At 46.3% G+C, this 115,343-nt stretch carries 97 protein-coding genes (1 of these 97 running past the window's edge); 64 read left to right on the top strand and 33 right to left on the bottom strand.

Annotated elements, in window-relative coordinates; genetic code table 11:
* The 4 genes from HFE01_RS16320 to HFE01_RS16305 form a co-directional block, all read right to left on the bottom strand.
* Window positions 1-1,008: the 5' portion of a spore germination protein gene (locus tag HFE01_RS16320; protein WP_167438543.1), read on the bottom strand. 471 nt of this gene lie to the left of the window's left edge; the window shows 1,008 of its 1,479 coding nt (coding positions 1-1,008); its start codon is at window positions 1,006-1,008; its stop codon lies off the left edge, out of view.
* A gap of 166 nt (window positions 1,009-1,174) precedes the next feature.
* Window positions 1,175-1,840, bottom strand: coding sequence for a beta-phosphoglucomutase (gene pgmB, locus HFE01_RS16315; RefSeq protein ID WP_017425635.1), 666 nt, complete (start codon window positions 1,838-1,840; stop codon window positions 1,175-1,177).
* A 24-nt stretch (window positions 1,841-1,864) separates the two neighbouring features.
* Window positions 1,865-4,147, bottom strand: coding sequence for a glycoside hydrolase family 65 protein (locus HFE01_RS16310; protein ID WP_016820176.1), 2,283 nt, complete (start codon window positions 4,145-4,147; stop codon window positions 1,865-1,867).
* A 155-nt stretch (window positions 4,148-4,302) separates the two neighbouring features.
* Window positions 4,303-5,310, bottom strand: coding sequence for a LacI family DNA-binding transcriptional regulator (locus tag HFE01_RS16305; RefSeq protein ID WP_017425636.1), 1,008 nt, complete (start codon window positions 5,308-5,310; stop codon window positions 4,303-4,305).
* 245 nt (window positions 5,311-5,555) lie between these two features.
* On the opposite strand from HFE01_RS16305, the gene HFE01_RS16300 reads away from it, so the two are divergent.
* Both HFE01_RS16300 and HFE01_RS16295 read left to right on the top strand, forming a co-directional pair.
* On the top strand, window positions 5,556-7,220 hold the full coding sequence (locus HFE01_RS16300; protein ID WP_016820178.1) for a PTS transporter subunit IIBC: 1,665 nt from the start codon (window positions 5,556-5,558) through the stop codon (window positions 7,218-7,220).
* Window positions 7,221-7,225: 5 nt separating this feature from the next.
* A complete protein-coding gene (locus tag HFE01_RS16295; RefSeq protein WP_017425637.1) occupies window positions 7,226-8,047 on the top strand; it encodes an endonuclease/exonuclease/phosphatase family protein in 822 nt (273 codons plus the stop codon).
* Between the two features lie 23 nt (window positions 8,048-8,070).
* On the opposite strand, the gene HFE01_RS16290 is transcribed toward HFE01_RS16295, so the two are convergent.
* Both HFE01_RS16290 and HFE01_RS16285 read right to left on the bottom strand, forming a co-directional pair.
* On the bottom strand, window positions 8,071-9,270 hold the full coding sequence (locus HFE01_RS16290) for an MFS transporter (RefSeq protein WP_017425638.1): 1,200 nt from the start codon (window positions 9,268-9,270) through the stop codon (window positions 8,071-8,073).
* A 185-nt stretch (window positions 9,271-9,455) separates the two neighbouring features.
* Window positions 9,456-9,953: a DinB family protein gene (locus HFE01_RS16285; RefSeq protein ID WP_107734449.1), complete on the bottom strand. Its 498-nt coding sequence runs from the start codon at window positions 9,951-9,953 to the stop codon at window positions 9,456-9,458.
* A 307-nt stretch (window positions 9,954-10,260) separates the two neighbouring features.
* Here HFE01_RS16285 and HFE01_RS16280 point away from each other — a divergent pair, with 307 nt between their 5' ends.
* Together HFE01_RS16280 and HFE01_RS16275 are read left to right on the top strand one after the other, a co-directional pair.
* Window positions 10,261-11,697: an FAD-dependent monooxygenase gene (locus HFE01_RS16280; protein ID WP_167438544.1), complete on the top strand. Its 1,437-nt coding sequence runs from the start codon at window positions 10,261-10,263 to the stop codon at window positions 11,695-11,697.
* A gap of 102 nt (window positions 11,698-11,799) precedes the next feature.
* On the top strand, window positions 11,800-12,282 hold the full coding sequence (locus HFE01_RS16275; protein ID WP_017425640.1) for a MarR family transcriptional regulator: 483 nt from the start codon (window positions 11,800-11,802) through the stop codon (window positions 12,280-12,282).
* Between the two features lie 102 nt (window positions 12,283-12,384).
* On the opposite strand, the gene HFE01_RS16270 is transcribed toward HFE01_RS16275, so the two are convergent.
* Window positions 12,385-13,314, bottom strand: a complete 930-nt coding sequence (locus tag HFE01_RS16270; protein ID WP_038978236.1) for a response regulator — start codon at window positions 13,312-13,314, stop codon at window positions 12,385-12,387.
* 5 nt (window positions 13,315-13,319) lie between these two features.
* Window positions 13,320-14,624, bottom strand: coding sequence for a sensor histidine kinase (locus HFE01_RS16265; protein ID WP_038978235.1), 1,305 nt, complete (start codon window positions 14,622-14,624; stop codon window positions 13,320-13,322).
* Between the two features lie 211 nt (window positions 14,625-14,835).
* Here HFE01_RS16265 and HFE01_RS16260 point away from each other — a divergent pair, with 211 nt between their 5' ends.
* The 14 genes from HFE01_RS16260 (at window position 14,836) to HFE01_RS16195 (ending at window position 29,805) form a co-directional block, all read left to right on the top strand.
* The gene (locus HFE01_RS16260; RefSeq protein WP_017425643.1) at window positions 14,836-16,089 is read left to right on the top strand and encodes a cation:dicarboxylate symporter family transporter; all 1,254 of its coding nucleotides are present in this window, start codon (window positions 14,836-14,838) and stop codon (window positions 16,087-16,089) included.
* A 259-nt stretch (window positions 16,090-16,348) separates the two neighbouring features.
* Complete coding sequence (locus HFE01_RS27635; protein WP_107734451.1) at window positions 16,349-17,860, top strand: methyl-accepting chemotaxis protein; 1,512 nt, start codon at window positions 16,349-16,351, stop codon at window positions 17,858-17,860.
* Window positions 17,861-17,995: 135 nt separating this feature from the next.
* Window positions 17,996-18,358: a DUF1304 domain-containing protein gene (locus tag HFE01_RS16250; RefSeq protein ID WP_026065336.1), complete on the top strand. Its 363-nt coding sequence runs from the start codon at window positions 17,996-17,998 to the stop codon at window positions 18,356-18,358.
* A gap of 159 nt (window positions 18,359-18,517) precedes the next feature.
* The gene (locus HFE01_RS16245; RefSeq protein WP_019685838.1) at window positions 18,518-20,137 is read left to right on the top strand and encodes an ABC transporter substrate-binding protein; all 1,620 of its coding nucleotides are present in this window, start codon (window positions 18,518-18,520) and stop codon (window positions 20,135-20,137) included.
* 73 nt (window positions 20,138-20,210) lie between these two features.
* Window positions 20,211-21,161, top strand: a complete 951-nt coding sequence (locus HFE01_RS16240; RefSeq protein ID WP_107734452.1) for an ABC transporter permease — start codon at window positions 20,211-20,213, stop codon at window positions 21,159-21,161.
* A gap of 4 nt (window positions 21,162-21,165) precedes the next feature.
* Window positions 21,166-22,011 (top strand): ABC transporter permease, encoded by an 846-nt coding sequence (locus HFE01_RS16235; protein WP_016820191.1) that lies wholly within the window; start codon window positions 21,166-21,168, stop codon window positions 22,009-22,011.
* 59 nt (window positions 22,012-22,070) lie between these two features.
* Window positions 22,071-23,108 carry an ABC transporter ATP-binding protein gene (locus tag HFE01_RS16230; protein WP_107734453.1) on the top strand — a complete coding sequence of 346 codons (1,038 nt, stop codon included), beginning with the start codon at window positions 22,071-22,073 and terminating at the stop codon, window positions 23,106-23,108.
* Window positions 23,095-24,066 carry an ABC transporter ATP-binding protein gene (locus HFE01_RS16225; protein ID WP_181323682.1) on the top strand — a complete coding sequence of 324 codons (972 nt, stop codon included), beginning with the start codon at window positions 23,095-23,097 and terminating at the stop codon, window positions 24,064-24,066. The genes HFE01_RS16230 and HFE01_RS16225 overlap by 14 nt, the downstream gene beginning before the upstream one ends.
* A 47-nt stretch (window positions 24,067-24,113) precedes the next feature.
* Complete coding sequence (locus HFE01_RS16220; RefSeq protein WP_107734455.1) at window positions 24,114-24,563, top strand: hypothetical protein; 450 nt, start codon at window positions 24,114-24,116, stop codon at window positions 24,561-24,563.
* 276 nt (window positions 24,564-24,839) lie between these two features.
* Window positions 24,840-25,874: an iron chelate uptake ABC transporter family permease subunit gene (locus HFE01_RS16215; RefSeq protein WP_107734456.1), complete on the top strand. Its 1,035-nt coding sequence runs from the start codon at window positions 24,840-24,842 to the stop codon at window positions 25,872-25,874.
* Window positions 25,875-25,950: 76 nt separating this feature from the next.
* Window positions 25,951-26,508, top strand: coding sequence for a GNAT family N-acetyltransferase (locus tag HFE01_RS16210; RefSeq protein WP_019685841.1), 558 nt, complete (start codon window positions 25,951-25,953; stop codon window positions 26,506-26,508).
* Window positions 26,509-26,775: 267 nt separating this feature from the next.
* Complete coding sequence (locus tag HFE01_RS16205) at window positions 26,776-28,074, top strand: ABC transporter substrate-binding protein (RefSeq protein WP_090890798.1); 1,299 nt, start codon at window positions 26,776-26,778, stop codon at window positions 28,072-28,074.
* Between the two features lie 38 nt (window positions 28,075-28,112).
* Window positions 28,113-28,985 carry a carbohydrate ABC transporter permease gene (locus HFE01_RS16200; protein ID WP_017425662.1) on the top strand — a complete coding sequence of 291 codons (873 nt, stop codon included), beginning with the start codon at window positions 28,113-28,115 and terminating at the stop codon, window positions 28,983-28,985.
* Window positions 28,975-29,805, top strand: coding sequence for a carbohydrate ABC transporter permease (locus tag HFE01_RS16195; protein WP_017425663.1), 831 nt, complete (start codon window positions 28,975-28,977; stop codon window positions 29,803-29,805). The genes HFE01_RS16200 and HFE01_RS16195 overlap by 11 nt, the downstream gene beginning before the upstream one ends.
* Window positions 29,806-29,815: 10 nt before the next feature.
* Here HFE01_RS16195 and HFE01_RS16190 read toward each other — a convergent pair whose 3' ends face one another.
* Window positions 29,816-30,652: a helix-turn-helix transcriptional regulator gene (locus HFE01_RS16190; protein ID WP_017425664.1), complete on the bottom strand. Its 837-nt coding sequence runs from the start codon at window positions 30,650-30,652 to the stop codon at window positions 29,816-29,818.
* A 137-nt stretch (window positions 30,653-30,789) separates the two neighbouring features.
* Here HFE01_RS16190 and HFE01_RS16185 point away from each other — a divergent pair, with 137 nt between their 5' ends.
* Window positions 30,790-32,076 (top strand): Gfo/Idh/MocA family protein, encoded by a 1,287-nt coding sequence (locus HFE01_RS16185; protein ID WP_017425665.1) that lies wholly within the window; start codon window positions 30,790-30,792, stop codon window positions 32,074-32,076.
* A gap of 116 nt (window positions 32,077-32,192) precedes the next feature.
* Here HFE01_RS16185 and HFE01_RS16180 read toward each other — a convergent pair whose 3' ends face one another.
* Entirely contained in the window at window positions 32,193-33,029 is an 837-nt protein-coding gene (locus HFE01_RS16180; protein WP_017425666.1) for a carbonic anhydrase, read from the bottom strand.
* 241 nt (window positions 33,030-33,270) lie between these two features.
* Here HFE01_RS16180 and adhP point away from each other — a divergent pair, with 241 nt between their 5' ends.
* Window positions 33,271-34,287, top strand: coding sequence for an alcohol dehydrogenase AdhP (adhP, locus tag HFE01_RS16175; RefSeq protein WP_016820203.1), 1,017 nt, complete (start codon window positions 33,271-33,273; stop codon window positions 34,285-34,287).
* 79 nt (window positions 34,288-34,366) lie between these two features.
* On the opposite strand, the gene HFE01_RS16170 is transcribed toward adhP, so the two are convergent.
* On the bottom strand, window positions 34,367-34,732 hold the full coding sequence (locus HFE01_RS16170) for a winged helix-turn-helix transcriptional regulator (protein ID WP_013368959.1): 366 nt from the start codon (window positions 34,730-34,732) through the stop codon (window positions 34,367-34,369).
* Window positions 34,733-34,872: 140 nt separating this feature from the next.
* Between HFE01_RS16170 and HFE01_RS16165 the strand changes: the two genes are divergently transcribed.
* From HFE01_RS16165 to HFE01_RS16145, 5 genes are all read left to right on the top strand, one after another.
* Window positions 34,873-36,069, top strand: coding sequence for an MFS transporter (locus HFE01_RS16165; RefSeq protein ID WP_045244956.1), 1,197 nt, complete (start codon window positions 34,873-34,875; stop codon window positions 36,067-36,069).
* A gap of 31 nt (window positions 36,070-36,100) precedes the next feature.
* Window positions 36,101-36,943, top strand: coding sequence for an aldo/keto reductase (locus HFE01_RS16160; RefSeq protein WP_017425667.1), 843 nt, complete (start codon window positions 36,101-36,103; stop codon window positions 36,941-36,943).
* Window positions 36,944-37,111: 168 nt separating this feature from the next.
* Window positions 37,112-38,134: a LacI family DNA-binding transcriptional regulator gene (locus tag HFE01_RS16155; RefSeq protein WP_016820206.1), complete on the top strand. Its 1,023-nt coding sequence runs from the start codon at window positions 37,112-37,114 to the stop codon at window positions 38,132-38,134.
* Window positions 38,135-38,316: 182 nt separating this feature from the next.
* Window positions 38,317-39,792 (top strand): glycoside hydrolase family 32 protein, encoded by a 1,476-nt coding sequence (locus HFE01_RS16150; protein ID WP_167438545.1) that lies wholly within the window; start codon window positions 38,317-38,319, stop codon window positions 39,790-39,792.
* A 67-nt stretch (window positions 39,793-39,859) separates the two neighbouring features.
* Window positions 39,860-41,278, top strand: a complete 1,419-nt coding sequence (locus HFE01_RS16145; RefSeq protein ID WP_016820208.1) for a sucrose-specific PTS transporter subunit IIBC — start codon at window positions 39,860-39,862, stop codon at window positions 41,276-41,278.
* A gap of 171 nt (window positions 41,279-41,449) precedes the next feature.
* Here HFE01_RS16145 and HFE01_RS16140 read toward each other — a convergent pair whose 3' ends face one another.
* Complete coding sequence (locus HFE01_RS16140) at window positions 41,450-42,238, bottom strand: AraC family transcriptional regulator (RefSeq protein ID WP_016820209.1); 789 nt, start codon at window positions 42,236-42,238, stop codon at window positions 41,450-41,452.
* Between the two features lie 178 nt (window positions 42,239-42,416).
* Between HFE01_RS16140 and pyk the strand changes: the two genes are divergently transcribed.
* Window positions 42,417-43,832: a pyruvate kinase gene (gene pyk, locus HFE01_RS16135; RefSeq protein WP_016820210.1), complete on the top strand. Its 1,416-nt coding sequence runs from the start codon at window positions 42,417-42,419 to the stop codon at window positions 43,830-43,832.
* Between the two features lie 73 nt (window positions 43,833-43,905).
* Here the strand turns inward: pyk and HFE01_RS16130 are convergent, their stop codons facing one another.
* The 5 genes from HFE01_RS16130 to HFE01_RS16110 all read right to left on the bottom strand — a co-directional run bounded on the left by HFE01_RS16130 (window position 43,906) and on the right by HFE01_RS16110 (window position 49,303).
* Complete coding sequence (locus HFE01_RS16130) at window positions 43,906-44,304, bottom strand: hypothetical protein (RefSeq protein ID WP_016820211.1); 399 nt, start codon at window positions 44,302-44,304, stop codon at window positions 43,906-43,908.
* A 242-nt stretch (window positions 44,305-44,546) separates the two neighbouring features.
* Window positions 44,547-45,668 (bottom strand): GerAB/ArcD/ProY family transporter, encoded by a 1,122-nt coding sequence (locus HFE01_RS16125; RefSeq protein WP_025363763.1) that lies wholly within the window; start codon window positions 45,666-45,668, stop codon window positions 44,547-44,549.
* Window positions 45,669-45,970: 302 nt separating this feature from the next.
* The gene (locus HFE01_RS16120; protein WP_107734459.1) at window positions 45,971-47,176 is read right to left on the bottom strand and encodes a Ger(x)C family spore germination protein; all 1,206 of its coding nucleotides are present in this window, start codon (window positions 47,174-47,176) and stop codon (window positions 45,971-45,973) included.
* Window positions 47,177-47,211: 35 nt separating this feature from the next.
* Window positions 47,212-48,807 (bottom strand): spore germination protein, encoded by a 1,596-nt coding sequence (locus HFE01_RS16115; protein WP_107734460.1) that lies wholly within the window; start codon window positions 48,805-48,807, stop codon window positions 47,212-47,214.
* A 154-nt stretch (window positions 48,808-48,961) separates the two neighbouring features.
* Window positions 48,962-49,303 (bottom strand): DUF805 domain-containing protein, encoded by a 342-nt coding sequence (locus HFE01_RS16110; protein ID WP_017425676.1) that lies wholly within the window; start codon window positions 49,301-49,303, stop codon window positions 48,962-48,964.
* A gap of 430 nt (window positions 49,304-49,733) precedes the next feature.
* On the opposite strand from HFE01_RS16110, the gene abnB reads away from it, so the two are divergent.
* From abnB to HFE01_RS16095, 3 genes are all read left to right on the top strand, one after another.
* Window positions 49,734-52,169 carry an arabinan endo-1,5-alpha-L-arabinosidase AbnB gene (gene abnB / locus HFE01_RS16105; protein ID WP_107734461.1) on the top strand — a complete coding sequence of 812 codons (2,436 nt, stop codon included), beginning with the start codon at window positions 49,734-49,736 and terminating at the stop codon, window positions 52,167-52,169.
* A 384-nt stretch (window positions 52,170-52,553) separates the two neighbouring features.
* A complete protein-coding gene (locus HFE01_RS16100) occupies window positions 52,554-52,754 on the top strand; it encodes a cold-shock protein (RefSeq protein ID WP_007428290.1) in 201 nt (66 codons plus the stop codon).
* Window positions 52,755-52,885: 131 nt separating this feature from the next.
* Entirely contained in the window at window positions 52,886-53,101 is a 216-nt protein-coding gene (locus HFE01_RS16095) for a cold-shock protein (protein ID WP_013308357.1), read from the top strand.
* A gap of 82 nt (window positions 53,102-53,183) precedes the next feature.
* On the opposite strand, the gene HFE01_RS16090 is transcribed toward HFE01_RS16095, so the two are convergent.
* Complete coding sequence (locus HFE01_RS16090; RefSeq protein WP_017425678.1) at window positions 53,184-54,008, bottom strand: alpha/beta fold hydrolase; 825 nt, start codon at window positions 54,006-54,008, stop codon at window positions 53,184-53,186.
* A gap of 186 nt (window positions 54,009-54,194) precedes the next feature.
* Between HFE01_RS16090 and HFE01_RS16085 the strand changes: the two genes are divergently transcribed.
* Entirely contained in the window at window positions 54,195-54,527 is a 333-nt protein-coding gene (locus HFE01_RS16085; RefSeq protein ID WP_016820215.1) for a hypothetical protein, read from the top strand.
* Window positions 54,528-54,577: 50 nt separating this feature from the next.
* Here HFE01_RS16085 and HFE01_RS16080 read toward each other — a convergent pair whose 3' ends face one another.
* Window positions 54,578-55,123, bottom strand: a complete 546-nt coding sequence (locus HFE01_RS16080) for a GNAT family N-acetyltransferase (RefSeq protein WP_107734462.1) — start codon at window positions 55,121-55,123, stop codon at window positions 54,578-54,580.
* Between the two features lie 259 nt (window positions 55,124-55,382).
* Window positions 55,383-55,955 (bottom strand): hypothetical protein, encoded by a 573-nt coding sequence (locus HFE01_RS16075; protein WP_107734463.1) that lies wholly within the window; start codon window positions 55,953-55,955, stop codon window positions 55,383-55,385.
* Between the two features lie 213 nt (window positions 55,956-56,168).
* On the opposite strand from HFE01_RS16075, the gene HFE01_RS16070 reads away from it, so the two are divergent.
* The 6 genes from HFE01_RS16070 to HFE01_RS16045 all read left to right on the top strand — a co-directional run bounded on the left by HFE01_RS16070 (window position 56,169) and on the right by HFE01_RS16045 (window position 60,929).
* On the top strand, window positions 56,169-56,582 hold the full coding sequence (locus HFE01_RS16070) for a GntR family transcriptional regulator (RefSeq protein ID WP_039276624.1): 414 nt from the start codon (window positions 56,169-56,171) through the stop codon (window positions 56,580-56,582).
* Window positions 56,579-57,292 carry an ABC transporter ATP-binding protein gene (locus HFE01_RS16065; RefSeq protein WP_031462652.1) on the top strand — a complete coding sequence of 238 codons (714 nt, stop codon included), beginning with the start codon at window positions 56,579-56,581 and terminating at the stop codon, window positions 57,290-57,292. Before HFE01_RS16070 ends, HFE01_RS16065 begins: the two co-directional genes overlap by 4 nt.
* A complete protein-coding gene (locus HFE01_RS16060) occupies window positions 57,289-58,056 on the top strand; it encodes an ABC transporter permease subunit (RefSeq protein WP_017425682.1) in 768 nt (255 codons plus the stop codon). The genes HFE01_RS16065 and HFE01_RS16060 overlap by 4 nt, the downstream gene beginning before the upstream one ends.
* A gap of 39 nt (window positions 58,057-58,095) precedes the next feature.
* Window positions 58,096-58,581, top strand: a complete 486-nt coding sequence (locus HFE01_RS16055; RefSeq protein WP_017425683.1) for a cytochrome c biogenesis protein CcdC — start codon at window positions 58,096-58,098, stop codon at window positions 58,579-58,581.
* 362 nt (window positions 58,582-58,943) lie between these two features.
* Window positions 58,944-60,161, top strand: coding sequence for a stalk domain-containing protein (locus HFE01_RS16050; protein ID WP_107734464.1), 1,218 nt, complete (start codon window positions 58,944-58,946; stop codon window positions 60,159-60,161).
* Window positions 60,162-60,251: 90 nt separating this feature from the next.
* Window positions 60,252-60,929, top strand: coding sequence for a hypothetical protein (locus HFE01_RS16045; protein ID WP_107734465.1), 678 nt, complete (start codon window positions 60,252-60,254; stop codon window positions 60,927-60,929).
* Between the two features lie 94 nt (window positions 60,930-61,023).
* Here the strand turns inward: HFE01_RS16045 and HFE01_RS16040 are convergent, their stop codons facing one another.
* The 3 genes from HFE01_RS16040 to bglX all read right to left on the bottom strand — a co-directional run bounded on the left by HFE01_RS16040 (window position 61,024) and on the right by bglX (window position 67,822).
* Entirely contained in the window at window positions 61,024-62,028 is a 1,005-nt protein-coding gene (locus HFE01_RS16040; RefSeq protein ID WP_107734466.1) for a LacI family DNA-binding transcriptional regulator, read from the bottom strand.
* A gap of 165 nt (window positions 62,029-62,193) precedes the next feature.
* Window positions 62,194-65,634, bottom strand: coding sequence for a GH36-type glycosyl hydrolase domain-containing protein (locus HFE01_RS16035; protein ID WP_107734467.1), 3,441 nt, complete (start codon window positions 65,632-65,634; stop codon window positions 62,194-62,196).
* 13 nt (window positions 65,635-65,647) lie between these two features.
* On the bottom strand, window positions 65,648-67,822 hold the full coding sequence (gene bglX / locus HFE01_RS16030) for a beta-glucosidase BglX (protein ID WP_181955930.1): 2,175 nt from the start codon (window positions 67,820-67,822) through the stop codon (window positions 65,648-65,650).
* A 572-nt stretch (window positions 67,823-68,394) separates the two neighbouring features.
* Between bglX and HFE01_RS16025 the strand changes: the two genes are divergently transcribed.
* From HFE01_RS16025 to HFE01_RS16015, 3 genes are read left to right on the top strand one after another with little or no spacing between them, the layout of a single operon-like run.
* On the top strand, window positions 68,395-69,648 hold the full coding sequence (locus HFE01_RS16025; RefSeq protein ID WP_025363775.1) for a sugar ABC transporter substrate-binding protein: 1,254 nt from the start codon (window positions 68,395-68,397) through the stop codon (window positions 69,646-69,648).
* 36 nt (window positions 69,649-69,684) lie between these two features.
* A complete protein-coding gene (locus tag HFE01_RS16020) occupies window positions 69,685-70,569 on the top strand; it encodes a carbohydrate ABC transporter permease (RefSeq protein WP_016820227.1) in 885 nt (294 codons plus the stop codon).
* An 18-nt stretch (window positions 70,570-70,587) separates the two neighbouring features.
* Window positions 70,588-71,442 (top strand): carbohydrate ABC transporter permease, encoded by an 855-nt coding sequence (locus HFE01_RS16015; RefSeq protein ID WP_013368987.1) that lies wholly within the window; start codon window positions 70,588-70,590, stop codon window positions 71,440-71,442.
* A gap of 94 nt (window positions 71,443-71,536) precedes the next feature.
* Here HFE01_RS16015 and HFE01_RS16010 read toward each other — a convergent pair whose 3' ends face one another.
* Window positions 71,537-72,112 (bottom strand): RNA polymerase sigma factor, encoded by a 576-nt coding sequence (locus HFE01_RS16010; protein WP_260631837.1) that lies wholly within the window; start codon window positions 72,110-72,112, stop codon window positions 71,537-71,539.
* A 228-nt stretch (window positions 72,113-72,340) separates the two neighbouring features.
* Between HFE01_RS16010 and HFE01_RS16005 the strand changes: the two genes are divergently transcribed.
* From HFE01_RS16005 to HFE01_RS15955, 11 genes are all read left to right on the top strand, one after another.
* A complete protein-coding gene (locus tag HFE01_RS16005) occupies window positions 72,341-74,083 on the top strand; it encodes an ABC transporter ATP-binding protein (RefSeq protein ID WP_107734470.1) in 1,743 nt (580 codons plus the stop codon).
* 106 nt (window positions 74,084-74,189) lie between these two features.
* Complete coding sequence (locus HFE01_RS16000; RefSeq protein WP_080561119.1) at window positions 74,190-74,375, top strand: CLI_3235 family bacteriocin precursor; 186 nt, start codon at window positions 74,190-74,192, stop codon at window positions 74,373-74,375.
* 73 nt (window positions 74,376-74,448) lie between these two features.
* Window positions 74,449-75,903 carry a Cys-rich peptide radical SAM maturase CcpM gene (gene ccpM, locus HFE01_RS15995; RefSeq protein WP_243208203.1) on the top strand — a complete coding sequence of 485 codons (1,455 nt, stop codon included), beginning with the start codon at window positions 74,449-74,451 and terminating at the stop codon, window positions 75,901-75,903.
* A gap of 11 nt (window positions 75,904-75,914) precedes the next feature.
* Window positions 75,915-77,039 (top strand): TIGR04066 family peptide maturation system protein, encoded by a 1,125-nt coding sequence (locus HFE01_RS15990; RefSeq protein WP_107734472.1) that lies wholly within the window; start codon window positions 75,915-75,917, stop codon window positions 77,037-77,039.
* A 13-nt stretch (window positions 77,040-77,052) separates the two neighbouring features.
* Window positions 77,053-77,328, top strand: a complete 276-nt coding sequence (locus HFE01_RS15985) for a peptide maturation system acyl carrier-related protein (RefSeq protein WP_019685874.1) — start codon at window positions 77,053-77,055, stop codon at window positions 77,326-77,328.
* Window positions 77,329-77,425: 97 nt separating this feature from the next.
* A complete protein-coding gene (locus HFE01_RS15980) occupies window positions 77,426-78,208 on the top strand; it encodes a muscle M-line assembly protein unc-89 Uncoordinated protein 89 (protein ID WP_167438547.1) in 783 nt (260 codons plus the stop codon).
* Window positions 78,209-78,354: 146 nt separating this feature from the next.
* Complete coding sequence (locus HFE01_RS15975; RefSeq protein WP_107734474.1) at window positions 78,355-79,944, top strand: S8 family serine peptidase; 1,590 nt, start codon at window positions 78,355-78,357, stop codon at window positions 79,942-79,944.
* 182 nt (window positions 79,945-80,126) lie between these two features.
* Window positions 80,127-81,641: an arabinosylfuranosidase ArfA gene (gene arfA, locus HFE01_RS15970; RefSeq protein WP_016820228.1), complete on the top strand. Its 1,515-nt coding sequence runs from the start codon at window positions 80,127-80,129 to the stop codon at window positions 81,639-81,641.
* 414 nt (window positions 81,642-82,055) lie between these two features.
* Entirely contained in the window at window positions 82,056-83,951 is a 1,896-nt protein-coding gene (locus tag HFE01_RS15965) for an HSP90 family protein (RefSeq protein WP_016820229.1), read from the top strand.
* Window positions 83,952-83,974: 23 nt separating this feature from the next.
* Entirely contained in the window at window positions 83,975-85,036 is a 1,062-nt protein-coding gene (locus HFE01_RS15960) for a hypothetical protein (RefSeq protein WP_016820230.1), read from the top strand.
* Window positions 85,037-85,126: 90 nt separating this feature from the next.
* On the top strand, window positions 85,127-85,873 hold the full coding sequence (locus HFE01_RS15955; protein WP_107734475.1) for a glycerophosphodiester phosphodiesterase: 747 nt from the start codon (window positions 85,127-85,129) through the stop codon (window positions 85,871-85,873).
* A gap of 167 nt (window positions 85,874-86,040) precedes the next feature.
* Here HFE01_RS15955 and HFE01_RS15950 read toward each other — a convergent pair whose 3' ends face one another.
* From HFE01_RS15950 to HFE01_RS15930, 5 genes are all read right to left on the bottom strand, one after another.
* Window positions 86,041-86,868 carry a class I SAM-dependent methyltransferase gene (locus HFE01_RS15950; protein ID WP_107734476.1) on the bottom strand — a complete coding sequence of 276 codons (828 nt, stop codon included), beginning with the start codon at window positions 86,866-86,868 and terminating at the stop codon, window positions 86,041-86,043.
* A 141-nt stretch (window positions 86,869-87,009) separates the two neighbouring features.
* The gene (gene galU, locus HFE01_RS15945) at window positions 87,010-87,891 is read right to left on the bottom strand and encodes a UTP--glucose-1-phosphate uridylyltransferase GalU (RefSeq protein ID WP_017425700.1); all 882 of its coding nucleotides are present in this window, start codon (window positions 87,889-87,891) and stop codon (window positions 87,010-87,012) included.
* Window positions 87,888-88,310, bottom strand: a complete 423-nt coding sequence (locus tag HFE01_RS15940) for a GtrA family protein (protein ID WP_107734477.1) — start codon at window positions 88,308-88,310, stop codon at window positions 87,888-87,890. Before HFE01_RS15940 ends, galU begins: the two co-directional genes overlap by 4 nt.
* 3 nt (window positions 88,311-88,313) lie before the next feature.
* Window positions 88,314-89,405: a glycosyltransferase family 2 protein gene (locus HFE01_RS15935; RefSeq protein ID WP_107734478.1), complete on the bottom strand. Its 1,092-nt coding sequence runs from the start codon at window positions 89,403-89,405 to the stop codon at window positions 88,314-88,316.
* A 17-nt stretch (window positions 89,406-89,422) separates the two neighbouring features.
* A complete protein-coding gene (locus HFE01_RS15930; protein ID WP_107734479.1) occupies window positions 89,423-91,768 on the bottom strand; it encodes a glycosyltransferase family 39 protein in 2,346 nt (781 codons plus the stop codon).
* 290 nt (window positions 91,769-92,058) lie between these two features.
* On the opposite strand from HFE01_RS15930, the gene HFE01_RS15925 reads away from it, so the two are divergent.
* Both HFE01_RS15925 and HFE01_RS15920 read left to right on the top strand, forming a co-directional pair.
* Window positions 92,059-92,745, top strand: coding sequence for a response regulator transcription factor (locus HFE01_RS15925; RefSeq protein ID WP_025363783.1), 687 nt, complete (start codon window positions 92,059-92,061; stop codon window positions 92,743-92,745).
* Window positions 92,742-94,238: a sensor histidine kinase gene (locus HFE01_RS15920; protein ID WP_107734480.1), complete on the top strand. Its 1,497-nt coding sequence runs from the start codon at window positions 92,742-92,744 to the stop codon at window positions 94,236-94,238. Before HFE01_RS15925 ends, HFE01_RS15920 begins: the two co-directional genes overlap by 4 nt.
* A gap of 84 nt (window positions 94,239-94,322) precedes the next feature.
* On the opposite strand, the gene HFE01_RS15915 is transcribed toward HFE01_RS15920, so the two are convergent.
* Window positions 94,323-98,615 (bottom strand): S8 family serine peptidase, encoded by a 4,293-nt coding sequence (locus HFE01_RS15915; RefSeq protein WP_167438548.1) that lies wholly within the window; start codon window positions 98,613-98,615, stop codon window positions 94,323-94,325.
* Window positions 98,616-98,977: 362 nt separating this feature from the next.
* On the opposite strand from HFE01_RS15915, the gene HFE01_RS15910 reads away from it, so the two are divergent.
* Window positions 98,978-99,913 (top strand): manganese-dependent inorganic pyrophosphatase, encoded by a 936-nt coding sequence (locus HFE01_RS15910; protein ID WP_016820240.1) that lies wholly within the window; start codon window positions 98,978-98,980, stop codon window positions 99,911-99,913.
* Window positions 99,914-99,987: 74 nt separating this feature from the next.
* Here HFE01_RS15910 and HFE01_RS15905 read toward each other — a convergent pair whose 3' ends face one another.
* From HFE01_RS15905 to HFE01_RS15895, 3 genes are all read right to left on the bottom strand, one after another.
* Window positions 99,988-100,911, bottom strand: coding sequence for an alpha/beta hydrolase (locus HFE01_RS15905; protein WP_107734482.1), 924 nt, complete (start codon window positions 100,909-100,911; stop codon window positions 99,988-99,990).
* Window positions 100,896-101,447 carry a MarR family winged helix-turn-helix transcriptional regulator gene (locus HFE01_RS15900; RefSeq protein ID WP_016820242.1) on the bottom strand — a complete coding sequence of 184 codons (552 nt, stop codon included), beginning with the start codon at window positions 101,445-101,447 and terminating at the stop codon, window positions 100,896-100,898. Before HFE01_RS15900 ends, HFE01_RS15905 begins: the two co-directional genes overlap by 16 nt.
* A gap of 110 nt (window positions 101,448-101,557) precedes the next feature.
* A complete protein-coding gene (locus HFE01_RS15895) occupies window positions 101,558-102,520 on the bottom strand; it encodes an ATP-dependent DNA ligase (protein ID WP_019685886.1) in 963 nt (320 codons plus the stop codon).
* Window positions 102,521-102,712: 192 nt separating this feature from the next.
* On the opposite strand from HFE01_RS15895, the gene HFE01_RS15890 reads away from it, so the two are divergent.
* The 11 genes from HFE01_RS15890 (at window position 102,713) to HFE01_RS15840 (ending at window position 114,887) form a co-directional block, all read left to right on the top strand.
* Window positions 102,713-102,988, top strand: coding sequence for a GNAT family N-acetyltransferase (locus HFE01_RS15890; protein WP_013369011.1), 276 nt, complete (start codon window positions 102,713-102,715; stop codon window positions 102,986-102,988).
* Window positions 102,989-103,279: 291 nt separating this feature from the next.
* On the top strand, window positions 103,280-103,843 hold the full coding sequence (locus tag HFE01_RS15885; protein WP_017425709.1) for a DUF420 domain-containing protein: 564 nt from the start codon (window positions 103,280-103,282) through the stop codon (window positions 103,841-103,843).
* Window positions 103,844-104,027: 184 nt separating this feature from the next.
* Window positions 104,028-105,302 carry an ABC transporter substrate-binding protein gene (locus HFE01_RS15880; RefSeq protein ID WP_107734483.1) on the top strand — a complete coding sequence of 425 codons (1,275 nt, stop codon included), beginning with the start codon at window positions 104,028-104,030 and terminating at the stop codon, window positions 105,300-105,302.
* Window positions 105,303-105,366: 64 nt separating this feature from the next.
* Window positions 105,367-106,248: a carbohydrate ABC transporter permease gene (locus HFE01_RS15875; RefSeq protein ID WP_016820245.1), complete on the top strand. Its 882-nt coding sequence runs from the start codon at window positions 105,367-105,369 to the stop codon at window positions 106,246-106,248.
* Window positions 106,248-107,138, top strand: coding sequence for a carbohydrate ABC transporter permease (locus HFE01_RS15870; RefSeq protein WP_016820246.1), 891 nt, complete (start codon window positions 106,248-106,250; stop codon window positions 107,136-107,138). Before HFE01_RS15875 ends, HFE01_RS15870 begins: the two co-directional genes overlap by 1 nt.
* Before the next feature lie 50 nt (window positions 107,139-107,188).
* On the top strand, window positions 107,189-109,015 hold the full coding sequence (locus HFE01_RS15865; protein ID WP_107734484.1) for a protein O-GlcNAcase: 1,827 nt from the start codon (window positions 107,189-107,191) through the stop codon (window positions 109,013-109,015).
* Between the two features lie 95 nt (window positions 109,016-109,110).
* On the top strand, window positions 109,111-110,652 hold the full coding sequence (locus HFE01_RS15860; RefSeq protein WP_107734485.1) for a DUF4127 family protein: 1,542 nt from the start codon (window positions 109,111-109,113) through the stop codon (window positions 110,650-110,652).
* A 5-nt stretch (window positions 110,653-110,657) separates the two neighbouring features.
* Window positions 110,658-111,377: an N-acetylmannosamine-6-phosphate 2-epimerase gene (locus HFE01_RS15855; protein WP_107734486.1), complete on the top strand. Its 720-nt coding sequence runs from the start codon at window positions 110,658-110,660 to the stop codon at window positions 111,375-111,377.
* The gene (locus tag HFE01_RS15850; RefSeq protein WP_107734487.1) at window positions 111,355-112,194 is read left to right on the top strand and encodes a MurR/RpiR family transcriptional regulator; all 840 of its coding nucleotides are present in this window, start codon (window positions 111,355-111,357) and stop codon (window positions 112,192-112,194) included. Before HFE01_RS15855 ends, HFE01_RS15850 begins: the two co-directional genes overlap by 23 nt.
* A 115-nt stretch (window positions 112,195-112,309) precedes the next feature.
* Complete coding sequence (locus HFE01_RS15845) at window positions 112,310-113,251, top strand: ROK family protein (protein WP_107734488.1); 942 nt, start codon at window positions 112,310-112,312, stop codon at window positions 113,249-113,251.
* A 25-nt stretch (window positions 113,252-113,276) separates the two neighbouring features.
* Window positions 113,277-114,887: an FAD-dependent oxidoreductase gene (locus HFE01_RS15840; RefSeq protein WP_167438549.1), complete on the top strand. Its 1,611-nt coding sequence runs from the start codon at window positions 113,277-113,279 to the stop codon at window positions 114,885-114,887.
* Window positions 114,888-115,343: the final 456 nt, after the last annotated feature.

Raw genomic sequence — 115,343 nt, 5'->3', positions numbered from 1 at the left:
CACAAAAACGGGAAAAGGGATTCCCTCCCTTGAGGCAACGATAGATATGACCAGCTCAGGCGGGATTAATCCAGGATGGAAAGAAATGAGTGCAACGTACAACGAAGGCAGGAATGTTGCAATGAACAACGCCATTAAACGAAGCATACGGAAAAATGTTCCTAAAGGAAAACGCTCATAATAATCCTCTGGGGATTGAGCCAGCATCCAGAAGGTCATGGGAGCAATTAGGACAAAAGGGGTGCCATCTAGCATAATGACAACCCTCCCTGACATTAAGGCCGTTATCGCTTTATCCGAGCGTTCAGAGGCTTGAATCTGGGGAAACGGAGACCATGGATGTTCCTCGATCCATTGCTCAATAACCCCGGTATCAGAAGCATCATCCACATCAATCGTTTTGACTCTTCGCTTCACTTCCTGAACTAGCTCCGGATTTGTGATATCCGATATGTACAAGATTGCTAATTTACGGGAGGATCTCCTTCCAATGGTTATTTTGTCTATTCTGAAACTAATATCTTTGATGTGCCTTCTAACCATTGCCAGGTTACTTTCCAAATCCTCAATAAAACCTTCCCTTGGTCCTCTAACCAAAGTTTCGGTGCTGGGTTCATCAACACTTCGCGAAGGAAATTTGCCTGTAGAAGCAAAAAAAACATCATCCGTTCCTTCGATCAGCAGACAAGTATATCCCGATAATACTTTGCTTACACACGTCTCAAGGTCTGTCCCTTCTGTCATATCGATCGTAAATGCTGTCTGCTGTATCAACTCCTCCTTTATTTTCTCAGGATTAACTTGGGAGTGGTTTTCACGGACTCCAGTTAAAATGAGCGGCTTGACGATTTGTTCGTTAATCATACTTGTATCCGCAATACCGGAGAGATAGATCATAATGACATGAATTCCCGTTTGGCCTACATTCATTTTTTTGAAGACGACATCAGGAAGATGACCCAGGGTCTTTTCAAGATAATCTAATTTCGCCTCGAGTGATCTTGCCAATGACGCTTCCCCCTTCAAAAAACTTAAAGCATGATATGCATGTAATAAGTGTAAAATAGTGATAAATATTCATGAATCCTTTTGTACAGTACAAGAAAAAAACGAACACCTAATGGTGTTCGTCTCTAGTCATACATAACGTCATATGAACTTAATCAGAATGAGATCATTTTTTGAACTCGTAAAAATGTTCCTCCAGCATACTCAAAGAAAGCTCGGCTGTAGTGGCTACCACGATATCCGCACCTTGCATTTGCGAAGGCGTTCCTACACCGACCGCGAACATCCCGGCGCCCTTGATCGCCTGAATGCCGGCCTGTGCGTCTTCTATGCCGATACAATCGGCAGGCTGAACGCCCAAATTCGCAGCTCCGGCGAGGAAAATTTCTGGGTCAGGCTTGCCATTCCGAATGGCCGTAACATCCACCACACTGTCAAAATAGTGTGCTAGCTCCAGCCGATCCAGTATAAACGCTGCATTTTTGCTCGCAGAGGCGAGCGCGATGCCGATTCGGGCTTCACGAAGCTCCTTCAGAAGCGCTTTAATACCGGGAAGAACGTCTGCGGGAGTTAAAGCTGAGATAAGCCGCTGATACTCGGTGTTTTTTTGCATGGCCAGTTCTTGCTTGCCTTCTTCTGATAACGTATCGGACAGGTTACCACGCACTAGTATTTTTTCGAGTGATTCCGTACGGCTGATTCCTTTTAACTGTTCATTAAATTCCCGATCAAAAGGGATGCTGAGCGCTGCCGCCAAGCTGCCCCATGCCTGAAAATGATATTCAGCCGTATCTGTAATGACTCCGTCCAGATCAAAAATAACTGCTTTCATATGCTTTCCCCCTGTCTGGTCCATTTATGAAGCACTGTTCGCCATTAACGATTGCCCACTGGTAATGTGCGTTGGCTGTCCATACAGCTCCAGCGTCAGCGGTTCTCCGTCCAGCAGGGTAATGATTACTTCACCCTCCTGTACGAGAATACTTAGCAAGCGGCCGCGATAGTTGATTTTAAACGTATATTTGTTCCAGTCCTTCGGTAGAAAAGGGGAAAAGCTGAGTGTTTCATTATAGGTTCTCATCCCGGCAAATCCCTGTACAATCGCCAGCCAGCTTCCTGTCATGGAGGTGATATGGAGTCCGTCTTCGGTATCGTTATTATAGTTATCCAGATCCAGACGGGCCGTCCGTTTATACATTTCGACTGCCTTATCTTCCATTTTGAGTTCAGCGGCCAGCACGGCATGAATCGAAGGAGATAGACTGGATTCATGAACGGTCATCGGCTCGTAAAATGCAAAATTTCGCGCTTTTTCCTCCAGCGTGAACTGGTCTCCAAAGAAATAGAGCCCTTGCAGCACATCTGCTTGCTTAATGAAGCAGGAACGTAGGATTTTATCCCATGACCATTTCTGATTAAGTGGCAGATTGCTCGGATGCAAAGTGGATACAGGCTGCAAATCTTTATCCATAAAAGTATCGTGCTGTACGAAGACGCCCCGCTCTTCATCATACGGATAATACATGTTGTTGATGATATCTTGCCAATGTGCAAGCTCATCAGCTGTAACTGCCAGACGCTGCGCTTTCTCAGTCGAAATTTGAGGCAAGACCGATAATGTATATTTCAGAACCCACGCAGCCAACGTATTGGTATACCAGTTGTTATTGACGTTATTCTCGTATTCGTTCGGCCCGGTAACCCCGTGGATCATATACTGCTGACGACTGTTAGAAAAATGAACTCGATCGGCCCAGAAGCGGCTAATTTCGACTAGTACATCGATTCCGTAGTCATGCAGATAGGTCAAGTCCCCCGTATAATTGGTGTAATTGTAAATGGCATAAGCAATCGCACCGTTACGATGAATTTCCTCGAAGGTAATTTCCCATTCGTTATGGCATTCCACGCCTGTAAAAGTGACCATAGGGTACAATGCCCCTCGAAGCCCTTGCTGGGCTGCGTTATGCTTGGCACCTTCCAGTTGTTGGTGACGGTACAGCAACAGATTTCGCGTTACGTCCGGGTCTGCAAGCGCCAGGTACATAGGTACGGCATATGCTTCTGTATCCCAATAGGTGGCACCGCCATATTTTTCACCCGTAAAGCCCTTCGGTCCAATATTTAGACGGGCATCTTCACCGTAGTACGTAGAGAATAGCTGAAAAATGTTAAAACGTATTCCCTGTTGGGCCTCCGTATCCCCCTCAATTTCGACATCTGCCTTGTCCCAGCGTCTGGCCCAAGCGTCGATATGCTCTTGCTTTAGAGAGGTGTAGCCTTTGTTGACAGCTTCCACGGCGATGCGTTCACCTTGCGGAATCAATGCATCCTTTTCCATATCGCGTGAAGTGGTGACGGCTACAATTTTTTGCAGTTGGATACGGTCACCTGGCGAGACGTTATATTGATAGTGGCGTGCAGCATACAAAAAGCCCTCTTCCGTCGTCTGCTCATCTTGCCCCTCGGTTACAATACCCATGGTAGCGTTTACGGTAAAGCGCGGAATACCGAAGGGATTATCTATCGTCGTTGTGGACAGGCTGATGAATTGCTCTTGAACCTCACGGGCCTCTTCCAGCCAAAATACCTCGTCATAGTTGGTGTCCTCATTTTTCGTATTGCCGTCCAAATAAGGAACAAGCTCAATGCTTAAAGGCTGATCGCTTATATTTTCGACCTGATAATCAATCAGGCATAATTCACGTGTAGTAATGCTCAGAAAACGCTCTGTAGTGATACGAACCTGGTCGTTCACAGTACAAGCGCGCCGCAGGATTCCCTGCTTCATGTCCAGCTCCTGCACAAAATCGCTGATCTGTGCCGTAAATAAGTCCACTTCCTCTTGGTTTACAATCAGACGGATGCCGATGAAATTCATGGCATTGATGACCTTGCCAAAATATTCAGGATAGCCGTTCTTCCACCAGCCTACCTTTGTTTTGTCAGGGAACCATATACCGGAGATATACGTCCCTTGATGATGATCCCCTGAATAAGTTTCTTCAAAATTGCCGCGCATGCCCATATAACCGTTGCCTATGGACGTTAAGCTTTCCTGTAATCGCATGTGTGTGCTATGTAGAGTGTGTGTTGTCAGCTTCCAACTATCTACGTCAAATAATCGGTTGTAAACCATGATTGCGTACCCCTCTCGGAAAATGAGATCGTTGTTTTAACGGAACCAATATATGAGCGAGTTCAGTATATAGCGCAACCGTTTGCCCTGTCAACGCAAAAAAAACTGATTTTATGAATATCCACAAAATCAGTTCTTGTTCATTTCTTAGAGATTCATAGTGTCTGGCTTGATTTGCGCTCTACAATTCGGTGGGGAACAATGATGTGCTTGGTCAATTCTTTCGGGTCTTTAATTTTTTCGATCAGACTTTTGGCAGCCTGATAACCAAGGCTGAAGATATCAATATCCACGGAAGTAAGAGGGGGATTCATCAGCTCAGCCAGCATCAAGTTATTAAAGCTCACCATGGAGAGCTGCTCTGGCATGGATACGCCTAACTGAGCAAGCATTTTCTGTACGGCCATGGCTACAAGGTCATCGCTAACGATCATCGCTGTAGGTGGCGGGGAAGCCTGTAATAACGTGCGCATGTCCTCCAGATTAAAGGGCTCCCTAACCACGTATTCTTTTGGTAGAGGCAAGCCAGCCTCTCGTAGTGCATCTTGGTAGCCTCGGAGTCTTTCAAGATTTACGATGTGTTCCTGATCACCGCCAACATAAGCAATGCGCTCATGCTTCAGCCCCGTCAAATAAGTGACCACATCTTTGGCAGCCTGGTAGTTATCGTTGTCTACATGGGTAGTTTCACTGACAAACTGCTGAGGCTTGCCGATGACGGTATAGGGGATTTTCTCTTTATGAAGATACTCCACGATGCTGTCCTTTTGCTTGGAGTACAGGACAATGTAGCCGTCAACGCGTCCGGTCCGGGTCATCAACTTTACGCGGGATAGCAATTCATCACTCGTCTTGCCTGTGACAATCGACAGTGTATAGTTGTGCTCGTTTACCCATTCGCTGATCCCGCGTAGGCTTTCTGGAAAGAAAGGATTCTGAAAGATCGCCACGTCCGATTCAGGCATAATAATGCCTATCGACTGTGTGACACGGTTAGCCAGGCTTTGAGCGGAATAGTTGGGTTCATAGCCAAGCGCCTTCATTTCTTTGCGAACGCGTGCCTTGGTGGCTTCGCTGATTTTGGGGCTGTCTTGAATGACACGGGATACGGTGGAAGTAGCAACTTTAGCACGTTTTGCGACATCTTTGATGGTTACTGCCATCGTCTTCGTCTCCTTTTGCTATCTCAAGCAGAAAATATTATGTTCTATCATACGATATTGCTCCAATTTCAACAAATTAGCGGCTTTTTCGAGTATTTCTATCATCATTAACCAAGATATTTATAACTAGGGTATTGCCAATAGAAAGCGATATCATTATAATAATCGTGCAACCGATTGCATAATATTTTTTATTGAGCACTACCCATGCTATACATACTATAAGGGATGGAGACTGAACGAGCATGAAAAAACTTCTATCATTTGATTTTTGGCAAAAGCTTGGGAAGGCACTTCTTGTGGTTGTTGCTGTCATGCCAGCAGCCGGGATTATGATTTCACTTGGTAAAGTAGTAGCGATGTTGGCTGGCGATATTCATTTCTGGGTGACTGTCGGCGGGGTCATGGAGAATCTGGGTTGGGGTATTATCAACAACTTACACATCCTGTTTGCCGTGGCGATTGGTGGTTCCTGGGCTAAGGAACGAGCGGGCGGAGCTTTTGCGGCCTTAATTGCTTTTGTTCTCATCAATATTTCAACAGGAACGATTTTGGGCGTATCCTCGAAGATGCTAACACAAGAGGGAGCAACTACCCATACCCTCTTCGGTGCAACGATTCCAGTTAGTGGTTATTTCACCTCTATTTTGGGGGCGCCTGCACTCAATATGGGCGTGTTTGTCGGTATCATCTCCGGCTTCGTTGGGGCCGTGGTATTTAATAAATATTATAATTACCGCAAGCTCCCCGATGCTCTAGCTTTTTTTAACGGTAAGCGTTTTGTTCCTTTTGTCGTGATTTTATGGTCTGTAATCGTTAGTTTGATCATGTCTGCTGTCTGGCCATTTGTCCAAGGAGGGATTAACCAATTTGGCGTCTGGTTGGCGACTTCGGGAGAGTCGGCTCCTTTTGTAGCGCCGTTTGTCTATGGTACACTAGAAAGACTGCTGATTCCTTTTGGTCTTCATCATATGCTGACCGTTCCTATTAACTATACTCAACTTGGTGGCGTTTACACGGTGCTCACGGGTTCTGGAGCAGGAAGCGTTGTTGCTGGGCAAGACCCGCTGTGGCTGGCTTGGGCTAGTGATCTCAGTGCACTTCGTGGTACGGATCCGGCAGCCTACAACAGCTTGCTGGGAGACGTAACGCCTGCCCGCTTCAAAGTAGGACAGATGATCGGCGGAGCGGGTATCCTTATGGGGCTGGCCGTGGCTATGTATCGCCGCGTAGATAAAGATAAACGCAGCAAGTACAAGTCAATGATTTTCTCTGCAGCAGCAGCCGTCTTTTTAACAGGGGTGACGGAGCCGCTGGAGTTCATGTTTATGTTCGTAGCGCCCGTGTTGTATGTAGTTTATGCTATTCTTACCGGAATCGCGTTCGGAATGGCTGATATCATACATCTGCGTTTACATTCATTTGGTATGATTGAACTGCTGACTCGATTGCCATTGTCTATAAATGCGGGGTTGGTACAGGATATAATCAACTTCGTGCTGACTTGTGTTGTGTTTGCGGTAGCAACCTACTTTATCGCGTATTTTATGATCGGTAAATTCAAAATGGCTACGCCAGGAAGACTGGGGAACTATACGGATGAGGAGCCTCAAGCGACTTCCGAGGCAGAGAGTACATTAACGGATGGTGTGGCAGCGGTTTCAACTCAAAATCAATTGGCTGCGGATATCATCAAGACACTTGGGGGTGAGCAGAACATTGTCGAGGTGGATGCTTGCATGACCCGTCTGCGTGTGACGGTGAAGGATACAGAAGCTGTCGGGGATGAAAAGACGTGGAAAGCGCTAGGCGCCTTGGGCTTAATTAAAGTAGATAATGGGGTACAAGCGGTTTACGGACCAAAGGCCGATGTGCTTAAATCAGATATACAAGACATACTCAATAGGTGATTAGCTTGAAATTGTTAACCTTAAATGCACATGCTTGGATGGAAGAAAACCAGCACGATAAGCTGAAGCAATTGGCTGCTTTTATTGATGAACAGCAGTTTGATGTCATTGCTTTGCAGGAAGTGAATCAGTCCATGAAAGAGACTCCTTTGTCAGCGGACGATTTGGGCGCGTACTATAGTGCAGATCCTGAAGTTGTCATTAAACGTGATAACTATGCTTATGTACTGAATGGGCTATTGTCCGATGCCTATCACTGGACGTGGGCTCCTGCGCATGTGGGTTTTGCCAAATATGACGAGGGTTTGGCGATTCTGTCCAAAGCACCGATTACAGCTACGGTGAACGAATATGTTTCCTCGGTACAGGACTATGACAACTACCGCTCGCGTAAAATTGTGGGCATTCAGACTGTGGTGGACGGAGTGCAGGCCTGGTTTGTCAGTGGGCATTATAACTGGTGGAATGATGAGGAATCCTTCCGCGGACTATGGGATCGTACAATCGAAGTGCTCGCTCCTTTAGCTCCGGCTCCTATGTTTGTGATGGGGGATTTCAACAACGCGGCTGAAGTGCGCGGAGAAGGATATGACTATGTGTTGCAATCCGGTTGGTCGGACACCTATTCGAATGCAGCTGTACGTGATGCAGGACACACGGTTATCAAGGCTATTGCTGGCTGGGAAAGTAATGCGGAGCCGCTCCGTATTGACTACATCTTTTCCAATAAGGCCGCACATGTTCAATCTTCAACGGTCGTACTGAACGGGAAAACAGGACCCGTTGTATCCGATCATTTCGGCGTTGCAGTCGAGTTGGAACTGTGATGAACACAAAGGAGGCCAGTTGCTTATGCGATTGGCCTTTTTTTTACGGAGTTCGATTTTAATCGAATGACATATTGAATAACAATCGCAATCAATACTAATATCATATTGTAATAAAAGGGGGTACTGAGGCTAAAACGTTCCATGAGTGCACCTGCGATGATCGGAGACGCAATGGCCCCCAATTCGGATAAAGATACGACATTGCCGATAAATGAGCTTCTATTGTCTTCAGGAATAACATCTCCTAGCTGCGAGTAAAAGGAATCCAGATAGCTGGCTCCTCCTATACCTCCGATGAACATCCCTAAGTATACGATCCACGGTTCTGTGAACCACAGAAATAGGATGATTTCCATCATGATCAACAATAGACCGATGATACATAGCAGCAAGCGATCCTTGAGTATATCAGATATTTTGCCAATAAAGGGTGCTGATACAAAGGTTGATATGCCGATGATTGTAAAGGCTAAGCTGATTTCTGCTGGACTCCAATGGAGCTTGTAGGTCGCATATACTGAGAAGTATGTTAAAAATATAGCAAATGCACTCATTTCAAGAAAATGAACGGTGGAATAAAGCAACAACTGTTTCGTTAATTTGATTCTTCTCTGCGATTTTTGAAAGGGGGGATGCTGTGGCTGTGGCTTTAAGAGAGAATTAGCGAAAGTCATTCTTGAAACGGCAACGAAGGATATACAGGCAAAAAAAGCAACGAAATAGAATGGAAAGGATAAAGAAAAATAAAAAACGATAACTCCACTTATAAGAGGGCCTAAAATCATACCAGCACCTTCACTGCTGCTGATATATCCATTGAGCGTGCCTCGATTCTCTGCGGTGCTCATATGGTTGATCGTGACTCTGACGAAGACGGTTAGCCCTATAGCCACCAAGCCTTGAAGAAGTCTAAGTATAGATAAAACAATGAAGCTTCCTGCAACCGGGAACAGAAGCATACAAACAATTTCGGCGATGAGTAAGCTCAACCCCAAGCGTTTTGCACCGATCTTTTCATATATTTGTCCTGCCATGCCTCCACCAAGAAATCTTCCCACATAAAACAAAGAAAATAAAATGCTCATGCCAAGTGTTGATATCCCGAATTGCTCTACATAAATAGCAAAGAGTGGAAGGATCATGCTTCCACTCATGTTAGCAATAAGGCTGATCACGATCATACAGGCAATATTACGATTTAAATATAAGTTTCTTACCATATCCTAGAAGCCTCTCTTTGAGCTTGCATTATGGGAACCGTTTTTCCGATGACTCCTGATTATGCATGAACGGCTTCCATTCGCTAGCGGGTTCCTTCATAGGATACGCAGGCGTACTCTACGCTGTGCCTAAATCCCAATGCCATTTTGGAGTTGTGACACGTATGGCAAGGGTAGGTGTGCCTTTATGCAGGAAAGCCGCCTCCTGGTGGTGGCCAAGCTCCATAAATACGGCGCAGCAGTACAATTTCACCCAAATGATAGGAATTGTGGGAAGCGATATTTCGCAGCAATCCCGCTTTTGTTTCACCTGGGAAATGAGCCAGTGATTCATCCAGTTGCGCGGTTTCGGCAATTTGCACAGCCCGATCTACGCCTTGTAGAAATTCATTAATGACAGCCTGCCATGCCTCTTCGCTTTGCGGTCCAGTTTCTTCGGGCCAGCTTTCCATGACATTGCCCGGAAGCTGGGGCTTCCGTCCTTCCAAATGGTCCAGCATAAATTGCTGCCAGTAAATCATATGTTTCAGTAGTTGATAAATGCTGTAGGGCATTTCTGCGTTTTTCTTCCCTGCTAGCTCGACGTTAATGTCTGGCAAAGCCCGAGCCACGCGAATATGTCCACGTTCCCCGACCAGTGATTTAACCAGCGCTTGACCGAATAATTGGTTGGCATCCGACATGTAGGATCATCCCTTCTATGAGAGCTTGTTTCTAGCTTAGTCTTATTTTACGATTATACAATTATATTTTCCAAAATGTAAATGAATACGTGGTTTAAAGTAAAGGGCAGAAATCATTTTAATAAAGTAGTTGATAATTGTTCTCAATTGAATTACAATAATATTGTTTCAGGAGAAACAATAAACGACATTTATATGTGTTGTTTAGTATATACGGAAACGTTAAGGGGAGCTTTCCGTATATATATATATTGTTTCTGTTGAAACAATAGGTGGTGGGAAAAAGTTTTTAGATAGGGGTGTGAACATGGATTACGAAGTGATTGTTGTAGGCGGCGGACCCGTTGGGATGTGGTTGGCTGCTGAGTTGGCATTGGCGAGGGTAAGCGTATGTGTAATTGAACGTTTGGAGGAGCCCATTCGCCAGTCGCGTGCGCTTACGCTACATCCACGGACACTTGAGATGTTTGATATGCGTGGATTGAAGGAGCGGTTTATGAAGCACGGCAGACCTATACGTACAGGTCACTTTGCAATGCTGGATACCCGCTTGGATTTTTCTGTGCTTGATAGTTCCTCCAATTATACATTGTTTATCCCACAGGTGATTACAGAGCAGTTGATTGAGGAGCATGCGCTCAAGCTGGGAGTTGTCGTCCATCGTGGCATGGAAGTGGTATCTGTGCGGGAGCAGGAGCAGGGCGTAGAAGTGGTGAGTGTACGCACGTCTGGACCACAAGCCAATGTATCGGTGATGACTGCTGCCTATGTCGTAGGAGCGGATGGGGCCGGGAGCATCGTGCGGAAACAAGCGGGGATTGCTTTTCCGGGCACGGATACTACTCTGACTGCTGTATTAGCGGATGTAGAGTTAGCCAATCCGCCTGAAAATGGCGTACATTCCGAATATAGTGAACGAGGCGGGGTGATGATTGCCCCCGTGTCTCCAGGTATTTATCGGGTTATTTTGACTACACTTCGATTGAAGGATGTCCCGAAAGACGCACCTGTAACGCTGGAAGAAGTGCGCACAGAGCTGTGCGATCTGCTTGGTACAGATCTTGGCGTATCCAATCCTCGCTGGTTATCTCGATTTGGGAATGCAACGCGGCAGGCGCAGACCTATCGTAAAGGGAGAATCCTGCTAGCAGGTGATGCTGCGAATCTGGGATGGAAGCTAGCAGGAGTGATTCGTGGCTGGGCTCCAGACACGCTGCTGAATAGCTATCATGACGAACGCTATCCGGTTAATACGCAGTTTTTACGGAATACCGAGGTTCAGACCCGCTTAATGGATTTTACGCCTGCTGTCTTGGCGCACCGCCAATTACATGAGGAATGGTTCCGCCATCCGGAAATTAATCGGTCTATGGCAGAGCAGATTAGTGCACTGGATGTATGTTATCCAGGGGCTGGCAATATACCGCAGCATCCGCTGAACGGGAAACGGTTTGCTGATTTTGAATTGCGGTTGCCTAACGGAGTGACATCGTATGCTTACGATCTTCTTCATGAAGGCCGATTTGTGCTTCTCCATCTTGCACAGGATACTAAGGTATCGAATGAGTTTCGCCATATCTCACTTTCACATATTTCATATGTGGAGGCCGTAGCTGAAGAATTGCCCGTTGGATGGAGAGATGTGCATACGGTTCTCATCCGTCCGGATGGGTATATCGCTTGGGCTGTTTCTGTGAAACAAACGGATATATTGAGTGTTATTAAGGATGCATTGTCACGTTAATATAAAGGAAAAAGGTATGATCATGACCATATTGTTTCCTGTGAAACAAATGTGGGCTATAATGAAAGGAGGAGTATGCCAAAGGAGTGACTACTTGTTCGTATGGAGAAGGCGACATCGGTTCAGCATGTCTATGATTTGCTTATTAAGATGAATCACCAGCTGGAGCAGCATCAGCAGAGAGAGGGCATGATCTTTCTCGAGGAAATCCGCGAGCACTTTGACGGAATGACTTCGCTCAATATGACGGATGTGCACGTTATGGATTGTATTGGGAGGCATGAGCCGATCAATGTTACAACCTTAGCGGAACGAATGGAGCTGAGCAAGGGGACCGTTTCGAAAGTTAGCACCAAGCTGCTCAAGGAAGGCTGGATTCGCAGAACCCAGCTGAACGACAACAAAAAAGAGATTTATTTTCGGCTAACCCCGTTGGGGAAAAAGCTCTTTCTTGTACATGATCGGCTGCATGCTAAGGCACAGCATCAGTTATTTCAATTTTTAGATCGTTACAGCTCGGAAGAACTAAATGTCTTGAAGCGTCTGCTGTCCGATGGCGTAGGTTTCTTGGAAGCTATGGAGTAGCAGAAGATGAGTCTCAATTCAAAGGACATTTAAATCATCGACAATGTGCACCTGTTTATTCTTCATGTGATAGCCACATGGAGAGATGCGGGTGCTTTTCTTTTAATGCAATAGCCGTTTTGCTTCCATATAGAGCACCTGCACGAACTTTTTCGTATTAATGCGGGCTTGAGATAGTGAAGGCTCCACATTGTTTTGCAGTTCCAACATTTTTTTGCGGATTTCTGTAAAATCAAAAAATTTGGATGCATAATTTTCAAACTTAGGATGGGTATAGTCGGTCAACCCGAGCGATACAATATGGCTTAATGTCTGGAAAATAGCGCGGCGGACACGCTGCTCCGATGCCTTGATTTCCTTGCTTAGCTCTATTGCTGAAGCTGAGTCTCCTAATCGTTTCAACGCTATATTAGCAAATATATCCTTTAGCGAGGGAAACAGATAGGGGGATAGATTGCCTGTTTCCTCCTCATATTGGTCCAAGTATTCCAACATATCCAGTAAATCTACACTTCCGGCTTCGCCAATCATCCCCATTTCGGAGAGCAGAAACTGTCCCGAACTTACAATGTTTCGAGTCGGTTCCAGTGTAGATGATGGGCTATTCGATGTGAACATCGACAGTCCTTGCAATGTGCGCTGAATATCTGTAATCGACTGCTGCATGCGCAGGCGTTCGGTTACTTTTTGGATAACTGCAATAATTTCCAGTCGGTTTAAGGGCTTGGCAATATAATATTCAATACCGAGTGAGTACGCCTCACCGATCATGTTTTTGGATTCAATCCGAGAAATCATAATGATTTTTCCGCTAAATTGATCACCGAGTGCACGCACGGTCTGAATGCCGTCACGAAGCGGCATCAGCAGGTCAATCAGCAATACATCAATTCGGTTCAGCTCCAGCAGGCCGCTATTCACGTAGGAACCATCCTCCGCTTCCCCAACAACCTCTCCTAAACCCTCGTCTTCAATAATGTCTGCCAGCATCGAACGAATCCCCTGATCGTCATCTACAATATAAAAACGCATCCGGGCTATCTTCCTTTCTCCGTGAGTTTCCGTAAAGGTAATATGATTCTAAAAGTGGTCTGTAATTTATCTGTATGCTCATCTTCATTCTGTAGTAGTTCAAGCGTTCCATCAAGACTCTCCGCGACTTCACGCACATAAAATAAACCCATGCCGGTCGAAGGCTGTCCTCCCTCATCATACTTGGTCGTGTATCCCGGTGTGAAGATCATTTCCCGTTTGCGCTGAGGAATACCTGGACCGTTATCGGTGACACTAAAGGATATTATATCCTCTTGTCCTGGTAGAAAATGAATGGAGACGTCAATCCTTCCACTGTCTTTCATCGCTTCTACTGAATTGGAGGTCAGATTGTTAATCAGAGTGAGAACTGTATAAACATGCAGTTTGGGCAACAAAGGATCGAAATTCAGCGTGAAACGGATAGACTTGCCTAGCGATTGAGCGTATTTGCTGTTCGTTCGGACGATCAGCTCGCCAAGTTCCTGTGAGGTCATATAATGCACGTCGCTTTCCGAATCAATGAGCTTGGACAAACCGGCAAAAATCCGCTGGCTGTCTTTTTTAATCTCATGGACTTGTCCGGAAATACGAAGTGCCTGTCTGGCGTAATGTTCTCTATCTTTCAGAGATTCATCCTGCTGCAGCTCGCGGTATAGCTCATAGCTTTCACGGGTGATTTGCTCTGCATGTGACAAAGTTTTGCCTAACTGGACTGACTCCTCATACAAGTCCGATACCAGGAGTAAAATTCGCTCCGTTTGCTGTCTTTGTGCCTCTTCATGCTGAACAGATTGATTTAATCGAATCATATTATAGAACCCAAGCACAAAGAAGCTGCGGATCATGGCCATAAAAGCCACTTTGCTGATCTTAACGATGTCCCAGAAATCACCGTCAATGCTTCGCCGGACACTAAGCTCTGCCACACTTGCGGCAACCTCAATTCCCACAGAGAGGATGCCCACACGCAGTGCGCGGTAAGGCTCAGCATTAATGTTAAGAACCTGAAAGAGCAGGCCATAAACCATATAATAAAAAAAGGTAGGTCCATGCAAGGTCATTAATTCTTCAAAGGAAGAGCCGGGATGAAGGTAATGATTGAGTGAAATACGAAATGCAACTACTGCTATCCCTGCAAACACTCCCGATAATGCAGGTGGAATATGACGTATAGATAACAGAAAGAAAAAAAATACGGGCGTACCAAAGCTGAGACGAAATGTATTATCGAACGGGTGAATATTCAACTCACCTGCTAGGGGTACAAAGATAAGCATCAGCAGGAAAAGAAGGGTATTTAGCTTCATCCATATTCACCTCCGGGTATTTGTTTCAGAAAGTCAATGTAAGATAAATTCACAGGCTTAGCATTAATACTTGTGAATTTATAGAAAAAAACAAATACATGTGTAGATAACTGTCGGTTTTTATAGTTCGGATTGTAGTATAAATAACATCATCTGAATATTAAGAGCTGCATACTGCAAAAATATACAAACCAGCCAGGGGGGACATGAAGTGAAAAAGATTAATTTAACAATGCAAATCTTTATCGGTCTGGCTTTAGGTATTATTGTTGGTGCCTTATTTTACGGCAATTCAGGGGTGGAAGTCTACTTAAAGCCGATCGGTGATATTTTCATCCGCTTAATCAAGATGATTGTCGTACCTATTGTAATCTCAACGCTCATTATTGGTGTAGCCGGCGTCGGAGATATGAAGAAACTGGGGAAACTCGGCGGGAAGTCGATTCTGTACTTCGAAATTGTAACGACCATTGCGATCCTGTTTGGTCTGCTTGTTGCCAATCTGGTTCGTCCCGGTGAGGGCGTGGACATGTCCCACCTGGCCAAGAGCGATATCCATTCCTATGTGGAGACTGCGGAAAAGTCAGGCCATAACTTTATAGATACGATTGTGCACATCGTACCTACCAATGTTATTCAAGCCCTGGGCGAAGGAGATATGCTGGCTATTATATTCTTCTCTGTATTGTTCGGACTAGGAGTGGCAGCGATTGGTAACAAGGGCAAGCCTGTGCTGAATTTCTTTGAAGGTGTAGCCGACGCCATGTTCTGGGTAACCAATCAGGTCATGCGCCTCGCTCCGTTCGGTGTATTTGCACTGATTGGCACGACAGTGGCCAAGTTTGGATTAGCCTCGTTATGGCCGTTATTGAAGCTTGTACTGTCAGTGTATGGCTCCATGTTACTGTTTATTGTGGTTGTCTTTGGAATTATCGCCAAGCTTTGCGGTACCCGTCTCTGGACGATGGTTAAAATTTTGAAAAGTGAGCTGTTGCTTGCATATTCGACGGCCAGCTCGGAAAGTGTTCTGCCTAAGATCATGGAGAAGATGGAGAAATTCGGGTGTCCGAAAGGAATCACATCCTTTGTCATTCCGATCGGATATTCTTTTAATCTGGACGGCTCCACGCTGTATCAAGCACTGGCTGCAATTTTCATTGCCCAAATGTATGGCATTGATATGCCGATCACGACCCAAATCACGCTGGTACTCGTGCTGATCATTTCCTCCAAAGGGATTGCAGGCGTGCCGGGCGCTTCCTTTGTCGTGTTGCTCGCTACGCTGGGAGCAGTGAATCTCCCGCTGGAAGGTCTGGCCTTTATCGCTGGTATTGATCGTATTCTGGATATGGCGCGTACGGTAGTCAATGTTTTAGGAAACTCGCTTGCGGCTGTAGTCATGTCCAAATGGGAAGGACAATATGATAAAGAAAAAGGCGAGGAATACGTTGCTTCAATTAAATAAGATACATTGAACCGAATAGTGGATACCAAGAGCACCTTTGCGAAGTAATGCAGAGGTGTTCTTTTTGTTTCCAGACTTGTTAACATACTTCCTTTTTCGACATTTTTCGATGTTTTTTGTATGGATATATAGGTATATGGACACGAAAAATAAGTCTTAATACCTATACGATTATAGATTTATTTATAATGATTCTTAATAAAATTCCGATATTAAATTATACCGTTTTATATAACTGGCTTAGAAGGGAAGATCATATATGTTTCTCAAGAAAAATGAGTCTCAATCACTTGCTCCTTTAGTAGAAGAAAGCCGCAAACTCTCACAAAGAATACAGCAAAAGGATTATTCTGCTGCAATACAGGTTTCCTCAGCATCTCCTGAAATTCAAGAAATCGCAAACAATGTCAACCAAGCGATAGAGTCCATGAAAAATGATGCTCAACATGTTGATATCCGTTTGAAGCTTGTTACCAAGGCGATAGAGATTGGCTTATGGGACATGGAGGTCATTGCGGGTGATCCCGTCAATCCAAGTAATACGTTCACATGGTCCGAAGAATTCCGTTCTATGCTGGGATATCAGAGCGAAAAGGAATTCCCCAATGTATTGGACAGCTGGTCATCTCGACTACACCCCGAAGACTATGACAGATCTTTGGCAGAATTGTCTGATCATTTACTGGATACTACGGGGAAAACCCCTTATGACGTACAGTATCGTTTGAGGCTGAAGCATGGAGAATATCGCTGGTTCCGGGCTACCGGAACGACGATCCGTGACCAGCAGGGAGTGCCGCTTCGTATTGCGGGCGCTCTGTTGGATGTGCACGATCAGAAGATTAAGTCCGAGGAGCTTCAGGCGCTAGTTACCAGATTTGATCTCATCAATCGTGTTTTGGTGGAGGCACCCTATGACGTCATTTTGGTGGATGGAGACATTGAGCACCCGGATAATATATTTTGGTGGTCCCAGCAATTCCGCAACACCTTGGGCTTTACAGACGAGAAGGACTTTCCAAGTGTATTAAGCAGCTGGAGTTCGCGTATACATCCTGATGATGCCGAACATGCAGTTAAGGCTGTAGTCGATCATTTAAATGACTATTCAGATCGTACGCCATATGATATGGTATGTCGCCTACAAAGTAAAAATGGAGAATATCGCTGGTATCAAAACAGTGGAAGAAGCATACGCGATAGCAAAGGAGTGCCTATTCGCATTGCCGGAACCATCCGTGATATCACAGTGGAAAAGGAAAAGCAGGCTGTTGCAGACGAGCTTACGCTCAAAATTCAGCATCTCTCCGATTCCATTACAGAAATGGTGAACGGTGTTAACTCGGTTAGTAACCAGGCACAGGAATTGGCTACGGCTCAAGAGCAATCGACAGAGGCAGCGAATCAGGCCAAAGTCAGTGCAGAAGAGACGCAAAACATTTCGAACTTCATTAAAGAGATTGCGAATCAAACGAATCTATTGGGTCTGAATGCTGCAATCGAGGCATCGCGTGCAGGCGAGCAGGGACGGGGGTTTGCAGTAGTTGCAGATGAAGTCAGAAAACTTGCCATCCATAGTGCGGATGCGACCGGGAATATCGAGACCAGTCTGGACGAAATGAAAACACTCATCGAGCGAATTCTGCACAACATCGGGAATATGTCTACGCTGACACAAACACAAGCCGCGCTAACACAGCAAGTCAATGCATCTACGGACGAGATCAACAGTATGTCCAAAGCTTTGTTGGATTTTGCGAGAACGATGTAAGGCTTTAGACTTCATGTAAATAGTAGACCGGGCCATAGGCTCGGTCTCTTTACTGCTTTTGGTAGATGAACTATACTTTTGAGGATCAATCTAAGATGACCTCAGAGTAATTTCATGTGGAAAAGAGGAAGCGATTTGAGCCTACTTAGTTCAATATTGGTTGGAATTGTAGCGCTGGAGCACGTGTACATTTTAGTATTGGAAATGTTTTTGTGGACGACTCCACGCGCGATGCGTACGTTCGGTACCTCGAAGGAACTGGCAGGAGTGACCAAATCCTTGGCAGCCAATCAGGGGCTGTATAACGGATTTCTGGCTGCTGGATTGGTGTGGGGCTTGATCTATCCCGATCCTGTGATCGGGCAGCAAATCGAATTATTTTTTGTCATTTGCGTAGTAGTGGCTGCAGTGTATGGTGCATTAACGGCTAATAAGTCTATTTTATTAAAGCAAGGTCTGCCTGCCATCTTGGCATTAATCAGTTTGCTGGTCTTCTAAAAGACGCCCTTAACGGGTGTCTTTTTTGCTAATTCGATCACATAATGTCTGCAATGCTAATGACAAGGGGAATAAACAGTTTTTGAACGATTGTAAATCCGACTATTCCGATTTATAATATTTTTCAATACATACTTAAAGAATTTGGAGGCTAGAGCGATGCGTCGTAATTTGACAGGTATATTCGTATTCATCGTATTAATGTTGGTAGTAAGTGCATGCTCCGGCGGAAATTCGGGATCTTCGTCTGCGACGAATGGTAGTGCGTCTGGCACAGATGCAACTACAGCCGATAACGGACAGCCCAAAGATGGTGGCAGCCTGATTATCGGCGTGCAAGCCGATCCGGTGGTGCTGAATCCGAACTATGCGGGTGACCGGGTAAGTCTGACGATAGATCAAGCGATATTTGCACCTTTGTTCCAAGTGAACAATGGCAAGAAGACGTTTTATTTGGCAGATAGCCTGACTCCTTCGGCAGACAAGTTGACCTATACACTAAAACTGAAAAAGGATCTGACTTGGCATGATGGCGAGAAGCTGACAGCTGACGATGTCGTTTTCACGATTAACAAAATTTTAGATGAGAAGCAGCACAGCTTCTTGAGAAGTAATTTTATGGTCAACGGCAAGCCGGTACAGGCGAGCAAGGTTGATGATACGACGGTGGACTTCAAGCTTCCTCAGCCAGCCCCAGCTTTTGAGGCGGCCCTGGTACAGGTATCCCCGATTCCGAAGCACATTTTTGAGAATGAAGCGGATATTGAGAAAAGCACGAAAAACAACACTCCGGTTGGATCAGGTCCTTTCAAATTTAAAGAGTACAAAACTGGCGAGTACGTTACACTTGAACGGTTCGATAACTATTTTGGCGGCAAGCCGCATCTGGATTCTGTGACATATCGAATTGTTAAAGATTCGAATGCTGCCAATTTAGCCCTGCAAAATGGTGAAATCAATGTAAACTATCTCGACCCACAAAACGTAGACACCATTAAAGCGACAGATAAGTTTGACATTTTCCCTTACAGCGAAGGCCGCTTGGCTTACCTGATGTTTAATGAAAACAGTGATACAAAGCAGTTGAACAAAAAAGAAGTACGTCAGGCGCTTTCTTATGCACTGAATCAGGATGAATTGATCCAGGTATCGTATGGCTCCAAAGATTATGCAGATACTGCAAAGTCCGCTTTGACACAGGATGTACTGTATCACACGAATGATGTTGCATTTTTCAATAATGATGTGAACAAGGCGAAGGAGCTGCTGAAATCGGCCGGCGCTGAAGGGCTGAAGCTGCGCATTATCATTCCGGGCGGCAACAAGGTTCAGGAAGCACAGGCGCTGTATATCCAGCAGAAGTTCAAGGATATTGGCGTTCAGCTGGATGTGAACAGTATGGATTCCTCAGCGTGGTCGCAAAAATTCGTTGATACGAATGCCAAGGATTTCGATCTGGCGATCAGCGGCTATATCATGGGGTATGACCCTGATGCGTATCGTATTTTGTATAGCACGGGATCGTCCTCCAACTATTCGCATTATTCTAATAAAGAAGTAGATAAGTTGTTGGAAGAGGGCGCGGGTGAGTCGGATACGACTAAACGTGGAGAAATTTATAAAAAGGTACAAGAAATTTTGGCTGATGATGCGGTTATCTACCCAATTGCATACACCAAAACGATTGTGGCCTTCGACAAGCAGTATGGCGGTATTGATCAGGCTGTGTTGAAGCCGGTCGTGATTTTCGAGGATTTGTCCAAAATTTATCACAAATAAGACAGGGTTTTCAAAAAATAAGCTGGGGTAACCAGCTTATTTTTTTCGAAAACAGCAAGGGGAAGGAAAACGTATGAGACAACTCATCGCCAGAAGGTTGCTGCAAGTTATACCGATGCTATTTTTTGTGTCCATCGTCTGCTTCGGCTTGATCAAGCTGGCTCCAGGTGATCCGGTGCTCTCTTTTGTTACACCGAATATGCATCTGGAAGATATTGAAAGAATGAGGCATAGCTTGGGGCTGGACCAGCCCGCTTATGTACAGTACATATTATGGCTTAAAAAAAGCCTGACAGGAGATCTAGGTTATTCGCTAATTAATCATCAGCCTGTACTGGATCAGATTCTCGACCGTCTCCCGGCGACAGCGGGGTTAATGGGCGCCTCCATCATACTCGCTGTGTTGATTGCAATTCCACTTGGTTTGATTGCTGCGGCCAATCGGAATCGCTGGATCGACAAGCTCATTAATTTAATGTCGTACATCGGTATTTCAGTCCCATTGTTTTGGCTTGGCATTTTGCTTATTTATCTGTTTGCAATTTATTTGCATTGGCTTCCAAGTACAGGGATGCGTACGATCGGAACGGATTCGGTGCTGGATGTGATCAAGCATGGCATCTTGCCATGTTTTGTACTGGCCTTTGGCTTTCTATCTGTCTATGTGAGGTACATCCGTTCCAGCACGATTACGCAGCTTAAGGAAGAGTACGTGCAGATTCAATACGCGTTCGGGTCTGGACAACGAATGGTTTTGTTTCGACACGTGCTCAAGCATGTTCTGCTGCCCATCATTACGCTGCTTGGTATGTCGGTTGCGGACCTGGTGGCGGGAGCCATTGTGACGGAGACGGTATTTTCCTGGCCGGGCATTGGCTCGCTGGGCATGACGGCTGTAAAAGGAATGGATTATCCCGTCATTATGGGGATTACCTTATTTTCCGCTTTACTGCTGATCCTGGGTAATCTGCTGGCAGATATCTTGTACAGCATGGCGGACCCGAGAATTAAATCAACGAGGTGAAAACATGAATCGGAGCAAATGGCGCAACATCGGGATCGAGCTGATGACGAGCAAAATGGGCGCCGTCGCCCTCATACTATTGATCGTATTCTCGCTGGGAGCGATTTTCGCATTTTTATCACCGCAGGACCCGAATAAGCTGAACGTACTGGAGCGCCTCCAACCACCGGGAGGCGCACACTGGTTTGGAACGGACGATTACGGTCGGGACTATTTTACAAGAGCGCTGTATGGCGGTCGTGTATCATTGCTGGTGGGCTTTGCCTCTATGATTATTGCGACCAGTATTGGTGCAGTGGTAGGCATTGTGAGCGGCTATTTTGGCGGGTGGATTGACAACCTGCTTATGCGGATTTTGGAGCTAATCATGTCGATTCCGTCTTTTCTGGTTATATTGCTGCTTAGTGTGTTTTTGAAGCCAGGCGTTGGCAATATCATTGTCATTATCGCCCTGCTCATGTGGATGAATATCGCCCGGGTGGTGCGGGCAGAGACGATGACGCTGCGCGAACGGGAGTATGTACTATACGCTAAGGCTTCAGGACAAAGTACATTTGGCATTATCCTGAAGCACATCGTTCCCAATCTGATTCCAGTCATTATCGTAGGAGCGACGAACAATATCGCTTCAGCCATTATGATGGAATCATCACTGAGCTTTCTCGGCTTTGGTGTTCAACTGCCGAACGCTACGTGGGGCAGTATGCTGAATAATGCCCAAGGCTATATTGCACAGGCACCATATATGGCATTGTTTCCGGGATTGCTTATTTTACTGACCGTGTTGAGCTTTAATGTACTGGGAGATGTACTGCGTGTAGGCTTTGAGCCCAAATTAGTAAAACGATGATTCACAGCATAGATCCATTACCAATGGCTCCAGGAGCGACAGGAAGGGGCGAAAACACAATGACAGAACATCTGCTGTCCGTCGAACAGCTGGAGGTCTCGTTTTTCACTCGTGAGGGGGAGAATCAGGCCGTTCGAGGGGTTAGCTTTCATATTGATGCTGGAGAAACGGTAGGAATTGTAGGAGAATCCGGTAGCGGCAAAAGCGTTACGGCGAAAGCGATCATGTCGATGATTGCCCCGCCCGGCAAGCGGCTGAACGGCGATATCCGTTACCGTGGAGAAAGTTTGACCGCGCTGACAGAAAAACAATGGCGTAAAATACGCGGTAACCAAATCGCAATGGTGTTTCAGGACCCGATGACTTCGCTGAATCCGGTCAAAAAAGTAGGCTATCACCTGGTCGAGGTGATTCGTAGGCATCGAGGACTGAGCAAGGAAGCAGCTACGCAGGCAGCTGTGGAGCTACTGCGACAGGTAGGTATTACTGAACCGGAGCGTCGAATGAATCAGTACCCGCATCAATTCAGCGGAGGGATGCGCCAGCGGGTGATGATCGCAATGGCGCTCTCGTGCAGCCCGGAGCTACTGATTGCAGATGAGCCAACTACAGCGCTGGATGTGACGATTCAGGCGCAAATATTGGAGCTGCTCAAGACGCTCAAGCAGCAATCCGATATGGCGATTGCCTTGATCACCCATGATCTGGGCGTCGTCGCCCAGGTGTGCAGCCGTGTCATCGTAATGTACGGCGGCATGGTGATGGAGGAGGGGCGTGTGGACGATATCTTCTATCGTCCTGGGCATCCATATACGCAGGGTCTGCTGCGCTCTGTACCCCAGCGTACGAACGGCTTCCGTGAGCGGCTGGTGCCGATTGAGGGCACGCCCCCGGATCTGGTGAACCCGCCATCAGGCTGTCCGTTCATGGAACGGTGCCCGCATGCGTTTGCCCGCTGTGTGGAGCGGCCGCCAATGGTGGAGTTGCGCTCTGACCAGCGAGCAGCCTGCTGGTTGAACGAGCCGGACGCCGTGCCTGCCGGAGTCTACGAGACGTCCGAAGCGGGTCGTGCAGAGGAGGGGAATGACGGTGAATGAAGCGTTGAGAGAGGCCAACCATGTGGCGGGTGAGGATCAGCCCTTGGTGGAGGTACACCAGCTTAAGAAGCATTTTGTGACCGCAAAGGATTTGTTAGGGCGCAGCTCCGAGGTGCTCAAGGCGGTTGACGGCGTAAGCTTCCACATCAAGCGCGGCGAGACGTTCGGATTGGTTGGTGAGTCCGGTAGTGGCAAATCGACAGTTGGACGCTGCCTGACACGGTTATACGATTATACGGAAGGTACGGTACGCTTTGACGGTCAGGATATTTCCAAGCTGAATGACAAGCAGCTCAAGCCGCTACGTCGGCGTATTCAGAGCATTTTTCAGGACCCATATTCCTCGCTTAATCCGGGTATGAACGTGCTTGACCTGATTGGTGAGCCGATGGATATTCACAGATTGCATCAGGGCAGTGAGCGTAAGGATGCCGTAGTGGCTTTACTGGAGAAGGTAGGGATGAAGCGAGAGCACCTGTACCGCTATTCGCACGAGTTTAGCGGCGGTCAACGCCAGCGGATTTCCATCGCTCGTGCCTTATCCGTGAATCCCGAGTTCATCGTCTGTGATGAACCGATTTCGGCCCTGGATGTGTCCATCCAGGCGCAGGTCATTAACACGCTGGAGGATCTCCAGCAGGAGTTCGGACTGACGTATCTGTTCATCGCTCACGACTTGTCGATGGTGCGGCATATTTCGGATCGAATCGGCGTGATGTATCATGGACGGTTGGTGGAGGTAGCCGACGCAGATGAACTGTATGAGCAGCCCGCTCACCCCTACACGCAGGCGCTGCTCTCCTCCATCCCTGTGCCTGATCCGAGAGCGGTCGGCGAGCGGCAGAATAGCTTGGCTCAACCCGACGGTTCATGGGTATGGGACAAGGATAGCAACGATGCTGGCGAGCTGAAAGAAATTAGTCCCGGACATTATGTGGCGTACCCGGTTAGCCGTTAGGTTAAGATTGGTTGTACGTGTACATAACCTATAGGAGGTAAAAAACGATGACTGAATCAACGAATAGAGTACGTATTTCCCAGTGGGACGCGCTCATGCTGGAATCTTTACGTTCATTAGGCTGGTCCCCTGAGGAACTCATCCGTCGGGTGCAGCAAAATGAGCTGCCAACGGACGGACAATTTGATTATGCGGAGCTTGCCACCGGGCTGGCGGCCAATGAACCGGAGGTGTTTGTCAGCGCGGTAACAGACGGGTATCAGATCAAGTACAATACGATCCGTGGCATTCGTACGTGGATTGCCGTGGCGCTTGGAGGTGAGCCAGAGCTGTCTCTGGAGGAAGGAAGCGAAGCTGTCACATCCGAACTGACGCAGGCCGAATATGATCGGCTGGAGCAGGTGCTGTCGTTAGGTTGGGTCATTCAGGAGGTACGGCCCGCAACTGGCGATACTGCAGGATTGTACCGCATTGTGCCTGCTGCACAGACGAATTAAATTGTGAATATGGAGCAACACACTTTACCAGAAATTGAAACGAGCTGACCGGGAGGTCAGCTCGTTTTTTTAATACGATGCTTCTTCATTATTTTCATACTTTAGAAGATACGTTTACGGCTTGGCACCTCATTCACGTCCCTTCCATCTTTCCTCATATGGATATCATCAGTTGAAATGATTAGAAAGGTTACATTTTTCACCATATATGACCGATAAAAGTATAGTGTTATTTATATTTTATGGGAAATGAGGAAAGGGGACCTTTTAAATCTGATGAGTGAACAAGAAATACATGTGGGTGAATGTGGAGATGAGACGATTGCCGCGGAATCGAACGCAGTTCCACCTCGTCCACAAAGAATAGTTTTGACTCTGGTTACAGGGTTTGCATTATTGATCTTTAGTTTGTTCCTGTCGCTAACCACAGGTATATTTCCTATCAGCTATGCAGAGTTATGGGAAGTATTGTTTTCTTCCAATCCTGATCCCCTATTAAAGGAAGTTGTATACCAAACTCGTATACCATTTGCCTTGGATATGTTGTTGCTCGGAGGAGGTCTGGCCGTTTCAGGCACTCTTTTACAACTACGAATAGCTAATCCATTTGCATCACCCACCTTAACCGGACTTATGCCTGGGGCAATGGTGGGGTTATGTGTTGTCCTTTTACTGGGAATGAACATAGACTCTTTTGGTGGTATGGCCCTTTGTATTGCAGGGGCGGTATTTGGGGGATTCATTGTATTTACATTAAATAGAATCCGTTTCATTCGAGGACGGTCTGCGGGAATTCATTTATTCATGATTGGTTTCATTATTGATGTAGCCCTTCGTTCAATCTCTGGATTTATTGTGCTATTTGGGGAAAAATCGCAAGAGTGGGCAATGTCTGTGGGAGGGTGGGGAATAAGAGAAGGGTCATTCACGTTTTGGCTTACCTTGGTTACACTTCTCGTCGCAGGATCTGTCTTCGCATTCCCCAAGCAGCTGAAACCCCTGTACATTCCCTTCGCAATTGTGTTGACCGCCATTACGGTGTGGGCATGTGGTACCATCGGATATATAGGGCTTATTGTGCCTTATTTCATGCGCTGTATGATAGGAAACCGTCCACGGCTTCTTTTGTTGGGCTCCATCCTTTGGGGAGGCGGGTTGTTGATGCTGGCCAAAGTCATTTCCGCTAGAATCCATGAGCCGGTTGGGTTGCCCTTAACCCCAGTACTGGCCTGCATCGGCATACCCCTTTTGATCTTTATGATGTGGAGAGAATGGCAAAGAGGCTCTATGCTTGAAAATGGTAAATTCTGAACGCTATTAGCCAGAGCATCAAACTCTATTTTTTATGCTATATTTTATACATAAAAAAATAGAGTTGAGGTGCAGCATGACATCAATGACGATTGTCGATCCATCCGTCAAACCAGGATTAGTGGCTTATCAGGCAAGTAATGAAGATCAGGCTGAGATTCAGGAGTTAATTTTAAAGACGGCCAGATGGCTGCACAGCAAGGGTTCCACGCAATGGGGCAAATTACTAAAAGGAGAAGATGATCACAATCTGGGTGGTGCTATTTCACGCGGAGAAGTGGTTATTTTCCGAACCTCAGACGATCATCGCTTGGCAGGCGCAGTGATCTTGCAGCAGCAGCCCAGTGCTTGGGATTGTAGATTGTGGGGATTAGACGGGATGAATTCCGAGGGAGGTACCTCCGTGTATCTGCATCGTTTGGTTGTAGATCGCGATAACACGGGGAAGGGACTGGGCCGTGAGCTTATGCAGTGGATTGAGCAAGGTATCCGCTTCGCAGGCAAGGATCGAATCCGTCTGGATTGTATTGCGGGCAATGACAAGCTTAGCGGTTTTTACCAACAATGTGGCTATACTTATATAGGCGAAACAAATGGCTATAACACTTTTGAAAAGATGCTAATAAAGTCATAGAAAACGGAATCATAATTGAAGGAATACAAAAGAAGGAAGCAGGTGATCTGCATTCTTCTTTTTTTTGTTGTGCAGACCTTTACGTCCTCGTGATGTCTTTCTCTTGGTTACTGTCATATCAGAGCCACTCAAAAGAAAAAAATTTATATAAAAATGAAAATGGGGATATCGCGCTTTCTCCTTCTACATATGATGATAGGGAAAGTTTTGTAAGCGCTTCAAAGAAGGGTGATATACAACCATGCGAAGCTACAGGAGGCGGTTAAGGTGGACAATTACATGAGTTGGATAAAAATTGGATTTTTCCTCAGCATTCTGTTTTTACTTGCAACGGCATGCAGCACTTCTCCCAAAGTAGAGAATACAGATGGACAAAAGGTGCGGCTTACGATGCAGGTTTGGGGTAACCCTGCGGAGGTGAAGGTGTATCAGCGGGCACTGGATGCATTTGAAAAAGAGAATCCGAATATCGAAGTTAAGCTGGTACCAGTACCGGGAGACCAATATGAGCAAAAGCTGTTGACACAGCTACAGGGAAGTCGCGGACCGGATGTCTTTTATTCATATGAGTCGACGATTGCGCGTTTGATCGGAGCAAAACAGGTGCAGCCTTTGGGTGAATTTTTAAAAAGTGAGGCAAGTGACGTGAAGGCCGAGGATTTTCCGGAAGGATTATGGGGTCCGGCCAAGCGTGATGGGGAAATCTATGGGGTCACTCCTGACTCAAACCCGATGGTCATGTACTACAACAAAAAGGTATTTAAGGAAGCAGGTGTGAAAACACCGCAGGAATACTATGATGAGGGCAAGTGGAACTGGGACGCCTTTGAGGAGGTTACATCCAAGCTGAAGGCCGCCGGAAAGCAGGGCTATATTGCGGAAAACTGGTGGGCTCACTGGTATTCATGGGTGTGGTCGAATGGTGGCCGGATCTTTGATGAACAAGGCAAGTATGTGCTGGACCACAATGAAAAGGGCAAGGAAGCGTTCGCTTTTATGTACGATATGGTGAAAAAGGGAAATGCGGTATACCTTGGCTCACTCCCAAAAGGGCAGGGGGCAGATGCCATGTTCATGTCCAATCAGGTCGGCATGCTGGCGGCAGGAAGATGGCTGGAGCCCTTGTTTAGTCAAAATAAAAGCCTCGACTTTGATTATATCTACTGGCCCTCCAACACTGGTAAAAATGAGCCTGTCGCCATCCCGGTTGCATATGTAGCTGTCAACAAAAACAGTCCGCATGTGCAAGAGGCCATGAAGCTGGCAGCCTTCTACGTCTCTGTGAAAGGGCAGGAGGCGCGGCTGGTTGAAGGTGGCAATGCCATGGGTACGCTTGCTGCCGCAGATGAGAGCATCATGAAAAAGGCGACGATTGAGCACTCGGGCTATCTGACTGAGGGACGTGATAAAGGGCATGCTTATGGTTCTGCATTGGCGTATGATGCACAGGTGCCGGGGTTGAACTCCGATATCACGGAAACCATTGACCTGATGTTCCTTGGCAAGCAGGATGCTGCGACAACCATTGAAAAGTTGAATCAGATCATATCCAAGGCGGTCAAGTAAACACGGGATGGGCCGTGACCAGGGAGGAAGGTGACAAGATGCAGAAAAAGCATCAAGCGCTGTGGGGCTATCTATTTATTGGCCCCCAGTTTCTTGGTCTGTTATGTTTTTCACTGCTGCCCTTGCTGTATGCGTTTTACTTAAGCTTTGTCAATTGGGATGGTTTTGGGGTGCCTTTGTTTGTCGGCTTGGACAATTTTAAAGGTCAATTATCTGATCCTGATTTTTGGAAGGCACTCATTAATACGGTGTACTATATGGTGCTGGTCATTCCGGTGGGGATTGTGTTGGCTCTGCTCGTAGCCATCGTACTCAACAAAGTGAAGGGCAGGGAAATCTATCGCTTGTTTTTTTTCATGCCTGTCGTAACCAGTTCGGTATCGGTGGGGGTCATCTGGATGTGGATACTGAATGGTGAATTCGGCATTTTAAACCACTTGCTGCGAGCGATTGGCATTGCAGGCCCGATGTGGCTTACCGATACGCATTGGGTGATCCCGTCGATTGCTCTACTTAGCATATGGCTGGGACTGGGATACAACATGGTCATTTTTTTGGCAGGACTTCAGGGCATCTCTAAAAGCTATTACGAGGCAGCCGAAATTGACGGGGCCAGTAAGTTCCAGCAGCTAAGGTATATTACATTGCCGCTATTGTCACCAACAACCTTTTTTGTCACCATTATGATGGTCATCAGCTCTTTTCAGGTGTTCGATCAGGCGTTCGTCATGACAAACGGCGGGCCAGCCAAAGCAAGCTATACGCTTGTGTATCACATTTACGATCAGGCATTCATTGATTTCACGATGGGAGAAAGTGCGGCAGCGGCAATGATTTTGTTCGTGATTATTCTCATATTTACACTGCTGCAATTTAAAATGCAAAAGAGGTGGGTGCACTATGGAGATTAGTTGCAGAGGCAGGATGCTCCTGCGCCATGTGCTGCTCGCTGTCGGCTCTTTAATCATGTTTTTTCCATTTCTATGGACCATCCTCAGTTCTTTAAAGGATATCTCTCAAATTTTTGTCGTTCCGCCACAATGGATTCCCGATCCGTTTGTATGGAGCAACTATCCGGCATCGCTGGAGGCCATGCCCTTCGTGCAGGCGTACATGAACAGCTTTTACATTACGTTTATCATCGTGACAGCGACGCTGATTAGCGCATCTATGGCAGCGTATGCCTTTGCTAAAATCCGTTTTCCGGGTTCGGATATATTGTTTATTTTGTTCCTCGCTACGATGATGGTGCCTAAGCAGGTAACGATGATTCCGCTATACTTGGTGATGGATCGTATCGGCTGGCTGGATACGCATTGGTCGCTGATTGTACCTGGAGCCTTGTTTAATGCATTCGCGGTGTTTTTGCTCCGTCAATTCGTCATGGGAATTCCACGCGATCTGGAGGAAGCAGCAGTCATGGACGGGGCGGGATACATTCGCATTTACTGGAGTGTCATTCTGCCACTCATTCGTCCGGCATTGGCGGCGATCGGGATTTTCACTTTTTTGGGTGCCTGGAACAGCTTTCTTGATCCGCTGATCTATCTCAATACACCAGAGAAATTTACAGTTCCACTTTTGCTCAACAATTTCAAAGGACTATATACCGCCGATTGGTCACTGATGATGGCGGGCACCACTATTTCGGTCGTCCCGGTGCTCATCGTCTACATCATCGCCCAAAAGCAAATTATTGAGGGGATTACCTTAACAGGTATCAAGGGGTAGGGGCTTTTCCCTACTCCTTTTTATGTACTTTCCGATACTGTAATGGAGTACGCCCGGTGAAATGCTTGAATACACGGCCAAAGTGAGCAATGCTGTCAAAGCCCGTTTTTTCAGCAATGGCGGTCACTTTCCAGTTTGTTTCCTTCAAATACGCCCGAGCCTGCTGGACCCGTACATCCTGAAGATACTCGACCAACGTAAAACCTGTGGTCTGCTTGAAAATGCGGCACAGATAGGTGCTGCTAATATAAAAGTGTCCTGCCAGTTGCTCCAACGATAGCTTCTCGGCATAGTGGATATGCAGATACTCAATCACCGAGTACACGCGCTGCTGCTTCTCGCTGCGCTCAGGCGCTATGGTCTCAGGAGCCGCTGATTGTATGCGGCGGATTCGTATCAGTAGCTGCAGCAGCAGGCTTTGAAGATACATATATCGGTAGGCATGCTCTTGATGGTATTCATCCAGCATTTGCTGGAACAGATGCTCCAACTCGCGTTGTTCTGCTGCAGAGGGGCGAAGCAAAAAGCTTTTTTCAGGCAATAGCAGGTGATTCTGATCGCCGGATGGAGTGACAGACGTGGACGAGCCTACAAACGCTTCATCAAAGTTGATCAAAATTCGCTCATGGCTGCCGTTCCCTTTGTTACTCGTACGGTGGAAATCATGTTTGCTAATCCAGATCAGATCGCCCTTTTGTAGTGCGTATACACGCTGATTAATGTAGTAGTAACGCTCTCCTGCCAGCAGATAATAGATTTCATGCGCTTGATGGACATGGTCGGCAGACATGCTAAATGGCACCGTCCGAAGCGCTTGCTCGATAGCAAAATGGGGAGTGGCGATCATAACGACGTGCTCCTTTATGAAAATATTCATGAGGATAATATATGCATACTTTTTGGACCGATTCACAATAAAAGCGAAGATTTCGCTCTTTCTTATACTATAAAATAGAAGTAATTCATGTAAAGGGTGTGAACCTATTGGCTAAAATCAAATATGCGCTTGTGGGCACCGGAGGAAGAGCTGAATTTTTTTACGGTGAAGTTGTTACCGTTTTCAAAGATACATCAGAGCTGGTCGCGTTCTGTGACGTCAACCAGACGAGAATGGACTATGCCAATCGGCTGTTGCAAGAGAAATACGAGCACCAGCTGATTCCAACCTATAAAGCTCACGAATTTGATCGGATGATCGCGGAGGTGAAGCCGGATATCGTCATCGTCACCACCATTGACCGGGTGCATCATCGGTATATTATCCGGGCGATGGAGCTGGGCTGTGATGTCATTTCCGAGAAGCCGATGACGGTGGACGAGGATAAATGCCAAGACATTCTGGATGCCATAGAACGCACGGGACGGAAGCTGCGCGTCACCTTTAACTATCGCTATGCCCCGCATAATACGAAAATCCGTGAGGTTATCATGGACGGGACACTGGGTGACATCTTATCAGTCAATTTTGAATGGCTGCTGAATACCCAGCATGGCGCGGATTATTTCCGCCGCTGGCACCGGGACAAGCGCAATAGCGGCGGTCTGTTGGTGCACAAATCAACGCATCATTTTGACCTGATGAACTTCTGGCTTGGCTCGAAGCCGGAGACGGTGTATGCGCTGGGTGATTTGAAATTTTACGGCCGGGAGAATGCGGAGCAGCGTGGCGTGACGGAGTTCTATCAACGGGCTTACGGCAGCAAGGCGGCGGAGAATGACCCTTTTGCCTTACATCTGGATCGTAACGAGCATCTAAAAAGTATGTATCTGGATGCGGAGCATGAGGATGGATATGTGCGGGACCAAAGCGTATTTGGCGACAATATCAGTATTGAGGATACGCTCAGTGTCATGGTGAAGTATCAGAATAAAACGGTAATGAACTATTCACTGAACGCTTATATGCCATGGGAGGGCTTTATCATTGTATTTAACGGCACCAAGGGACGGATGGAAGTTCGGGTGTCCGAGCAATCCTATGTTAATTCCGGTGGCAGCAAGGCAGATGAGGGGGCGCTAAAAGAGAAAACTATCACGATCTATCCTCACTTTGCAGCACCTTACGAGGTCGAAGTAGAGGAAGGCGTGGGGGGACATGGCGGAGGAGATCCGGTCATGCTGCGGGATATTTTCGATAAGCCGGCAGAGGATCGGTTTCATCGTGCGGCCTCCCATATTGATGGCGCATGGTCCATTTTAACAGGCATCGCTGCCAACCGCTCTATGCGCACAGGTCTGCCGGTGAAGGTGGAGCAACTGGTGCGATTATAACGATGGTAAGTAGACAGCAACTATAATAACAAGAAGCCCCTCTATCAGATGAATGAGGAGGCTTCTGTTTGTATTTAAAATGCACCTTATATCTTTATGTCTTAGGGCACTATATTTTATTGTTTATCGGTCTTCAGCTCACGGGTTCCTAGCTGTTGTACAGGACGATGGTTATCGGGAAAAATGGCAGCAAACTGATTGATTTGGTCTGCGGACATTTCAATAGGCTGTTCCAATACCGTCCAATTCACATGCTCTGTGCATGGTGGGGTAGTCAGCGACCCATTGTAGCGAACGGAGTGCAGGTCTTTTGGCAGCAGCGCAGCGAGATTTACATCCTCATTCAGAACCGCTTCTTTGGAAATATCTTTCGGCAGTTTGGACCAAATGCGGTTGAAGGCCTTGTTTTCTTTGCCACTTTGTATAAGAACCCCTAAGACAGCTGTGCTTCCGTTGTCGCTTTGATGAACAAAATGAAGCTCCATTTCAGCATTTTTACCGTCTATTTGGTGTTCACTTGGATGATGAAAATGGAACTGCTTTAAGGTGAATGTAGTGCCGTCCACGACAATATTATTGCTGGGACTAGCTGCATTGACTTGGACGGTATGTCCATTATTCAGTATGGATACTTTAGTGGTTGAATAATGAACCTGCAGCGGTTGCTGCGTATGCGAAGCTTCCAGATGGGAATGCTCTATGTTGATGGGAGATTGCTCCTGACCGTTACCACAAGCGACAAAATCCTTTTCCAGCTCCCCCCAATGCTCCGGTCCTTCATCCCCTTCGTAGGACCAGTGCGGGCTTTTCTGAATAACTGCATGAGCGTTGTTAGCTGAGGACGATGATGCGCTAGTAGGACTAGAAGTGGCGGGTGATGTACATCCTGTTACCGACAGTGCCAAGATTATGGAAAATATGCTGAACAAGCAACCTCTCCAATGTTTTTTCATGTTTCTTTATCCTTCTTCCAAATAGAGTATGTGAAACTTTTTACATTGTAAATTATTGTACAAAGTTCCTGCAAGGGTACAAGGACTTAGGAAAAAGGTAGAAATGGTTGCTTATTATTACCGGGGTGTAGAAAGAATAATGGAGTGGTGAAATTTTGTTTGTCCTCTTTGGGGGAAGTAACTATAATAGTGGGGTGTGCGTTACAAAATAATTCCATATCTACTCAAAGGAGAGATCTACATGAAAGCAGCAATTGTTACAAAAGACAAGAAAGTTAGTGTAGAAGAGAAACCTTTGCGCTCCCTGAAACATGGGGAAGCGTTAGTCCAAGTTGAATATTGTGGGGTTTGCCACACAGATTTGCACGTAAAAAATGCAGATTTCGGTGATGTCACAGGCAGAGTTCTGGGACATGAAGGTATTGGGAAAGTCATTGAATTAGGTGAAGGAGTGACCAGTCTTAAAATTGGCGATCGCGTAAGTATTGCCTGGATGTTCGAAAGCTGCGGTCACTGCGAATATTGTTTAACTGGACGGGAAACTTTGTGTCGTGAAGTTAAAAATGCCGGATACACGGTAGACGGTGCAATGGCAGAACAATGTATTGTCACAGCTGACTATGCGGTCAAAGTACCAGATAATCTTGATCCTGCCGCTGCAAGTAGTGTAACTTGCGCAGGGGTTACAACATATAAAGCAGTTAAAGTAAGCGATATCAGACCAGGACAATGGATCGGTATCTTCGGTATCGGCGGCTTGGGTAACCTGGCTGTGCAATACGCTAAAAATGTATTCAATGCTAAAGTTGTAGCCTTTGACATCAGTGATGAAAAACTCGAACTGGCCAAAAAAATTGGTGCTGATTATATTGTTAACAGCATGAAAGAAGATCCAGTCGCCCGAGCTAAGGAATTAACGAACGGTGCTGGTCTGGATGCAACCGTGGTTACTGCTGTTGCCAAAACACCTTTCAACCAAGCTATTGACGTTGTGAAGGCTGGCGCGCGTGTCGTAGCTGTAGGTCTTCCAACCGATAAAATGGATCTGGACATTCCGCGTCTGGTTCTGGACGGCATTCAAGTAATCGGTTCTTTGGTCGGTACTCGTGAAGACCTTAAAGAAGCGTTCCAGTTTGCTGCAGAAGGTAAAGTTGTTCCTCTTGTACAAAAACGTCCGCTTGAAGACATCAATGAGATCTTCGAAGAGATGGAGCATGGCAAAATCCAAGGACGTATGGTCATTGATTTTACCAAATAAAATGATGTCCAATTCGTAACTCTTGGAATTGTAAGAGAGAGAAAGCGCCTGCTGATCTAGTGCAGACGCTTTTTTTGCTTTACAGCTTATTCAGAATGTTATCCTCCAAAACCGCAGATTTATCCCCGTATTCTTTAATAATATGTCTTTCTCCCCAGGCACAAAGTGAATCCAAAATGCTTTTCAAACTACATCCATATTCACTAAGCTCGTACTCCACTTTGGGTGGAACCTGATTATAGCTAATCCGATTGACAATGCCATCTTCCTCTAATTCACGAAGCTGTTGAGTCAGCATTTTTTGTGTTATGGAAGGCATCATTCGCTTTAATTCACTTGTTCGCATCTTTCCATGGGTCAAATGACACAGAATCACACACTTCCATTTTCCCCCGATCACCTCTAATGTCGCCTCAACAGAGATATTGTATTTTTTCTTCCCCAATGCCGATCCCTCCGTGTATGTCACCTGTAGGGTACTTTTTGGTACCTATATCACTAAAAAGTACGTACTGTTCATAATTGATTGAATAACTCATAATAACATCTGCTGGTCGAAGATTACTATAGATAGGAGTGAAAAACATGTCGCCAGAATCCAAACGAAGTATCTGGCCATTACTGGCTTTAGCCGTAAGCGCCTTTGCCATTGGGACCACTGAGTTCATCAGCGTAGGATTGCTTCCCCTGATCGCTGAAGACTTGCACATATCCGTAACAATGTCCGCACTAACTGTAACGCTGTATGCATTAGGGGTTACCATTGGGGCACCTGTGTTGACCTCGTTAACATCGAGTGTTCCTCGTAAAACGCTGCTGCTGTGGATCATGATTGTGTTTATCGCAGGCAACAGCCTTGCTGCAGTCTCTAGTGGAATTACCCTGCTGCTGATTGCACGTGTCATCTCGGCGTTCTCCCATGGAGTGTTCATGTCCATCGGGTCCACCATCGCGGCCGACCTTGTTCCCGATGATCGGCGGGCGAGTGCTATTTCGATTATGTTCTCCGGCTTGACCGTTGCCACCGTAACAGGGGTACCATTGGGCACCTACGTTGGGCAGCAATGGGGTTGGCGGGCTGCATTTATGGCTATTGTGGTCGTCGGTGTTGTGGCCCTCATTGCCAATCTGATTCTGCTGCCCTCTACGCTCCGAAAAGGGAATAAGACTCCTTTCAGCGAGCAGGTCAAACTGGTTACGAATGGTCGCTTGCTACTTGCATTTATCATTACTGCCTTGGGATATGGGGGCACATTCGTCGTGTTTACTTATTTATCTCCATTACTTCATGACATAACCGGTTTTGGAGAAAATACGGTAACATTCATTCTCTTATTGTATGGAATCGCCATTGCTATCGGGAATGTCATCGGTGGAAAAGCTGCGAACCGCAGACCGCTTTCAGCTTTGTTTTACATGTTTCTGATTCAAGCTGTGATCCTGTTTCTGCTGTGGTTTACCGTGCCATTTCAAACGGCAGGTCTGGTGACGATTTTCTTTATGGGATTGCTTGCGTTTATGAATGTGCCTGGTCTACAGGTGTATGTAGTTATGTTAGCCGAACGTTTTGCACCCAAAGCGGTCGATGTCGCCTCTGCTGTTAATATTGCGGCCTTCAATGCAGGGATCGCAATCGGAGCATATGTGGGAGGTATTGTGACAGATTCAATGGGTCTCATGCATACAACTTGGGTCGGTGGGGTAATGGTTTTGGTGGCGGTTCTACTGACAGTCTGGAGTCGTATGCTCGAAAAAAGGGATACAACCGCCTTGGCAGGCTAAAACTTTTAAAAAATAGAGAGGAAGATACAAAATGACACAAAACCTACAAAGCACAACAACATTGCACAACGGAGTTCGCATGCCTTGGTTTGGCATCGGGGTATTTAAAGTAGAAGAAGGTTCAGAGCTGGTCAATGCTGTGAAGGCTGCTGTAAAGCATGGCTACCGCAGTATAGATACAGCGGCAATCTATGCGAATGAAAACAGTGTAGGACAGGCTATTCAGGAAGCCCTCTCGGAGAATAATCTGTCCAGAGAAGAACTATTCGTCACGTCCAAAGTGTGGAATGCAGATTTAGGCTATGAAGAGACGCGAGCAGCTTATGAAGCAAGCCTAGACAAGCTGGGGCTGGACTATCTGGATCTATATCTGATTCATTGGCCGGTTCAAGGGAAGTACAAAGAAGCTTGGAGAGCTTTGGAGTCCTTGTATAAAGAAGGACGGATTAAGGCCATTGGAGTCAGCAACTTCCAAATTCATCATTTGGAAGATCTCATGCAGGATGCAGAAATCAAGCCAATGGTCAATCAGGTGGAGTTTCACCCACAGCTAACCCAAACCGAGCTGCTGCAATTCTGTCAAAAGAACAACATCCAAATGGAAGCCTGGTCCCCGCTCATGCAAGGCCAATTGCTCGATCATCCGGTACTGCAAGACATAGCGAACAAGTACGGTAAATCGGTGGCTCAAGTGATTTTACGCTGGGATGTACAGCAGGGAGTCGTCACTATTCCCAAGTCCACCAAGGCGCATCGAATCGTCGAAAATGCCGATATTTTTGACTTTGAATTGACGCGTGAGGATATGGATCAGATTCAGGCGTTAAATGCCAATCTTCGGGTAGGTCCAGATCCGGACAACTTTGATTTTTAAAATCCAGTCCATCATAAAACGCCGTTTCCTTCTTCATGGAAGGGACGGCTTTTTTGTGCATAGTGAAACTGAAGCTACAGCAATCCAATCCTGCCATATGGTATTATAGAATTATATGAAATGAGAAGTTTTGGACGCTTATGAAAATGAAAATCTCCGGGGGACCTCATGAATAAGACAATTGCAGATATAGCCCAAATGGCTGGTGTATCCAAGAGCACCGTATCCCGTTTTTTGAACGGCGGATCTGTCAGTCTGGACACTAAGCGTAAAATTGAAAAGGTGGTTAAGGCCACGGGGTATGTGCCCAATACCTTTGCCCAAAGTTTGAAGGCAAAACGAACCAACATTATCGGAACCGTCGTGCCACGGCTGGATTCCTTTGCGACATCCCATACGTTAATGGGGATTGATGAGGAACTGCGTTCCCAGCATTACCAGATGCTGATCTCTAATACGAGTCAGGATGTAAAGCGTGAAATCGAAGCGATCTATGAGTTCGCACGACAAAAAATTTCAGGCATCATTCTGCTGGCTGCTCAAATTACAGACGACCACCTGACCGCGATTCGAGACATCAGTATTCCGGTATTGCTGGTAGGCCAACAACATGAGCAGATCCATAGCCTTATCCATGATGATTATCGTGCCGGATATGATATCGGTGCATATGTCCTGTCAAAGGGCCACCGTGAAATTGCCTATGTCGGTGTTACTGAAAGGGACGTTGCTGTCGGTGTGCAACGCAAAGAGGGCTTTAGGCAGGCTGTTCGCGATGCGTTACCTGCTACGTGTTATACGGACGAGACGATGCGAGCCGCAGGATATGATATCAGATACTATGAAACCGGATTTAAAATGTCCGATGCAAGGATTGCCGCATCCGCCATCTTAGACCAATTCAAGCCATCGTTGATGGTGTGTGCTACGGATAATATCGCGCTTGGGGTAATCAACGCGGCTTATTCCAGAGGAATTACCATCCCGTCGGATTTGTCGGTCACTGGCTTTGGGGGATACGATATTACGGAGGTCATTCACCCTGCGCTAACAACTGTTCAATATCCGTATATGGAGGCCGGACGTGTAGCAGCCCAAAACATTGTACGGCTGGTAGAACATAAAACGGTAGAGCAAGTGACAGTCATGGATTATACCCTTATTGAAAGAGAAAGCGTTGACAAACGCTGAGCAGGTGGATTATAATTTCTTCGAAACCGGTTCCATTGCACTCTTGCACAATTGGAATCGGTTGCAAATCCATGGATGAGTATATTTTTTTCATTGTATAGGAACCGGTTCCGTTTAATTTTTTTTCATTACATTGGAACCGGTTCCCAAAAATCTAAGTTTTAAAAAAATGAGGTACACCTATGAAAATGACAAAAGAACAAAAGTATCGATTAATCGAGCAGGCTGAGCCCGGTGAAATAGCAAGCTTGCAGAAAAAGGTGGAGCAATGTCCGTGGCGGCAGTCGTTTCATATCCAACCACCGACAGGCTTGCTCAATGATCCGAATGGATTTTCATATTATCAAGGCGAATACCACTTATTTTATCAGTGGTTCCCACTAGGAACCGATCACGGAATGAAATATTGGTATCATTTGAAATCCAAAGATTTGGTCACATGGCATAGTGCAGGCATTGGCATCACACCTGGAGACTACTTCGACTCGCATGGGGCTTATTCCGGCAGCGCGCTGGAGCATGAGGGCAAATTATACATGATGTATACAGGAAATACACGTGACGAAAACTGGATCAGACATCCTTATCAATGCATGGCTGTTATGGATGAGAGCGGTCACATTACCAAGTGGGAGCATCCTGTTATTGGCCATGTGCCAGAAGGTTATACAGACCATTTTCGTGATCCCAAGCTGTGGAAGGACGGCGATAGTTTCTACTGTATGATTGGTGCACAAAGAACAGATTCAACAGGCTGCGTTGTCCTTTATCGTTCAACGGATCTTCACACTTGGCAGTTCGAGGGAGAACTGAGCACGGGGCTGGAATCGTTTGGATATATGTGGGAATGCCCGGATTATTTTGAACTGAATGGAGCGGGTGTGTTGGTCTTTTCTCCACAAGGCTTGGAGCCTTCAGGGGATGAAAACCACAATATTTATCAATCGGGCTACGTCATCGGCAAACTGCTGGATACAGAGACAAGAACACTGGAGCACGGCGCATTCCACGAGCTTGATCGGGGCTTCGACTTCTATGCACCACAGACGATGATTGACCCGCAGGGGCGTCGTATTATGGTGGCCTGGATGGGGCTACCGGATATCGAATATCCGACAGATCCGAACGGATGGGCCCACTGTCTGACATTACCGAGGGAACTTACGCTTCATGAGGGAAAACTCTTGCAGCGGCCTATCCCCGAATTAACCACGCTGCGTAGAAATAGTGAGGATCGGGTAGCTGACACGTTGTCCTCAGAGAGCAAAACCTACGAAGGATTTAAGGGTACTGCCTATGAGATGATCTGCGAAGTAGATCTTTTGGATGCCAAGGCATTCGGTATTGAATTCCGTGCAGGTGAGACGGAGAAAACGGTGATTAAATATGATGCCATTAGCCGTAAACTTGTATTGGATCGTACGCAATCGGGTGAGCCTGTAGCCACTTCGTACGGTGAAGTACGGCAGTGTGCATGGGACAAGGATCATATTAAACTTCATCTGTTTGTAGATACATCTTCAGTTGAGATTTTCGTCAATGATGGGGAAGAAGTGTTCACCAGTCGTATTTTTCCGCACCCAGAGAGTGACGAAATACGCTTTTTTGCCGACAAGGGAGAGGCTCTCTTCCAAGCGGTAAAATGGAATTTTACATGAGTAGGCTAATTCATCAAGTGGATCGTTAATCATCAAACATAACGGAATGAACGAGGGGATGAACATCATGGCGGAAAACAGAGAGATAGCTAAAGAAGTGATCGAGGCGATCGGTGGAAAGGAAAATATCGCTTCGTTTGCTCACTGTGCAACGCGCCTGCGCATTATGGTGCATGATAAAGAGAAGATTGATCAGAAGAAAGTTGAGGAGATCGACAAGGTTAAGGGGGCTTTCTTCAATTCAGGTCAATATCAAATTATTTTTGGTACAGGAACGGTAAATCGGATTTTTGATGAGGTTGAAAAGCTCGGCGTGACGGGTTCATCTAAAGAAGAGGTGAAGAGTCAGGCGAAAAAGGAGGGCAACGTCTTCCAACGGTCTATCCGCACCTTTGGCGACGTGTTTGTACCGATTATTCCAGTGCTGGTCGCTACGGGGCTGTTCATGGGATTGCGCGGTTTGCTCACTCAGCCGCAAATTCTCGCCTTGCTCGGCATGACGCCGCAGGATATTTCACCTAACTTTTTATTATATACACAGGTATTAACGGATACGGCTTTTGCCTTTCTGCCTGCGTTAGTCGCATGGTCAGCCTTTAGAGTATTCGGCGGCAGTCCGGTGCTGGGTATCGTTCTCGGTCTGATGCTGGTAAACCCGGCTTTGCCTAACGCGTATAGTGTTGCGGACGGCTCAGCCCATCCGTTGACGATGTTCGGTTTCATTCCTGTGGTGGGCTATCAAGGCTCGGTATTACCAGCCTTCTTCGTGGGCTTGATCGGAGCCAAGCTGGAGCGGGCGCTACGCAAACGGGTGCCTGAAGCGCTGGATCTGATTCTCACACCATTTTTAACATTGTTGATTATGATCACTTTGGGACTGTTTGCTATCGGTCCAGTTTTCCATTCACTTGAAGAATGGGTGCTGCACGGAACCATATTTGTACTTGATTTGCCTTTCGGTATTGCAGGGATCGTCATCGGCTTTTTGCATCAGATTATCGTCGTTACAGGTGTGCATCATATATTTAATTTCCTGGAGATTCAACTGCTTGAAAAGAACGGCGTAAATGCCTTCAATGCTATTATTACCTGCGCAATGGCTGCACAGGGAGCTGCCTGTCTGGCAGTTGGTCTGAAAACGAAGGACAGCAAGCTGAAAGCGTTGGCGCTTCCTTCTTCGTTCTCTGCTTTCCTAGGAATTACAGAGCCGGCTATCTTCGGGGTCAACTTGAGATATATGAAGCCTTTTGTCATGGGTCTCATCGGCGGAGCGGTTGGTGGTTTTATTGCTTCGGTCTTGCATTTGGCGGCTACAGGGATGGCGGTTACTGTTATTCCAGGTACGTTGCTCTACATGAACCATCAGCTTCCGTTTTATATTTTGGCGAACTTGGCTGCTATGGCAGTATCCTTTGTCCTGACTTGGATGTTTGGCTTTAACGATAAAATGCTGGACAAAGTCAAAACAGCGGGTTCCTCCAAATAATATCATTCAGTCAGCACCAATATACGCAGATTCATGCGTGTAACTATAAATATAATGGTCGCTTTTACACGGAGCGCTCTTGTCCCTTAATGAAAAAAAGGATAACTAGAGCAGCATTCGATGTGAAGCGGCCATTTTTTTATCTATAAAATTCCGCTTCAGGCTATCAGATTAGACGATGGAGGAACGTTCATCCAGAAACTCGGACGGGGAACAGCCTGTTAAGCGTTTGAAGATCCGATGAAAATAGGACACATCACTATAGCCCACATACTCCGAAATTTCACGAATCGTTAGCCGCGACTCCGTCAGCATGTAGATAGCGGTTTTAATACGTTGCGTATGTACATGCTCGCTGATCGTTTGGCCTGTAACCTCACGCAGCAGTGTCGCGGCATAATTGGGGGTTTTGCGAATGGCATCACCAAGCTCTTCTTTGGTTACCTTTTCCCTGTAGTGATTCTGAATGTACTGTTTCATATGTTCTACATGCCGTTCTTTATCGCGAGGAACGGTACCTTTGTCCCATTCCTGGTTCATATAAATCATGGCTTCGGTCAGCAGACAGTCAGCCATCAGGGCGTAGTAGCTTGGGTGTTCAGTCCATTGATAATACATCGATTTGATCCGTTCATGCAGCAAATCGTAGCATCCGGGCTTGATCCATAACGGCTGGTCTGTATTCAGTATGGGAAGTGTGCTGTTCGTACATGTTTTGCGGCAATGTATCACATACTTGGTATGGAAAAGCGTAGGAATGCTCTTGCCATAGTAATTCAGATGAGCGGGTAAAAGCAGTGCTTCACCCTTGCCCAGAATGATCTTGCTATCGTTCACCCAATATACACATTTGCCAAAGGTGACCAAAATGAATAGCAAGTCATCGTTGTCGGTATTTGCACCAGCCTTTTCATACCAGTCTACGCCATTGTCCTGCCGTATACCCGTCAATGTAATCACAAAACTCACTCTCCAATGTCTTCAACATTCATCATACTGTAATACATCCATCATACTATAGTTCATAGTCTTGGTGAACGGGTACAGGTAGAATAGGACTATATAAGTTTAATGTAGATAGAGAAGAAAAGTGGAGAAGAAGTTATACAGTAAAGACATTCAGGAGGATGACATTACTATGCTTAAAACGAAAATTATTTGTACTATGGGACCTGCCTGCGACTCCATTGATTTGTTAAAAGAAATGATCCAGGCTGGTATGACTGTAGCTCGCTTGAACATGGCTCATGGGGAGCTGGAGGATCATGTTAAACGTATTGAAAATGTGAGACAGGCAGCGAAGGAAATGAATACCTGTATCCCTGTCATGATGGATATTAAAGGACCGGAAATACGGATTGGCAAGCTGAAGGAGGCATCTGTTCTACTGAAGCCAGGCAGCCAGCTCATTCTGACCACGGAAGAGATTTTGGGGGACGAGCATCGTATTTCGGTGAATTACCCGGATATGCCGAAGGATATCAAAGCAGGTGACCGCATTCTCATCGACGACGGTTTGGTTGATCTGACTGTAACCTCCATCGAAGGAACCGAGATGATTTGTAACATCGTAAGCGGCGGTATTTTGAAGCCGAGAAAAGGTGTGAATCTGCCAGGGATTCATACAACTCTTCCAGGTGTAACAGAGCGCGACGTGAAGCACATTCAATTTGGGGTGGAGCAGCGTATCGAGCTTATTGCGGCTTCTTTTGTGCGTAAAGGCGACGATATCCGTGAAATCCGTGAGATTTTGAAGGGACATCATGCCGAGCATGTACAGATTTATTCCAAAATTGAAAATGCCGAAGGTATGGAAAACCTGGATGATATCATCGAAGCTTCGGACGGTATTATGGTAGCTCGTGGCGACTTGGGCGTGGAAGTGCCGATTCAAGACGTGCCTGTGATGCAAAAAGAAATGATCGACAAGTGTAATCTGGTCGGCAAGCCCGTTATCGTTGCTACTCACATGCTGGAGTCCATGCAGGTGAACCCGCGTCCGACGAGAGCTGAAGTTAGTGACGTGTTCAATGCCGTTATGCAGGGAGCTGACGTAGTGATGCTGTCGGGCGAATCTGCTGCAGGTAAATACCCTGTTGAATCCGTACGGACCATGGCTGCGGTAGCTGCCAGTGCAGAATCACAATTGGATTACCAGGAGCAGTTCGATAAGCGCAGAGCACGCCAAAGCACCAACATTACTGAAGTCATTAGTCAGGGTGCGGTGAGTTCGTCTCTGGAGCTGGATGCCAAAGCGATTATTACCTCGACTGCCAGTGGATTCACGGCTCGTATGGTGTCCAAATATCGTCCGAAGGCACCGATCATTGCGGTTACTCCGAATAACACGGTATTCGCTAAAATTTGCCTGTTGTCCGGTGTATTCCCGATTAAAGGGGATAAGGTAGCCACAACGGATGAAATGTTCGAATCTTCCATCCGTAACGCGCTGAATGCAGGATATATCCATAAAGGAGATACTGTAGTCCTGTCAGCAGGCGTCCCTGTCGCTGAGGCAGGCACGACCAATCTGATTCGGGTATATCAAGCGTAAGTTATATCAAATACAGAAAAGGCGCTGATCCTCTAAGGGTTCAGCGCTTTTTGATGTTCGGTCGTGTCTAGGCTTACAGCCCGAATACACTTTTGGCAACGACTTGTGTCAGTTCTGCCTTATGGGCTTGGTATTGCTCTAGGGTAATGCTCTTATTGGCCAGTCGTTGATCCAACTGCTCCGTCAACTGAGCTACCTGTAGATCAACGATAGCCTGAGCATCCTGATTATGGGTTTGTGCAATATCAGCCAAGGTTTGACCATTATATAACGCATCATATAATTGCTCATCCGAGGATATACCCAGTGCTTTCAACAGATCATCATCCTTGGAAGCTTCATTGTCCTGTACATGCAGGGCTCTCTCTGGAGCCAGTGCAGCAGCATTAGCCCGACTTCCCCAAGTAGATGACTGCCCAATAGATAACGCCAGCAACAGTGTGCAGATGACCAACATTCGTTTTCGATTCATAAGTGTAAATCTCCTTTTGTGTTTCATTAAATTTCTGACGGGGTGGAACGGTATATGGATATCCAACGGGAGTGATGTTTATGCCTTTAGCCCATCCGGCTTATATAGTTACCAGATTCTTAAATACATCATACACGCCCAATCTTAGCGCCAGCTTAATACTCGTTTAAAATAAACTAAAAGAGAAGATTGTAAACAGGTAGCGCTAAAAAAATTCGCAGATAACGAAAAAAGAGTGTGATTTACCCTTTGGATGCTGTTTTTTTCTTTGACCAGATTGTTCGTATCCCATGAATACAGAGCAGCAGTAAGGGGAAAAACAACCCAATGGATAGAGAATAGGGAATCCACGTCTTTGTATCATAGGTTTGTTGGTAAGGGACATTAGGGTACACGATGATGGACAGGATGACTAATAACATCCCGAGAGGAAGCACCAGTTGCCGATCGCTTTTCAGACAAAAGATTTGGGCTATTGCTGTCACTGTGGTGTGCATATACAGCGTGATTCTAAAAAAAAGTGAAATAAACCACATTGTAGCCATGATGGCTTCGATGCGCTGTAGAAAGTTGCCAATGCTAATTTTTTTGGCTAACGCATAGCTAGGATATATATTTCTTGCCGTTAAGTCAGGACCAAATACCAAAATTGTCAATGCAACCACCACGACCAGCATTAATCCGCCAATCAGGCTTCCTATGAAAAAAGCTTTACGGGTTTGATCGGAACGATTTATAGAAGAAGGGAAGATCATGAGCAAAATAATATGAGGTATAAATACTGTGCTAAAAAAGGACAGGGCAGCAGGCCAAATCGGCCCTACTCCTGCCTCCAATACAGGTTGGACATTTTCCAGCTTAATGTTGGATACCACTAAACCTACAAAAGAAATATACAGCAGAGTAAATAAAGGAAACAACAGTTCGGCCGAACGAGCCAGGACTTCGAGACCCAGCCGAGCAGCGAATACTATGATAAGTGCAAAAAGAATATTTACCGCTAGAATCGGCGTTTCCGGTATCATTTGAGTAGTCATAAAATTCCCTAAATAAAATAACACCGGTACAGGAGCATTAATGAATAGTAGGGTGAAAAATAGAAAACCTACGGTTTTGCCTAACCATTTTCCGAGTAGGGTTTCCATCATCTCAACCAGGGTCATCTCTGGATAAAGCGCCGCAAGCTTGCTGTACATATACAAGATAAGGAGCCCAGCCCCGACCCCCACGAGCGCGGCAATCCACGCATCTTGTTTGGCTACAAGTGCCATCCCTGAAGGGACGATGAGAATTGCACTTCCGACCGTAAATAAAGCAGATATGATCATGATTTGTCGTGCTGAGATTTTGATTTGTGCGGGCACCCGTTTTTCACCTCCTCTTATTTTATTAGGCCCATATGGATCAGGAAATTGCTGAATGGTCTATATATGGCTGTTATCCAATCCAGGGGGGTGGGAATGAGCCAGTGTAATACCTTGGCACAACTAATTCCGACCGCAAAAAAGAGTAGGATGAAAAATAACCAAAGCTCTTTTTTAAATCCTTTTTTCCACATGTCGGGGACTTCAATTAAGCTAATTACAGCAGCGACGAGGAATATGCCGATGATTTTTACGATTTGAGATAGCACTTTGCAAAACACCTTCTTTTGTGGAGTGAGGAATTACTCTTTCATATCATTCATAAAGGAGCTACCGATGGTGCCCAAGCGCCGAATCTTGAAATCGACTTTGATCGTTACGGGTAATTCTGTAAAGTGTTCCTCATCCCAGTTTTGTTTCAGTCTGTTCCAAGTCTTCGGGGCAGCGCGGTGAATGGCTTCACCGAATCCGAATATGTCCGTTTTGTACGATTGTTGGGCCTTTCTAACTGCCGACTTCATAATATTTTCTATTTTTTCTTCTTCTTGCTTTTCAATGTCATAAATCGTTCCTACCTTGGTCAAATCGAGGTCAGTACACTCGACTTCTCCCACGTTGGCCTCAACCTGCATTTTAATATGAATTTGAGGCTCTCCCCTATAGGTGCTTCCTTTTACAGTGGTTTGGGTGCGAATGATTTCGGAGACGACTTTGCCGCCTCTAGGGCAAGCAACGTAACCGACAGAGCTTTGCACTTTGCCAAGGATAAAATTATAGCCCCTACTTTCAGTTTCATCTAACCATCCGATTAGTCGATCTTTTCTGAATACAGCAAGTCCTGAATACTGTAAACGACTGAACGGAGCGATCTTTTGCACATTGTTGCTGGTTTCTCCCATTTCTTTATTGCCAATGATCCGAAGTCCTGTCAACACAGGCTGCTTTCCTTCACTAGTCATAGCTGCAATCAATTCATCCAAGGTTACCGTCGTACTAGGCGACCAGTTTTTCTGTGATGTTTCCAGGGAAGAAAAAAGGTCATTGGCGGGAATCGGATTTAAAGGCGTCATAATTTTCAACGTATCCTCCGCACTAACGTCCTTGGACACTACAATATAAAAATCAGTGCGGAACTGATGATATCTGGAGAGTAAATCTAAAGATTTTGCCATCCCTTCGGCAGCTAACGACTCACCGATAACACATATGCGCAGGTGAGAAAAATACATTCTCCGGGGACTAATTGTTGTTATTTTTCTGATCGCTTCAAATATGGTGTCCGCCTCCTCTGTATACAAGGTGGCTGGAGCCCCACCTCCTGCTCCTTTTTTAGCCGATGCTTTGCCAGGGTCCACCACTTGGATAGAGACCCGGAATTGATCTCCTTGCTTATCGATTCCCATACCGACGGCGATGGCAAGCTCATTCAACTCTCTACGATTCCAACAGCCTGTCAGAAGTAAGACGAGTGCAAGAATCAGGAAGAGAAACGCCTTCTTCCGCTTCATGATGATCCACTCCTTTCTGACGGTTTCTCTTTTTTCTATTCCCGTGATTTGCGGGGCGGAGTGCTGTTTCGACGTTTGACATTTTTCTGATCGACTAACCGGGGACGTGACATCATCATCCAGTGAGGGAATCGAAAGATGGTATCTTTGGTGTCTGCCGGTATGAGAGGTGCAAAAGGAGTCATATAGGGAACGCCGAATGAACGAAGGCTGCACATATGCAGGATCAGGGCAATGCCTCCGACGATAATTCCGAACAGCCCAAAGGAAGCGGCAAGCCCCATTAAGGGAAATCGCAGCATACGAAAAGCGATGGACATATTGTAGGCAGGAAGAACAAAGCTGGAAATAGCAGTAATCGATACAACAATAACCATTGCCGCAGATATGATGCCCGCCTCGACAGCAGCTTGTCCAATGACGAGTGTGCCGACGATAGAGACGGCTGCCCCGATGTACTTGGGCATGCGAACGCCAGCTTCCCGCAATATTTCAAATGTCAGTTCCATCATGAGTGCTTCAATAAAGGCAGGGAAGGGGACCGCTTCGCGCTGTGCTGCTAGACCGATTAGCAGTGAGGTCGGCAGCATTTCCTGATGAAACGTAGTGATGGCAACATATAAGGACGGACCGAGCAAGGAAATAAAAACTCCGGTATAACGAAGGACACGGATGAAGCTGCTAATGTCTGCACGCTGATAATAGTCCTCCGCCGCATGCAGGAAGGAAACAAATAATGCAGGCACGACAAGCACAAAAGGGGTACCATCCACCAGGATCGCAATTTTTCCCTCCAACAGTTCGGCGGCGATCACGTCTGGGCGTTCTGAATTGTATACTGTCGGAAAGGGGGTGAAGGTTTTGTCTTGGATTAATTCCTCGATATACCCGCTTTCGAGAATGCCGTCTACATCAATGCGATTCAATCGTTCATGTACTTCCTCAACCAATTTAGGGTTCACAATCCCCTTTATATACATGACAGCGACATCGGTCTGGGTTACACGACCGATTTGTTTGGTCTCCAGCCATAGATTCGGATCTTTAATTTTACGTCGAATCAAGGCTGTGTTCGTACGCAATGTCTCAGAAAATCCTTCCCGAGGCCCACGGACGACATTTTCTGAGGCAGGCTCGGTGACCCCCCGATCCTTCCATCCACGTGCGCTGGCCGATATTGCCTGCGTCTCACCCTCAATCAAAATGATTGCATCCCCCGACAACAGCGCGTTGTACAAGGCTTCAAAGTCAGTAATATCCCGGATGCTGCCAATAGTAAGGGCGTAATCTTTCAACATTTGCATGACATTAGAGGAGGCTTGAATCCGGCATTCCACGTCCCTGGACAAGCTGCTGTCCAGCAACATTGATTCCATAATGAAGTCGGAGACTATATTTTGGTCCACCAAACCGTCGGTATAGAGGATCGCAATGGTCTGGTCACCGTCCTTGCCGATTCGAATTTCTCTTATGACGATGTCGGTGCTGTTGCCGAGCGCTTGTCTGATCTGCTGAAGATTGGTTCCGATATTTGCACTGAGCTGTTCTACGGAATGTTCAGACTTACTCTCGCTTTGCTGAACGGGTGCCTTTCTAAATTTGTTAAGGGGGGTTCTTTTCCGAAAACGCATGCACGTTCTTCCTCTCTTTGAGGATACTTTTTAATCCAGTATGGACGCTGGAGTCTCTTGGTAAACTTATAGCTGGAATTTCGATAGGGGAAAAGCGGGTATAAAAAAACCTCCTTCACAAAAGTGAAAGAGGTTTTAGACCAACTACATCAAATTACAATTTAGGATTTTTCCCATACTTATTGTCGCCAGGCTGACTGTCTAGGCATGCGAATACAAGCAGTACAATGCCACCGAATGGCACAAGAGCAATCAGAATCCACCAACCGCTTTTACCCGTGTCGTGCAGTCTGCGAGCAAGAACTGCCAAGGATGGCAACAGGACAGCCAGAGAGTAGATGAGAGTCAATATTGGAGTTAAGCCCAAAAGACCATCGATCAGACCGACTATAAAACTGGCAATTACACTAAATAGAACAAACATCCAGTATTCTGTACGTCTTGCTCTACCTTGGAATCCTACATAGTTTTTTAATCCATTTAAATACCATTGCATATATTTTCACCTCCTCATAAAATGTAAATATTTGTATTATGTTCATCGTAAAACAATTCTTTTTAGATATATCGGCAGGTAACATATAGAATTTTACTTGTCAAATTATAACTTTAAACTAGGAATTAAAGCAACACATTTATTAAGGTTAATAATTAAATGAATAATTCATAAAAATATAAAATTACATATTGAATTTTCCATATTCATTGAATAATATAGAGATACGATTAACCGTCAGGTTTGAATCGTCCTTCTTAACAAAAGGAGGTTTTATTTTTCATATTTATTGAAAGCGCTTTAATTAAAAGAGGAGGATGATCAACATTTAATTTAAGAGTGGAGATGTTAATACAAACATAATCCTGACCGTCTTATTCATTATTGTTTTATGTTAGCAGGAATGTTCAAAACGAGAGGAGATTGATTTATGAAGCAATTATTTGTTCGTAAAGTAACGGCTGCTTCTCTGGCAGGGGCACTGTTGTTGCCTGCTTCTTTGGTGGGCGCCGAGTCCACACTCAATTCAGATACAGCTGGGATTCAAAGTCTGGAGCAAACCACCCTTCAAGCTCAAGGTCTGGATAACATTTTAAGCCAAAGTAAAAAGGCTGTTTCCTTCAAAGAGACTTCCGTACATGATCCATCCATCCTGAAAGTGAAAGATACATTTTACATTTTTGGTTCACATCTGGCGGCTGCCAAATCCAAAGACCTCATGAATTGGGATACAATTGCGACAGGTGTGGCAAATGGTAATGCATTGATTCCCAACGTCAAAGAGGAATTAAAGGAAGCGCTGGATTGGGCGCAGACAGACACGCTGTGGGCAGCGGATGTCATTCAACTGGCGGATGGCAAGTTTTATATGTACTATAACGCTTGTAAAGGAGACTCCCCGCGTTCAGCTATGGGCCTAGCGGTGGCTGATAAAATTGAAGGACCTTATAAGAATAAAGGAATTTTCCTGAAGTCCGGCATGTGGGATCAACCGAGTGAAGATGGGACGATCTATGACGCAACCAAGCATCCCAATGCCGTAGACCCTGACACTTTCTATGATAAGAACGGCAAGCTGTGGATGGTATATGGCTCCTACTCCGGAGGCATTTTCATTATGCAGATGGATGAAAAAACAGGGAAGCCTTTACCAGGCCAAGGCTACGGGAAAAAACTGACGGGCGGTAACCATGCTCGTATGGAGGGGCCGTACATACAATACAGTCCACAAACGGACTACTATTACTTGTTCCTGTCCTATGGCGGATTGTCAGCGGATGGCGGATATAACTTGCGTGTGGCTCGGTCCAAAACACCGGATGGTCCTTTCTACGATGCTGAAGGCAACGACATGATCAAGGTTAAAGCGAATCCTGACAAACCTCTTTTTGATGACGCTTCCATTGAGCCATACGGCGTCAAGTTAATAGGTAATTACCTAATTCCAAGAGAAATTGGTGATCCGGGAACAGGGCTGGGAACAGGCTATGTGTCGCCCGGACACAACTCGGCTTATTATGATCCCAAGACGAAAAAGCATTTTGTCATTTTTCACTCCCGTTTTCCGGGGAGAGGTGAGCAGTTTGAAGTGCGGGTACATGAAATGTTCATGAACGCTGACGGTTGGCCTGTAGTTGCTCCTTATCGTTATTCAGGAGATGAGGATTCACTGAAAAAGCTGTCAGAGAAGGATGTCATCGGCCAATACTCGTATGTAAATCACGGGAAGGAAATTTCGGCCAATATTAAGCAAGCTGTTACCGTCAATTTGGATCACGGTGGCAAACTGTCTGGCGGAGTGAACGGTACATGGAAGCTGGGGGCAGACAATCAGCTGGAAATTACAGCAGATGGTGCGAAGTACAAAGGGGTATTCCTGCGGCACCGTGATCCAGACACGGGAGCCAAAACCCTTGCTTTTACCGCACTGTCCTCCAAGGGTGTTGCAGTATGGGGTTCGCTAAAGCCTGATCTGAAGTCCAGCAAGATTGTAGCTGCAGTGCAGAAGGATCTGAGTCTAGGCGACACAAGCAACGTTTTTTATGATCTCACGCTACCTACTCAAGCTGCACAAGATACCACGATTTCGTGGGAATCTTCCCGCCCTGAGATTATTTCTGTCACTGGTGAAGTGTACCGTCCAGAAGCCGGTTCCCAGCCTGCAGCAGTTACATTGACGGCGACTATTAAAAAGGACAAAGCTACAGCAAAGAAAAGTTTTAGTGCCATTGTTCCCGAGCAGGCTCAAGGCCCTCAGCTCGCACGTTACTCATGGAGTGAGGATCAAGGAACTTCGGTTGTCGACAGCACATATAATCAACTCGACGGTAAGGCCTATGGTGGTGCCACATGGGATAAAGACGGAAAGCTTGGCGGTGCTCTTGCCCTGAACGGCAAGGATGGTTACGTGCAGCTGCCCAACACGGTAACGGATGCGAAGGACTTTACCTTTTCCGCTTGGGTGAACTGGAAGGGCGGAGCCGCTTGGCAACGGATTTTTGACTTCGGCAACGGCCAGGCTCGTCATATGTTCCTCACCCCTTCCCAAGGGAGCGGTGTACTCCAGTTTACAATCCATGAAGGTACGGATCAGAGCCTGCTCTCCAAATCATCATTACCTCTAAACCAGTGGACCCATGTGGCAGTTACACTGGAGGGGAATACAGGGAAGCTGTATGTAAATGGTGAAGAAGTAGCTGTAAATGACGGTATTACCTTTAACCCTAATGAGTTGCTGACAAACGAAGCGTATCTCGGTAAAAGCCGCTTTGTCGCTGATGCCTACTTTAACGGCAGCATGGACGAGGTACAGTTATATAACAAAGCGCTGACAGCAGAGGAAATTAAAGCACTAGCGGATTTGTAATTAAAATGAGCAAACAAAGCAGGGGATGGACTTTTTCTCAAGAAGTTCATCTCCTGCGCAACGTTGTGTATATTTATTTCTTGATTACTGGTATAATAGGAAGCAATTGCGGATATAATGTTTTAAGTAGGCGTTAATGACTCACTCTTGTCTAATGGAGACAGCTTGAGGCAGCAATAGATGACATAAGCACTCTGCATAAATTAAATTCTCCAGTGCTTGCGTTTTCAATACACTTATGGTAATATGAGTATATTGAAATTGTGACCTGAGATTCACATATTGTAGAGGGTTATTGTTTTAGGTTGAAATAACCTTGTGCAATATGTGAATTTTTATTTGTAAAAAATAAAGGTCATATAAATATATTTTGGAGGTAATTCCATGCAAACAGGTACAGTTAAATGGTTTAACGCAGAAAAAGGTTTCGGTTTCATCGAAGTTGAAGGTGGAAGCGATGTATTCGTACACTTCTCCGCAATCCAAGGCGAAGGTTTCAAATCTTTGGACGAAGGCCAACGCGTAGAATTCAACGTAGTTGAAGGAAACCGTGGACCACAAGCTGAGAACGTTGTAAAACTGTAATTTTAAATTACAGCCTACTTCAGATGCCCCGAACATAGCGTTTGGGGCATTTGTTTTTATCTGTTCACAAGACCGTTTTTGAACTGATTACATCTTATCGCTTTATAAATCATGAAGAAAGAGGGATGTTTATGTACAATTCACGGAAAAAGCCAATGGATGAAATTCCTGAGGAAATTACAACTGTTTGGAATTGCGCCAGTGATACATGCAACGGCTGGATGCGGGATAACTTCGCTTTTTCTGTCGAGCCGACATGCCCCATTTGCGGTTCTGCCATGGTGAAGGGCGAGAAAAAGCTGGCTGTTTTAAACAATACGAGCTTTAATCATACCAAACAATCCTAAGCGGATACATGTTTGTAGTAAAAGATGCCCCATAGCCATAACGGCGCTGAGGCGTCTTTTTTGTTTTTCTGAGAACAGGGTTTCAATTAGGGTGTATAGAGGATGGGGATAGTATGCTCAGTAAGGTGGAATTAAATTCAGGTAGTGCCTCATAAAATACACCGTGACCACTTCGTTCGAAAGGAATAAGCCTGGAGCCGGCAATTCCTTTTTGAGTTTGGAGCGCTAGAGGGAAAGGGCAGACCCGATCCAGCTTGCCGTGTAGAATCCACGTAGGCACGTGTATACATGGCAAATCGGGCCGTAAATCAGAGTCACGCAGTGAATACAAAGTACAAGCCATGCTATGAACCGAAGCCGCAAAGCCCTGATCACGTAACCAGTCACGTAAACTCTGGCTGACGGGTTTGGCGAACAACATTTCGCCAAATGATGTTACCAGTTGCGGACGATCTGTATAGGCTTGTGTGATGAGTTTATCTACCTCTGCGACAGGAGTGCCGTAAGGAAAGTCGCTGGTTGGGGTAAACCGAGGCGTGGCAGCTCCGATCAAAATTAGCTGATCAACACCCCATCCCCTATGTCTGCTCATGTAGCGCGTGACAATTGCTCCCCCCATAGAAAAACCGATCAGCCGTATATGGCTTAATTGAAGGGCCTGTATAACAGCCAGGAGATCATCTGCCAGTCGATCATAATTGTAGCCATGCCATGGTCGATCAGACTTCCCGAACCCCCTAAGATCAACTTGAATACAGCGGTATCCGTAAGCAGGCAACTGGGCAACCTGGTATTCGTACATTCGATGGTCCAGCGGCCAGCCGTGCACCATCAAAACAGGGATGCCTTCTCCTATATCTTCTACATACAGCTTAACGCCACGTTCCACTTCAATATAATATCCCATGATGCTCCCCCCTTTAAAAATCACGAAATTTCGTTCTCTCTCACATATATGTAGTCAGGGCTTAGCTCATTCGGAAAAGGGGTGAGATCGCCGCTATACAAGTATAGAATTAGTAAAATATGTATGTCATCCTGCATGGGGATAGGATATACTTATGGAATGAAACAGCATTGGGAGAGTGGAACAATGACACCATCAAAAACATTAAAATGGATTACGGGCGGATTGGAGCTATTTTTTGCTATTCCTGTTTTGGGCGGGCTGCTCGTCATAAATTCTGCGTATACTGTATTGTTCTTTATGTTGATTTTCCACATTGTTACGTTGGTACTATCGGTGACTAATAAAGAGACTTATTATGGATCTATTTTAGGGATTGTGACCTCGGTTGTTGGGTGGATTCCATTTGTAGGCTGGTTAATGCACCTGCTCTCAGGCATATTTTTGATGATTACCGCAGCCCAACAGCCGCGAGACCATTATCGTAATCGCAATCCCTACGATGATTATCGCTACTAGGGCCAATATCGCCTCGAAATGATGGAAGATCCTGTGGAACAGGATCTTTTTTAGTTATGGAATCTTCCCATGATTATGGTGTTGTAGTATTGACCATCTGAGAGAATCTTGTCGTTTTTTAATAACCCTTCGATTTCAAATCCATGCTTTTTATAAAGTTCAATGGCTTTATTATTGGTTTCTAGAACTTGTAGGCTCATTTTCTGGATGCCGTTAGAGTCTGCCCAGGAAATGGATTCTTTCAGAAGATTCGTCCCGATTCCATACCCCCAGAAATCCTTTTGTACACACACACCGAATTCAACTTTATGAGCGAATCGACGCAGAACATGACCTTCACATCTTGAAAATCCAACGACTTTATCATGAACGACCGCAACTAAAAATAGATTTTTGGCGTGCTCTGTATCGGCTTTAATAAGCTGTTCAAAACCGGATGTACTTATGAATGCTTCTCCCTTTTCTCTGTCTAAATTTTCAGTCTCTCCATCCATCCGTAAGCGGATTTCAGACAAATTCATCGCATCTTGAATCATAGCCGATCTAATGATATAGCTTACTCCTTGTACATGAAATTCCTGTTTATTTATTTTCATTACATACTCCTTTTGCTGAATCAGGATAAAAAGTGTGATCTCTGGCTTAAGTTAGTTTACCACATATTGTATGAAATACATGAAAAATAAGCCTGTCCTCTTCTGTTGTATCGTAGCAGAGGGCAGGCTTATTCATTCTCGATCCGTACAGGGAGGCCGGATGGAGATTTATTATTGTGGAGTGGCTGTGTCAGATTAACAAATCGTTCTTATGAATGTGACTTATCGAGCTACAGCTTTTGGAAAACAGAAGCTGTAGCTATTTTTGCTTAGCAGATGCTTGAGCTGCATTTGGCTTAGCAGGAGCCTTAGCCGCATCTGTTTTAGCTGGAGCTTTACCTGCTTCTCCTTTAGCCCCGTCTACTAGTGGCTTAGAGGGCTTAACGCCATTCACCATATCGGTAATCATTTGCTTCAGATTGGAAACACGCTGGTTATATTCGCTTGCGGTAATCTTGCCATTTTGTTTTTCCGTAGCGAGTTTCGACTTCATATCCGAAACCATCACATCAATCACGGAGTTTACGCTCACGCCTTGTGCTTTGGCGATCGTAGCAAGGGATTTACCAGCCTTCAACTGTGTATCCAACTGACTGGAGGACAATTTCAAGAGTTTCAGGAGAGCCTTGTTCTCAGCATAGTTCCCTCCTGCGATTTGTGGACCGTTAGCATCGCCAGGGTTTCCCTTAGGTGCCTGTGCTTTGCTTGCAGTAGGAGCCTTCTCAGGTGTAGTTGAAGCAGCATGGGCTGCGCCTGTGGAGTACAGCGCTCCGCCTCCTAAAAATGCCAACGCCATCGTTCCGGCCAAAATTGCTTTCTTGGTGCTTTTCATCTTCATTTTCCACCTTTCGTTTATGGTTTGTTGGGTACGTGATACATCATAAGGGATTAACTTGAATGCTATCTGAGCGCAAGCTGAGCATTTACTGAGTGGAATTTGGAAGGCAGGACTAGCGTTTTAACGAATTGCTATTGTATTATGTGTATTAAGTGATATAATACACTACAGGCACGATAGATACAGCCGAATTAGGGGGAAACACCCATGGAAGAACAACGGGTTGGCTCGTTCCGATTTTTAATAGACTTTAGCCAGCCATTATATGAACAAATATTAAATCAAGTACGAAGCTCCATTGCTAAAGGAGAGATTGAAATGGGAAGCAAAATGCCATCTGTGCGTGATCTGGCGCAGGAATTGCGTATGAATCCGAATACCGTGATGCGGGCGTATCAGGAGCTGGAACGGGACGGATTGACTGAGAAGCGACGCGGTCTGGGTACGTATGTAACTTCGTCCAGTGAGCGGATTGCCAGCTTTCGGGAACAATTGGCTATGTCGTATATCGAACAGTTTCTCGGACAGATGAGCAGCCTGGGATTATCCTGGGAAGATGTACAGCAATATATAAGAAGCCGACAGGATGGAGATCACAAGGAAGGAGGCGAAAAGGCATGACGGAGTCTGTGGTAACCGCAAAGCAGTTGATGAAGCAATATGGAAATAAAAAAGCATTGGACCAACTGGATGTTGTCATTCCAGCAGGACGTATTGTAGGCGTACTTGGGCCCAATGGCTGCGGGAAGTCCAGCTTCTTTCGAGCCGTCACGGGGTTGATTCAGCCGGACGGGGGCGAGCTTCAGGTGCTGGGCCAACAGCCTAGCTGGGAAACCAACCGGAATATATCCTATCTTCCTGACCGGGCACGCTGGTATCCCAATCATACAGTTCAGCAGACGCTGGAATGGGGGAAGTCCTTTTTGCCTGGCTTCAATCTAAAGGATGCCTATAAACTTGCTGACCATATGGATGTGGAATTGGAGCTAAAGATGGCCGGGTTGAGTCGCGGACAGGAGGCGCGTGTGCTGCTGATTCTGTGCCTGGCACGAGAAGTACCGCTTATGATCTTGGATGAACCTTTTGTAGGCATTGATGTCCTCTCTAGAGAAGCGATCGTAGCTGGGATTATTGATTATTTGGAGGATCGGCAACAATCTATACTCATTAGCACACATGATATTCAGGAAGTGGAAGGCTTGTTTGATTACACGGTCATGATGGACCGCGGGCGAGTGATATGGTCTGGTGAATCGGATGATCTGCGTGCAGAGCATGGCTCGCTGAACCAGGTGTTCCGCAATTTGTACAAAAGGGAGTGGAAGGCGTGAATTCATCCGGGCTGTTCAAAGATTTAATACGCCATGAATTTCGAAATAAAGGAAGCTGGAGAAAGCAAAGCCGCAATCGACTGCCCAGATCGTGGAGACTTGTATATTTCTCACTATTTCTAATTGCGGCGTTCGCGATTTCCTTGTACTTCGCTCTTCACAACCAACTCGAATTGACAAGGCTGTGGTACGTCACTCTGGGCTTGCCGTACATGATTGTTTTCATGGGTGTGGGAATGCTGAGAAGAGAATGGGAAAATGACACCTACGGATGGTGGCTGACCCTTCCCTATCCGCGTATGTGGCTAATTAGCGCCAAATGGATTGCTGCTATTTTACAAACCATTGTCGTGATATTGCTCTTGTTTGTAGTAGGTTCTCTATACGCGCTATTTATCTCATCGACCATACAGGCTTATACGTTTGCGGATGCAGCGTCTTTTATGATAGCCGGCTTAAACTGGTTTGTAATGATTATCGCCTTTACGCCGTTGGTTATTGCGCTGGGTCTGCTGACGGCCAGTACCAAATATAGCACCTTGCGGCCGCTTAGCCCAATCCTGTGGATTCTTTTGATGGGTGGAGGAAGCGTCTTTTATTGGTCAGGCGATCAGCGGATTTATGAGCAGTTTCATCATGTTCACAACGGACAGTGGTTTCCTTTTACCTGGCATTTTCCGGTTGCGGTGTTGATTAGTTGGGTTGCTGCATATGCATTGATCCGCTTGAACGCTTATTTGCTGGAGAAAAAACTGTCGATTTAACTTAGGATAAATGACTCTATATTAGAAAGGGATTTCACCATGGCGACAATCTTTATCTATGCATTGATGGCTGTTCTGGTGGGGCTGATGATTTGGTTGAGAACCAAAAGACGAAGGGGCCCGGTAAAGGGAAAAGGATTTCGGATTTTGCTCCCTATGTTTATCGCTTTCCCAGCTATGATGATATCGGTATATCAATTGATGCATATTCCTGGTCAAACGTACGCGCCTCCCGCCTTTTGGGAGCTGCTGGTTGCTGGGTTATTAGGGGCTCTGTTTGGCTACGTTATTTTGCTGCATACGGCGTATGAAAGACGAGATGACGGTCTCATCTATCCCAAGCCGAACCAATATTTTAAGTATATTATTATCGCTATTATTTTGATTCGGGTTGTTCTGACTCAATACCTCAGTAGTTTGGGTACGACCGAAATTAGCATGCTGGCCATTACGATGGCGCTGGTATATATCTCAATCTGGCGAATTGGGAGCTTTATCAAGTTTCGGAGGACGTTATCTGTATAACAATATGAATGAGGTAACAGCGGCTTTCTATTCAAAAAGCGTCCATTCGCTTGGTGATAGGAGCCGCTTTTTTTGAGCTAACTTCATTAGTACATGTTATTTATAATAAAATGATGAGGATGATCATACATTGTTATTGCTTTCCATATCCTTTATTCGAAGGTTTGTGACTTGCATGACAACGGTCATAAGTATAAAAATTCAAAGGAGGGTTAATAAGGTTTCAAATGATTTAAATGGGGTTTAAAGTTAGATAGGTGGGGAAGAGTTCATACCTTCGTAGTTAACTGCAACCACATTAGTTACATAAAGAGAAATTGCGTTCCATACTCTATTTTACAGGTTGAGAGGGGCTTACATTCATGAAAAAACATACGGTTACTGCTGCACTTGCTGGCTTGCTCGTTCTGTCTTCTGCTGTACCGGCTTTAGCAGCCGACGTAAAACCTACTACGGGTATCCAGGTTTGGGTAGATGGCAAGAAGGAGGCTTACAAAATTGCGCCTATCGTGAGAAATAAGCAGGTGTTGATCCCCCTGAGACAATTGGCTACTAGTTTAGGAATTCCGCTGGACGCCAAGCATATTACATTCAATACGGCGCGTCAAAGTACGACGATTCGTTATGATCAAGCGACGGTTGTACTGGTATCAGGCAGTCCGGAAGCGCAAATCAACGGGATTAAGGTACCACTATCCACCTCGACCATCTTGACCAAGCAAGGGGTAACCTATGTACCAGTTGATGTCGTCAAAGAAGCGTGGGGCAAGCAAGTGATTTGGGACCCGGCCAGCCAGACCTTGCAAATCGGGGTGAGTAATAAGGATAAGGTTGTAGAGATTCTGAAGAGCTTTGAAACGGGCGATACGAAAGCAGCTGAGGCTTGGATCAGCAAAGATCAGTACATTCAGCATAATCCGAGCTTTGCTAGCGGGAGAGATGCCTTTTTGCAAGGGATTAGCCAATCCAAGGGAGCCAATGTGCTGGTTGAAGTCCAGCGGGTTATTCAGGATGGCAATGATGTAGCAGTACATTATAAAAAGTCTATTGCAGGGAAAACGAGCATTGCTTTTGATATTTTCCGCTTCAATAGCAATGGTAAAATTGTTGAGCATTGGGATAACATGCAGGACTCGGCTCCAACCAATCCAAGTGGACATACCATGATTGACGGAACAACACAAGTCACGGATCTCAACCAAACCGAGACAAACAAAACGCTGATCCGCAAGTTTGTAGATGATGTGCTGGTTGGCAAAAATCGTGCAGCATTGGAAAGCTATTATAATGGGGATCAGTACATTCAGCATAATCCTCTTTTTGGTGACGGTGTATCTAGTCTGAAGCAAGCATTATCCACTACGGGTCAAGGAACTTCTATTGGATATGATCAGGTGCATATGGTTCTTGGAGAAGGCAACTTCGTGCTGGTTGTAAGTGAACTGAAATCTCCTAAGGGAATCTCAGCTGCTGTCTATGATCTGTTCCGTGTGGAGAACGGCAAAATAGCCGAGCATTGGGATGTAGTTCAGGAGATTCCAGCTAAAACAGAGTGGAAAAATACGAACGGTAAATTTTAAAGAATACGCTCTCGTCGTGTGATCTGATTGGCACTGTCCAGACCGTCCGGTTCCTGTTAAAATGGGGCAAACATATCAGGGGGTTGGACGGTGGAAGACTTGAAGCAACGTGTGGGTTGCCTGCATGCGCATCATTCGAACATTGCCTATGTGGAACGAGCTTTTGCTTCTTATGAGGTGGAGCTGGTACATTTTGTGGAACCGGGACTTATGCGCCGGGTATCGTCGGATCCGCATTTTTCTTCAGATGATGCCAGTCGCAAGGTAGAAGAGCAGCTGAGCTGGATGTCTCAAAGCGATCTAGACGTTATTTTGATAACGTGTACGAATTATATTGCTTTGGCGGAGAAGGCTCAAGGGTCAATGCCTACGCCAATTGTCGCACTGGATGAGCCTCTATTTCATGAGATGTGTGATGATTTGCTGCCACGAACCTTGGTATTTACGAATCCGGCTACCGTAGAGGGCACGATGAAGCGTCTTTATCATACGGCCAATGTATTAGGCAAGCCGGACCTCTCTTCTTTGATAGAGGTCAAGGTGGTGGAGGGCGCTTTTGAACTGATTATGCAGGGACGTAAAGATGAGTATGAGGAATTGCTGGTTCGTTCATTGCATGAATTGAGGAAGGCTGATCCCAGCAGAGGGCTGGCTGTAGCACAGTTATCGATGGTTGATGCTGCGTTGCAGGTGGAGCTGGAGACAGGGCGGACGATTGCCAATCCTTTACGGTCGTTGGCGAATTTACTTGAGGTTTTGTTAGGTTAAATAAGTATAGCTAAAAGAACTTCCTACCCATTTTGGGACAGTGGAAGTTCTTTTTTTTGGAAGTGGGTAGGTGGGGGCACTTCTGTGCGATTCATTAGTGCTCCTGCTGGTCTTGGGTGATGAGCGCCGCGCCTGCCGATTCTCTTTGGACAAGCGTAACGTACAACCGTTCATGCTCCACGTCTTCCCCGGCAATGATTTTGAGAACCTGTTCAGCGGCTACAGCGCCCCATTTGCGCTTGGAGTAGTCTATCGTTGTCAGCCGGGGCTGAATATATTGCGCCAGCTCGATATTATCAAAGCCGACGATATGAACATCCTTGCCAATGGTAAGCTCTGACTGAGCCATTCGATTGTAAAAGCCTACGGCCATTTCATCATTGAGACAAAATACAGCTACAGGTTCCGAATCTGGGCGAGCCTGCTGCTGTAAAATGATCTCAGCCGCCTGCTCGCCGCCCGATTTCTCGAAATTGCCGTCAATTTCGATCATCTCGGCGACACCGCTACGCTCAATGGTCTGCTTGACCGCCTGCATCCGCTGCCAGGAATCATAAGAACCTTCTGGTCCGGTCACAACATGTAGCTTGCGGTGTCCCAATTCCAATAGATGCTCTATGGCGAGTGCGGCACCTGCTTTGTTATCCAGCAGCACCTGGTTAATGTTAGGATGATTCAGTTCGCGGTCCAATACGACAATTTTATGTCCGCGCTCGGCGTAGTTCAGCAACTCCTGACTATCAAACGTCTGATCCAGTACGATGGCACCGTCAATCATGCGTTCTGGCAGCATTCGATGTGATTGCTTGCCGCTGCAGACAATGAGGTCATAGCCCTTGCGGTTCAAAATTTCCTTGATGCCGTACAGCAAATCTCCATAAACGTCTCCGCGAAAATCAGTCAGGAATACGCCAATAATTTTGGTCTGCCTTTTCTTGAGATTCCGTGCGGCGGCATTGGGCACATAGTTAAGCTCTTTGGCAATGGCCAAAATACGTGCGCAAGTCTCTTCTGTTACCTTATCGCTACCGTTCAAAGCATATGAAACGGTAGATATGGAAACGCCCGCCTGTTTGGCGATATCTTTAATGCTGACCACAACGTCACCTCCTTGTGTTCGTCTTATATGTGCTATTGTATATGGATTATTAACCACATATCTATTCAAAATGTCGTAGTTCTACATGCAAGCAGCAAAGGGCGATCCCGCAAGATCGCCATTCCTTTGTTGCCTATACCTGATTTTGCTTATGCATCATTCGATTTATAAAATAATCTCCAGACGGTGTACACCATTATGTTCTGCTAACGCCTGCTCGAAAGTCTCACGTTTGATGCGCAAGGCACCGGAACGATAGCGATTATCATCGGCTGGCTCACTTTCCAGAGGGGCACCGTTCAATACTGCACGGCCTTGCTCACCGCTCGTATGCTCTTGCAGCATGCGGTAGACGAAGGTGATTGGCTTTCCTGCAAAGGAAAATTTAAATTCCAATCCGTCGAGATCGTCCGGCAGCACAGGGTCCAGGATCAGGTCCTCGCCTGACTGACGAATACCAAGGACATTCGATATGAGCTGATTCATGTAGATTCCCGGACCGCTGGAATAGATTCTCCAGCCACCCTTGACGGGTACGGCTCCTTCCCGCAGTTCACCAAACCGTTCCTGTGCTTCATAGCGGGTGTTAAATTTACCGTCCGAGCTGCTGAAATACGCGTTGCTTTGGCGCCATTCGGCATTCGGTACGGTTGCACGGATGCCGACCGGATTGATGAGCTTCAGGCTGTGCCAAGCGTCATCCTTGCGTCCTAACTTGGCCATGGCTTCCACAAAGCGGATATGAGCGTGCACATATTGCAGACCAACCTCACGTCCAAAGTTGGCCGCTTGCTCAGCGCGCTTGAAGTGCGAACTCACACCGCCATCATATTGAGCAGGGCGGTTCATCAGACGCACACCATCCGGGCAGAGGAACTGCTCGCGGATGAGCTGCTCATGAGCCAATGCTTGCTCAGGCGTGAGCAACTGGCTGATCATGCTGCGTGTCATCGGCAGCAAACGGTAGTGGATTCCCGTCTCGGTGTCGGACGGATGGAGCATGAGCTTGGGTTGACCAGGCTCTTCCATATATACAAAGCCTGGAATAATTCCGCTCTCCAGCATGTAGCGATTGAAGTCTTTACGGATGCCGTTCGCCATCTGATGTAAATCTTGTGCAATCTTATCCGCTTCGCTTACTACATTTGCTGGAGCTTGCTCCAACACAGCAGCAAAGTTACGAATCACTTGGTAGGTGAGTGCAACCGTCCAGCTGCTCGCCATGTATTGCTTCAGTTGCGCATTGGCTGGCTGGAGGGTGTCATCCCAATCGCCATCGCCATAAGCCGATAAGTACGTATCATGCAGGAAATTCTCTCGAATATATTCGATTTCCTTCAGGGCATGTTCCATAAGGGTCGCAGTCTGCTTGGTATAATCGAAAGTATGCCGATGGGTGTAAGGCACATTTTCTCCCAGAATACTGTAATCACGGGTAGCGGTCAAATAATCGCCCAGTACCTTGAGCGGCCAAACGATAATATCCCCATGGCTTTCTTCTTGCTGCACGTGAGTATAGTTGTCAAACATAAACCATTGCGGCCAGTTTCCGCTGTCTTCATACTGATGGCTGAATACAGTTAGCAAAATGGAACGAACCTCATCAAAATTTTGCACTGCCGAAAAATATTCGACAGGCCCCTGACATACATCACGTGTTCCCCAGGCTGCTCCGCCGTATTGCTCCAGACCGTGAGGCACAGAGTAGTGGACGAGCATGTTGTGGGTGTACCACCAGGCCACTGCGTTCACACGGAATAGCTCGCTGGTTTCCTGTTGGCCAAGCGTCAGATGGAAGCCATTCATAAGCTCGGCAAAATACTCCCGGTAGCGCTCGCGCTCATCTTCAAAGGAGGCGTGTAGCTCCTTGTGTGCTCGGTCCTTCCCGGTCGAGCGGCCATGCAGCCAGCCCTGTACAATGCAGGTCCATTCGCTGCTGTCGCCCAGTTCCAAAACGACCAGGGATGCATCAGGAGAGGCTCCACCCTGTAGCAGTGCTTGAGCGTCGCTCACATGCTGTAATGGAGCGCCCTCTACGTGCATTCGGTAAAGCAGGTCGGGATAGGCCTCGGCGCTCAGGGAAGCGGAATCAGCTCTAAAGAGCAGGTCATCACCTTCGCGTTCCATATGAAACGGAAGCTCATATTCGTTCACATGCATACACATTTGCTGAGTGATCAGGAATGGATAGGCTTTACCACTTGCCGAGCGCATGTGAAGCCGCACTTCTGGGCTATCAGCATTCGTATGGTTTGTAATAATGAATGTATCGTCAGCCGTTTTGTAATACCAGCGCACATAATTAAAGCCAATCTCAAACAGGGAAGGCATGGTGAGCAGGCGATATTTTCCTTGAATTCCGACGTAGATACGTTGACCGGATGTCTTAGGAATGTTGAGCGCATTACGCACGTTGGTGATCATTTTGTTGAAATTCGTATTGCCGATCACGAGCTGGGAATTGAATACCCCGTACATATAGGAAGTGGTTGTAATGGTTTCTTCCTTACCTCCAGAGTAATGCCCACCCATTAAAATGTGTCCGTGAGGACGCTCTACACGAAGCTCTTTGGATTTGAGTACGACATGCTCATAGCTATCCGTGAAAAAGGAAAGTAGTGTATCGCCATCCCGTTCTTCTTCCTGGCGTTTCGGGAAAAGCTGATTCACTTCGGCATCGGTCAAGTCCAGTGTGCGCAGCGGTTCACCGATGGTTTGAGCTGGGGCCACACGCCCTGCCTGAAGATCACTTGCCGCGTGTGCTGGTATGCTGGTCTCAGAAGCGTCCGCTAGAACGGCAGCTACTTCATCGCGTGCTTTGGTTACCAGGTCCTGATACTCCAGCTTCGTCACTGCAGCCGGATGGCTCGGCTGGAACAGACCGTAAAACGTAAAGCGAGCTTCCCCAGCGAGTTTTACCCGCTCAGATTGCAGCGCTGTATAAGCGAATTCGTATTGATACACTTCATTGGCGAGCGTGTCGCGGCGCAGTGCTTCCGGCTCATTCGTTTCCTTGTAAGAAAGTCCAAAGAACTGAAATCCGTCTGTCGAGTAACCAACAGTGCGGGTTAACGAGCCTTGTTGAATGTATGGGAATGCCTGACTTTGAGGCTGGTTTTGACGTGAGCAAACAGTATAGCCTCTTTGTTCATCATGATAGACAGTATGGTCAATATATTGAGACAAATAAGCTTCATTACTGCGCACAGCAGCGGTATCGGCAATGCCGATATCCTGACCGTACACAATATCTGCTTCAACATCATCGCCCTGTAGGGTTACATCCCAGAACCATACTCCCAGGCGGCTGAGTGTGAAGGTCACCTGATAGCCTACACCGGCAGTGAACCCTTCCCATATAATCTGCTGATCCGTTTGTCGGATTACGCCGGGCGAACGAACTCCCAGCAGAGGAGTGATGCTTACGCCGGAAGGACGATACAGTCTCAAGTACAGATTGTTCAGGGAACCATCGACTGAATTGGTCAACAGTTGGTTGATCATCGTTGAGCCGTGAGCGATCTTGTACACATCACCGCTGCTTAAGAAGGTAAAAGACAGGTCTCCGGCCCGCAGCAAAATATTTTGGTCTAGACTTGTATTCATCAAAGGGAACGCCTCACTTTCCTGTTTCTTTTACTAACCGAAAACGGCCTTCAGTAGTATCTCGGCTGTTAGGTCCTGTAAAGACGGCGAATTCACCGCTGTCACTGTCAAAGCTCAAATCTGCATGATGATAGCGCAGCTGAGGCTCGGTCACTGTAAATTCCACTTCCCGGCTTTCGCCTGGGGCAAGCAGGATTTTGCAGAAATCTTTCAGTTCCTTCATTGGGCGAACCGTATCACCGCTGATATCACGGACATAGAACTGAACGGTCTCCTCGACTGGACGTGTTCCTGTGTTCGTTACCTGCACTCTAACGGTCAGTTCTTGACCGGGAATAAGAGTATCGCCTGAAAGTTGTAAGCTGTCATAGGCTACATCGGTGTAGCTCAGGCCATAGCCGAACGGGAATAAAGGTTCGTTCGGTACGTCTAGATATTGAGACACGTAGCGTTCTGTTGTGTTCGGATCTAACTGCGGACGTCCAGTATTAAAATGATTGTAATACACTGGCACCTGTCCGACCGATTGCGGGAAGGACATCGTCAGACGACCCGTAGGTTCAGCATCACCGTATAACAAATCGGCAATTGCCGCGCCGCCTTCGCCACCAGGGAACCAGGCTTCCAGTACAGCGTCTGCTTCTTCAATGACGCCGTGCAGATCCAATGGACGACCATTAAACAGTACGGCTACCATGGGCTTGTTCAGTGTCTTCAGGCGTTTCACCAATTCCAATTGAGCCTGCGGCAGGCGAATATTTGAACGGCTGCCTGCTTCACCACTCATATCTGGGCGCTCGCCAAGCGCTAGTACGATGATCTCTGCTTGACTGGCAGCATGCAGAGCTTCTGCATATTGCTCCTCTGTTATGTTGTCTACAGAGCATCCTGCCGCTACCGTGAGCAGCGAGGAGGATATTTTCGATTGGAATCCATCAACAACACGAATGGCTTCCTCTTGTGAACCGCTCCATGACCAAGAGCCCAGAATATCGCCGCTCTCTGCAAAAGGTCCGATCAATGCAACATGTTGATTGCGATTCAATGGAAGCACAGAATCATTTTTGAGCAGCACGCATGATTTAATGGCTAGTTCTTTAGCAACCGCACGGTGGGCTTCGCAGAATACCACTTCACGTTCACGCTCAGGGTCTGCGCCGCGTAGCGGATTCTCGAACAAGCCCAGCTTTTGTTTGAGCTTCAATATACGCATCACGGCTTCATCAACGAGCGCTTCATCCAGCTGTCCGCTGCGAATCAACTCAGGCAGGTGCCCATTGTAGCAGGAGGTCATCATTTCAATATCTACGCCTGCCAGCAATGCTTTTTTTGCTGCCTCCCGTTCATCCTCGGCGATGCCGTGAGGAATAAGCTCTTTGATCGCGGCCCAATCCGAAATGAGCACACCGTCAAAACCCCATTCATCACGAAGCAGATCACGCATCAGGCGCTTGTTGCCCGTTGCCGCTACGCCTTCTACGGTATTGAAGGACGTCATCACCATTTCGCAGCCTTCATCTAAAGCAGCTTTGTAGGAAGGGAGATAATACTCTCGCAGCTGCCATGCAGATACATCTACGGTATTGTAATCACGTCCACCTTCACCGGCTCCATAAGCAGCAAAGTGCTTCACGCATGCGGCTACCCGCTCGGTATCATTCGTCAGATCATTACCCTGAAATCCGCGCACAAACGCACGGGCAAATTGACTGTTGAGATAAGGGTCTTCCCCAGTAGATTCCATTACACGACCCCAGCGTGGGTCACGTACCAGATCGACCATAGGAGCGAATGTGACGTGAACACCGGATACGGCTGCTTCCCGAGCAGCGATAGTAGCACTCTCTTCTGCAAGTTCCATATTCCATGAGCAACCCATAGCCAGCGGTATAGGGAAAATCGTTTTGAAGCCGTGTACAATATCTGCCATAATTAAAAGCGGGATACCCAGACGGTTTTTATTCAAATGAGCCTGCTGAACACGAATTGCTTCCTGGGCTCCTGCAAGGCCGAGCACGGAACCAACGTTGTGAACCGTCTGCTCTGTGATGCCGAGAGAAGCCATAGGCCCAGTAATTTGGCCCTCTGTACCCGCTTCTTCAAAAAAGCCACCCACAAGCTGAAGCAGTTGGTCAACTTTTTCTTCAAGAGTCATGTTTTGTAAATACGAATTCAGGTGTTGTTCCATCATAATCCTCCGTAAGCTGTTTGGTTGGTAAAACAGCTCTCTTTTTCAGATTCATGAGATTTTTGGGATAAAGTTGATTCAAAAAAGTGCTGAACAGGCTAATAGCTAGTATAGAAGCATAATCTTCTGTTGTATTATTAATCGAAACGTTTCTATTGTTGGACTCAGTTGGATTATATACGCTTCCAAATGGAGAGTCAAATGCAAAACGGGAGTTTTTTATAGGACAAATAGCGTAATAAAGATTGAAATAAATGAAAAAGAGATGCGATTCCAAGTAAATAAAAAATAATATCCCTATTGAATACGGTTTCAATTTGTTCTATAATGACTATCGAAACGTTTCTATTGATGAGTATGGTCCTTAGGCTTTAAACATAATTGTTATAACGGTATGCTTTAACTGCTATATATTTGCATGTATCAGGATTTTGCAAAATTCGATTTCAGTCGCTCCAAATTGCAATATTTGGACATTGGAAGTCGCTTATTGAATTTTTGCAAAATTCATGTGCTTGAATCCGTTATCATATTGCATGATCGGTAAACTGATCATCTCGGGAGGAATTCGTATGATGAAAAGAACATTGGGAATCATTTTGGCAAGCACCTTATTACTGGGGGGTGCGCTGGTAGGCTGTTCATCCAAGGATGATTCGTCGGGCAAAGATGCAAATGGCAAGACGACCATCACCATGTGGGGAATGGGAGCGGAAGGGAAGTTGCTGCCTGAAATTGTAAAAGATTTTGAAAAAGAAAATCCAGATATTCACGTTGATGTACAGGCGTTGCCTTGGGATAACGCTCACGACAAATTGCTCACGGCGGTTGCCTCAAAATCAGGTCCAGATGTTGTCCAGCTCGGTACATCATGGGTGCCGGAATTAGCATCTGCGGGTGCACTAACAGACATCACGCCTTACATCAGCAAATACCCTGAGCTTGAAGCGAAAAATTTCTTCAAGGGCGCTGTGAGTACGGCTCAATTTGAAGCTAAACCGGTCGCCGTACCTTGGTACACTGAAACGCGAGTTTTATTCTATCGTTCGGACCTACTGAAACAGGTTGGATACAATGAAGCACCTAAAACGTGGGAGGAACTGTCCGATGCTGCTCAAAAACTAGCAGCTCGGGGTAAAGGCAAATATGGTATCTCCTTTAGTGCAAAGGAGCAGTCTATGGGCTTTATGTTTGCTCTCCAGAACGGTTCCAAGCTGGTTGACGAGCAGGGCAATCCGCTATTCAACCAAGCACCGTTTGTAGATGCTGTGAAGTATGTAAATACCTTTTTCCAAAATGGCTCTAACGCAGTGGATATTGGAATTGATTCCGTTCAAGGTTTGCAAGGCGAGGGGATCGTTCCAATGTTTATCAGCGGTCCTTTCATGATTAAAGAAATCAAGAGCAAGGCACCAGAACTGGAAGGCAAGTGGAATATTGCGGAGCTTCCTGGCAAAGTAAACAACCTATCCGTTTTGGGTGGAGCCAACCTTTCAATTATGAAATTCAGCAAGCACCCAGAGGAGTCAGCCAAATTCCTGGCTTACATGAGCAAACCAGAAACACAACTGAAATGGATGGAGCTGTCCAGTAACTTGCCTGCGACTACTAAATCGTGGGAAGATGCCAAACTGAAGAGTGATCCGATGCTTCTGACGATTCGCAAACAGCTGGATCATTCCGCAGCATTGCCGCAACTGGCTGCATGGGAAGAGGTTTCTCAACAATTTATCAAGAGCTTTGAGCGTATTTACCGCGGTCATGCCGATGTACAGAAGGAAATGGATGACTTTAATCAGCAGGCTGCAAGTATAATGAAAAAATAATGATCCATATCCGTCATTGTCAAAGGGAGTGAAGGCATGAAAGGAAGCTCGCAGAAGCTTGCGCCATACTTGTTTATCGGTCCCTCCATCATCCTGTTAACGCTGTTTTCATTATTGCCGATACTACTGGCGCTCGTGATCAGCTTCACGGATATGGATCTGTCCGGACTCGTTAATTATGAAAGTATTCGCTTTATAGGATTGGAAAATTACACGAACGTGCTTTTGGACCCTTCCTTTTTGAAGTCCATTGGGAATACGTTGTTCTTTGTTATCATTGGCGTTCCGCTGGTGCTGATATTTTCACTCAGCATCGCGATTCTGATTAACATGGGTAAATCACGTGCTTTCAAAGTATTCCGCGTCGTGTTCTATCTGCCGTCCGTAACGAATGTGGTTGCGGTCGCAGTGGTTTGGAGCTATTTGTATAATCCGACGCTTGGATTATTCAACTACGTACTTGGTCTGGTGAATTTGGGTCCCGTCCCATGGCTGACCGATCCAACAGTAGCGAAAATTTCGCTGATTGTGTTAGCGGTTTGGCGGGGCATCGGTTTAAACATGATTATTTTTATTGCGGCTATTAAAGGGATTCCGGGCTCTTATTATGAAGCTGCACAGCTTGACGGGGCCAATACATGGCAGCAGATTCGTTATATTACACTTCCGCAGCTTCGTTACGCTATTTTCTTCGTGTCCATCACGACGATGATCGGCTGGCTGCAATTTTTCGAGGAACCTTTTGTCATGACCAAAGGGAAACCGCTGGACGGCACGCTGACGGCATCCTTGTTCATTTACAATAACGGCTTCCAATTTAGTAAATTCGGGTATGCCGCGGCGGGATCGTTCATTCTGTTCTTCGCGATCATCGCGGTAACGCTGATTCAGTTCCGTTTGCAAAATAAAGCGGAGTCCTGATAGAGAGAGGTGATGAACGTGAAAACAGCTGTTCAGCAAGCCCGCGCCAATACGCGCAGTGGTGAAAAAACATTTCAATGGTTCGTGGCGATTCTCCTGACTGTGGGAGGTCTGTTGATGGTGCTGCCTTTTGCGTGGATGATTTTATCCTCCTTTAAGACAGAGGGTGAGGTAACCAAAATTCCTCCAACCATCTGGCCGGAGCATTTTACACTGGATAATTTTAAAATCCTATTCGATAGCATGGCGTTTGGAACCTATCTGACGAATACGCTGATCATTGTCTTAGCTTCCTTCTTTGGATTATTCCTTAATGCCATGGCGGGCTATGGTTTTGCCAAATTCCAGTTTAAGGGCAAAGGCTTTCTATTCTATCTGGTGCTGGCAACCATGATGATTCCAGGTCAAGTGACGATGATTCCCGTCTATTTGATTCTGAATCAGATGGGGTTGACCAATTCCATGCTGGGGATTGTGCTTCCTGGATTGGTGGGCGCGTTCGCGATCTTCCTCTTCCGGCAGTTCATGTCCGATATCCCGGAAGAACTGCTGGAGGCGACACGACTTGATGGAGCAGGGGAGTTCCGCACTTTTTTACAAATCGTGCTGCCCATTTCGACGCCGATTATTGCGGTACAGGCGATCCTGACCTTCATCGGTGGATGGAACAGCTTCTTATGGCCGCTCATTATTGCGAACGATGAGAAGCTGTACACCTTGTCCGTAGGTTTATCACTGCTCAAGGGACAGAACGAAAGTCAATTTGCCCTGCAAATGGCGGGCTCGACCTTTATGGTTGTTCCGATTATGATTATCTTCATTATTTTCCAAAAGTATATTATCGAGAATTATACAATTTCGGGAATTAAGTAGGGGTATAGGGTGAAAGCAAGTTTAGTCACCAGAACGAGTAGCGGAGCTTCTCTTTAGGAGAGAAGCTCCGCTTTTTTGCTTTACATGGATATATTTATATATGAGTTAGACAATATTGATGGGATAATGTACGAATTTTTCGTTTTAGTCTGTAAATCCGGGTCGTTGTCGCCGTAACTGAAATATTATATTTTTCAGCGAGGAAGGAAACAGGCAGTTGTTGACAAAAGTAATCCTGATAGAGCGTATATTCAATGTTGGAAAGCTGCATCAGTATGCTAACAATCACCGTATCCACATCTTCCAGCTTTTGATTCTCCCACTCCTCCTCTACCGAATTCGAAAAACCACATATTTTCTCACATTCAAGCGTAGTTTCATGCTTTCTTTGCGTATAGTAGCACCTAAATGATTTATATATGAGATTCCTAGCCGTAAGGTACAGCCATCCCTTAACATTGGGGTGATGCTTGAGCTTGACCAATTGCTGTCTTGCCGCTACAAAAGTATCTTGTGTACATTCTTCTGCCATAAATTTAAAACAAGATTGATTCTTGATTAAATGCATACAGAACCGATATACCTCACTCAGATACAGTTCACAAATTTTTTTGTAAAAGCATCTGGAACTACCTCTGCATTGATCCTCTTTGCAACAGTCAGTAACCATCGTGGTCGGCATTTGTTCAAGCCCCCTTTGGACGGATAAAAAGATAAATGACTTTTACATGTTCCAATCGTATACATTAATACCAATTTTGAAGAATGACAAAAATCATATTTAATCTCGCAAATGTGGAATTACTAGAACAGTTAAGAGATATTTTAAGGTGATTTTGATTCCGATACGGAATTAGTTAATAGGGGGAGAGGGCGCACCAGCTGAAGGGGGAAAAGGATGAAGGATTCTGTAGTATACAAACACTTGGCAGCAACCTTTAAACCTCATTTGAAGACAGTCGTGATCATTGTGACATGTCTCATCGTATCAGCGGGCTTGAATATATTGTTGCCTTTGACAAGCAAGACTATTGTAGATCAAGGTCTCTTGAAAGGAGATATGCGGGCTGTAGTCCTGTACACTTCTGCTGCGTTCTTCATCGTTTGCTTGGACAAGCTGCTGAATGTGTGTAAAGAATTCTTTCGGGCAGGCTTAAGCGCACAGGTTACTTTTTCCTTATTTGAAAAGGCGTATCTGCATCTGACAAGAGTCCGAATGAGCTATTTTAAACGAACCAACGAAGCTGAACTGTTGAACCAGATTAGTACAGATGTAGGTAATGTTTCAAGGATCACAGATAGTGGAGTGTTTTTTACTATTATGCAGGCGTTCAGTATGATTGGTGGTTTATGTGGTCTGCTGCTTATTAGTTGGAAAATGACTGTAATTGTGCTGTGCTTTTTGCCTATCAAATATGTTGTAGTGAAGTATTTTGTGAAGCGCAGAAAAAGACTGGTGGGGGATTTGATTGAAGGCAGCAGTGATTTTGCCCAGTGGTTTGGGGAATCTGTCGGGGGTATGAAGGAGCAGCGGATGTTTGGTCTTATCCCTGGTAAGCATCAGCAATTCTCATCCAAACAGCGGCGAATTGTAGATTCGGAACGGAAACTGTCTCTTCTGGATGCTTGGAATATCGCTTCAGAATCGATTGTAATTCAACTTCTGATGATGCTTGTGTATGTTGTTGGAGCTGATCTTATTTTTCGTTTACAGCTCACTGTAGGTGGTATTTTTGCCTTTGTTACTTACAGTGCTTATGTTACCACTCCCATTTTCGCTATTTTAAACATTGGCTACATGCTGGCCGAAGTTATTCCTTCTGCCGTGCGATACTATCAGTTTTTGGATTGGGCAGAGGAAGAGACATCTAATTCAGTCCCTGTTGCGTCTGTTCTCCCTGAGCCGCCTCCTGAGGACCACATTTCGTTTCATCATGTTTCTTTTTCATATACCAAGGATGAGCCGATCCTATCCGACGTGAACTTTAGGATTGCCCGGGGGGAAAAGATAGCTATCATAGGAGCAAACGGGGCAGGAAAGTCTACGCTCTTGGATTTGATGATGAGGTTCAGCCAGCCTGATCAGGGGATGATCACTTATGACGGCATGGACGTTCAAAGCTATGAAATAGATGAGTATCGAAGTCAGATAGCCTTGGTCAGCCAGCATTTATATTTATTTGATACTACTCTTTTTGAAAATATCCTCTTAGGCACAGAAGTCAGTAATGAAGCGATAGAGGGAATTATCGCGGAGGTTGGTCTGAAAGATTTGGTTCACAGCTTCGCAGATGACTTCCCAATAGGCTCGAATGGCTCCAAGCTGTCGGGAGGGCAAAGACAGAAAATAGCCATGGCCCGGGCATTGGTCAGAGAAGCGCCATTGTATATTCTCGATGAGGCGACTTCCCATTTGGATGTGGCAGGCAGGCTAAATGTCCAACAATTGTTGAAGACCCGATTGCGTGACAAGACCGTAATGATCGTTACCCATCACAGTGAGATATTAGCGCATGTCGATAGAGTTATTTTGTTGGAACGTGGCAAACCACTCCAAATCGGAACACATTCACATTTTATGACCTGTCATACGGAATACAGAGGATGGATATCAGAGAAAGAAGAGGTCCCTATAAAATGATGAAAAAAAACAAACGCTTTCATCGTGTGATTTAACACTATGTAAGGAATTAGTATGGGTGAACACCCGTTTTAATCATATTAAAAAATGAGAGGAGTAGTTTTACATGCGCAAGCTTGTGAAAAGAAGTACGAATGTAGGCGACACGATTGAGGCATTTGGCTGTGGTTGTTCCTGTTATTGTCCTTGCTCCTGTTATTGTGCTGGCAGTTTGACTCGAAGCTCCAATACATCGCGAGAAAGTGACGGTTCTTATCGCAGAGATAATGGAACGGGAATTGGTAATTATTAAGTTTATATTTGTATGGAGGAGCCTGGAAATTGCAGGCTCTTCTGTCCACATCAAAACAGAGTAGGTGTGAATCATGAACATGTGCAAACCTTTTATATACACGTTTCAGACGAGACTCCACCATTATGTATATGATGTAAATACCAATTTAATCTTACGGATTAAAGAGGAGGCTTATCATTTTCTGAATTCGCATTCCAGTTTCGACCTGGATGAGATGGATGCTACACCGGAGTTGCAGCAGTATATCCGTGACTTGTTGGATAACGGATTTTTATCTTCGCAGCGTCCACAGATTATGATGCATCCGAAGACGAAGCACTTGGAGCATATGCTTCAGCATCAGTTGAAGACCCTAACTTTGCAGGTCACTCAAAATTGCAATCTTAGATGCTCTTATTGCGTGTATTCAGGAGGATATGAGAATCGGGGTCATACCAGTCTGATGATGGATTTTGAGACAGCGCGCAAGTGTATAGATTTTGTCATTGATCGGTCAGTGGACAGTGACCGCTTGGACTTTGGTTTTTATGGGGGAGAACCGCTTATTAATTTCCCTTTGATCAAGCAATGTGTTGAATATATCAAGGAGCAGGTAGCATACAGAGATGTGGGTTTTCACTTAACGACCAATGGTACGCTGCTTAATGAAGAGATTTTGGACTTTTTGGATGAGCATCATTTTGTGCTGACGATCAGTCTGGACGGAGATCAGGAGAATCATGACAGAAACAGACGGTTTGCTGTTAACGGGCGGGGCTCGTTCGATACGATCATTGCCAATGTAGACACAATTAAAAGGAATTACCCTGCTCTCTTTGAATGGATCAATTTTAATGTGGTGCTGGATACTCGCAATGATTTTGGTTGCATTAACGACTTTTATACGAACTATGAAACGTTCGAAAGTCTGTACAGTGTGAGGTCTTCCTACATTAATGATGCTTATGTGAAGGATGAAATCTTGTACAGGAATGAATTTATTGAGCAGAGGGGTTATGAGGTTTTTAAAATGATGCTCTCCAAGTTTGGAAGAGTAGATGAAAGCCATGTCTCCAAACTGATTAAAGACTATTATATTCAGATTTATTTCCGAATGTTTCATTATAGAAAGCCTTCGGCGGGGATGCCTATAGAAGCACATCATGGCGGACCCTGTGTGCCCGGTGTTCAACGCCTGTTTGCTGATGTACATGGAAACTTGTTTCCATGCGAACGGGTGAGTGAGCAGTCGGAGGTCGTGCAGATTGGAAAGGTGGACACTGGCTTTGAAATAGATAAAATCAGCCAAATTTTAAATGTAGGGACGGTTACGGAGGATGCATGTAAAGACTGCTGGAACTTCCGTTTTTGTACGCTATGTGTGGCTGTAGCAGATGATCTGCACACCTTGTCTAAAGAAAAGAAGCTGAGTCACTGCTCTGTAGTTAAGAATGATATCAGGCATACCTTACTTGATTTTTGCATGATGAATGAGCTGGGATATGATTTCTCTGAGGATACGATCCTTGATTTTGAAAAAGCATGAGGGGTGTCTCCATGACGAATAAATTAATCATTTTTCCATTTGATTATGAAACGATAGCTCTGGTTAGAAACTTGAACTTATTAGGAAGTTATGGGGAAGTTGTACTTATTTCTTTTCAAGGGTCGGGTATGATCGGGAAAGATGCCTGTGTGGTGGACAAGGGACAAGTAACAGGCCTTATCGTGAAGCCGGTGTCTTGCTTGGAACAGGAATTAGAGAGCTGTGATGACATTTTACTGGTACAATCTAACTTCAAGCTGGATGTAGCTGAGGTGTATCTCCCAGTGATCAAGAAGGCTGGACAACTTGGAAAAAAAGTTATGTTTAATTTCACTTTGCCAGACTCATGTATGGAACTCATTCAGCCCGGTGAGGAGCATGGCTACAAGCTGATTTTAAAAAATACATTTGATGTGCGCACGGAACATATTTCACCACCGGACCCGTCTTCCGCCATACATGATTTTTTTACACCGGTTATGTTTGTAATAGGTCTGAACGAGCGAACCCATAAGCTTAATTTGCAGCTTAACATCCGGCAGAAGCTTGAAGCACAAGGATATCAGGTATCGCAAGTGACATCTAACGGATGCGGAGAGCTGATAGGTGCGCATTCTTTCCCGCAGTTTATGTTTGAGGGCGGGATGACCGAGACGCAAAAGATTATTATGTTTAATCGATATTTGAAAAAAATAGAGCAGAGTGAAAAGCCGGATTTGATACTCGTAGGTATCCCAGGCGGGATTGTTCCTTTTAATAACACATTCACGAATTATTTTGGAGTAACCTCATTTTTGGCATCCCGTGCAGTTAGACCCGATGGGCTGATCTGTTGTCTTCATTATGATGAATATAATCTGAAATACCTGGAGCATGTCAAACAATACATGGAAAATCGCTTTTCCTCTTCATTGCTGGGATACGCCTTGAGTAACAATGTATTCGATAGCTATTCTTCTTCCTCAGTGAATTTGCAATATGCTTCTGTTAATCCTCGTTTTGTGGAAGAGAAAAAACAAGAGTTTTCCAGTTATCCCGTGCCTATACTCAATCTGTCTAGCGATGAGGATATGGGCAAGCTGACGGAGGACATTTTACACTATTTTTCGGTCGATCATCATGTAGCTCAGTTCTAATGGAGGGAAGAATATGAACTTTACTCAGGATGTAACAGAAACACGAGCTAAGCTGGAAAATGTATTTGGGGAACTTTTTAACATCAAAGCGAGCGAGATCAATAAAGAGGCTACTTTATTAGGGCCAGAAATGAGGTTGTTTCCCCGAGATCTGGTATATCTATTATTTGAGGTGGAAAAAAGATTCGCCATCCAAATTCCGGAGGAGCGTATATTGGAAGGGGGGTTGCTTACATATAACAGCTTGTATGAGACGATAAAGGATTGCTTGGCAGTGGAAAAGGAATGAAGGATTTGTGAAAATGATGATAAAACATACAAAAACATACAAAAAAATCCGATATACCTCTAGAATCACTTATTAGAAGAGAATTGGAGGTTTTAGGATGAATGTATCTTTTACATCATCTCACCAATCGCCGTTCCGCACCGCAGATAACAACCGACTTGAACTACGGCATCCACTTTCCGCGCAGGCTGAAAGAAAGAGTATAGGCAAGCCGCAAAACAAGATTATTCAACAATTGACAGAGCAAAAGCAAAATTTAATGGAGAGGCGTTCGGACTATGTAAGTAATGCCCTCAAGCGTGGTCTCGGTCCAGAAGCTGTAAAGGCTGAAATGGAAGAGATCGATAAGCAGATTCAGCAAATTGATGAGAACATTCAAAAACAGTCACTGGAAGAACAAAAAAAGGCCTTAGGCATGGATGAGGACAGTAAAAAAGAGGCTCAGGAAGGTAAAAAGGAACAATATATACCCAAGACTGCTGAGGAACAGAGACAGAATCTGATCACCTATACCATGCATGGTATAGTATCTGCAAACAATGAGTTGAAGAATGCCAAAATAGCTAAAATGGCACAAATCACATTGGGAAGCGAGGCTAAGGGCTGGGAAAGCACTAACCCTGCAAAATCAGCGGCTTTGCGTGAGAAGGCAGAAGGGCTTGACGGAAAAATTATGGGAATCGCTGCGAGTATTAATGAGCGCATCAGTGAAGCCGCGAATAATGCACCGACGATGACTGAACGGGATGAGCCAAAGGATGAGAAGGAGGTAAGTCCAGAGGCCGGCAGAGTGTGGACTGAACAAGAAATCAATGCCTACCAGGATTCGGCTAAAAAAGAGGAGAAGGCTGCAGGTACGAACGTAAATATTGCAGTCTGATCCAGTTATTTTGCGTATAGTACACGAACTAGGAGGGTGCTTATAGACGAACGCTAACGTTCGTAGAGGCACCCTCCTCTTACTTAATGAAATGGAACAGAGCAGTGAGAACCATTTCGCGATCCGAAGGAGGAGGGGGAGAAACAATGAATGCCAAGATCCATGTAGCCATCATTGACGATGGGGTGAATGCTGACTTCCTGAACTCTCATTTATTATACGACGTCGAAATAGCGCATGGGGGCGCAGAAGATGGGCGTAGCTTAAATCACGGTACGCTGTGTGCTGCTATTGTACAAACGTATTTCCCGGATGCGATGATTAGCAGTGTGAAAATAATGAACGATAGAAAAGGAAATGCGGTGCAGCTTTGTGCCGCACTGGATTGGTGTGTAAAGCATGGGGTACAGGTAGCGAATATGAGCCTGGGAAGCATAAAGTATCGGGATCGAGAAATGCTGCGAGAAGCTGTAAATGATGCAGCTAGAGCAGGACTGATTATGGTATGTGCTGCACAAAACGGGGGGCTTCTTACTTATCCGGCTTCTTTTGCTAATGTGATTGGAGTACGCTGTGACCGAAGCGGCATACTTATGGTAGGGCAATATACATATGATGCTGAAAAAGCTTATTCAAGTGGTATTGAATTTACCGCTTTTGCCAGACATGAACTGGTAGATTCAACGGGAGGGATTGTGCGCTGCTCCAATTGCAATAGCTATGCCACTCCATTCGTTACGGCCCAGGTGTGTAAAGCTTTGCAGCAGTCCAAGCATGTTCCTTCTATAGAGAAGCTAAAATATATACTGTATGAGAATAGCTACCGTCCGATACAGGATACGGATTTACCTGTAATCCAATACAAACATCCAGATTGGATACGACGTGCACATGTGTTTAAGGGGGAGGGTGTAGTTGGCTCGGTAGCACCTTATTATTTTCAGACCCCATATGAAGCCCAAATTCCTCGCACAAAAGTAGCTGCATTCATCGAACAAGCGATCCTCCGGGAGCAGGAGCAGCAGCCGGATTCAGCCTTTAGCACGGGAAAATGGAGTGGGGATCTGACAGATACGATTGTCTTGCTGGGCACAATGGAACCAGAAGAGTTGCAGGAAGTGGAGCAATTGGCTGTGCGTTATAGAAAACATGTCGTTTATATCTCTACAAGTCAACGCCACACTCCTGCCCCGCCTTTTTTATCTGACCATTTGCGCTGGTGGCAGCAAGAGGATCATTTCTTTATAAAGCAGGAGGAGACGATTGCGATAGAAGCTTCTCACATTCCGCTTATTTGCATGTATTATAGCAAGGAGTTTGATATCCTATATTTTTTGCATGTGCTGAGAGATTTCTTTGCCCGAGATGGATATCAAAGCTGGATCGTGGTAGACCAGCCTACCGCTATGCTGCATGATATGGAGTATTTGCCTCTTAAAGCTGCAATCCATGGATTACAGGCATTAATAATCGCTGCCGGGGCAATGGCTTATAGTGCGTATACGGATATTGCCATTTTCTGCGTAGAGGCTCAGCATATTTCAAATTGGAGCAAAGAGCAAGATGTATCAGGGGTTGATATTGAGCTTTCTGTGATATCTGTAGCAGAGGCTGACAGCATTCAAATCTCTATACAGACAGAGCAGCGATATTCGCAAGAATGGGTTTTTCCGGAGTTAAACGAGGGAGATATAGGTCGTTTTTATACAAGTTTAGAGCAGCTACTGGTAAACTGATATATAAAATACGTAACCAAATACTTATCGTTTAATATTATTTGATTAATATATATATTAAGTATTTAATAATAATATTGACTATGTTAATTATGGTGTGTTATATTGAAAGCGTTAATAAAATGGCTTGTTAGCTTTAGGTACAACAAATTTTATTTTCGCATTCAGAGAGGATGGTTTAGGTGGCAGCAGCTGTAAAAGCAAAGATGATCGTAGACAAGTCTTTTCGTATTGCTGAAGTCGATAAACGCATTTATGGTTCTTTTGTAGAGCACCTCGGGCGTGCTGTATATGGTGGTATTTATGAGCCTACTCATTCAACCAGTGATGAAAGCGGTTTCCGAAATGATGTTAAAGAACTGGTAAAAGAACTAGATGTTCCTATTATACGCTATCCGGGCGGTAATTTTGTATCCGGTTACAATTGGGAGGACGGCGTTGGCCCTGTCGCATCCAGACCTAGACAGTTAGAGCTGGCGTGGAGAACGGTCGAACCGAATGAAGTAGGGACGAATGAATTTTTTAAATGGGCCCAGGATGTTGGCTCCGAAGTAATGATGGCGGTAAATCTGGGTACGCGTGGTATTGATGCGGCGCGTAATTTGGTGGAATATTGCAACCATCCAGGAGGCTCCTATTGGAGTGATTTACGTCGTAGTCACGGTGTAGAGCAGCCACATAAGATTAAAACCTGGTGCCTTGGCAATGAAATGGACGGTCCATGGCAGATTGGTCACAAGACAGCAGAGGAATATGGTCGTCTGGCTGTAGAATCTGCAAAAGCTATGAGGCTGATTGACCCTGACATTGAACTTGTATCCTGTGGGAGCTCCAGCTCCACGATGCCGACGTTCCCGGAATGGGAGGCAACCACACTGGATCATACGTATGAGGTAGCTGACTATATTTCCCTGCACCAATACTACGGCAACCATGACAATGATACGGCTAATTATCTGGCACGTTCTATGGACATGGATCATTTTATTCGTACAGTCATTTCGACTTGTGATTATATCAAAGCGAAGAAACGCAGCAAGAAAAAAATGATGCTCAGCTTTGACGAATGGAATGTGTGGTACCACTCCAATGATGCGGACAAAAAAATTGATCCATGGTCTGTGGCACCACCGCAGCTTGAGGATATTTACAATTTTGAAGATGCATTGTTGGTCGGCAGCATGTTGATTACGTTCCTGCGTCACGCAGACCGTGTAAAAATGGCTTGTATGGCTCAGCTGGTCAACGTTATTGCACCAATCATGACCGAAAATAACGGAAAAGCGTGGAAGCAAACGATCTTCTATCCGTATCTCCATGCCTCTCGTTATGGTCGTGGGATATCGCTGATGCCTGTAGTGGACTCCGAAAAATACGACTCCAAGGACTTTACAGATATTCCATATCTGGATAGTGCTGTGGTTTATGATGAAGAGGGAGATGCGCTGACGGTCTTTGCAGTAAACCGTCACTTGTCTGAATCGCTGGAGCTGACGGTAGATGTACGCAGTTTTGAGGGTTACCGCATTGTCGAGCATACTGTGCTGGAGCATGATGATCTCAAAGCGACCAACAGCCCAGCTGGTGAAAAGGTTACGCCTCATAACGGTGGCAATGCGAAGCTTGAAGACGGAATTGTAAAAGCTCATCTGGGTAAAGCCTCGTGGAACGTGATCCGTCTTGCTAAGTCTCATTAATTCTCTTTCTAAAAGGAACGCACTAGGCTATGCCTAATAAGTCCGCATTCTCTCTTGTAAGGCTACTACAAGAGCAGGAATGCGGGCTTTTTGTATAAAATGAGTCATTTGTCCCTCCATTGATCTAGTGCTCGAAAGGAAGAGATAAATTTAATAAATATTATGTTTATTCCTAAATTTAACTAGGTAAAGATGATCCTTATTCACTAAGTATTCGTGCTTTATTCATTTTTGTGAAGTTAATTAGACCCAGGTCCGACATTCCCGGGTGAAAAAAGACCCTGTTATACCGTTGTCAATGAATTGATACCTGAAACGAGGGTGTGTAATCCGACTTGAATCCACGTTATACTTTAAAAGATAGCTATTTTGAAAAAAAGATGGCTGTAGCATTTCGAGAAAGGAATGATCTCTATGAGTCAAACGGACGAATATCGTTTTCAAGTGAATTTGGGCGGCATGATTGATATTTTGGCCAATCATTTATATAGCAGTCCACGAGTGTTTATACGTGAAATACTGCAAAATGCAACAGATGCGATCACAGCTCGCAAGGAGCTGGGGAAGGCTGCTGCTGAAAGTAAACCATTGAAAGAAGACAATACTCTTGGAGATACAGCTTTTGAGAGTAACGACTATGAAGGCAAAGTCATCGTGGAGCTATCCGGTGCCGGGGACCAGCAGGTATTGATGATTCAGGATAACGGGATTGGATTGTCGGAAGAAGACATTCACCGGTTTCTGTCGATCATCGGGCAGTCTTCCAAGAAGGGAGCTGACTTGCTGACCTCGGAGACTTCATTTATCGGGCGTTTTGGGATTGGTTTACTGTCTTGTTTTATGGTGAGCGATGAGATTGTAGTACTGACCCGTTCGGTGAAGGAAGGCGTCTCTATGGAATGGAAAGGGAAGCCGGATGGGACATATACAATTCGTCGATTAGAGACCCAATTGCCTACAGGGACGCAAATTTATTTGCGCTGCAAGCCAGGGAGCGAGTTTTATTATGAGCCAGCTCAGGTGAAAGATTCTTTATTTTATTATGGAGCCTTGCTTCCCTATCCTGTCCTGCTGTCTGTAGACGGGGAGACCAAGCAGGTCAATCTTCCATCGACAAGCTGGATGCAAGACCCGGAACAATTACGGAGCCGCCGCGGTGAGGTGCTGGATTTAGGCTATCGTCTGATGGGTGAGCGCTTCAGTGATTTTATACCGCTACGGACAGCATCGGGTAGAACAGGCGGGATTGCATTCATTTTGCCTCGCAGTGTTAATCTGAACAGCAAGCGGCTGCATCGGGTGTACTTGAAGCATATGCTCGTGTCTGACAAAGCGGAAAATGTATTGCCAGAATGGGCATTTTTCATTAAAAGCCTGATTTGGACAGATGAATTGCAACCAACGGCATCACGTGAATATTTTTATGAAAATGAGCAGCTTGATGCGGTTCGTTCTGAATTGGGGACCTGTATTCGCGAAGAACTGCTACGCATGGCGGAATATGAGCCAGACCGCTTGCAGCACTGGATTCGTTTGCATGAGCTGTCCATGAAGGCGCTCGCGGTTGAGGATGATGAGTTTCTGCGGATTATGCATCGCTGGTTTTCCTTCGAAAGTACATTTGGGCGGCGCGAGCTGAGTGAACTGATCCGAGAGGCGGGCGGACGTCCGCTCCATTACACGGCGACCGTGGATGAGTATCGCCAGATTACGCATGTGGCGGCAGCGCAATCGATGCTGGTGATCAATGGCGGATATATCTATGATGCAGAAATTTTGGATAAGCTGCACTGGATCGACGCTACCCTGCAAACAGAGCGACTCAGCCCTGAGGATGTATCTTTATCATTTACCGGACTGACGCAGGAAGAGCACACAAAGTATTACGGTGTGCTGCGTGTGATGGATGCTGCATTGCAGCCAATGCGTTGCCGTGCTGAGTTGAAGCGTTTTGAGCCTGCGAGCCTGCCTGTGCTTTACACCATTTCACAGGATGCACTAACCTTGCGCTCCATGGAACACACAGTTGAAGAGACAACTTCACTTTTTTCCAATGTGCTAGATAGTCTAAAAGCGGGAGTCCAGCAGAACGCGGGCTACTCGACCTTGTATTTTAATTTCAACAACCCGGTAGTGGCGCGAATTTTTGAAGCTACTGATACACAGATGATTACGGCTGCCACAGAAATGATGTATGTGAATGCACTTATGATGGGTCACTATCCGATGAACCGCAGTGAGCTGGAGCTGATGAACCGGAGTGTGCTGCATTTTATCAATTGGGGATTAGGGAACGGACAGAATACGTAATTGCGTAATAAAGGAGGATTCAAATGGAAGAGACGATATATGAATTGATGGAGCAGGCGCAGGATATGCCCGGAGGGGCGGCGAAGCTGGCGATTCTGGAAGAGGCTGTTCGCTTGGCGGATACTTCAGGTTTGAAGGAGCTCGCTTATGAAATTCGGGGAGAGATTGTAGACTGTGCTATTTTTAACGGATATCCATTGAAATCACTGATTGCTTTTTCATGGCAGCTGGGTCAATTTGACCAAAATCCAGAGGAGTACGACCCCGTTGAGCTGTTGTGGAACTACAAATGGATACTCGGGAAGGTGTGCAGCTTTTCCAATATATCGAAGACTCAAATCGAAGATTTGGTGGAGGATATGCGCAGACGTTATGCCGAATACGGGTATAATGAGCGTCCATATTACTATTATAAGTTCCGCATCGCGATGGACATGGGGGAACTGGATGAAGCACGGCGGTATCTGGATATGTTCCGCGTGATTGAGCCAGACAGTATGAGTGATTGTGAAGCCTGTGAGCAGAGCCAGATGGTGCGCTTCTATTATTTGACCGGGGAAGACGAGCAGGCGCTTGCCGTGGCAAAACCGATTTTATCGGGACGGATGAGATGTGCAGAAGTACCGCATGTGACGCTCTCGCAGGTGCTATTGCCGCTGTATCGTCAAGGCGAGGTTGATCAGGCGAAGGAGCAGTATCGCAAAGGCTATCGCCTGGTGCGTGATGACCGTGACTTCCTGAAAACGATCGCAGAGCATATTGAGTATTTGACGGTTGCAAATCCGATTGAAGGCATCGGAGTGGTGGAACGTCATTTGCACATCGCATTGGACTATGAGAGCGGATTGGAGCAAATGTATTTTTACGCAGCGATGGTGGGGTTGCTGCAAAAGCTGGATACTTCGAGCAAACTTCGTTTGATTCGGATGCCTGCATCTTTTGAATGGGGCAAACAGGAACGTACGTTAGAAGAGATCATTGCGTATTTTAAACCTCTGGCAGAGTCAGCAGCAGCCGAATTTGATCGACGGAATGGGAATACATTTTATTCGGATTGGATCGGGAGGATCGTTCAACCCGCGTAGAAGAACAGGCATCTGGGATGAATATTTTATACAGCCCAAACAATGAACGAGTACAATGTTCTTGTTTGAAATGACAGGAGGGATTAGATCGTGACTATGACCCAGAAGGTGATTAATTTTGCACATCGCGGAGCTTCAGGGGTATGTCCTGAAAATACGATGGCGGCTTTCCGCCATGCGTTAGAACTGGGAGCAACGGGTATTGAAACGGATGTGCAGCGTACCCAAGATGGGCATTTGGTGCTGATTCACGATGAGTCACTGGAGCGCACGACAGGTTGCCCACTAGATGTAAAAGATATCACGCAGGAAGAATTAAATAAACTGGATGCAGGCAGTTGGTTTGATGAGAAATTCCGAGGCGAGCGGGTACCGATGCTGGATGAGTTACTGGAACTGGCCCAGTCCTCGGATACCATTATTAATCTGGAATTGAAAAATAGTGTTCATCTCTATCCAGGGATGGAGGAAGAGGTTATTGCCGCTGTGAAGCGTTTCGGATTGGAAGAGCGGGTGATCTTATCCAGCTTCAATCACGAATCGCTCGCGCTCTGTGCGCAGATAGCCCCTGAGATCAAGACAGGAGCGCTGTATATTGAAATTATGGTTCGCCCATCGGAATATGCAACCCAATTCGGGGTTACAGCACTTCATGCCTATAAGCAAGTGGTTACACCAGAAGCTGTGTCTGAGGCCTTGGCATTAGGTGTCGTCTACCACCCATGGACGGTGAATGAGCCGGAAGAAATGGAGCGTCTGCTGGAGGCTGGAGTGAACGGCATCATTACAGACTACCCAGATCGATTGGCGCACATTCTAGCTGTCCACTCTTCTTAAGAGGAAGGCGCAGCAAAACTACACTACTACTAGAGATTGTACGGAAATAGTAGTAGAAATGTATTGAATGAAAAAAGACTCTCCTACGTACTCGCTTTCACGAGACAAGGAGAGTCTTTTTTTGCTTGAGCCGAAGAGAATATGATCACGACAATTTTGATCCCGTTCTATTTGATGCCAAGTCTCATACGATAGCTGAACAGGATATCCAGTGTTCTGCCTTCAAAATGATTCTCTACCAGCTTCACGAAGCGAGCTATATCGTCATCAAGTGTTCGATTGCCAAGTTTGAAAAGACTCTGAATCCCCCCTTGGCTAAGAGCGAGCCCAGTATAACGGTCTGCGTCACATTGCTCACGATTGTGGAAGACAATCTCCCGAGTATAGCGAAATTGTCCGCTGCGTTGCAGATTAGCTAGATGCTGATCCTTGCTCCATTTATGAGCCTGTTGCTCTACAGGAGCTTCCTGTTCCAAAGTGGCATCTGCTTTGGTGATAAGCTCTGTATAAGCTTGCTCGATCTGCCATTGCAGCACTGGAGGCCAGTCACAGTCAAAGGCTGCAAACACACCGCCTTGAGCCAAGACCCTGCCTGCTTCCTGAAGCGTGCTCTCGGGGTCCATCCAGTGAAAGGATTGAGAGCAGGTAATGACGTCCACAGTGCTGTCCTCAAAGGGCAGGTTGTTGGAGAACCCGCTCTCGAAGGAAATAGCTCCTGCCATTGTCGTTCCTGCTCTCTCCAGCTTGCGCTGCGCTATTCCTCTCATGTCCGGGTTAGGCTCGATGCCGACGATTCGCTGAGCGCTGTCTTTCCATATGAAAGTTGAAAGTCCGGTACCGCAGCCAATATCGGCAACTAGCTCTACGTTCCGATCCAGATAGCGGCTGATGATTTCCACCACGAGTGATGGCGCTTCTGGACGGTGCTGATCGTAGTTGTCGGCAAAGCCATTGAAACGATCCACATTACTTTGCAGATTTCCCTCAGGAATCATAGGGTCTTTTCCTCCTTAGCTTCGGCCGGGCGACCGAACAAATTCCGATGTTCTGTACTCTTACATTGTACAAGTTTATGTGCTTAACCAGCTACTTTTGTGTTTTCACAACATCATCGGATTTCGGTGGAGGAAAGTCTCCTATTTTATCATTGAAGCAAGCGCCCACTCACGCATCATGGAGTCAAGCATTGGACGCAAATCTTCGCGCTGCATGCCCATGTGGAGCACCGCCTCCAGATAGCCGGCTTTATCACCAATATCATAGCGTGTGCCCTCCAGCTCCAATGCGAGCAGTTGGTTCTGCAATGCTACTTGATGCAGAGCATCTGTCAATTGGTATTCACCGCCCGCTCCAGTCGACATGTTCTCTAATATGGAGAAAATAGAAGGCTCCAATACATAGCGACCAATGACGGCCTGTCGCGAAGGAGCATCTGCTGGAGCGGGTTTTTCAACAAGCCCGCCGACTTCATGAATAAGACCATTCTGGCGGATAGAGTCAATAATGCCGTATTTACTTACATCCTGTTCTTCCACTGTACGCACGCCGACCACTTGCTTGCCAGTGGCTTCGTAAACATCCATCATTTGACGAATCGCCGGAGTGGAGGAATTCATAATATCATCGCCCAGTAACACGGCGAAGGGCTCATCGCCAATGAACTGACGTGCGCAGCGTACCGCGTGCCCCAAGCCGAGCGGCTCTTTTTGACGGATATAGTGAATGACTGCTTTGCCCCCGATGCTTTGTACTTCACGCAGGAGATCATATTTACCCTTGCTCTCCAGTACTTGCTCCAGCTCTACGGACTTGTCAAAATGGTCTTCGATGGCTTTTTTATTACGTCCCGTAACGATAATGATGCTCTCAATTCCGGACTTGATGGCTTCTTCTACGATATATTGAATCGCTGGTTTGTCTACGATGGGAAGCATTTCTTTCGGTAAAGCTTTCGTAGCTGGCAAAAAACGGGTACCTAAACCGGCGGCAGGAATAACGGCTTTTGTAATTTTTCTCATAGGGACTCACTTTCCTTTCGGGATGGGGAACCGAATACCCAGTATCGGCTCCCGATATAATTGATGATCATTCCGGCTGCAGTGGCGATCAGCTTGCCTAAAGCAAGCGGCAGCTCGGTTTCAGTTTGAAGCACTTGCAATAATAAGGATGTTATCCCCAATACGATGAGGTTGATCACGATAAATTTGAGTAATTGACTTTTATTTGTGTTTTTTTCTCGTTGTTTGCCGAATGTCCATTTGCTGTTCAAAATATAACTGTTGGCTGTGCCGCAGCTGTACGAAATGATCTGCGCCACCACGACCGGCACTCCGGTCCAAGCCAGCAGCATGAAAATGATATAATCTACACCCGTATTCACCAGACCTACGATGCCAAATCGGATCATAGGAAGCAACTGGGCTATGCGACTATTCATGGATTAGGCTCCATGGCCGGATTTGGGTCCAGTATATGCCGCGCTGTTGCCGCGTACTGTACGTGCACCCGAAATCAGGCTGTCACGGGCTCCTTGCATGTACAGGGAGTCGCGTTGTTTAGGAACATTCATAGCATGCGTCGGACCGTTATCGTATTGTCCACCCAAACGCTCACGGACAATGTAGAGCGGACGCGCTTTGGTTTCGTCATAAATCCGCCCAATATATTCACCCATAATACCGAGGATAATCAGAATCACCCCGTCGAAGATCAGGCTGATGCTAATCATGGATGACCAGCCTTTCATCACATAGGAATCGGTGAAAAGATTAAGAAACAATACGTACATCAGATACAGGAAGCCGGACATGGACAGAAGTGCGCCGATATATCCTGCCAGCTTGAGCGGCTTAATCGAAAAGGATGTGATCCCGTCGAGACTGAGCTTGATCATGCGTTTTAGCGGATACTTGGTTTCGCCTGCGAGCCGCTCATCGCGCTCATATTCAACAGCGGTTTGTTTAAAGCCGATCCAACTGACCAGACCGCGTACGAATCGGTTATTTTCCGGCAGCCGTTTCAATTCATCTATGACCTTGCGATCCATCAAACGGAAATCCCCGGTGTCGACTGGGATATTAATATCCGTTGATGCTTTAAGTACACGATAGAAGAGGCTGGCAGACCATTTCTTGAAACGAGTTTCGCCATTGCGTTTGAGCCGTTTGGCGTAGACGACTTCATAGCCTTCCTTCCACTTGTTAGCCATCTCAACAATCAGCTCCGGTGGGTCCTGGAGGTCGGCGTCAATGACGACGACCGCCTCTCCCACCGCATAATCCATCCCGGCGGTAATTGCTAGCTGATGACCAAAGTTGCGAGAGAAATCAATCAATACAATCGTGTCATCTCTGAGACTGAATTCCTTGATGAGCTGGACGCTGCGGTCCGAACTTCCATCATTGACGAAGATCAGCTCATAGGGCTCACCCATTGAGCCCATGACTTGTTTCAGCCTCCGATAGGTTTCCGTAATAACGGCTTCCTCGTTGTACATTGGGATAACTATGGAATAACGGATGGGTTCACTCATTCGTAGTTCCTCCTCATTTATAATGTGATTTCGTATAAAGTACCGCTTCCGCCACGCTCGTCTCCGCCAGGTCCGCCTTGGCCATCCTGAGCGCTCGCATTGCTGTTTGTGGCGTCGTTTCCGCTGTCGGTTGCTTTCACTGCTGTACTTGTTTCTTCTGTTGTTGTTTTCCATACATCTGTAGGGATTACTTTGCCGTGTTCCTTGATCCATGCATTGACTTCGGAGTTGCCGCCGTCCGGTCCACCGCCGCCACCAGAAATCATAAAGTATTTCACTTGCCCACTTTCAACCAGCGCCTTGATTTTATCGACGGTATAGACCGGATCGGAAGACACAAAACCGTTCATAATAATTACCTTTTGTCCGGCTTCGATCAGGTAAGGAGCGGCTGTTGAATAATTACTTGCTGCGAAAAGATAGGTTTCACCTGTATTGTTTTTTTGTAAGTAGCTCAACGTTTTTTGATCTAAACTTTGACTGCCATTCGGTCCTCCCATTCCTCTGGAGCGGGTAGAAGATCTCTGTTCCGTGTCAGTACTTGTTTGTGTGCTTGAAGTATTTCCGTCAGAGCTGGAATTGTCTGCATTATTGTTCTGGTTATTCGCTTGTATTCCTTCAGCTTGTTGTCCATTGAAACCTGAACCTCTGTTGCCGTCATTGCGGCCTGTCATTCCGCCACCGCCGCCGCCAAATTGAGTCGGTCCAGCTTGTGGAATCATGCTGTTCCCCCCGTAGACGATTGGTGTCAATGCCCAGTACACAGGGCCGATAAACATAGCAAGTACACTTGCGATAATGGCATATCTTGTGAACTTCTCAGATTTCATTCGTGCTACCACCAGGAGTGCTGTGCCGATGATCCCTAGGATTAATACCGCGATGGACCAGCCGCTACCGATGGTGTCGTTGTAATTTTGTAGAATGAACCAGCTAAATACCGATGTTGCCAATACTGCCACGGGTAACAGCCAGGAGAGCCAGTTGGAACGCTCACGATACTGCTGCCACAATTCTACGAACCCTGCTCCAAAGAGCGCTGCAATCGGTGGTGCAAGCATAATCAGGTAATAATGATGGAAGAAACCTGCTACGCTGAAAAATGAAGCTACGGGAATCAACCAGGCGAGCCAGAAGATAACCTCTTTATATTTCTGTGTGATATTACGGCGTCGAATACCGGCAAGCAAGCCGATAGATGCAATGATTACGAACGGAAGTAGCCAGCTGGCTTGGCCTGATAGGGAAGATTGGAACAACCGCAAAGGCCCCTTTTCACCAGTACCGAACATGCCGCCACCGGAATTTCCACCCGGGCCACCACCAGGACCACCCTGTCCGTCTCCACCAGGAGCGCCTTGTCCGTTCCCCCCGAATCCGCCTGGGGGCATTTGACCACCTGCACCAGGTCCGCCTGCTGTCATGTTGTTGGCACCAGAATCATCTGTAGTGGTAGTGCTGTTGGATGATGGAGTCGTCTGGATCTGATCTGTGTTCGTATTGTTGCTGTTCGTTGCAACGTTGTTGTTCTGCTCTGAGCGTTGACCGCCACGATTTCCACCTGTTCCCTGATCTCCTGTCAGGCGGGACAGGCCGTTATAACCGAAGGCCAAATTCAGTACAGAGTTGGTTCCGCTACTCCCCATATAAGGACGCTCATCGGCTGGAGTGGAGTCCACTATGACTGCCCAAGAGAGCGATACAATCAAGAGGACTACTGCCGAGCCTGCCAACGTAATTGCTTTACGTTTCCAGTTAAACTTGGAAGCTAGCAGATAGAACAGGCCCAACGCCGGAACGATCATATAGGCTTGCAACATTTTTTCGTTAAAAGCGACGCCGACGACTGCGAAAGCTGCCAGGATCAACCCGGTTTTGCTATTTTTAAGGCCTCTGAACAACAGCCAGGTTGCGAGCAATAATGTGAAGACCAACATAGCGTCAATGTTATTCGTGCGGCTAACCGCTACGGCTATCGGTGTCGTTGCCATGGCGAAGGCAGCCAGGCGTGCGGCCAGTGTACCAAAGCTCGGTTTGACGAGTAAGTAGATGAGCAAGACCGATCCGACCTGAGCCAGCGCCTGTGGCAGGATTACGCTCCATCCGTGAAGCCCGAATATATAGGCGCTCAACGTCTGAATCCAGAACACCACTGGCGGTTTGTCTACCGTTACCGATCCTGCAGAATCAAGTGAGGCGAAAAAGAAATTGTGAAAGCTCTGCAGCATACTTGCTACCGCCGTCGTGTAGTAGGTGTTCACGTACTTGTCTTGCCAGATGTTGTATCCGTTCAAAAATGCGGATATCAGCATAATGATGATCAGGGGGATGTCCGCCCTGGTCTTGAACCATTTTTTAATCATGTTCATTCCACTCCCTGTGAAAATTTCTTTGTCTTTATTCCGTTGTTCTAGCCGCTATCTTCAGGACTGCGGAATGACCAGTCGCTTCCGATCTTGGCCCGGTGAACTACCGGCTTGCTATTATCATGCCATACGTACCTTAATGAGTTCTGAGCGCTCCCTGAACGTTAGCTGAAAGCTGAGATGAGGTGCTTTTTTTACGGCAGGATTCAGGTATATTAGATACAGGTAAAAAATGAACCGACTTTTAATGTGAGAAAAATGAGCCAATATGAAAGGGAAGATTAATGATGAATCCAATACACGGAGTTAAGATTATGCTGGCAGACGATGAGCCTCATATTTTGCAATTTTTAGAGCTTGGACTGATTAATGAAGGGTATGAAGTCAGAACCGCCGAGAACGGGAGTGATGCGCTCGAACTGGCTAGAGAGTTTCGTCCGCATGTAGCGGTGCTGGATGTGATGATGCCTGAAATGAACGGTTTTGAGGTATGCCAAAGTCTCAAGGAGACAGAGGATAACATCGCAGTCATTATGCTGACAGCCAAGGATGATGTGGATGATCGGGTAAAAGGGCTCAAGCTCGGCGCGGATGATTATATCGTAAAGCCCTTCAGTTTTAATGAACTGCTGGCTCGCATCGAAGCGCGTTTGCGAAATCAGTTCCCAGACCTGTTGGGGGAAGTGGTTCACGGACCCTTTCAAGTGGATGACCGACGGAAGGAGATTCGCTATCAGAACCAGGTACTGGAGTTATCGCCTACCGAATACGAACTATTGAAGTTTCTGGTGTTGAATCACGGAATTGTGCTGAGTAAAAGTCGTATTTTGGACCGAGTCTGGGGGTATGATTTTGGGGGCGAGGATAATATTGTGGAAGTGTATATTCGCTCCTTACGTGAAAAACTCAAAGATAAGGAGCATCGGGTCATTCGGACGCTGCGTGGTGTTGGGTACCGAGTGGATTTGTTATGAAGGCGGGAGGGAAAAGTCGGAGAAAATATGCGCTTCGTTCTCTCCGGTCCCAGCTTTTGGCCAGAACCTTACTCATTTTGGCTTTATTGCTCGTATTGATCGGTTTTCTCCAATACTTTCTAATGAAAGATTTTTTGTATCGCAGTCGCGCGGAAGCTATGGATACACAGCTGAATTCAATTCCTGCCGACTTATTGATTAAGGATTCGCAGGAAAAGAGCGGAGCTGGGGTCACCGTTCCTCAAGGTGAGACCAATCGGAGAAGTAATCGACCGGGACCGTTTCTGTTTTGGCCGGATATGTCGCTTGCTTCTATAGGTATAGACGGCACCTTCCAGAGCTTGTCCAATGAAAATGGACTTAAACCGCCGCGCCTCACCACTCAGCAGTATCAAGCAATGCAGCAGAGCAAGCGCATGCGTCACGGCTATCAATTAATTACGGATGCTCAGGGAAAAGAGCAGCTGGTTGTGTTTCGCCCACTCGGACCACCAGACCGTTCGTCAGGGTTACTTCAAATGGGCGTATCCACGAATTCTATGCAGGCGCAGTTGATCAATCAACTCCGCACCTTTATTTTATTGTCCCTGATTGCACTTGCGATTGGTTTAGCACTTATGCTTCCTGTGCTTCGCCGCACATTGGTGCCCCTTTCCAGAATGGTCGAGGCAGTCAAACGTATTGATGCGGGCAATTTGGACGAGCGCTTTGACGCAGAGCAGGGTCAGTATGAGGTAGATCGCTTGGCAGTTTCATTTAATGGAATGCTGGAGCGGTTGGAGCATTCTTTTGCTGCCGAGCGGGAATTGCAGATGCAAATGCGACGATTTATTGCGGATGCCTCCCATGAACTGCGTACCCCGCTCACATCCATTCACGGTTTCTTGGAAGTGCTGCTTCGTGGAGCAGCATCCAATCCAAAGCAGCTCCAATCAGCACTAGAGAGTATGTATGGTGAATCCAAGCGGATGAATAAGCTTGTCTCTGATTTGCTATTGCTGGCTAAGCTGGATCGAACACCAGAGTTGAAGCTGGAAGACATATCGCTAGATGCATTGCTGCTGGAAATGAAACCGCAGCTCCTTATGCTGGCAGGCACACGTAAGGTAGTTTTTGATATGACAGCAGGTGTACGGGTATTGGCAGAAGGCGATAAGATCAAACAAGTCGTGCTTAACCTGTTTCACAATGCTGTTCAACATACCGATATGGAGAAGGGCGTGATCCATGTCAACCTATCGGCTGGTAAGAAACTGGTAGATATTCAAATTCGTGATAATGGACCCGGCATGGAGAAGGAACAGCTGGAGCGGATATTTGAGCGATTTTATCGTGGAGATGAATCGCGTACACGCAGCTCAGGTGGAGCGGGCCTTGGTCTGGCTATTACACAATCGATCGTGGAAGCTCACGGTGGGAGCATTACAGCTGAAAGCACACTGGGAACGGGAAGTGTATTTAAAGTAACGTTGCCTTTAGCAGGAACAGTATAGTATCGCAGATTATGGTCTAACATAAGAATAGCCCCCCGAACCGCGACTTTGGTTAAATAACGGCTCGGGGGGCTTTTTTAATTGTTAGTTAATCAGCGCAGCTTTTTGTAAAAGTACATGCAGCACCTTGGCAGATGCCTCACGTGTTGTAGGCGCATTCGGCTGGAAGTAGGAAGAGCCTTTGATCGTGGCTCCGTTAATAATACCTGCTGCACTTACTTTTTCAATACTGTCCTTGGCATAGCCTGCAAAGGATGAAGTATCATGGTACGGTGTGCGTGCAGGACCATCGGTTGCTGTTTTGATTTGAAGCAAGTCCACTGCTTTGCCCAGCACAACAGCAATTTCTTGACGACTGATATTTGCTTGCGGATCAAACTTGTCGTTATTGCGACCTGTAATCAATCCGGCCTCATAAGCGGCTGCCACATCCCCGGAATACCAGCTACCTGCCGGAATATCACTGAATGGTGCAGCAGTACCTGGTGTCAGGCCAAGTGCCCGGGTGATCAAGGCTGCAAATTCTGCACGCGTCACGTTTTGCTTCGGTGAGAATGTTGTGTCGGTTGTGCCGTTAATTAGCAACTTATTCGCTAGCGATCGAATTTCGGATTGGGCATACGACGATGAAATATCTTCAAAGCTAACAGGACGTGTCGCCGCTGCATACGTGGAGAAGCCTGGACGACTTACCTTAACAATGGTAGATCCATCAGCTTGCTTGGTGAAGACGGATGGAACAGGATAGACATTTCCATTCGCCGTATAGAGCACACCGGCTGTATTAGGATCAATTTGACCAGGTACGGTAAAGGATCGGCTAATGAACTGTCCTGGGGCCACTTTGAGCGGTTGATTCTTGCCACCAGTGACAACGTTGACCTCAAACCCTACCGGGGTGCCGATCACATTCGAGCCTTTAAGCTTGCTTGTAAATGTGCCACTCGCCTCTGCCTGGCTGCTGATAACCACTTCAATGCTTGCACCTTCAGGTGCATTTTTTAGAGCAGATACTGGCAAAGCCAGGGAAGAACCTGTATTGCTCACAATCAAGCTGCTTCCTGCTACCGCTTTGCCCAGCGTTGCCAGCTGTGACGAAGTGAGTGATGCTTTAGTCGTTTGGCCTGCTTGGCTAGTAGCCGATAATACGATAGCTGTCGGACTGGAGCCAGCTGCTGTCACGGTAGCCTGCAGATCTGCATCATCTACTGTCAGTGACTGTACATTATTGTTTAACGCAACGGCTGTAGGCACAGCTTTTACAGCTTGTCCTTGCTTCACTACGCTTTGCAGTGAAGGTGCAGATGTAGCGACAGGGGGGGATGTATTCGTTGCAGCAGAAGGTGTAGTATTACTTCTGCCACCACCTCCACCACCACCTCCGCCGCTACTAACACCGGATGCGGCACTATTATCCACACGGATCGATTTCGTGGCAGTGAACAGTTTAGGACCATCGGTATTACGTTCAACTTCTCCCTTTTCATTCAGTTCTGGAGAGCTGACTTCCAGCTTGTACACGCCATCCTTCAAGTGTTGAATAACGGGCTGACCGTTAGCATCCAGAACAGGCTTGCCATTGTCATCAAATTCAACATAACTTCCGTTAATCCCCTTAAAGGAATATGCGCCTTGTTTGAGGCGAGCGTTAGCTCCTTGTTCCTTCGTAGTGGCAATCCCATCAATCAGACCGATTAGCTTATCATCTAATCCGTATACATAGAGCGCGATCTGATTGGTTTTATCTGTGGTCAGACGGAAAGCCAAATCTGTTGTGCGCTCCGCACCTGTACGACTTGGATAAATAATCGGGTTCGTGAAAATTAGATCCTGCAAGCCGAAACCTGTCGTTGGATTTTCTTTGCCGACATGCACAACGAACGGAAGATGAAGTGTCGGCTGTCCAGCGCTTTTTAAAATAACCTCTCCTTCATATACACCTGTAGCTGCACTCGAACTTGGTTGTACAGACAGGAAAAACGGTTGTGACTTGCCAGGTTCTGCCGAGATGGCTCCATTCGCGCCAACACCCTGCAACTGAACGGCAATGTTGCTCACATCAGGGGTAGCAATAGGCTTAGTCGGATCAGAGGTGACATTATCATGTAAAACGTAGCTGGCTTCATACTGCACAGGGTTTGCGGATAAGTTTTTGAGCTGAAGCTGGATCTGCTTCGCATCACTACCCGGTCGTAACACCCCGAAGCTGGCGGAAGGATTGTAATTCACAACCTCCTGCCGATTAAAGTTCTTGTCAAGAATCGTAATCTTTTCAACGGTTTCCAGCAGGGCTGGAGTCTGAATCGCATTTGCAATGTTTACAAGACCTGCACCTTGGGAATACACATCATATTGGATTTTATCCTCATTAAAGAGTGTAACCGAAGTGTTTGCCAGAGCAGCGCGGATATCAAACGGTGTCCAGTTCGGATGCTGCTGCTTCAGCAGCACCGCAAGTCCAGCCACATGAGGAGATGCCATACTCGTTCCGTTGCTGCGTTTGTAAGCTTGCTCATAGGATGCATCCGGATAGAACTTGGCGAAGGCAGGGTACGTCGACAAAATGCCAACACCCGGTGCGCTTACGTCTGGCTTGATGCTCAGCAGTTCATCTCCATTGGGTCCACGGGAGCTAAAATCGGCCATGGTATTACCTGAATGATCTGTGCGAATATAGTCTGCACCAAAGGAAACGGAGAACTTCTCTCCAGCGTTGTCTACGATTTGTTTAGCCAGCGCGCGACCTTCCTTACCTTTCATGTCAAAGGTCGGAATAAAGTCAAAGCTGTCACCCAAATTGGAATTTACGTAGTCATCGCGACCTGAAATGCTTTCCCCTAAATCAGCCTTGGTGATGTCACCAGGTGTCGTATTTCCATTGAAAACAATGACGGCTTTCGCGCCGTTTTCTTTCGCATTTGCGATTTTATCCACGAACGCCAGGTTGCCCCGTGAAACGAGGACAATTTTGCCGGCTACGTCTTTTCCTTCAAAATCATCAGTTTGTCCCAAATTAGCATATACAAGCTCATAAGGGGCAGTTCCCATAACGGAGGCAAAATCCTCTCTGCCTGTCTCCCAGCCCATCAAATTAAAGTCGTAATGTGCATAGGTATCAGTAGTTACGGTTTTCTTTAATTCACTGTTGTCCTCCCAATAGGAGTCGCGTGTCACTGAGGCTGTGCCTGAGAAGCTCTTGCTCGGCGAAGTGGCTGCACCAACGGAAATCGCTAGCTGGGATGTTGCGGGAGAACCCATGGAATAAAAATAGGGTCCTTGTTGTGCAGCGTTACCGTTCGCGATGACCGCGACTACCCCGGAAAGTACCGCATTATTGATGGCAATGGCATCCGGGGAGTTGGGATCCTTTTCAGAATCTGAACCTAGCGACAGGTTGATGACATTCATGCCATCCTTGACAGCACGTTCAATACCGTCAATGACCTGAGCCGAGGAACCGGAGGAACGACCGGTCTTGGTATTGCGTCCAAGCACCTTATACACGTATAAGTCCGATTTATAGGCAATGCCTTTTTGTACAATATCCGAGGATTTATTTGCAGCTTTCCCGGCAATGGTACCGGAGACATGAGTACCATGTGTCGTTCCACTAAAACCTGTGCCGTACGGATCATTCTCTTTTTCAAGGAAAGGTTCCTCGTAAGGGTCGTTGTCCTGTTCAAAAGAGTCATATCCGCCTTTGTAGGCTTCTTTCAAATCTGGATGCTCATAATCGATACCGGTATCAATAACCCCGACCTTGATTCCCTCGCCATGCAATCCTTTGGCCCAGGCTTCAGGCACACCAATTTGGTCCAGTGGTGCGTTGTCATAAGTGGCTTCATTGGCTGTAAGTGTTGGCGGGTCCTGCACGGGGATGGAATAATACGTTTTGTTTTCGTGAATGGATTTAACACCTGGTAGTTTAGCTAATTCTGGAATTTTATTGGCTGGCACTGTAACCTCCAGTCCGTTAAGCACCGTATTGTACTGGTAATTCACTTGAAGGGAAATGCCGTGCTCAGCGGCTTGGTCTACGAACGTTGTTTGCTCGGTGGCGATCGCAGATTCGGCTTTTTGCTCGGATTGAGCGGTGAAAGCTTTGGCGCTTGAACGTGCGGCATATTTGTCCACAGCTAGGGGCTCACCATCAAGCTGTACGATGACTCTGACCTGACGAGAGGAGTCTGTGCTCAGCTCAGGTGAGATAAAGGCTGGAGCCGACTCAATAGTTAATGCTTCCTGAGCTTTTAAAAATGAGTCGATTGGCAGATCTGCAGTAGCGGCAGAACTGAAAGACGGTAGAGATAAGCTTACCGTCAAGGCAAGAGCGAGTGATACGACAGGTATTTTTTGCAAAATGATCGGCTTTTTCAAAGATTTCCCTCTTTTCAATCAAAATATGATATCTCTACATACTAGGATTTGAAGCCACTGCCGTTGTTCTCACGCCTCCCTTAATATCTAAAATAATAGAATTGACCACTGGTGACTAACTTGCCAGTTTTGAGGCATATCTTACCATATTGGTGGGATATATTACTATATGTTTTTTATATTTTTAGAAAAAATAAGGTTAACTTCACATATAGATTCCATGGAAATGTTATGAATTTACTAGATTATTTTTGAAATCAATCGAAGAGGAATGGGAGAATGCAAGATTTAATGATATAATCTGCATTGGAATTGTAGAGGTTACACAATCACGTAAAATGCTTAAGGTGAAGGAGTCGATTATGTTGGCAAAAACATTGATTTTTGGGCATAAAAATCCGGATACGGATACCATTTGCTCAGCTATTGCTTATGCAGACTTGAAAACCAAACTGGGCGCGGACGTAGAGCCGGTTCGTCTGGGCGAGGTTAACGGGGAAACGCAGTATGCGCTGGATTATTTCAAAGTGAGCGCGCCGCGTCTGGTTGAGCAGGTTGCTGCCGAAACAGACAGCGTCATTCTGGTCGATCATAATGAACGCCAGCAAAGCGCAACTGACATTGACAAGGTGCGCGTAACTGAAGTCATTGATCACCACCGGATCGCTAACTTTGAAACAAGCCAGCCGCTGTACTTCCGCGCTGAGCCAGTAGGTTGCACAGCCACCATTTTGAACAAGCTCTACAAGGAAAATGGTGTAGCCATTCCCAAAGAAATCGCAGGTCTGATGTTGTCCGCGATTATTTCTGATTCCCTGTTGTTCAAGTCCCCGACTTGCACAGATCAGGATGTAGCCGCTGCCCGCGAACTGGCTGAAATTGCTGGTGTGGATGCAGACCGTTACGGTTTTGACTTGCTTAAAGCGGGTGCTGATTTGAGTGGCCACACGATTGAGCAGTTAGTAAGCTTGGACGCCAAAGAATTCCAGATGAATGGACGCAAAGTGGAGATCGCACAAGTGAACGCAGTAGACGTAAACGACGTATTGTCCCGTCAAGCTGATCTGGAAGCTGCTTTGTCCCAAACCATTGCAGCCAAAAATCTTGATCTGTTCTTGTTCGTCGTAACAGACATTGTGAACAGTGATTCCATTGGTATTGCGCTGGGAAGCCAGGCTCAGGCAGTTGAAAAAGCCTACAATGTACAGTTGGATGACAACAAGGCTGTTCTGAAAGGCGTCGTATCGCGCAAATCGCAAATTGTACCTGTATTGACTGAAGCTTTTAACAGTTTGTAATGATAAAAAATAAGCCTCCTGAACCCGACTGCATGAGGGCAGTGGAAGCAGGAGGCTTATTTTTATTTTTATTTTTATTTCTTCAGCTCTGCCAGAGTGTCCTCGATACGAAATTCAAATGCTAACTTCAACTGATCGCTCATCAGGTGCCAGGCACTTTCAGCTACAGCGAGATCCCCGCTATGAGTAAAAGCATGTGCGGCGCCCATATATTTCTTATATGTTACGGGCACATCCGCTTCAATCAGCCGCTTGGCGTACAGCTCAGCTTCCTCAGCCAAGGAGTCTAGCTCGGCCGTTATGATCAGCGCAGGAGGAAGATCATGCAGCGATTCTGCATAAATAGGAGAAACCAACGGATTTCGTGCCTCATCTGGCGAGCGCAAATAGCTTTCATTGAAGATTTTTGCCACGCGAGGTGGGATCGCCTTCTCAAATTGGGGCTTCAGCTTGGGATCTGTAGCAATATCCAGTGATGGGTAATCCAGCACCTGATACACAATTGGGAATTCTTTGCGATCCCGGGCCATAAGACACAGCGCTGCTGCAAGATTACCTCCTGCACTATGTCCGCCGACCGCAATGCGTTGGGGATCGATGTTTAGTACGTCAGGATGCTTGTACACCCATTGGGTCACATCATAACTTTCCTGTAGCGGAATAGGGAATTTATGCTCCGGGGCCAAGCGATAATCGACATTAACGACGACACAATTCGCTCGTTCGGCAATGACCGGGCACCAGGGGTCATCCATTTCAGCGCTGCCCATTATGAATCCGCTACCATGAAAATTGACGAATATAGGGAGTGGATCAGCAGACCGGAGGGAAGGTTCATATACAATTACCCTGGAATCACCTACAGAGGTGGGGACCATTCTCTCAGTCCGATGTACTTTGGGAGCATGCGAAGGCTTAAAATCGGATGCTGTTATCATTCGACCAGCCGATCTGCGGGCAAGTTTGACGAACAGATTTTGTCTCAGTCTTCGCACCATTTGTCTTTCTCCTCTCTGAGGGCGCTAGGGGTGGTTAGACGCGAACCTTTAACATCTTCAAAAGCATCTCGTACGCGTGACAAATAGGTCTGAAACTGGCAGAGTTCCGATTCAGTAAAGTCTGACATCAGACGTGAAGCCAGCCCTATGAAAAAAGGGTCCATCTGCTGGATTTTACTTCTTCCTTTATCATTCAGAGAAACAAAAACTCCCCGCTTGTCATTGGGATCGTCGTATTTATTTATGAATCCTTCTTGCTCAAGAGAAATGACCATAGAACTGATGGCTGCCCGGCTGACACCCATCTTTTCAGCTAACGCTGAAGGAGATGACATTTCATCTCTTTGCGCAGAAAGTACACAAAGTGCAATATATTGCCCATAGGAGAGACCAAACTCACGTGAGCGTTTTTCCATATTTTTTCTTATTTCGTATGTTATAGAAAATAAATCTACCAAAACACCAATCGGTTTATTGCCACCTGGAAATAGGTTATAGGCCAGTTGACGAATTTCGGAGTCCAAAAAAAAGAACATGCGATCCACCTCGATGTAGTTAATTAGTTAACTGTAATTTAATTAACCACTGGTTGCAATGATTTATACAAACTTTGTTCTGCATTTTTTGAAAAAGTATCGGCAAAACGTCACTTCCAGGGTCCGATGCACTGTTCAATACCTTGATCCACAAGAGCTTGGATGGATGGCTGACGCAAGGTACGTCCTTCTTGCCACCGCCACTCACTATATTGAATTTTGGCGGTAAACATGGGCTTCACCCAAAATGCGTCTTGATGCCGATCCGGTTTGTTAATAAAAGGTCGCTCCGATAGAGTATGTGGCATCAGGCGCTCGGTAAGCTGACGCCAATCTCCACGAGTCAGCTTACCTGTACCTACGTGCCCGATATAGCGCAGCATTCCTTGCTTATCATACTGGCCCAGCAATACAGCGTTGATCACACCTCCGTTCAGGGTATAGCCACCGATAACGGCAATGATATCGCCATAATTTTTGACCTTGACCCATCGTCTGTCCTGTCCGCCCAATGTGTAGGGACTATCCAGTTTTTTGCACACAATACCTTCCATTCCTTGGCTGCACATAACCTGAAAAAGAGCCTGTCCATCAGGATGAGCAGGAGCCAGTTGGATCCGTTCATTCGGTATGATGATCTGATGCAGCAGTTCAAGTCTTTCCTGTAACGGTTTGCGATGAACCCATTCCCCATTTAGATATACAATGTCAAACAACATGTAAGTAGCGGGTACGGCTTCATAGGCTGCCTGAATTCGCTCCGTTCGGCGAATCAGATCCCGGCGCATAATTTCATGGAACGACGGTTTACCGTCGGCACCAAGTGCGATCATCTCTCCGTCCAGTATGACTGAATCTGCCCTACAGTAGGAGGAGAAGCGAGCAAGCTCCGGGTACAACAGCGTTCGTTCATGCTGCTTACGATTGAACAGACGCGTGTTGCCCTGGTCGTGATACGTTAAAATTCTTGTACCGTCCCATTTTATTTCGTAACGCCAAGGGCCTGCATCTATAGGGACTTTTTCACTCAGTTCTGGTTCAAACGGGATGACAGGTTTCATTTCCGTACCCAATACAGCACCTCCCTTTACCTTAATTGGAATAAATATAGTGTCGACGATAGTTCTTTTTTTATGTATGTGATGTTTCGCTATCCCCTAAATAGGGGAATGATAAGGATATCTAGCGTGGGTATCAAGTGAATGCAGCGTTCGTTCGCATGGAGTCGTTACGGCATTTCTTTAGTCAGAAGGGGGATTGGTCTCATGAGACAAATTCGCGAGGAGGACCATGCAGTAGTCATGGTGGATGATGGACAGGTAGTTGCAGAAGTAGGTTATAAATCCGTAGATGACCACTCTCTGGTCATTGACCATACATTTGTATCCGAGCAGTTACGGGGTCAAAAAATTGGCAAGGAGCTCATCGACAAAGTTGTTGCTATGGCGAGGGAACAGCATAAAAAGGTGATCCCGGCTTGCTCGTATGCGTTGGCTCTGTTCAAGCGCCATCAGGAATACAGCGACGTCTGGCAGCAATGAATATTGCTATCAAGGCGCGTTATTGCATAGCCGACACAACACCGGAGTGGGGAACGATCCCTTCCCGGTGTTTTTTGTGTGCATAAAGCTTGTAAAATGAATGCATTCTACCGTTGATATTGGGAAGTAAGAGTGGTTCCCAAATCGATGAAGCATATTTTCTGGAGAATGGCTGTGAAATTGTTCATACTGTTGTCACTTCACAGGCTAACTATGAGTTCTATATAATATATTATGGTTATGACCGCAAAAATAACGAAAACCTGAATTTAAACGAAGGAGACGCTCATGATGAATAAAGCGAGTGAGGACAAGCAGTACGTTCCAACGAGCAATCGTAATTTTACAGCCTTGATTATCACCGTTTCCATTATAGCCAATGTGATTATTTTGCTGCTGTTCTTTTCGCCGATCGGATACCAGGGGAGTGTTAGTTTTGATCTCACTATTTTCCCAAGGTTGAATGCGATTTTTAACAGCTTCACATTTATTTTCTTGGTGGCTGCATTGGTTGCGATTTTCAAGAAAAACATTAAGGTGCATAAAACCTTTATTCTGCTGGCCTTCGCCAGTACCGTTTTGTTTTTGTTTTCCTATCTGACTTTCCATTACATTTCACCGGAAACTGCAAAATATGGCGGTGTGGGTATCCTTCGGCCGATTTACTTTACGCTGTTGATTTCGCATAGTATACTCGCGGCGATTATCGTACCGCTGGCGCTATTCACAGTTGTATGGGGATGGACGATGCAGGTAGCAAAACATCGTAAAATTGCCCGTTGGACGATGCCTATTTGGCTATATGTGAGCTTGACTGGAGTTTTGGTGTACGTTTTCATGGCTCCATATTATTAATAGATATGAATCCTCTGCGGGTTGATTTGGCAAACATGGCGTCTCTATTGAAGAGGCGTCTTTTTTGTATCCAATAAAAGAAAAATTATTCCTTCTAAATTTATTTTATTGAAAAAATGTTCCTTCTATAACGGTATTTCTGTTATAATTTACCTTAATTAACTAAGAACAAGGGGGTCACCATGTGACAAAGAAAGCGAAAGGCAGGTTACGGTTGCTTGTATCTATGCTGGCGCTGGTTGTACTGCTGAGCGGCTGCGGTGGCGGAGGCTCAAAGCCGGGAAAGGTAGACGGAGGGAAAGTGACACTCCAATTTTGGACCATTGCGCTACAACCTACATTTACTCCGTATTTTAATCGGGTCATTGCCGATTATGAGCAGAAGAACCCTAATGTCAAAATTGATTGGAAGGATTACCCGTATGATGCAGTGACCAATAAGTTGTTGACGAGTATCGCTAGCAACAGCAGTCCGGATGTAGTTAATCTCAATACGGAATTTGCTAGCCAAATGGGCTCTAAGGGCGCTGTTGTTGATATGAATGAACACTTGTCGCCTGAGGAAAAGGCTGCTTATTTCGAAGGTATTTATAATTCGACTGTTATTAACGGTAAAGCTTATGCACTACCCTGGTATACAGGCACGGAAGTGCTTTACATGAATACAAAGCTAGTTAAAGCTGCTGGATTGGACCCTGCCCATCCGCCCAAAACACGGGAGGAATTGTCAGAATGGGGCCGCCAAATCAATAGAAAAATCGGTAAGGCCGGCTATGCTCAGCAGCTTGTATCCAAGCTTTTTGCGGTTGACGGTATTCCTATCTTAAATAAAGAAAAGACAGCAGCTGCATTCAACACACCAGACGCAGTCACCATGATTGATAATCTAAAAAAACAGATGGAAGATGGTGTCGTGCTCAAGGAAGATGCTGACTTCTCACAGCAAGTGAAATATTATGCCGGAGAGCAGGTTGCCTTCGAGCTGGCTGGCCCAACGTTCATTAATTTTATCAAAACGGCAGCGCCGGACGTATATAAAAATACGATTGCTGTTCCCGTCCCAACCGGCAAAGCTGATTTGCGGCTTTCCAACTCTATGGACCTGGTCGTACCTACCAAGTCTGCACATATAGACGAGGCGGTGAAATTTGCTGTTTTCTTAACAAATGCAGAGAGTCAAACGGCATTTTCTAAAGAGGCCAATACACTACCTTCCACGAAAGAATCGATTAAAGACCCGTATTTTACTCAGTCTGACCAATCATTAGAGGCACAAGCCAAGGTAGTATCTGCACAAAGCTTGGATAAGGCGACAGATTATATGGTCGGTGTGCCTAATGCCAAGGATGTGAACAGCGCGATCGCGCGAGCCTTGCAAAATATTTTATTGAACGGAAGTAATACGAAGGAGACGCTTACTGCCTTGGAGCAGGAAGTGAATGATATTTTAAAGCAATAGGTATGACAGGGGAGTAATGCGAATACTCCCCTGTTCATTTATCAAAATCAGGTGGTGATGCAGCATGATCAAATGGTTGAGGTCGGAGTCCTTTACGGCCTGGGCCTTTATGACGCCGGGACTGTTATTGCTTGCCGTCTTTGTATTTTGGCCTATTATTTACAGCATTCCGCTGGCATTGACGGACTACTCTGTCATATCAGATACCCATTTTGTCGGCCTGGATAATTTTGAAGCAGCGTTTAAGGACCGTAACTTTCTTATTTCGATTTGGAACTCATTGTTGTACGTGCTCATTGTTCCCTTTCTTCAAATATTCTCTATCCTGATGGCTGTGCTGGTGAACAGTCGTATCCCCGGAATTAAAATATTTCGTACGACCTACTACATCCCTGTTGTGACTTCGATGGTAGCTGTGGCCTTAATTTGGAGCTGGCTGTTGGGCAATAACAGCGTAGTGAACTATTTGCTTATACAAGTCGGTTTGATTAGCAAAGACATACACTGGTTATCGGACAGCAATTTAGCCTTGTATGTACTGATGTTCATCACGATGTGGAAGGGACTCGGGTATTATATGATGCTCTATCTGGCAGGATTACAAAACATTCCTCAAGATCTGTACGAAGCCGCTAGGGTGGATGGAGCCAGTCGATGGCGTCTGATTGTTCATATTACACTTCCGCTGCTGAAGCCATACGTTCTGTTTTGTACCCTCATATCGCTCATGTCAGCTATTCGCGTATTTGATGAGGTATATGTGTTAACCAAGGGTGGACCGGGAACGGCCACGTTGACATCCAGCTTGTATATTTTTCAAAAGGGGATGGAGCAGTTTAATTTTGGGTACGCTTCGGCACTTGGCTTAATTGTCGGTGCAATGATTGCGGTACTTAGTATTATTGTATTCCGATTCAATAGGAAAGGCGGTGTCAATCCCTATTGATAAATCTACAGAATGATAAAATGCTACGCTCGTCTCTTCCTAAAAAAGAAAGCAGTCGCATCATGCGTAGTCTTGGTCGAGTAATCAGAATGACGGTAATGTATGTGCTTTTAGTGCTGCTAGCCCTCTTTTTGATGGGACCGTTTCTATGGCTGCTTAGTGTATCCCTCATGCCAGGCCGTAATATTTTTTCAACGCCGCCTGCGATTTTCCCGACCTTTATTGATTTCAACAACTATGTTCAGGTGTGGCAGTTCATGGATTTTCCTAAATATATGCTAAATACGGTCATCATTACGGTGTTGGGCGTTGTGCTCAATGTGGTACTGGCCAGTTTGACGGGGTATCCCTTGGCTGTGTTTCGCTTTAAGGGTAAAAATGTGGTGTTTACGCTGCTGATTGCTACAATGATTATTCCTTCTTACACGGCATTTATTGTGCATTATCTGACCATTCAAGGGCTTCATCTGGGCAATACATATATGGGTGTGGTGTTGCCCGGGGCAGTCTCTGTGTTCAACATTTTTCTAATGCGGCAGACGTTTATTCATATCCCCGCCGATGTGCGTGATTCAGGTAAAATGGATGGCGCTTCGGAGTTTCGAATTTGGTGGCAGCTGGTGCTTCCACTGGTCAAGCCGGCGCTTGCTGTGATTTCTCTGTTGGAGGCCATGTCGTTCTGGAACAGCTTCCTGTGGCCTATCGTTATTCTAAACGATACGGAGCTATACCCGCTGGCAGCTGCACTTACGTATCTCAATGGTCAGTTTGCCTATAATTTTGGCTGGATTGCTGCAGGCACAATGATTTCGGTATTGCCGATCATTATATTGTTCCTGTTCACGCAGCGCTATTATATGGAAGGCTTGGCGGGAGCGGTGAAAGGATAATTCAGAAGTCTCGGCTACGGAGAGCCCGTAAATGGAAGGAGACGATTGCGATGGAACTGTCCAAAAGAATGAGACCTAATTCGGAGGTAGGGCTAATACCACAGGAGGTTCAATATTATTTTCGTGATGTGTATGACAGTGGGGACAAACTGGTTATCGCTGAACCGAACCTGATCTGTGAACTGTCCTCTCGCTTTGCAATGAATCAGGAGTATGAAGGTGTGCTTGACCCCGAGGGACCGATCCGACTCATTGCACCTCCGGGGCCCGGTGTTCCGACTGAAACAAGGGGAAGCGTGCAGTTGATGCTCGAATATGACGGAACGCTTACTGCCGATGGATATCGTTTGGACATTCAGAAGGAAGGGAGAATTGAAATCCATGCATCCAATAAAAGAGGGCTCAAATACGGCATGGATGCCCTGCATCTCCTGCTTCAAGTAGAACAGGAACGATGTACGCTACCGGTGATGTCTATTCGGGATGAGCCCTCCTTTCCGGTCAGAGGAATCATTGAAGGCTTCTACGGGAAACCGTGGAGTTTCACGGATCGGCTGGATGCCGTTCATTTTATGGCTGCGCATCGGATGAACACGTTTATGTACGCTCCCAAGGACGATCCCTATCATCGCGAGCTATGGAGGGAACCGTACCCCGAGGAGATGTTTGCCCAAATCCGCGAATTAAAGGAAGCCTGTGAACGGCACGAGATTGATTTTCACTATTGTATTAGTCCAGGGAATGACCTGAACTTTGGTAGCGCTGAAGATTTTCTCAAATTGACGGAGAAGCTGGCAGCCATGATAACGATAGGCGTACGTCATTTTTCTGTATTAATGGATGATATTGATTACGTCCTTAAAGGGGAAAATCGGCATTTGCTGGGCCGTTCGGGTCACGCTCATGTCTTCTTGACGAACAAGGTTCATACATGGTTGGCTGAGCGGCTGCCTGAATTTACGCTGACAGTCTGTCCATCGGAATATTGGTCCTATTGGGATACCGAATACAAAAAGGATTTCCGGGAGCGATTGCATCCAGATATTAAGGTATTCTGGACGGGATACTTTGTATTTGCTCCACAGATTGGTCGCCAGCATGCTGCCGATAACCATGCATTCTATGGGCATGAGCTGTGGTTATGGGATAACATCCCGGTGAATGATTGTGACCATGATCGGTTATTCCTCGATCCGCTGCGCGGACGGTATTCCGGGCTTCCAGCTTGCGGACATACCGGCATGGTGGCCAACCCAATGAACCAATGGGAGTGCTCCAAGGTGACGCTTATTACGATGTCCCACTATATGTGGAACAGTGAGCGTTATATGCCGGGGCTGTCATGGGAATGGGCTGTGCGGGAGTTAGCGGGGGAGCATGCAGATGAACTGATGTTTTTCTGTCGCCAAAACAAGAACAGCCGACTGGGCGGCAACACGTATGAGGACGTGGACCTTGCCTTGCAAATGCGCGATATCCCTGCGCTGGATATCTACTTCGAGCGGCTGCTTCACGTTGTGAGCGTCCTACAGAATATATCTGCCAATGATGCGGCGGCAGGCTTCGTGGCACAGGCTACGCCTTGGCTGGAACGTGCCAAGTTGGATGTGGACCTGTGGCATGTGCTGCGCCAAGCTGCGCTAGGCAACGAGCGCCAGAACGATGTGCAGTCGCTAGGAAACCTCATGCAGAGCGAAGCAACTGGCGGACAAAAGCCGCCGCCACTGACGGACGAGGACGTGGACGAACTACGACGCGGTATCACGGCTTGCCTAGAAGCAGAGACTCGACTGGGGAGCAATCCAGCGATCCGTGCCGCCGTGCAGTGGGGCTATGTCGATCAGGATGAACAAGGCAAATATCGACTGATCTTGTGAGAAGTGGTGATGGTTAAGAAACAAGACAGCATAGCTGCCTTGAAAATTACCATTTGCCGTTAGAATAACGGTAATTTCCAGGAGAGGTGGAGCGTATGGTGAAGCCAAATACCCGATTACTTTTTGTACCGCTGGATGAGCGGCCCTGCAATTATCAATTTCCTTACTTACTAGCACAGGGCACAGACCTTGAAATGGAGCGCCCTCCATTAGAATGGATGGGACAAAAGAAAATCCCTGGCGATACGACCAGGCTATGGACGTGGCTCGAAGAACGTGCGGCGACTGCTGATGGAGCGATTATTGCGATGGATACGCTGCTGTACGGGGGAATCGTACCCTCCCGGCTACACGGAATGTCGAGTGAGCAGGTCAGGGACAGGGCTAATCGTCTTCGCAGGTTGAAGCAGCTATACCCGCAACTGACTTTGTATGCCTTTCAATTGATTATGCGTTGTCCGCAATACTCTTTGGCTGATGAGGAACCAGACTACTATGCTGATTGGGGTCGTGAAATATTTAGAAAAGGCTTCATTGAGCATCGTCAGGAGCTAGCGATCGCTACCGCAGAAGAGTTGCTGGAATTAGCGGACATCGACGAGCGTTTGCCTATAGAGATTTTGGACGATTATCTAGGGCGTCGCCGTGTGAATTTGGAAGCTAATCAAGTAGCACTGGAACTGGTAGCAGAAGGCGTGATTGATTTTCTGATCATTCCACAGGATGATTCGGCTCCCTACGGCTATACCGCCAAGGATCAACAGCGACTAAGAAGTCGTATTTCCGAGCTTGGGCTGGATTTGAAAGTATACATGTATCCGGGGGCAGACGAAGTGGGTTGTACGTTGCTAGCTCGTTGGGTGAATCGGACGAATCATGTAGTTCCACTGGTATATCCTCGATTGTCTGCTTTGCAGGGGGCGTTCGTAGTCCCGCTTTTTGAGGATCGTTATTTTTACGAAACGTTAAAGTATCAGATTATAGCGGCAGGTGGGCTGATTGCTTCCTCAGCAGCGGAGGCTGATTTGATTTTGCTGGCCAACACACCTGGTGACACGATGGCAGAAGCTTCATCCCAGCAGCATGCGATGGCCGGATATGATGTACATCGGAATCTGGTAGAACTGGTGGAGTACGGTGCTCATATGCAGCATGATGCCGATAAACATATTGCAATTGCTGATGTAGCTTACGCCAACGGCGCCGATCTCAAGCTGCTTAGACTATTGAAGCAAAAAGGACTGCTTTTTAAGCTGGCAGGCTATGCAGGCTGGAATACCAGTTCTAATACGCTCGGTACCGTCATTGCCCAGTCCATGCTTTATGTCCGCTATGGTCCTACGGAGGAGCACCAGGATTTTCTGGGGCTACGCTACGCTGAGGATGCCTGTTATTGCGCTGTAGTACGTACAGCTATGAATAATGGAATTGTGGAGCAGATGGGTTTTAACAAGTTTATGCTCGATGGCTCTAGAGGATCGGTAGCTGCGGTCATTCGCGGACGGCTGGAACAGGCACTCGATGAATATGTGAACGGACCAGAAGGTCGCGTGGAAATTACAGATTGCTACATGCCGTGGAACCGTACCTTTGAAGTTGGATTGACTGTACGGCATTATGACGAGGGGAGGGAGTGATTGCTATGGAGATGGAAGCTATATTATCCAAGGTTCGTCATGGACTGATCGTTTCCTGTCAGGCGCTACCTGGCGAACCGTTGCATGGAGCAGATTTTATGGTCAAAATGGCGCGTGCTGCACAGGAGGGTGGAGCTGTAGCGATTCGTGCCAATGGTGCATCGGATGTACGTGCGATTAAACAGGCGATCCCTCTACCAGTCATTGGTTTGATTAAACGGGATTATGATGATTCTGATGTTTACATTACGCCTACCCTCCGTGAAATGGAGGAACTGGTGGAGGCAGGTGCGGATATCATTGCGCTGGATGCCACATTACGACCGCGCCCAGAGGGGGGCAAGCTGAAGCAACTCATAGATTACGCTCATGAGCACGGAGTCACTTCCATGGCGGATATATCGACACTGGAGGAGGCGCTTCATGCGGCTTCCCTTGGTGTAGGCTGCGTGTCCACGACGTTATCCGGTTATACGTCATATTCTACTCAGATAGATGGTCCGGATCTGGAATTGGTGCGGAGAGCGTCAGAGCTGGTTCCTGTTCCTGTCATTGCAGAGGGCAGAATCCATGATCCGGCACAAGTAGAGGAAGCATTTCGGCTGGGTGCACATGCAGTGGTTGTAGGCTCGGCGATTACTAGACCCCAATTGATTACGCAGCGGTTTGCCGATGCCGCAAGGAAGGCAGTGAAATGCATCTATGGAGATGAACGACCGAATTAACACGTATTATCCTTCATTAACGAAATCGGAGCAAAAAGTCGCTTTGTGCGTACTGGAGTGCCCCGCTGACATCATATATTTCTCCGTGACGGAGCTGGCTGACTTTGCAGGTACAGGCGAAACGACGGTTATGCGTTTTTGTCGGAAAATTGGTTTTAAAGGGTATCAGGATTTCCGACTGTCGCTGGCACAAAACCAGACTTATCGAAAAACCGATATGAGCGAGGAGAACATCGACCCAGATCACGAACATGATATTACCCGCACGGTGTATCACAATATGCTCGATATTTTGCACTCCAGCATGGGGCTCTTGGACCGTTCGGAGCTTAGTCGTGCGATAGCGTGTCTCGATCAAGCGGGTTATGTTCAATTTTTCGGTGTAGGTGCATCGGGAATTTCCGCACAGGATGCTAAAAACCGATTCTTGCGGATTGGGCGGCGCGCCGAGGCTGTGGCAGACGGACATATTCAGTCTATGATGGCCGTGTCCATGAGTCATGGTGATGTCGCTATTGGCATCAGTGTATCAGGAAGTACACTGGATACTAACGACATGCTGCACAAGGCCAAGCAGAACGGAGCAACAGTTATCGCAATTACGAATTATGCAAAATCACCTATTACCTCCATTGCAGATATTGTTTTACTGACCGCAGGGAAGGAAGCTCCGATAGAAGGCGGTTCAATCGGCGCCAAAATCTCGCAGCTATTCGTGATTGATCTCATCTGCGAAGGACTTGCTCGCAAGCACACAAGTCACACCAAACAGATGAAGGAAAAAACAGCGAGAGCGGTGATTGAACGAAGTTATTGAAATTCTGCGATTGCGGATTGGAATAGGGCACGCTCCGACAGTTCATCATATTTTTCTATCTATAGAAGGTTTGTGCTAAGAGCTCGTAAGCTTTTATGTGGGGAACAAGGAGGATATGGTGGTGGCAGTTGCATTGAACAAAGTCATTGGGATCGACATTGGAGGAACTTCCGTAAAGGCCGCCATAGTGGCGCGGGATGGATCGGTACTTGATGAAATTCGAATGGATACAGATGCCACACGTGGGCGTGAATGGGTGTTGTCGCGTGTGTCTGAGGCTGTATTCGGACTGATGCGTTCATTTGGAGATACCAGTGTGAGTACCCCTATAGGTATAGGCGCTTTAGGTATTGCTACTGCTGGCAGAGTGAACGTGGAGAGCGGTGAAGTTGTGTACGCCACAGATAACCTGCCTGGCTGGCAGGGGACATCCTTGGTGGAGTGGGCTAAAGAAAAGTTGGCTCTACGTGCGGTTACTGATAATGATGCGAACGCTGCGTTACTTGGAGAAGCGTGGCAGGGGGCCGGGAAGGGCAAACAGCGCTTGGTCATGCTCACCTTGGGAACAGGGGTCGGAGGCGCGTATATGGAAAATGGTCTCTTGTGTAGAGGGGCTCACTGGAGCGGCGGCGATTGGGGGCACAGTATTTTATTTCCCGGAGGTCACCCTTGTAATTGCGGGAAAAAGGGATGTGCCGAGCAATACGTATCAGGTAGTGCCCTGTTACGTCGAGGCAGTGAATACACCGGAAAATTGTACCGTTCGGGGAACGAGATTGTGACAGAGGCCGCTCACGGCAATCTGAAGACAATTCAGGCGCTGGATGACTACACGGCAGATTTGGCTGTGCTTCTGGCTAATATTTCGGTGACCCTCGATCCTGAGTTGATCATTGTTGGGGGAGGAGTAGCGGATGCGGGAGAGGTATGGTGGCCCTTGCTCGAAAAGCATTTGTACCAACTGGGAGTTCAAACAGAAGTAAGTCGGGCAATGTTGGGCAATCGCGCTGGATTCATAGGCGCTGCTAGACTAGCTTTTGAAGTGATGAAATCTTAGTACAAAAATGAAAGGGGAACGAACCATGACGCAAAAACGGCTTGATGCCGATGTTGTTGTGATTGGCGGAGGTCTGGGAGGGACATCGGCAGCCCTTGCGGCGGCGAAAGCTGGTATGAGAGTCATCATGACAGAGGAGACGGACTGGCTGGGAGGGCAATTAACTTCACAGGCTGTTCCCCCAGATGAGCACCGATGGATCGAACAGTTTGGTTGCACAGCAACATATCGTCAGTTCCGTAATCGTGTACGCGAGTATTACCGTCAGAACTATCCGTTAACCGAAGAAGCCTACAATGATCCGATTCTTAATCCTGGGAACGGCTGGGTAAGTCGTCTGGCCCATGAACCACGGGTAGCTCTACAGGTGCTTGAGGATATGCTTGCTCCTTATTTAAATACGGGACGCGTTCGTGTATATTATCACACCGTGCCTATTGCTGCTCAAACAGATGGAGATTGTATTACTTCTGTTACCGTCCGTACCTCGCATAACCCTGATCATAAGAGTGGCCTCAGAGTGCTGCATGGAACGTTTTATCTGGATGCCACAGAGTGTGGTGATCTCCTTCCCATGGCGGGTGTGGAGCATACGAGTGGAGCGGAGGCACGGGCTGCAACGGGGGAGCCTCACGCACTGGAGTGTGCTAATCCTCTTGATATGCAATCTATCACACATGTGGCTGCTGTAGACTATATCCCCCAGGAAAGCTTCATTATAGAGCGACCGCAGCAATACGATTTCTGGAGAAATTATATCCCGTCATTTTCCCGTTTTCCGATTTTGAGCTGGTTTGCTACAGATGCAGATGATACCAGTAAGCTAAAACAGTTCACATTATTCCCTAACGATCAGGGTATTGTATCCTTATGGGATTATCGTCGTATCGTAGATCCCTCCATATGGAGCGAACCGCTAAACGATGGCGAGGTTACTCTTTTAAACTGGGCGCAAAATGATTATTACCTAGGACCATTGATCGGCGTCACCGCTCAGGAGCAGGCAAAACATCGCGAAGGAGCGCGTGAGTTGACCCGTTCATTAATATATTGGCTTCAAACTGAAGCTCCCCGCTTAGATGGAGGTTTCGGCTATCCAGGAATTCGACCAAGGGGTGATTTTCTTGGGACTTCTGACGGGCTGGCTAAAACGGCTTATATTCGCGAGTCGCGTAGGATTAAGGCCAGGTATACGATCTCAGAGTTTGATGTAAGTCGTGAGCTTCGGGGTAAGGAGGGACCCAAACGGTATTCAGACAGTGTAGGTGTGGGCAGCTATCATTTAGATCTTCATCCGACTACGGTATCTCAGCGAACCTTTTATATCCCTAACTATCCTTATGAAATTCCATTGGGTTCACTGATTCCTGTGAGAGTTCGTAATTTACTTCCTGCTTGCAAAAATATAGGGATGACTCAAATAGCCAATGGTTGCTACCGGCTGCATCCTACAGAATGGAATATAGGAGAAGCGTCGGGAAGCTTGGCGGCTTACTGTGTCTCCAACGGAGTATATCCTTTTGAAGTGAGTCGGTCAGAAGAACATCTTGGACGTTTTCAAAATATTCTTCTTCGCCAAGGTGTGGAGCTGCACTGGCCAGCAGAGGTGTTCGAACCAGAGGGAGTCACCAGCTAGTGAGGGGGCAGCTAGCCCCTTGACTGATTTAACGTAGCAGAAAATGAGTGGATTTATTCATAAAATAAAAAAATGAAGAAAGTGCTTGCTAAGTTGCTTGGATATGTGATATATTATTTGGGCTGACAACAAAACAGCCGTTTCAAAAGAGAATAAGCAGGGTGAAATGATCTTCGAAAAAAAAGAAAAAAATAACCCTTGCAATTTTGGAATGAACATGATATGATCTTATAGCTGCTGAAAAACGCAGTGAAAAAGAATTTGATCTTTGAAAACTGAACAACGAGTGAGTAAACTGATTTTGTTCGCGAAATCAAACAAAGAGATATTTTATCTCGTCAGTTTCAAAATGAGCTAATCGCTCTTTCTATATTGTTTCATCTTCGGTTCTTCTCATTGGAGTGGATGAAGATGAAACAGGTTGACGTTACTTTGTAACGTCTTTAATGGAGAGTT

The organism is Paenibacillus sp. EKM10P (genome assembly GCF_011800655.1).
In the GTDB taxonomy this organism is placed as follows: domain Bacteria; phylum Bacillota; class Bacilli; order Paenibacillales; family Paenibacillaceae; genus Paenibacillus; species Paenibacillus polymyxa.
The sequence above is the reverse complement of the archived record's forward strand: the minus strand, read 5'-3'. Positions and strand labels throughout refer to the sequence as shown.

Coding starts and splice junctions, on each gene's coding strand:
- pgmB (WP_017425635.1), bottom strand. CDS start 1,840: ATGAAAGCAGTTATTTTTGATCTGGACGGAGTCATTACAGATACGGCT.
- HFE01_RS16310 (WP_016820176.1), bottom strand. CDS start 4,147: ATGGTTTACAACCGATTATTTGACGTAGATAGTTGGAAGCTGACAACA.
- HFE01_RS16305 (WP_017425636.1), bottom strand. CDS start 5,310: ATGGCAGTAACCATCAAAGATGTCGCAAAACGTGCTAAAGTTGCTACT.
- HFE01_RS16300 (WP_016820178.1), top strand. CDS start 5,556: ATGAAAAAACTTCTATCATTTGATTTTTGGCAAAAGCTTGGGAAGGCA.
- HFE01_RS16290 (WP_017425638.1), bottom strand. CDS start 9,270: ATGGTAAGAAACTTATATTTAAATCGTAATATTGCCTGTATGATCGTG.
- HFE01_RS16285 (WP_107734449.1), bottom strand. CDS start 9,953: ATGTCGGATGCCAACCAATTATTCGGTCAAGCGCTGGTTAAATCACTG.
- HFE01_RS16280 (WP_167438544.1), top strand. CDS start 10,261: ATGGATTACGAAGTGATTGTTGTAGGCGGCGGACCCGTTGGGATGTGG.
- HFE01_RS16275 (WP_017425640.1), top strand. CDS start 11,800: ATGGAGAAGGCGACATCGGTTCAGCATGTCTATGATTTGCTTATTAAG.
- HFE01_RS16270 (WP_038978236.1), bottom strand. CDS start 13,314: ATGCGTTTTTATATTGTAGATGACGATCAGGGGATTCGTTCGATGCTG.
- HFE01_RS16265 (WP_038978235.1), bottom strand. CDS start 14,624: ATGAAGCTAAATACCCTTCTTTTCCTGCTGATGCTTATCTTTGTACCC.
- HFE01_RS27635 (WP_107734451.1), top strand. CDS start 16,349: ATGTTTCTCAAGAAAAATGAGTCTCAATCACTTGCTCCTTTAGTAGAA.
- HFE01_RS16245 (WP_019685838.1), top strand. CDS start 18,518: ATGCGTCGTAATTTGACAGGTATATTCGTATTCATCGTATTAATGTTG.
- HFE01_RS16240 (WP_107734452.1), top strand. CDS start 20,211: ATGAGACAACTCATCGCCAGAAGGTTGCTGCAAGTTATACCGATGCTA.
- HFE01_RS16235 (WP_016820191.1), top strand. CDS start 21,166: ATGAATCGGAGCAAATGGCGCAACATCGGGATCGAGCTGATGACGAGC.
- HFE01_RS16230 (WP_107734453.1), top strand. CDS start 22,071: ATGACAGAACATCTGCTGTCCGTCGAACAGCTGGAGGTCTCGTTTTTC.
- HFE01_RS16225 (WP_181323682.1), top strand. CDS start 23,095: ATGACGGTGAATGAAGCGTTGAGAGAGGCCAACCATGTGGCGGGTGAG.
- HFE01_RS16220 (WP_107734455.1), top strand. CDS start 24,114: ATGACTGAATCAACGAATAGAGTACGTATTTCCCAGTGGGACGCGCTC.
- HFE01_RS16215 (WP_107734456.1), top strand. CDS start 24,840: ATGAGTGAACAAGAAATACATGTGGGTGAATGTGGAGATGAGACGATT.
- HFE01_RS16210 (WP_019685841.1), top strand. CDS start 25,951: ATGACATCAATGACGATTGTCGATCCATCCGTCAAACCAGGATTAGTG.
- HFE01_RS16200 (WP_017425662.1), top strand. CDS start 28,113: ATGCAGAAAAAGCATCAAGCGCTGTGGGGCTATCTATTTATTGGCCCC.
- HFE01_RS16195 (WP_017425663.1), top strand. CDS start 28,975: ATGGAGATTAGTTGCAGAGGCAGGATGCTCCTGCGCCATGTGCTGCTC.
- HFE01_RS16190 (WP_017425664.1), bottom strand. CDS start 30,652: ATGATCGCCACTCCCCATTTTGCTATCGAGCAAGCGCTTCGGACGGTG.
- HFE01_RS16180 (WP_017425666.1), bottom strand. CDS start 33,029: ATGAAAAAACATTGGAGAGGTTGCTTGTTCAGCATATTTTCCATAATC.
- adhP (WP_016820203.1), top strand. CDS start 33,271: ATGAAAGCAGCAATTGTTACAAAAGACAAGAAAGTTAGTGTAGAAGAG.
- HFE01_RS16165 (WP_045244956.1), top strand. CDS start 34,873: ATGTCGCCAGAATCCAAACGAAGTATCTGGCCATTACTGGCTTTAGCC.
- HFE01_RS16160 (WP_017425667.1), top strand. CDS start 36,101: ATGACACAAAACCTACAAAGCACAACAACATTGCACAACGGAGTTCGC.
- HFE01_RS16155 (WP_016820206.1), top strand. CDS start 37,112: ATGAATAAGACAATTGCAGATATAGCCCAAATGGCTGGTGTATCCAAG.
- HFE01_RS16150 (WP_167438545.1), top strand. CDS start 38,317: ATGAAAATGACAAAAGAACAAAAGTATCGATTAATCGAGCAGGCTGAG.
- HFE01_RS16145 (WP_016820208.1), top strand. CDS start 39,860: ATGGCGGAAAACAGAGAGATAGCTAAAGAAGTGATCGAGGCGATCGGT.
- pyk (WP_016820210.1), top strand. CDS start 42,417: ATGCTTAAAACGAAAATTATTTGTACTATGGGACCTGCCTGCGACTCC.
- HFE01_RS16130 (WP_016820211.1), bottom strand. CDS start 44,304: ATGAATCGAAAACGAATGTTGGTCATCTGCACACTGTTGCTGGCGTTA.
- HFE01_RS16120 (WP_107734459.1), bottom strand. CDS start 47,176: ATGAAGCGGAAGAAGGCGTTTCTCTTCCTGATTCTTGCACTCGTCTTA.
- HFE01_RS16115 (WP_107734460.1), bottom strand. CDS start 48,807: ATGCGTTTTCGGAAAAGAACCCCCCTTAACAAATTTAGAAAGGCACCC.
- HFE01_RS16110 (WP_017425676.1), bottom strand. CDS start 49,303: ATGCAATGGTATTTAAATGGATTAAAAAACTATGTAGGATTCCAAGGT.
- abnB (WP_107734461.1), top strand. CDS start 49,734: ATGAAGCAATTATTTGTTCGTAAAGTAACGGCTGCTTCTCTGGCAGGG.
- HFE01_RS16100 (WP_007428290.1), top strand. CDS start 52,554: ATGCAAACAGGTACAGTTAAATGGTTTAACGCAGAAAAAGGTTTCGGT.
- HFE01_RS16095 (WP_013308357.1), top strand. CDS start 52,886: ATGTACAATTCACGGAAAAAGCCAATGGATGAAATTCCTGAGGAAATT.
- HFE01_RS16090 (WP_017425678.1), bottom strand. CDS start 54,008: ATGGGATATTATATTGAAGTGGAACGTGGCGTTAAGCTGTATGTAGAA.
- HFE01_RS16085 (WP_016820215.1), top strand. CDS start 54,195: ATGACACCATCAAAAACATTAAAATGGATTACGGGCGGATTGGAGCTA.
- HFE01_RS16080 (WP_107734462.1), bottom strand. CDS start 55,123: ATGAAAATAAATAAACAGGAATTTCATGTACAAGGAGTAAGCTATATC.
- HFE01_RS16075 (WP_107734463.1), bottom strand. CDS start 55,955: ATGAAAAGCACCAAGAAAGCAATTTTGGCCGGAACGATGGCGTTGGCA.
- HFE01_RS16070 (WP_039276624.1), top strand. CDS start 56,169: ATGGAAGAACAACGGGTTGGCTCGTTCCGATTTTTAATAGACTTTAGC.
- HFE01_RS16065 (WP_031462652.1), top strand. CDS start 56,579: ATGACGGAGTCTGTGGTAACCGCAAAGCAGTTGATGAAGCAATATGGA.
- HFE01_RS16055 (WP_017425683.1), top strand. CDS start 58,096: ATGGCGACAATCTTTATCTATGCATTGATGGCTGTTCTGGTGGGGCTG.
- HFE01_RS16050 (WP_107734464.1), top strand. CDS start 58,944: ATGAAAAAACATACGGTTACTGCTGCACTTGCTGGCTTGCTCGTTCTG.
- HFE01_RS16035 (WP_107734467.1), bottom strand. CDS start 65,634: ATGAATACAAGTCTAGACCAAAATATTTTGCTGCGGGCCGGAGACCTG.
- bglX (WP_181955930.1), bottom strand. CDS start 67,822: ATGGAACAACACCTGAATTCGTATTTACAAAACATGACTCTTGAAGAA.
- HFE01_RS16025 (WP_025363775.1), top strand. CDS start 68,395: ATGATGAAAAGAACATTGGGAATCATTTTGGCAAGCACCTTATTACTG.
- HFE01_RS16020 (WP_016820227.1), top strand. CDS start 69,685: ATGAAAGGAAGCTCGCAGAAGCTTGCGCCATACTTGTTTATCGGTCCC.
- HFE01_RS16010 (WP_260631837.1), bottom strand. CDS start 72,112: ATGGTTACTGACTGTTGCAAAGAGGATCAATGCAGAGGTAGTTCCAGA.
- HFE01_RS16005 (WP_107734470.1), top strand. CDS start 72,341: ATGAAGGATTCTGTAGTATACAAACACTTGGCAGCAACCTTTAAACCT.
- HFE01_RS16000 (WP_080561119.1), top strand. CDS start 74,190: ATGCGCAAGCTTGTGAAAAGAAGTACGAATGTAGGCGACACGATTGAG.
- ccpM (WP_243208203.1), top strand. CDS start 74,449: ATGAACATGTGCAAACCTTTTATATACACGTTTCAGACGAGACTCCAC.
- HFE01_RS15990 (WP_107734472.1), top strand. CDS start 75,915: ATGACGAATAAATTAATCATTTTTCCATTTGATTATGAAACGATAGCT.
- HFE01_RS15985 (WP_019685874.1), top strand. CDS start 77,053: ATGAACTTTACTCAGGATGTAACAGAAACACGAGCTAAGCTGGAAAAT.
- HFE01_RS15980 (WP_167438547.1), top strand. CDS start 77,426: ATGAATGTATCTTTTACATCATCTCACCAATCGCCGTTCCGCACCGCA.
- HFE01_RS15975 (WP_107734474.1), top strand. CDS start 78,355: ATGAATGCCAAGATCCATGTAGCCATCATTGACGATGGGGTGAATGCT.
- HFE01_RS15965 (WP_016820229.1), top strand. CDS start 82,056: ATGAGTCAAACGGACGAATATCGTTTTCAAGTGAATTTGGGCGGCATG.
- HFE01_RS15960 (WP_016820230.1), top strand. CDS start 83,975: ATGGAAGAGACGATATATGAATTGATGGAGCAGGCGCAGGATATGCCC.
- HFE01_RS15950 (WP_107734476.1), bottom strand. CDS start 86,868: ATGATTCCTGAGGGAAATCTGCAAAGTAATGTGGATCGTTTCAATGGC.
- galU (WP_017425700.1), bottom strand. CDS start 87,891: ATGAGAAAAATTACAAAAGCCGTTATTCCTGCCGCCGGTTTAGGTACC.
- HFE01_RS15940 (WP_107734477.1), bottom strand. CDS start 88,310: ATGAATAGTCGCATAGCCCAGTTGCTTCCTATGATCCGATTTGGCATC.
- HFE01_RS15935 (WP_107734478.1), bottom strand. CDS start 89,405: ATGAGTGAACCCATCCGTTATTCCATAGTTATCCCAATGTACAACGAG.
- HFE01_RS15930 (WP_107734479.1), bottom strand. CDS start 91,768: ATGATTAAAAAATGGTTCAAGACCAGGGCGGACATCCCCCTGATCATC.
- HFE01_RS15925 (WP_025363783.1), top strand. CDS start 92,059: ATGAATCCAATACACGGAGTTAAGATTATGCTGGCAGACGATGAGCCT.
- HFE01_RS15920 (WP_107734480.1), top strand. CDS start 92,742: ATGAAGGCGGGAGGGAAAAGTCGGAGAAAATATGCGCTTCGTTCTCTC.
- HFE01_RS15910 (WP_016820240.1), top strand. CDS start 98,978: ATGTTGGCAAAAACATTGATTTTTGGGCATAAAAATCCGGATACGGAT.
- HFE01_RS15905 (WP_107734482.1), bottom strand. CDS start 100,911: ATGGTGCGAAGACTGAGACAAAATCTGTTCGTCAAACTTGCCCGCAGA.
- HFE01_RS15900 (WP_016820242.1), bottom strand. CDS start 101,447: ATGTTCTTTTTTTTGGACTCCGAAATTCGTCAACTGGCCTATAACCTA.
- HFE01_RS15890 (WP_013369011.1), top strand. CDS start 102,713: ATGAGACAAATTCGCGAGGAGGACCATGCAGTAGTCATGGTGGATGAT.
- HFE01_RS15885 (WP_017425709.1), top strand. CDS start 103,280: ATGAATAAAGCGAGTGAGGACAAGCAGTACGTTCCAACGAGCAATCGT.
- HFE01_RS15875 (WP_016820245.1), top strand. CDS start 105,367: ATGATCAAATGGTTGAGGTCGGAGTCCTTTACGGCCTGGGCCTTTATG.
- HFE01_RS15865 (WP_107734484.1), top strand. CDS start 107,189: ATGGAACTGTCCAAAAGAATGAGACCTAATTCGGAGGTAGGGCTAATA.
- HFE01_RS15860 (WP_107734485.1), top strand. CDS start 109,111: ATGGTGAAGCCAAATACCCGATTACTTTTTGTACCGCTGGATGAGCGG.
- HFE01_RS15855 (WP_107734486.1), top strand. CDS start 110,658: ATGGAGATGGAAGCTATATTATCCAAGGTTCGTCATGGACTGATCGTT.
- HFE01_RS15850 (WP_107734487.1), top strand. CDS start 111,355: ATGGAGATGAACGACCGAATTAACACGTATTATCCTTCATTAACGAAA.
- HFE01_RS15845 (WP_107734488.1), top strand. CDS start 112,310: ATGGTGGTGGCAGTTGCATTGAACAAAGTCATTGGGATCGACATTGGA.
- HFE01_RS15840 (WP_167438549.1), top strand. CDS start 113,277: ATGACGCAAAAACGGCTTGATGCCGATGTTGTTGTGATTGGCGGAGGT.